Source organism: Vibrio sp. T20 (assembly GCF_007858795.1).
Taxonomy (GTDB): domain Bacteria; phylum Pseudomonadota; class Gammaproteobacteria; order Enterobacterales; family Vibrionaceae; genus Vibrio; species Vibrio satsumensis.
The window spans coordinates 1-115,343 of sequence record NZ_VFEB01000061.1 but is presented as its reverse complement, the minus strand read 5'-3'; the positions used below and the strand labels follow the sequence as shown (position 1 = coordinate 115,343).

Sequence of the window (115,343 nt, the reverse complement as noted above, 5' to 3'; positions counted from 1 at the left end):
CATGATGACCATCGAACACATCATGGATGAGATTGCGCGTTACCTGAAAAAAGATCCTTTGGAAGTACGTAAGGCGAACTACTACGGCGAAGAAGGCCGTAACGTGACCCATTACTACCAAACCGTTGAAGACAACTTTTTACCTGAGATAACCGAACAGCTTGAACGCAGCAGTGACTATCACGCACGTCGTAAAGAAATCGCTGAGTTCAACAAGCAAAGCCCTATCTTGAAGAAAGGCCTAGCGATCACACCTGTGAAATTCGGCATCTCGTTTACTGCGACTTTCTTGAACCAAGCAGGTGCGCTCATCCATATCTACACCGATGGCAGTATTCATTTGAATCACGGTGGTACGGAAATGGGGCAAGGCTTGAACATCAAAGTGGCACAAATCGTTGCACAGGAGTTCCAAGTCGATGTCGAACGTATCCAGATCACCGCTACAAACACAGACAAAGTTCCGAACACATCACCAACCGCAGCCTCATCGGGCGCCGACCTCAACGGTAAGGCCGCGCAAAACGCCGCAATAACCATTAAGCAGCGCCTGATCGACTTCGCTTCTTCGCACTTCAAAGTGTGGCCTGAAGAGGTGGTGTTTAAGAACGGCATGGTGCAGATTCGCGATGAGATCATGACCTTCAACTCGTTTGTTGAACTGGCTTGGTTTAATCAAATTTCGCTTTCGAGCACCGGCTTCTACCGCACGCCGAAGATCTTCTACGATCACGAGAAGGCACGCGGTCGCCCGTTCTACTACTACGCATACGGCGCATCTTGTTCAGAGGTTATCGTTGATACCCTAACGGGCGAAAACAAGATTCTACGTGTTGATATTCTGCATGACGTGGGCGCTTCGTTGAACCCAGCGATTGATATCGGCCAAGTAGAAGGTGGCTTTGTGCAAGGTGTCGGTTGGTTAACGACGGAAGAGTTGGTTTGGAACCAGCAAGGCCGCTTGATGACCAATGGCCCAGCGAGCTACAAGATCCCTGCGATTGCTGATATGCCAATTGATTTCAGAACGCACCTTTTAGAAAACCGTAACAACCCAGAAGACACCGTCTTCAACTCGAAAGCCGTGGGTGAACCGCCTTTCATGTTGGGTATGTCGGTATGGAGTGCATTGAAAGATGCGATTAGCTACGTAGCCGTTGATGGCGCGATTCCTAAGCTGAACACACCAGCAACGCCAGAGCGCATTCTGATGGCGATTCAGGAAGTGTCTGAAACCTCACCGACCTCGGTCGATGCTCAATCAGAAACGGCTTAATAAGGCTGATATAGCTTACCGTTTGCGCAAATAGACATCTAGGGAAGCATAAAAGGGATTTAGGAGGACATATGTTTAAGGATAATTGGATTCACGAACTGGCAAAACTGGAAGAGAACTACGAACCATGTGTCATGGTGACAGTGCTTGAAGACAGAGGCTCAGTGCCACGTGATGCGGGTACCAAGATGCTTGTCACTCGTGACCGAATCATCGCTACGATTGGTGGTGGTCACCTTGAACATGTGGCCACTAAAATGGCTCGCGAGATGCTGATTGCCAGTGAAAAATCACTCAAAGTTGAACGCTTCAACCTAGGTGCTCGTTTAGGCCAGTGTTGTGGCGGAATGGCAACATTAAGCTTTGAACCGATTGGTACTCAGCAGAACCACCTAGTGCTGTTCGGCGCTGGCCATGTGGCTAAGGCGCTGCTGCACATTGTCGCAACCCTGCCCTTCCGCGTGACCTGGATTGATGAACGTGAAGAAGTGTTCCCTGAAACGCTGCCACATGGTGTGAAGAAGCTTGTTTCAGATGATCCGGTTGGCGAAGTGAAACACATGCCACCGAACAGCTATTACCTTGTGATGACGCACAACCACCAGCTTGATTTTGACCTAACTAAGGCCATCATCGACCGTGAAGACAGCCGGTACTTTGGCATGATTGGTTCTCTGACTAAACGCAAGAAATTCGACTTCCGCTTAGAGCAGCGTGGCTACAGCCAAGAACAAATTGAAACCATGGTTTGCCCTATTGGTATTAGTGCTGTGAATGGCAAACATCCGGCCGAAATTGCGGTATCGGTTGCGGGTGAACTGATCGCACATTATCAAGGCCAGGCGCTTGAACAAAAACGCCCAACCAAACAATATCAAAATCAGGATTTGACCGATCAACACAGTCAACCAAGCGACGTAGGCGAACCACCATTGGAAGAGAAGATCGCCTAATAAAAGTCGCAAAGCTTTAGCGGCCATAACGTCGCTGAAGTCATTAAAAGGAAGTAAACATGACAACCCAACGCAAAGCTTATCGCGCCAGTATTTTACACAGCGTCGCCGACCCAAAAGATGTCGGTATCGATGAGTCTTACGACTATTTTGAAGACGGTGTTTTAGTGGTTGAGAACGGCCATGTGGTCGACTTAGGCCATGCCGATGAGGTATTAGCTCGCCAACCTAAAACACTCGAAGTAAAAGAATACAAAGACAAGCTGATCACCTCTGGCTTTATTGATACGCACATCCACTATCCTCAAACAGGGATGATCGCGTCTTATGGCGAACAGCTACTTGATTGGTTAGAGAACTACACCTTCCCAGAAGAAAAACGCTTCAAAAACCCAGTCTATGCACACAAAGTGGCGAAGCTATTCCTAGACGAATTAGCAAGCAATGGCACCACCACGGCACTCGTATTTGGCACTGTACACAAAGAGTCGGTTAACGTGTTCTTTGAAGAAGCTGAGAAACGTAACCTACGCATGATCGCGGGTAAGGTGCTGATGGATCGCAATGCGCCAGACTACCTCACCGATACTCCAGAATCAGGCTATACAGACTCAAAAGAGCTGATCGAAAAGTGGCATAACCGCGGCCGTTTGCTTTACGCGGTGACACCTCGTTTTGCGCCAACCAGCACACCAGAACAACTTGCTACTGTAGGTAAACTGCTAGAAGAATACCCAGACGTGTACATGCACACTCACCTTTCTGAAAACGAGAAAGAGATCGAGTGGGTGAAATCGCTGTTCCCAGAGCGCGACAGCTACTTAGATGTGTATGACCACTATGGCCTACTGCACAAACGCTCGGTATTCGCACACGGTATTCACCTTTCAGATTGCGAATGTAAACGCCTCGCGGATACCGATTCGGCAATCGCTTTCTGCCCGACTTCGAACCTGTTTTTAGGTTCTGGGCTATTCAAGCTACCTAAAATGGAAGAGTACGGTATTCGCGTGGGAATGGGGACAGATGTGGGCGCAGGCACTAGCTTCTCAATCCTGCAAACAATGAGCGAAGCCTACAAAATCATGCAGCTTCAACAAGAGAAACTGCACCCAGCCAAATCACTGTTCTTGGCAACTCTAGGCGGTGCACGTTCACTGCATTTAGAAGACAAGATTGGTAACTTGGAAGTCGGCAAAGAAGCGGATTTCGTGGTGTTGGATCTGCACGCGACACAACTGATGCGCTTTAGAATGGAACAAGCGACCAAGCTCGAAGAAAAACTATTCGTGCTAATGAGTTTAGGTGACGATAGAACCGTCAGCGAAACTTACATCTACGGTGAAAAAGCCTACGACGTGAACTTCAAAGATTACAAAAAACTCGTTAGCTAACGCGCTAACAATGAACACATGCTAGGTAACCTTTGTTGTTAAAGAATCCGTCCAGATTCCCCTAGCTTTAAAAGACCAGTCGTTAACTCCGCTGGTCTTTTTTTGTCCTTAATTCAAAGAAATACAAATTATTTCTCGTGGTGTGCTCAACACCCATGACGAAGACGCTTTATGTTGATAGGTTAAGTGTCAGTAGATTAAATGCTATTAGGTCGAAGTTTGTCCGTTTAAAACAGAACCAACACTCCACTTAGAAAGGAATTCTATGTTCGAACAGGTCGTCAGCATTCTGTTTCCCGTTTTTGCACTCGCCAGTGCTGGCTTTGCTGTAGGTCGTTGGCTCAAGCCCGATTTCAAACCGATCAATCGCATTAATATGGATGTCTGTATTCCAGCTTTGGTGTTTGCATCGCTGACCACTATGCCGCTCGACACCGAACAGTTGCCACTCATCTCCGCCTCTTTGGTCGCGGTATTAGTGCCAGCTTTGTTGATGATTCCGATCTGTAAGCTGTTTAAGCTCAACTTCAAGGCTTGGGCTCCGCCACACATGTTTCGCAACAGTGGCAACCTCGCGATTCCCCTTTTCACGTATACCTTTGGCGAAAGTGCATTAGCCCCAGCAGTACTGCTGTTTGTGGTGTCGGCGTGTGTTCATATCAGTGTGGGCTTGGCGTTACTAAGCGAAGGCAACCCAATCAAACAGATCCTCAAGATGCCGATATTTTTAGCGGCAGCATTGGCGATGACACTGAACTTATCCGGCATTGCGGTGTGGAACCCAATCTACGAAGCCACATCGCTGCTTGGGCAAGCTGCTGTTCCTATCATGCTGTTGTCATTGGGTTCACAAATGGTCAACTTGAGGCTAAGCGGGTTGAAAGTCGGCTTATTGTGTACCGCTCAATCGCTGTTTACTGGCGCCATCGCTTTTACGATCATCTACTTCTTCATTCCGCTACCCACTTTGCACTTACAAATGATGGTGCTGTTCACCATGCTGCCACCCGCAGTAATGAACTACCTGTTTGCAGAAAGGTTCAATGTAGAGCCACCCAAGGTCGCGTCTATGGTGTTATTCGGCAACTTCCTGAGTGTTGTCACCTTGCCTATTTTGCTGACGTTCGCGCTGTCTTTGTCGAGTTAATTTTTTACGCACTTATCCAGTTTAAGCTCTGCCGTCACTTTAGTAAGGCGCAGCGCTATTGCAAAGCAGACTAAGTAAGGGCTCACATACCAGAAGATACTTTCTAACGGTTGCTTCACCTGCGCTTCTCTGGTTTTTATGTATTGGTTTTTCTGCTTCTCATACTGACTCAGCATGCCACTCACCCACACGGCATCACTTTCCACCAGCGAGACACTAGGCGCAGGAACCGTAAAATCCGATGCATTGGGTAACAAGGTAAAATCAACATCTTTGAACGTCATAGCTGTGCTCAAATACCACAAACACGCTTCATGATGCTGAGCCTGGTTATCTAAAGATGGTTGACCTGTGCAGATATCACTTCTCAGCTTATCCAAAGAAAACTGCTGAACCGATTCTAGAATCACCACTGCTCTGGTTTGTTCTGTTTCAACCCAGTCACCCGCCACTTTCGCACGAATCTCAGACACTGCACCCAGCATGCCGATACCCGCCAACAGCGGCCATAAATAATCCATAAGCTTCCATTTGCGTCGGCTCAAGTTGAACCCACACCAAATTGGAATATGTAAGATGAGCGTTAGCCCTAGTGATAGCAAAACGAAATTCAAGGAGCTAGAGAGCATGAGTTCGCTATCGAAGAAGTTCTTCATAATGAGAGACTTGCCTGTATAACAAAGAGAAATTTGATACTAGGTTCGATATTAGAAAACAGTGTAAGGGGAAAGTAAAAACAGCACCAAAAGTTAGAGTTTGGATGAATAATATCCGATTGAAACTTGTCGCTATTTCATAGCCAATACATGCTGGATAAAACTCGACTTATTTTCGTGGCACTCATCTGAGGATATAAGTTCCAACATACACAGTTCAAGTGTTCTCAACGCGTCGAGTTTCCTTTAAAAGCGAGTGTTGTGAGTGACTCTATAGCACCTTCAAGCTCACGTAACTCAACACCAACTAAGATATCTAAGTCACCCTTAGATACGGCAGCTGGACCGAAGACGCTAACATTGTGCGTTAGCGTTTTCATGTAGTTCAATTCCCAATGAATATTGCCATTCAATCAAAGGGAGGGGAGATGGCGATAGATATCCTGGAACGGCGCTGGTTTGCCCAAAAAGTACCCTTGAACAAACTTGCAACCTAGCCCCTTTAAAAGGGTTAATTGACTCTCAGTTTCAACCCCCTCAGCTATGACATCTAGGTCTAATTTTTCTGCCAGACTGATCGCGGTTTGAGTGAGAATAGAACAACCTTTATCGTGCATAATATCTTTAATAAACGAGCGATCTATTTTCAGGTAATCTAGCTCTTGACTAAGTAAGTTTCCAAATGAAGCATAACCAGTACCAAAATCATCAATAGCCAACTTAATACCACTTTGTTTCAATTTATCAAGAACTTGCTTTGCGATTGGGTTATCGTCAAGAGATACCGACTCGGTAATCTCGACAACAATTGCACTCACTGGTAACTGGTAGTGATTCAATACTTCGATAATCGAATTATGCTGAAGCTCTACTGCATTGAGCTCTTTTATTGAGCGATTAATTGAAAATACAGTATCTGTATAACCTTGGTTGTGCAGTGTAACTAAATCGGCGCACGCTTGATCCAGAATACAGCGGCCAAGTGGAATAATCAGGTCGTATTCTTCGGCAATACCTATAAACTCAAAAGGGGAAATATATTCATTTCCATGCTTCCAACGAGCTAATGCCTCGAACTTTTTGACCACCTTACTCTCGGTATGATAAATCGGCTGATAGTAAACTTGAATATGCTTTTCTTTAATTGCGGCTTCCAGTGCCACTTTCAGCTTTAATCTACGAACAGATTGATCTTCCAATTCTGAAGTATAAACAACTGGCTGGCCATCTCGAATTTTTGATTTCTCTAGTGCTAGTTTCGCCTGCATCATCGGGTTGGCTTCAGAGACATTATTTAAGGTGGTAGAAACACCTACATTCCAACCAATGGATATAGTTCTCCCTAAGATTGAGTAACTTACTAGAAGCTCACGACGGATGTCTTTGCATAAACTGAGTACATATTCAATTGGCATTTCATCGATAATAATAGCAAACTCGTCGGAACCATAACGACATGCTGCTATACACTGTTCACCCATGACTTGACCTAACCGCTCTGCAACCGAAGAGAGCAATTGGTCGCCAATCTCATCACCATGTATTTGGTTAATCAATGAGAAACCTTTTATGTCAAATAAAACTACTGAAATTTTCTCGCCACTAAGTAGCCTGTCTTCAATGTCTTGAATAAAAATTTGTCTGTTCTTAAGTCCAGTAACAAACTCATACTTCTGATACTGTTCAATCTTTTTCTCATTATTCTTTCGTCGTGTGATATCCCTAAACACCGCAATATAATGCGATATAGCGCGATTCTCATCCTTCAATGTGGCAATGCTCAAACGCTCAGGAAAAATCGTTCCATGACAAGTTTTATTCCATAGTTCACCTTCCCAACGTCCATTACTCTCGAGGTCCGCCCACATTTTCTTGTAGAAATCAGGCTCCTGTAAACCAGAAGAAAACAAGGATGGGTTTTTGCCCATCAGCTCTTCTCTACAATAGCCTGTAAGTTCTTCAACACGATCATTTAGCTGAACAATTTTATTTTCTGCATCAGTAATTAGTATCGCATCATTACTTTGATTCAACGCTTCACAAGCCATATTAAACTCATGCGTAAGCTCTTGATGCAAAGTAATATTCTGTATGACCCACTCGATACTGGTAAGTACACCTTGCTCATCGAAGTTATTGTGACAAATTAGCTTAAGGTGCTTATTCACTGGCGATTCATCTTTACTCACGATCGCTACTGATGGGTTATCTAGGTTAGATAGTACTGTTGCTATATATTCAGAGGCTCTTTCAGAATCCGCGAAAATATAGGTCGAAAACAGGAACTCGAGTGATGGTAATTGATATGGGTCTACAGCAAGAACTCTCCAAAAATTGGGGCTAAACTCAAAAGTTTGTCTTTGAATATCCCATTGGAAAAAACCCAAATCACTCAATGACTCAACGTGCTCAAATTGCCTTATAAGCCTTTGATTATTCTGGTTAAGTTTGTTTTGGTATAGCTCCTGTCCAAGGATGTATCCCAATTGTTCGATCAGCTGATTATCCAACTCTAGATTCGGCATAGCTCTATCATAAAGCATGACAACCAAACCCACTCTTTCGCCATTACGAGCAGTTAATGGTAAACCTATATATGCTTGAGCACCCAACACTTCTAGTGCAATATCTTTAGGGAATTTCTTTTGGATATCAGAGGAGTAAAAGCAGTAATTACTTAAGCCTTTTAACGCAATGTCACAAGGTGTCTCTAGTAAAGGGTACGAAAAGTTTTCTACTAACCTCCCCTCTTGCAAGTAGCAATTAGTATAGGCAATGGAGTCGTCGCGATTCGTATCAGCAATAAAGCAATGATTAGGTTTGTATTTTTTATATATCAAGTTTAACGAACTATAGAATAATTCAGAGCTCGACTTGGCCTTAAGCAACCCTTGTAATAAGTGCTCCATTACGCATCCAGAAAAGTATTAGTTTAGCGAATGATAATATAATCATTGGTGCCTAGCTATTAGTCCTTAGTCGGGTTGATACATTTGTTGTTGTAGTTCTCACTTTTCGCTGGATTAATAGACATATTTAACAAGAAGCCTGTTCACATACAACATAGCCCCTTATGCAGCCAAAAACAAAAAGCCCCGGTTATAGGAACCGGGGAAACAGGGTGGGATGAGTTTGGCGCGTGCCCGTAAACCAAACTCTCCCCAAGCCTCACCTAAGACTCATGCTCTTAGGTAAAGGATGCTGAGTACTTTTATTACAAAGTATGATTATTGAAGCGTAGCGCCTTGCTCTACCCAAGTGCCGATGAGTGCGCGCTCTTCGTCGGTCATTTGAGTCATGTTACCGAGCGGCATCACCTTGGTTGTTACGGTTTGAGCAACAATCCTTGGTACGTTGGCTTTAATCTCTTCTGGGGTATCAAACACCACACCAGCTGGCGCAGCAGCAAAAGCGGCGTGGCTCGGGGTTGAAGAGTGACAGACAGAACAGCGCTCTTGAATGACTTTGTTGATGGTTTCAAAGCTGACGCCTGCGCCCGCAGATTGCGTTCCATGCGCTGGAGCCTGTTGAGCATCAGCCGTTGCCGAAGCTGTGTTATTTGCAGCAAGTTCTTCTGGAGCCGATTCAGTCGCTCTTACTTGCACTTCTTGAACCACAGGTGCTTGCACAACCGGAGTCATCTGCTTTTTCGCGTAAGGTGAGGTAACAAACGCGAGAGTAATCATACCCAATGCCGCTACAGGTACTGTCCATGCAAACTTTTGGCTACCATGACGCGTGTTGAAGTAGTGACGCACTAAGATACTGAAGATCGCTAGCCCAGCAAGAATCAGCCAGTTGTATTCCGAGCCATAAGTACTTGGGAAGTGGTTACTGATCATGATGAACAGCACTGGCAGTGTCATGTAGTTGTTGTGACGAGAACGCAGTAGACCTTTCGCTGGCAGTGCAGGATCCGGTTCGCGCTTCTCTTCAATCGCTTTCACCAAGTTACGCTGTGCAGGCATGATAACGCGGAATACGTTACCCACCATGATGGTACCAATAATTGCGCCAACGTGGATGTAAGCACCACGGCCACTGAACACTTGAGTTAGGCCATATGTCGCAGCGACGAGCAGCACAAACAGCACGACACCAAGCAGCACTGGAGTTTTACCTAATGGTGAGTCACACAGTAGGTCGTAGATAAACCAACCGGCAACGAATGAACCAATACCAATCGCGATTGCAGTGGTTGAATCAAGACCAGAGCCCGGTGCAATCAGGTAAATCTCAGCGTTAAGGTAGTAAACCACACCCAGTAGACACACACCGGTGATCCACGTGAAGTAAGCTTCCCATTTGAACCAGTGCAGGTGCTCTGGCATCTCTGGTGGTGCCAATTTGTATTTTTCTAGGTGATAAATACCACCACCGTGAATTGCCCATAAGTCGCCAGAAAGGCCCGTTTTTGGGTTTACTCGGTTAAGGTTGTTCTCTAACCAAACAAAGTAAAATGATGCGCCTATCCACGCAACACCAACAATCATGTGAGCCCAGCGTATTGCTAAGTTCAACCACTCTGTAATATGCGGATCCATAATAAACTCCTGTATCACAACGCTTTAGCTAAGCGTTGCTCTTCCTTATTGTCGTCCGTTGGCAGATCGTCCAAATGCAATGCCACTCGATCGTTGTCGAAGTAAACTTCATCACAGTTGTGTCCTTCGCCGCCTCTATCGACAATCAAGAACTGGTCTTGATCGGTGAGGGCGAGAACTGGGTGGTGCCACACCCCTTTGTGATAATTCACTCCTTGACGGCCGTTGCTCAAGAAAGCTCGGCTATTGGCTAATGTTGGATCATCGCCTTTTGGCGCAACAACAATTAAATAGGGTTGACCAAGTAATGGAATGAATGCCTGAGAGCCAAGTGGATGACGCTCTAACATTTTGATGGTCAGTGGGTAGCTCAACGGCGTGGCTTGGAAGATACTGATGATGGCTTCTCCGCCTTGGTCTTGCACATCCGTTGTCGCTAACTTGTGGTAGCGACGTGTTGATCCACTGTTGATCATGAAGAAATCACTATTATCGGACTCGATAACATCGCCGAACTCTGCAAAAGCCTGCTTGGTTAACGGTTCGATTGATAAACGACGTATTCCATTACTCATACTCATTTCCTTACCTATTTCGCTTTCGTACCAAATAGACGCAAACGGCTGATACCACCATCTGGGAATATATTTGCACGTACGTGGGTAATCGCACCAAGGTCGTTAACCTCAGAAATGAATTCATGAATCTCGTGTGCTTGCAGCTTTTGTGCAGGCAAGAGTTCACGCCAGAATAGGCTTTGTGTTTCTACTTGATCGTCTGTACCGCCTTTCACGTAAGCCGCTTGAATCGAACAGCTGTCTGGGTAGTTACCTTTAAAGTGGGCAGTATCCACAACGATACGTTCGATATTACCTGGATGGCCTAGTGCCACGATAACCCAGTCATTACCCGGTGTACGACGACGTGCTGTTTCCCAGCCATCACCCATGTTTTCACCGCGGCCTGGGCCTAAGATGTTGGCTTTGTTACCGTAGTGCTCATCGCTACATGCCAGTGCTCGGCCACCGTGTTCAACCGCTGCTAGGTCGACTTGTTGCTGAGAGTCTATCGCGTCCCAATCAACACTCGGTCGGCCATAAACACGTAAGCGAGCGACACCGCCGTCTGGGTAGATGTTCAAACGTAGGTGAGTAAATACTTGGTCGCTTTCAATCTCTTCAAGATGATGATGATCACCCTGTAATGCCATTGAAGGCAGAATTTCTTGCCACTCTGTTGAGTCTGTCGGTTCACCTTGTGGTGAATAACACGCGTCAATTGATGCCGAAGGTGGGAAGTTACCTGTGAAGAAAGAGGTATCAATATCAACGCCAGCAATAGTGCCAGCTAGACCAAGGCGAACGACACAGTAGTCATAACCTTCGCCACGTTTACGTCTGCTTTCCCAACCGTCCATCCACTTGCCGTTGTCGTCGTATAAGTCGTCTTTCCACTCTGGTGCCGCGTGGCTGAGTAGACGGCTTTTATCTGCGAAAAAATCGTCGGTTGCGAAAATAGCTTCTGCGCCGAGTTTTTCGTCTGCAAGGTTTATATACTGTTCAAATTTATGGGTCATGTCCGTGTAATCCTATGAAATTAATCAAGTAATAATAAAATGAGAACTTAGTGGCTTATGTTTTTACAAATCAAACCTTTAACGCACTAAGACTGGGCTGAGATAGCTGTTAACTCCGTTAACTTACATATCCCAGAGGCGAAACATCGCGATCTTGTTGATCTCTTGAATCGCCGTAGCAAACTCAGTTTCACTATCATTTCCTAATCGCATCTCGAACGACTCAAGAATTTGGTAACGATTGGCTCCCTTCACCGCCATGATAAAAGGGAAATTGAAGCGACTTTTGTAGCTGTTGTTGTAAGAAGTGAATTTTTCAAATTCTTCGGCGCTGCATTGGTCGATGCCCGCCCCCGCTTGTTCTTTGGTCGACGACTCAGTGAGTTCGCCGTTTACTGCTGCTCTTCCCGCTAAATCCGGGTGAGCGTTGATCAAAGCCAACTGTTTGCCTTGATCGGCATTTAACAAGGTCGATGCCATTTTTAGATGAAGATTCTCAATATGATCATCTTCGGCATTCAAACCTTGGTCATACACCGCTTCAGCAACCCATGGGCTGTGTTCGTAAACATCAGCAAAGTGCGCGATAAAGGTATCGCGGCTCATGGTTGTTGGTTGGCAAGATCGAAATTCAGTCACGTTAAGCCTCCTTGCTGTTCGTTCTAATTTTGTTGTCCGTTGTATGGGTGATGTTGGTGCCAGTGGTTCGCGATATCGATTCGACGACATAGCCACACGCTGTCGTGCTGTTTAACGTAATCTAGGAAACGTCTTAACGCAGCAATACGACCAGGGCGACCAATCAGCCGACAGTGCAACCCAACCGACATCATTTTCGGTGCGGTTTCGCCTTCCATATAAAGGGTGTCAAAAGTGTCTTTTAGATACTGGAAGAACTGTTCACCTGAGTTGAAACCTTGCGCGGTAGAAAAACGCATGTCGTTCACATCGAGTGTGTAAGGGATCACCAATTGAGGGTGACCCGTTTCGGTATGCCAATAAGGCAGGTCATCATCATAGGCATCTGAGTCATAAAGAAAGCCGCCTTCTTCTGCAACCAAGCGACGAGTATTTGGGCCCGTTCGGCCTGTGTACCAGCCTTGTGGGCGTTGCCCAGTCACTTGCTGGATGATCTCAATCGCTTTGGTCATGTGATCACGCTCTTCAGACTCATCAATGTATTGATAGTCTATCCAGCGGTAGCCGTGGCTACAGATTTCGTGCCCCGCTTCGACCATGGCTTTGGCAACGTCCGGATGACGTTCAATGGCCATAGCGACCGCAAATACGGTCAGTGGGATTTCATATTCATCGAACAAGCGAAGAACACGCCATACACCTACACGGCTACCATATTCATAGATGGATTCCATGCTGATGTGACGTTCGCCTTTGATCGGTTGTGCTGACGGGATCTCTGAAAGAAAGGCTTCAGACTCGTCGTCTCCATGTAACAAACAACGCTCACCGCCCTCTTCATAGTTCAATACAAAAGAAACCGCGACGCGCGCATTACCTGGCCATTGAGGGTTTGGAGGGTTAGCTCCGTAACCGATCAAATTTCTTGAATAATCCTTATTCATCCAAGTACTCCTAACATAAGTGGTTGGCTTAGCCGCTCTTTAAGTGAGTCACCAAATGATTCAATCAAATGGATTCTCGATAAACAGAGCAACCTTACCCCTGTACATTTATTGTATACAATTATTTATCTCAATGTAAAGATTTTGTTATTCAAGTTAAATTTAGATACTTAAATCATTTAAAAACAAAAACTTAATAAAGCACAAACTCACTAAAAAACGATAATCAAGATCTATAAAGTCAGAAAAAACGACACGAAGGTTAACATTTTTCCAACAATTAGCTTTACTAATTGTGTACAGTTCGTACATAGTTAGTGATAACAAAGTGACCAGTTGCATTCTTTGCAAGGTCGAAACAGACAGATAAACCACGGAACAGAGGAGCGCTAAAAGCGCTATTAAGGGACTATGGGAAGACTAACAACACACGTATTAGACACTACTCACGGCTTACCAGGTGCAGAGATCAAGGTGGAGCTTTATAAGGTCAATGAAGACTCAACAGAAAAGCTGGCGACGGTACTCACCAACTCCGATGGCCGAACCGATGCGCCGATTCTGGCAGGGAATGATTTCCGACCGGGGAAATATCAATTGGTGTTCTACGTTGCGGATTACTACAAAAGCAAAGGTGTAGAATTGGATGGTGTGCCCTTCTTAGATGATGTGGTGATTCGTTTCGGCTTAGATGACCCAGAAGCGCATTATCATGTCCCTCTTCTCGTCTCGCCTTACAGTTTCTCAACCTATCGGGGCAGTTAGTCCCGTGACCTAGAACTTCGAACTAGGCTCAACCGACAAATATTAAACAGATTAGTGCGTGATGTGTGCATCCCAAAAGGTGTGCACTCACTAAACACGCTCATATAAAAATACTAACAACGTTAATAGTTAGAGATTAATAGCTAAAAAACAGATGGTTAGAAACTGATAACTAAAGAAATAGCGGCTAGGAAAAACCTTAAAACTTAATATTGAAATCTCGCTGTATTCAATAAATGGATCACAACATAAAAGGACTTGCTGACATGAGTGAGAGTAAAACAGAACTACTCAACCAAGATGCGAACAACGGAATTTTAGAGAAGTTTTTTAAAATTAAGGCACACGGCAGTAGTGTAAAAAATGAGTTAATCGGTGGTGTCACCACTTTCGCAACCATGGCTTACATCATCTTCGTTAACCCACAAATAATGGCCGCTTCAGGCATGGATTCAGGTGCGGTATTCGTCGCAACCTGTATTGGTGCTGCGATCGGTTGCTTGCTAATGGGGTTATTTGCGAACTGGCCTGTCGGCCTTGCGCCGGGCATGGGCTTGAACGCCTTCTTCTCGTTCACTGTAGTAAGCGAAATGGGCTACAGCTGGGAAGTGGCACTGGGTGCTGTGTTTATCTCAGGTATCTTGTTCGTCGGAATGAGCTTCTACAAAGTCCGCCAATGGATAATTGAAAGTATCCCAGTGAGTCTGCGTTACTCCATGACAGCGGGTGTTGGTTTATTCCTGGGCCTGATTGGTCTGAAAACAGCAGGTATTGTCGTCGAAAACCCAGCAACTTTGGTTTCATTAGGTGACTTCACCAAACCTGAAGCTCTACTTGCAGCTATCGCATTCCTTATCATCGCAGTTCTGAGTGAACGCAAGGTATTTGGTGCAGTGTTAATCGGTATTTTGAGTGTAACTCTGGTCGGCATGATGCTTGGCCTCGTTCACTACAACGGTTTCTTCGCAGCCCCACCAAGTTTAGCGCCTACGTTCCTAAAGATGGATATTATGGGTGCGCTTGATGTTTCGATGATCAGCGTTATCTTGGCTTTCCTTTTTGTAAACATGTTCGATACCGCGGGGACTTTGATGGGCGTGGCTGAGCGTGCAAACCTAACTAACCCTGAAACGGGTAAGATCGAAGGTCTGAGCAAAGCACTGAAAGCCGATAGTATCTCAAGTGTTGCAGGTGCATGTGTGGGTTGTCCGCCGGTTACCAGTTACGTAGAAAGTGCTGCAGGTGTTGCAGCCGGTGCTCGAACAGGCCTATCTGCGATTGTGGTAGGCGCTTTGTTCTTAGCGGCGATTTTCCTATCACCACTTGCTGGAATGATCCCGGCTTACGCCACCTCTGGCGCGTTGATTTACGTAGCATTTGTGATGATGAGCAGCATGCAGCACGTTGATTGGAAAGATTTCACCAACGGTGCACCCGCAGCGATTACCGCTTTGATGATGCCACTGACGTTCTCTATCGCGAATGGTATCGCACTGGGTTTCATTACCTACACAGTACTTAAGCTGGCGACAGGTAAAACAAAAGACGTATCAATTTCGATGTACTTCCTAGCGGCTATCTTCGTTGCCAAGCTGGTATTCATCGGATAATCAACACAGCAACATGATTTATTGCTTGGCTCATTCATGAGCCAAGCTACTGACACACAATCTACCGACAAAATTGCTAAGAAAGCTAATTGTATTAATACGCGGAACGCAGATGCATTCCGTCCCTTTAATGCACCTTTTTTATGACCCTACGCAGTTTGTAGAAGTCATTATTTGACCGCCAATCGCCTGTAAACGGAAACGCAGGCAGAGGAATATCAAATGAAACTTCTGTACACCCTAAATGAAAGACCGCCTCACGGCTTAACCTTCCTACTCGCATTGCAGCACATGCTCGCCTCGATTGGTGGCATTGTCGCTGTTCCCCTTATTGTCGGCGCTTCCATTGGCCTACCCAACACAGAGATCGTCTCACTGATCAATGCAGCTCTATTGGCATCCGGTATTGTGACCGTTGTTCAGTGTCTTGGCTTTGGCCCTGTTGGCATTCGACTGCCCGTGGTTATGGGTTCGAGCTTTGCCTTTTTAGGTGTGGCTATTTCGATCGGAAACGAAGGCGGTGTCGCCGCCATTATGGGCTCGGCGCTTATCGGCTCGTTTGTGGTCATTGGTGCCAGCTTTTACATGGACAAGGTTAGGACGCTGTTCCCAACCGTGGTAAGTGGTGTGGTGGTTACCCTAATCGGCTTAACCATTTTACCGGTTGCCATGAACTGGGTCGGAGACTCTCCTGCCAATACAGAACAATTCGCCACGCTACCTAAACTGTTTCTAGCTCTGGTCTCTTTGGGGATTGTGGTTGGTGTATCGGTTTACTGTAAAGGCGCGGTTGCCGCTTCAGCTATCGTGATTGGTTTAGCTGGTGGTTACATCGTTGCGCTATCGCTCGGCATGGTCGACCTTGAACAAATCAGCTCTGCAGCTTGGGTTGGCGGACCTGAACCCTTCAAGTATGGCTTTACCTTTTCTGCTAGCGCCATCATCAGCATGAGCTTGGTGTACATCGTGGTTATCGCGGAAGCAACGGGTGACTTCATGGCATTGGGCAACAACTGTCAAACCCAAGTCAGCGGTAAAGATCTAAAACGTGGGCTGCTAGGCGATGGCCTTGGTAGTACCTTATCTTCAATTTTAACAGCGATGCCATTGGCGTCATTCAGTCAAAACGTCGGTATTGTTGGTATCACAGGTGTCGCAAGTCGCTATGTCGTAGCAGCAACCGGTGGTTTACTGATTTTAGGCGGTTTATTCCCGAAATTAGCCGCTATTGCCGTCACCATTCCTAAACCTGTTTGGGGTGGTGTGGGTTTCGTGATGTTCGGAATGATTGCCTACGCGGGTATCCGCATGTTGATCAAAGCCGCAGACACCAAACGTAACGCTTTGGTAATCTGTGTTGGTTTGGCGTCTGGTTTAGCTGTTACCTTCGAACCGAGATTGCTTCAACATTTACCTCATGACCTAGCGAACTTTCTTCACTCTGGCATCACGACCGGTACTATCATGACCGTGCTGCTAAACCTTGTGTTACCGAAATCTTCACGAGCAGAAGAGCAAGAGGCGTTGGCCGAAAGCCAAGCGCAAGTTGAGCTAGAAATGAAAGAGCAAGCTGAAGATGCAATGGCGTCAGACGAGCAATTAGAAATTCAACAAGCAACAACAGAAACTGACGTTCAAACGGCATCAGATAACCCAGAGCCAAAAACGAACTAGATGAACCGCTAACGAGCGTAAAACCGATTTCCGTAGAATCTCGGGCGTAACGAGAACACTGAATATTTCATCGCCCTAGATTCAAATTTATCTTTCAACAACAAATACCAAATAAAGACCCTCTTCCCTGAAAAGGCTGAGATGGCTAAGGACTACTATGAATGGAAACCATCTGGATTAAGAATCCTCTCGCAATCTACACTGGCTCACACGCTGATGCAGAAGGCGGCATTGTCATTAAAGGTAATAAAATCATTGAGCTGGTTGGCAAACACAAAGAGCCAACCTTACCCGTAGATTACAGCGTCGATGCCTCTCGTCATGTTGTGACTCCTGGGCTTATCAATGCGCACCACCACTTCTACCAAACCCTAACGCGTGCCTACCCCGGCGCACTCAATAAAGAACTCTTCCATTGGCTACAAAGCCTCTACCCGGTTTGGGCCAACCTCGATTCAGAGATGATGAGCCTTGCTACAGAGCTTGCTCTGGTTGAGCTTATGATGTCGGGTTGTACTACAGCTTCCGATCACCATTACTTATTACCAAACGGGCTTGAGCACGCTATTGATTTACAAGTCGAGGCGGCCGAGAAGCTGGGTGTAAGAGCAATTTTCACTCGCGGTTCTATGAGCCTAGGGGAAGATGAAGGTGGGCTACCTCCAAGACACACCATTCAAACCGAGCAGACCATCATTGATGACAGCCAACGCTTGATTCGCGATTACCACCAGCGTGATGAAGGGGCGATGATTCAAATCGCACTCGCGCCTTGTTCGCCGTTCTCTGTCACCACAGATCTGATGAAAGAAACCGCTAAGATAAGTGAGCGTGAGAACGTAATGATGCACACGCACTTATGTGAAACACTTGATGAAGAGGACTTCTGTATTGAGAAGTTTGGCCTGCGCCCTGTGGATTACCTAGAGGATGTGGGTTGGTTAAACGAACGCACTTGGCTTGCTCATGGCATTCACTTCAATCCAGAAGAGATCAAACGTTTAGGTAAAGCGGGAATCGGTATTAGCCACTGCCCTACCTCCAATATGATGTTGGCTTCCGGAATTTGTAAGAACAACGACCTCGAAGCCGCTGGCGTGAAAGTCGGCCTAGGTGTTGATGGTTCCGCCTCGAATGACGGCTCCAATATGATTGCTGAAGTACGCATGGCGATGTATCTACAACGTCTGCAATATGGCTCTGCCAATGTTTCACACTTCGACGCACTGCGCTGGGCGACATCAGGCTCCGCACGAGCAATGGGCAGAACGGATATCGGTACGCTCGAAGTTGGTAAACAAGCCGACATCGCAATGTTCAAACTCGATGACATTCGTTTCTCTGGTAGCCACGATCCACTGGCTGCATTATTGCTTTGTGGTGCTCAACAAGCAGATAAAGTGATGGTTGCCGGTAAGTGGCGCGTCAACGATGGCGCTGTGATTGGCGTAGACATGGAGCAACTGATGCACCGCCACCATGCGGCAGCCATGAAGTTAGGTAAGCTGGCGATGAATAATTAAAGTTCGTGTATTTTGAGCTTATCTAAACAAGAAAGGCCGACATATTGTCGGCCTTATTCATTCTGTTCGATTACTAAAGTCAGGTTTAAGTCCTAATCCATCAAGCTCTTCGACTTAATCGCCTTCTTAGAAAGCTCTTTCGCAAAGGCTTTGATATCCGTTTCAAACTGATCAACGCTTTGGCGGATGTCATCCAGCTGAACCGTCTGCATCACGCGGTTTTCCATTACGATTTGGCCGTTAACAATGGTCGTGTCGATGTTGCTTGGGTTCGCTTGATAAACCAAGGTCGCGTATGGGTCGTAGCTTGGCATCATGTTCGCTGATTGCGTCTCGACAATCACTATGTCTGCTTTTTTACCGACTTCCAGAGAACCAATTTGGTCTTCCATGTGTAGAGCTTTAGCGCCACCTAAGGTTGCCATCTCAATAACCTGTTCAGGGATCATGATGGTGCGATCAGAGTGCTTCAAGCGTTGCATGTTCGCTGCATAGCTTAGGGTGCGCATGATATCGACTTGGTTTGAGCTCATTGGGCCGTCTGTTCCCAAGCCTACTCGCATGTCAGCACGATACATATCCCATGCAGGAGCAATGCCCGTCGCACCTTTAGCATTGGCCATTGGATTGTATGAGATACCTGCGTCAGCTTGCTTTAGAAGCTTTTGATCGTTCTCTGAAAGGTGGATACCGTGAGCAATCACTACACGCTCGTCCAGCACACCAATTTCACTCATGTATTCGACTGGCGACGTGGCCTTAGTTTCATCTTTGATGCGCTTCTCTTCATTCGGGAATTCAGCAACGTGAATTAATACAGGCACATCGTATTGAGCAGACAGTTTGTTGATTTCTTGAAGCTTGTCTTTGCTCACTGTGTACACTGCATGTGGTGCGTAAGCAGGTATAATCAGCTCGTCGTTTTGGTACTGCTCAATGAAGCCTTTGGCATAATCGATGCCGCCATAAGGTTCTTTCGCATCAACCACTGGAAACTTAATCACGGTTTCGCCGAGCACAGCGCGCAGGCCAACTTCTTTGGTCGCTTTTGCCATTTCATCCATGTGGTAATACATATCGGCATAAGTCGTGACACCACTTTGTGCCAGTTCGATACTGCCTAGCTTGGTCGCGTTATAAATCAGTTCACGGCTTAGCTTTTCGGCTTCAAGCGGGAAAAAGTAAGCGAATAATCGGTTGGAAATACCCTCTTCGCCTAAACCGCGAAACGCAATCATAGGAAGGTGGTTGTGAGCATTGACCATGCCTGGCATAACAATACCGTCTTGAGCATCAATCACCTTTTCAGCTCGGTATTGAGTAATCAAGTCCTCATTGCCCACCGCGATGATCTGGTCGTTTTTCACGACAACAACACCATCTTCAATCACATCCATTTCAGAGTTGATAGTCAGGACTTGTCCATTAGTGATAATCAGATCGGCGTTGTATGTTTGAGTTGCCACTGTCGAACCACAGCCAGCCAGTAAAACGGCGCTGATGGTGCATGCCAAGCTTTTAAGCGTCATTGCTAAACCTATATGTTGTGCGTGTAATATTGTTAAGAGCTTCACTTTTCGTTCTGAGCTATTCGCTTTTAAGAACAGTAAGTGCCGCAAATTTTCGCGACACTATAACCTGTTATTTAAATGAAATGGCATACCTAATCGAGCCAGATTCAAGATAAATATGTAATTGCACAACAAGTCACAAAACCGAGCTTCACGCCTCGTTGATGTTGGCGTACTACGCACTCTCTGCGTGCAAACTGTCCTTAGTTCTCGAAACCGAGCCTTTAGAAAAGAACAACGCATACATAGCAGGAATCACCAACAGTACAACGGGTAATGAGAACAACAAACCATAGCCCAGTGTGAGCGACATCGGGCCCATAAACACATCCGTTCCACCTAACCCGTAAGCTAGAGGTAGCAGGCCTGCAACTGTGGTCAGTGACGTCATTACAATCGGACGCAGACGACTGACCGCCGCTTGAGTCACCGCCGTTATCACCTCTAAACCTTCGATTCTTAGCTCATTGATTCGGTTTATCAACACTAGTGAGTTGTTGACCACAACACCCGTCATCCCAAGTACACCAATCAATCCAAACAAAGACATCGGCTGCATGTGAACCACGAGTGCCATCAATGAAGCCATAATCGCAAACGGGATAACGGCCATAATAAGCAGTGGTTGCAGTAGTGAGTTGAACATCACTGCCAATACAAAGTAGATCGCCACCATCGCCGCAGGGAACACCACCATAAAACCGCTCATGGTTTCATTGGTGCTTTCCGCTTCGCCGCCGACATTAATTGTCACACTTGCTGGGTATTGGCCTGCAAGCTCAGTCACTAACTCACCGGCTAACGCGACAGAGCTGATACTCTCGTCAGACAAACCCGCAGAAACCGTCACCTCACGCTCACCATTGTAGTGTTTGATAAGACGCGGGATTTCTATCTGCTCAACCATAGCCAAGCGGCTCAGTGGCACTTGCTGTCCGTCTGCCGTGTATATCTTTGTGGTTTTCAGTTTCTCTATATCACGGAACTGCTCGTCCAATACCACTCGAATATCGACTTCTTGGTCACCAAGCCAGGTGGATGTCACGCTGTTACCATCAAATCCGACACGCAGCGCATTCGATAGATCAGTCACGGTTAGGTTGTATTTCGCCAACCAGTGATACTGAGGAACAATATTAAGCTGGGGATCTTTCAGAGCTTCACTGTGATTAATGCTGGTTACCCCTTGGTAGTCTTCTAACCAAGCCATCACCAAATCAACCGTTTGGTTGCGCTCGCTCTCCGTTCCGCCAAGCACGCGGACTTCAACCGGGTCACCCGGAGGCGGACCACCAGCATCAATTGAGAACTTAATAAACATCTCATCAGACAACGACGCCAACTCTTCATTCAGTGCAGTAATGATCTGCTCAGCAGAACGGCTGCGCTGATCAAAGTTCGTTAAGTTGATGATGCCTTGTGATACTGGCGACGAGTAAGTCAGTTCATAGCTGACTAGCTCGGTTTGAGGCAGAGATTCAATCGCTTGTTCAATAGCTTGATGAGCCTCTCGTACTTGGGATAACGGAGTTCCAGCCTTTACCTCGGTATACACATCAATGTATTTGCCCGCTTCTGTCGGGAAGATATCCACTTTCAACGAAGAGACTAAATAACCTGAAGCGACGAAACCAACGATGGCCAATGCGATAACCGATTTTTTGTAGTTCAGTGCCACATTCAGCAATGAACGATATTGGTTAGAAATCCATTCAAAACGGTCTTTTTCTTCGACTTTTTTGGTGTTCTCTTTTGCAGAAGATAAGTGAGCAGGTAGCGTTAACGTACATTCGATAAATGAGAACACTAATGCTGCAATAACCGTAATTGGAATCACTGCGACGGCTTTACCCATGGTGCCCGGTATGAACATCATAGGAATAAACACCAATGCAGTTGTCACTAGGCTTGCCATCAATGGCTTAATCACTTTTAAAGTACCCGACACCGCAGCATCGACGCCTGTTTTACCCGCTTCCTTCTCTTGGAAAATACTCTCAGTAATGATCACTGAGTCGTCGACGATAATACCGATCACCAACAACAACGCAGCCAATGTGATGCTATCTAAATTCAGCCCCATGATTGGCAGAACCATCATCACGCCAAACACACAAAATGGAATAGAGACCGATACCCAGAAAGCCACGCGACGCTGCAAGATCATGCTCAAGATCAGTAGAACCAGCACTAAACCTATCGCCCCGTTGGTTGCCACGATAGAGAACTTCTCGCCCATGTCTTTACCAAGATCTAGGCTTGTCTGGAAAATGAATTGGCCACCAATGCGCTCGATCTCTTTGTCCAACAATGCCTTGATGCTATCGATGGTGGCGATCACATCGGCATTGCCGCTATTGGTGATTGAGAAAATGACTGCAGGCTTGCCGCTCATGACTGGAGCTTGCGTTGCTCGAGCAAAGGTATCAATGACTGTCGCGACATCAGAAACTCGCACAACTTGACCAGAATCCAACGCCTTAATCACGATGTTAGACACATCGTCCGTCGACTCCACTTTGGTCATGGTGACGATCTTCTGTTCTTGACTCCACGACTCAACAAAGCCTCCCGATTGCGACAGGTTGTGCTGCTCTATCGCGGTGCTGATATCGTCGAAAGCAACTTGATAACGACGCGCTTTTTCAGGATCGACCTCAACCCAAAACTCTCGCTCATTAAAGCCAGACATAATGATAGAACCAACACCGCCAAGGTTGTTGATTTTCTTTTCTAACTGATAGGCGTAGTGCTGCAAAGACGCCGAATCTGTATTGTTACCCGCTAGGCTGACGCCAAAATGGTACACGTCCAAAGAAGAGGTTTTTGGCTGAGTCACTACTGGCGGCGAATCAATATCTTTCGGCAGATTACCCACTCGATCGACTGCTTGTTGAATGTCTCGCAAGATCACTGCGGCATCTTCACCGGGCAGATATTCAACCTCAATGAAAGACCGCCCTTCTGAAGATTCAGACGAAAAATACGCAATACCATCCACTGAGCGAAGCTCTTTCTCTATTGGGTTAGTAATGTTTAATTCGATGTCTTGAGCCGTTGCACCGGGATAGATGGTTTCAATTTCTGCGGTGTCCATCGCAACATCTGGGTACTCTTGTAAATTGAGCTGCATTAACGACATAGCACCGGTTAACAGCACCATAACCGTGATGATACGAGCCAAGAACTGACGTTTGGCGAAGTATGCTAGAAAGTTCATTGTTACAGCCCTTTTCCTTCATTTGATGCAATTTGATTCGATTTTGTTTGAGCGGTTGTCATGCTTTGCATAGAAAGGTCGGTCGAGGCATAAACCGACATGCCCGGTTTGAACTGATGGCCTTGGTTGGTGATTTCTACGAGTACCGGATAGGTTGAGTTTTGCATCTCGACGCCAATGCGCTGCACGTTCGCTTCCATCTTGATTTCAGGGTTAGTTTCAGACCACACCACCACTTCCTGACCAACGGTAAAATGCTTTAAGTCATACTCACTCGCCATGAATGACAGAGTCACTTTGTCGATGTTGACCACTTCATAAAGCAAATCTCCCTCGCTCACCCAAGCGCCTGATTGCGCAGGTTTATTGGAGATGTACCCCGAGATTAAGGATTCAATCTGAGTGTTTTCAAGATCCACTTGCGATTGTTGGTATTCAATTTTCGCGACGGAAACCGCGGCTTTGGCGCTAAGAAACTCTGCACGCGCGGTGTCTAACTCTCCTAATGAGAGGCTGTTCTTTTTGATGAGTGCTTGATAGCGATTGTAGGTCGCTTTGCGCAATGCGAGATCCGCCTCAGCCAGAGCTAGGTTTGCTTTGGCTTTGTTCACGCTAAACTTAAAATCATCGGCTTTTATCTGAGCCAGTATCTGTTGCTGGTTTACCGCATCACCCACTTCAAGGTTATTCATCTCGACCACACCGGGCACCTCTGCCACGACACTGTGTTTATTTAAACCTTGAACATGTCCGATTAACTCCGTTGCTTGAGTTATTGATATTTGAGTTGTGGAGACTCCCAGAAGAACTGCAAGCGTGATAATTTTAGTGTTCATAATTCAACCCTCACCTATTGATGTGAACTATTGTTGAATTCGCTTTGTCGAATTAAAGTCGAAGTCGGTTCGACAATGAAAAATAATCTGATGGCGTTGTATTTTTGTGCGCAACACTATCAATTAGACATAAATTCGACATAATTTTGGATAGGCTACATTTTTACTGACCGTATATTTGGGGTGGGAGCAGAGCGATGCTTGAACGCAGTCGTATTTTGGTTGTTGAAGACAATATCGAACTACAAGGCATTATTGCCGACTTCTTAGAAGTAAAAGAGGCCGTGGCAGACTTCGCTTCTGATGGCGAGCAAGGTTTCAAACTTGCGATGGAAAACGACTTCGACGCTATCATTCTCGATGTAATGCTGCCCAAGCTTGACGGAATGCAAGTGGCGTCTAAGTTACGCCAAAATGGCGTAACCACTCCAATATTGATGCTAACAGCATTGAATGGCCAAGAAGATCTATTAAGTAGCTTTGATTCAGGTGCCGACGACTTCGTAACCAAACCTTTTCAGTTTCCTGAATTAGAGGCTCGCCTTTGTGCGCTAATCAAACGTAATAAAGGCTTAGTCGCCAAAAAGTCGTTGAGCTTTGGTGAAGTGATCATCGATGAAAAAACACATACCGCATCAAGAAGTGGTCAATCACTCAACCTAACCCCTATCATGTTTCAGATTTTGAGAGAGTTAGTCAAAGCTCAAGGTGGCGTCGTGTCTCGCGATAGTTTGATCTACATGCTGTGGGGGGATGACATTCCAGACAAAGATGTGCTCCGAAGCCATATCTACCTATTACGAAATGTGCTCGATAAACCCTTCGATTTTCCTATGCTCAAGACCATTCCTAAACACGGTTTTCAATTACTTGCGTCTAACAATGAGCCTCAATCCTCATGAAAATTCGCACAAAGCTAGGCAACTCAATTGAGGATGTCAGAATTCGCACTATGCGAACGTTTTCGGTCATCGCACTTGTCTCTTCATGCATTGTCTTTTTCGTTTTCTCGCTACGTTTAGTGTGGCAAGAAGAAGCTCAAATTGAGAGCCACCTAAAATCATTTAAAGGTGTGGCAGAACAATTCTACAAAAGCCTTTCACCTGAAGGCAGCCTCAAGCTGTCGGAAAACGTAACGGCCTACTATGGTGAAACCGATTTTACCGACCAACTGAAAAAGCTTCCGCAAATGGCACTAGAAACGGTCGATCGACAGCGTTTTGAGTTCAAGCTTTCCGAAGAAGATATTATTATTCCCGGGGTTATCGTCTACCACTTTGCTTTTCAAGACCAAGGAGAAACCATCCCGACTTACATTACTATAAGCTCATTTGATATGGACTTATGGGACGACAGTTGGGGCGTATTGATGGCGATTTCTACGCTGTTGATGATCGGTCTGATCATAGTATTGCGGATTACACTTAAGCGAGTATTCGACCAACTGATGGCGCCTATTTCGGAGCTCAGTACTCAGCTCACTAAACTTGAATCTGACAACTTCAAAGTACCCGACCACACGGTTGATGAGTTGCAGATGCTCACCTCGCACCTCAACAGTTACTCGACAATGAAAGGCAGGCTTGCCAAACAAGAGATGATGTTTGCGAAATACGCTAGCCACGAATTGAAAACACCGATCTCAATTGTTATTGGCGCTGCAGAGTTGCAAGCCATGAAACCCGATGATCCTGTATTTCAAGCTAAGCAACGACAACGTATTCTTGGAGCCGCCAATGGCATGAGTACTACTGTTAAAGTGCTACTGAACATTGTTAAGCAAGAGAACTCTTCCGCCGAAAATACACTAACGGCTATCGATGAAGCCGCTATCGATTTATCGAAGTACCACACGATGTTGGCTCCAGATGCTGAGCTACAGTTAAACATTGAGCCAAATACTACGCTTAACATGCCTTTGACAATCGTCAATATGGTGCTTAAGAACTACATTGAAAATGCGATTCGATTTACCACACAAGGTAAGATAGTAGTGAGCATCAACTCCAACACGATTTCGGTTTCAGATACCGGCTCAGGGCTGAATGATGATACAAAAACGGAACACGGTCTTGGGCTCATCATCGTAAAACGCATCGGAGACAGTTACGGCTGGACATCCACACTGATAGATAACGTCCAGTCGGACACGAGCCTACATCCCGCGGGCTGCACTGCGACTTTTGCAAAGAAAATGCATTAATAGCCACCAGATACAAAAAAGGACATCGAAGGATGTCCTTTTACATTTAAGATTGAAGAAACCTACGCCACTTCAAGAATAATTTTCTCAAGCTTATCTAAGCCTTCACTCAGAACTTCAGATTCGATAGTTAATGGTGGAAGCAGACGAATTACATTCGCTTTTACACCACACGAAAGCAAAATAAGACCATTCTCTTGTGCTTTCGCTATTACCTCTTTAGTTAAGTCCTGCAATGGTTTGCCTGATTCTGGATCGGTAAACTCAATTGCCATCATCGCTCCAGTGGTACGTATTTCACCAATAGCTGGAACCGATTCCTGTAACTTGCTCATGCGGGCATTCACTACCTCACCAATGCCCATTGCTTTAGCACACAATTGCTCTTCTTCGATAATCTTTAGGACTTCTAGACCAGCCACACAACCCAACGGAGAGCCAGCGTAAGTACCACCTAAACCACCTGGCAGTGCCGAATCCATAACATCGGATTTTCCCACTACCGCAGAGATAGGGAAACCACCCGCAATACCTTTTGCCATTGTGATCATGTCGGGTTCAATACCCAGATATTCAGTTGCAAACATTTTACCCGTGCGCGCAAAGCCCGTTTGGATTTCATCCGCGATAAGCATAATACCGTGTTTGTCACACAACTCACGCAAGCCTTGAGCAAACTCCGCAGGGGCTTGATAGAAGCCGCCTTCACCTTGCACAGGCTCAAAGATTATCGCCGCCACACGTGATGGCTCAATATCACACGCAAACAAATCATCTAACGCTTGCAGGCTCTGTTCTGTGCTTACGCCATGAAAGGCATTTGGATAAGGTGCATGAAAAATTTCATTTGGAAATGGGCCAAAGCCCGCTTTGTAAGGCGCGACTTTACCCGTTAGCCCCATGGTCATATTAGTGCGGCCATGGAAGCCACCTTTAAAAGCAATCACACCACTGCGGCCAGTATGAGCTCTCGCTACTTTCACAGCATTCTCAACCGCTTCAGCTCCTGTTGTCAGGAAAATTGCTTTTTTATCACTGTCACCGGGGGTGAGTCCTGTGAGCTTTTCTGCCAGTTCAACAAAGGAGGCATACGGCGTAACCATCGCACAAGTGTGTGAAAAGTTATCCAGTTGAGCCTTTACCGCTTCGTTGATACGCTTATTTGCATGCCCTGTATTCGTCACCGCGATACCAGCAGCAAAGTCGATATATTTATTTCCATCCACATCCCACACGTGAGCATTCTCTGCTTTTTCAACATAAAGTGGGTACAGTGCGCCCATACCTTGAGCGATAACTTGGCTTCTTCTTTGATGTAGTTGTTGATTTGTCATTGTCATGTCCTTTGATTAGTTGCCGCCAAAGCAGAGATATTTGATGCTCATATATTCATCGATACCTTGTTTTGCCCCTTCACGCCCGATACCGGACTGCTTAACTCCACCGAAAGGGGCCACCTCGGTAGAGATCATGCCTTCGTTAATTCCTACCATGCCGTATTCCAGCGCTTCTGCTATCTTCCATACACGGTGGATATTTTGGCTATAGAAGTAAGACGCTAAGCCATAGATAGTGTCGTTAGCCATTTCGATAAGCTGTTGGTCATCATCAAATTTGATCACCGGAGCGACCGGGCCAAAGATCTCTTGCGAGACAATATCCATATCATGCGTAACGTTTTTGAGAACGACAGGTTGCATGAATAGACCATCAAGAGTTTTCGGCTCAGTAACTGGTTTCGCGCCCTGGTCGATTGCACCGTCAATGAGAGACTGAATACCTTGTTTTGCTGATTCGCTGATTACCGGACCAACATTTACCCCCTCTTCTAGACCATTGCCTACTTTAAGCTGCTGCACTGCTGCATCGAATTTTTCAACAAACTCATCGTACACCTTGTTATGTACATAAAAACGGTTAGCGCAGACGCAGGTTTGACCGGCATTACGAAACTTAGACGCCATTGCACCAAGCACAGCCGCATCAATATCTGCATCATCAAATACGATAAATGGTGCATTTCCACCAAGCTCCATTGACGTTCGCTTGATGTCGTTTGCACTTTGCTGCATCAGCACTCTTCCAACTTGCGTAGAGCCCGTGAAAGAGAGCTTACGAATCAGAGGGTGTGAGGTAAAAATACCGCCAACTTGACGAGAATTCGCTCCCAAGACCACTTGCAGTACATCACGAGGAATGCCCGCTTGATATGCTAGCTCAGCTACAGCAAAAGCAGATAACGGTGTGGATTCAGACGGTTTCACAATAAAACTACAGCCAGCTGCAAGTGCTGGACCTGCCTTACGAGTTATCATTGCAATAGGAAAATTCCACGGAGTAATCGCACAAGCTACTCCAATAGGTTGTTTAATCGTAACAAGGCGTTTGTCGCTACTTGGCGCAGGGATTGTCTCACCATAGGTACGCTTCGCTTCTTCAGCAAACCACTCGATAAAGCTTGCGCCGTACAACACCTCACCTTGTGCTTCTGCCCATGGTTTGCCTTGCTCTAACGTCATCAGGCGACCTAGATCTTCCTTATTTTCAAGTAACAACTGATACCATTTTTGTAGCAAACCAGAACGGGTTTTGGCTGGCAGCAAAGCCCACTCTTTTTGCGCGACACTTGCACGCTCGACCCCACCTAAAATGTCATGTTCAGATGACACTGGTGCATAACCAAGTATTTCACCCGTCGCGGGGTTACTTACAGCAATACTTTGGTCTTGATTTAGCACCATAAACGACAGCAATGATTGATTTTTAATTTGTTGCATGGGGATTCCTTTTGACAGCTTTACCTTGGCGTCTACTGATAGTTACTCTACCAAGCAGAAGACCAATAGCTCATTGTTTTAATAATGATTTTCCTAAGCAGGGATCTGCTGAGTAATGCAGTGGATGTTACCTCCACCCAGCAAAACCTCACGCGTTGGTATACCAACGACTTGATGTTCAGGCATCGCTTGCTGCAATATTTTTATTGCCTGCTCGTCAGTTCTATCATCGAGCAATGGCAAAAACACATAACCATTCGCGATAAGAAAGTTGGCATAAGAAGCACTTAACCTTTCCCCTGCATCACGTGTCATTCCATCACTTTTATCAATTCCGCTTGCTTCTGCTTCGCTATAGTGCAAAGGCCCTGGCAACGGTAAACGGATGAGTTCAATCTCTCGACCTTTAGCATCAGATTGATCTTTTAACACTTGTTCCGCCTGACGAGATAATGCGAATTGTGGGTCTGATGGATCATCTGTCCAACTCAATACCACTTTCCCCGGGGCAATTACATGCATCAAATTATCAACATGTCCGTCAGTTTCATCATCGAATAGTCCTTTAGGCAGCCAAATGACCTTTTCAATACCTAGATATTCTTTGAGATGTGTTTCTATCTGTTGTTGATTCAACTCAGGGTTGCGTCCCGGACTAAGCAAACACTCTTCTGTTGTATAGAGCGTACCTTCGCCATCAGTATGAATTGAGCCCCCCTCTAAAACGAATGGGGCGTTGTAGTGATCAATCCCGATAATGTCACATACTGAACTAGCCACTAGGTCGTCCTGCTGCCAGTTTTCATAGAGGCCATTATAGTCACCACCCCAAGCGTTAAACTGCCAGTTGATTCCACGACGCTCGCCGTCTTGATTCACCAACACTGTGGGCCCAATATCACGCATCCACGCATCATTGAATGGGATTTCAACAAGCCGAATATCTGAATGAAGCAATGTTCTCGCCTTATCAAATTGCTTCGCACTCACGGCGACACAAACCTTAGTCACTTCTGCTATCGCATTCGCAATGCTAGCGAATGTTTGCTGGGCAGGAAGGGCGTTATCACGCCAATTGTCTCGTCTTTCTGGCCAAGCCAACCAAACTTCTTCAATAGGATGAAACTCAGCTGGAAAGTAGAACCCATCTTGCAGTGGTGTTGTCGATAACTGCATAGTCTTCCCCTTTAAACTGCTAGTTTGCCCACAGAGCCATATAGATCTGGGCGGCGGTCACGGAACAGCCCCCACGAGTGACGCGCTTGAGCCGTTGCGGCTAAATCAATCTCCGCGTAAATGATAGCTTCCTCATCACGTGGCGCTTCTGCCAACTTGCCACCAGTATGATCGGTAATAAAAGAAGAACCGTAGAATGTAGTTTCAATGCCATCATCACATTCTGTGCCTACGCGATTAGACGCAATCACAGGAACCAAGTTTGCGGCGGAATGGCCTTGCATAGTGCGTTGCCAGTGATCACGAGAATCTAAAGTTGGATCTTGTGGTTCGCTGCCAATAGCGGTTGGGTAAAAAATGGCTTCTGCACCGTGTAACGCTAAGCTACGAGCAAGCTCGGGAAACCATTGATCCCAGCAAATACCAGCGCCGAACTTACCAAACTGGGTTTGCCATACTTTGAAACCAGTATCTCCAGGACTAAAATAGTATTTTTCGCTATAACCCGGACCATCCGGGATGTGTGATTTGCGGTAGTTATCTAGCACAGTGCCATCGGCATCAATCATCACTAATGAGTTAAAGAAGGTATTGCCCGCTTTTTCAAAATAACTAACTGGAATCACGACCCCGAGTTCTTTTGCCAATGCACTCATCTCTGTTATCAACAGACAATTGTCTACTTCCTCGGCCAACTCAAAATACTTAGCTTCTTGCTTCTTACAAAAGTAAGGGGCAGCGAACAATTCCTGCGGCAAAACCACATTGGCACCGTTACTCGCAGCTTCACGAATCGCTTGCTTAGCTTTATTTAGGTTATCTTCCAGATCCCAGCTTTTGGTCAGTTGCAGGGCCGCGAATTTTACTACTCTACTCATTGGATGTTCCTTATCGTCCGGTTAGATAGCCAGTTTATCTCTTAGGTTGTAATACGCTGCGCCAACTGCTGTGAATGGTATTTGGAAGTGACGTCCACCAGGGAAGGCGTAGTGCTTGAGTTGTGCGAAGGCATCAAATCGTTCGGCATGCCCTGTTAAGGCTTCTGCCAATAACTTGCCAGCCAAGTGAGTACAGGTAACACCATGACCACTGTAGCCTTGCAAATAATAAATATTGTCGTCGAATGCGCCGAACTGCGGCATACGTGAATAGGTAAGTAAGAAGTTACCAGTCCATGTGTAATCAATCTTGATACCTTTAAGCTGAGGGAAAATACCTTCTAGCTTAGGACGAATCAGAGACTCAACGTCTTGAGGGTCACGAGCGCCATAAACCACCCCCCCCCCAAACAACAAGCGTTTGTCGGCACTCAATCGGAAATAGTCCAGTAAGTAATTACAATCTTCAACGCAGTAGTCACTTGGTAAAACCTGTTTTAGTTGCTCATCGGTAAGCGGCTCTGTCGCCACGACTTGAGTTCCACATGGGATGGCTTTGTTACTGATATTCGGAGCCAACCCACCTAAGTAGGCGTTGCCTGCTAACACCAAGTATTTACTCTTCACGCTACCGCTCGCTGTTCTTGCAACAGGATTCGCGCCTTTTTCAATGGACGTTACCGCTGACTGTTCAAAAATTTGACCACCAAGAGAAACAAATGCTGCGGCTTCCCCCAATGCGAGTTTAAGCGGATGAATGTGCCCACCTCGCATATCAAGCAAGCCACCGGTGTAAGCTTGAGTACCAACCGCCTCTTCTACTTGGCTAGCATCCAACATGGTGAGCTGGTCATTGCCATATCGCTCCCAGTTTTTCTTATGATGCTCTAAACCTTTTAACTGCTTTTTGTTTAGCGCCGTAAATAGGCCACCGCGTTTGTGGTCACACTCAATATCGTATTTTTCAATTAGGCCACGAATGACATCCCCGCCTTCGAAAATCATGTCACACAGGGCTTTAGCTTGGGGTTGGTCATAACGGCTTTCAATCACATCAACATCTCGGCTGTAGCTATTGACGATCTGTCCACCATTACGACCAGTTGCTCCAAAACCGACTTTGGCACTCTCTAGTACCACTACCTTAAAACCTTTCTCTGCCAAATGAAGAGCTGAGGATAAACCTGAAAACCCAGCCCCAACCACACACACATCACACTCAATGTTGTCTTGCAGTTGTGGGAACTCTGGCATGTTCGGGATAGAGTGGGCGTAAAACGAATCCGTATGCTTATTCATAGTGATATTCCTTTATTAATCATAGCCGGCTATGGGTGAAGGCGAATCCAAGTGGTTTTGGTTTCTGTGAATTTTTCGATGGCGTGCAGTGACTTATCACGGCCGTTACCACTCATTTTGAACCCACCAAAAGGGACGGTCATATCACCTTCGTTGTAGTTGTTCACCCAAACAGAACCTGCTTGAAGCTGTTTAGCTACACGGTGTACGCGGTTAATGTTGTCGCTCCAAAGCGCCGCACCTAAACCGTATTTTGAGTCATTGGCGATTGCGACGGCTTCAGCTTCATCTTTAAATGAGATAACACAAAGTACAGGACCAAAGATCTCTTCCTGGGCGACACGCATTTTATTGTCAACGTTATCAAGAATGGTCGGCTCAACAAATGCACCTTTGCCTTCAACATCACCACCGCAACGAAGAACTGCACCTTCCGCTTGGCCAAGCTCTATATATTCAAGCACTTTTGATTTGTGACCTTGATCGATGAGCGCTCCCATCGAAGATGAGGTGTCCATTGGGTCTTTCGGCATAAAGGATTGAGCCGCAGAAATGACTTTATCAACAAAGCGATCTTTGATGCTTTCGTGCACCAATAAACGAGTTGCAGCGACACAGACTTCGCCTTGGTTATAGAAGCAACCACCAGCGGTTTCTGCGGCTGCACGATCGAGGTCTTCGCAGTCTTCAAATACGATATTGGCATTCTTACCACCAGCCTCAGCAAACACACGCTTAAGATTGGTTTCACCAGAACGAACCATTAATTGACCAGCAATACGAGTGGAACCCGTAAATGCAATACAGTCGACGTCATGGTGTTTCGCTAAAGCATCACCGGCTTCATGGCCAAAACCAGTAACGACTTGAAAAACGCCACGTGGTAAGCCTGCTTGATTGGCGAGTTGACCAATATAAATAGCAGTGAGAGAAGATTTTTCAGAGGGTTTAAGAATAACGCTATTACCTGCTGCTAATGCAGGGCCAAGTTTCCAGCAAGCTAACCATAATGGAAAGTTCCATGGAACTACCGCTGCAACAACACCGATAGCTTGATGAGAAACAAAGGCGTGTACATCTTGTTCCGTTGGCGCGACTTCCCCATACACTTTATCGATGGCTTCTGCATACCAACGCAGTGCACTTGCAGCACCAGGGATATCGGTTGACACGCTGTGGCTGATTGGCTTACCCGTATCTAGGGTTTCCAGCAACGCAAGTTCTTCACGATGTTGGTCAATCAGCGTTGCAAATTGGCTGAGTACCGCTTTGCGATATGACGGAGCACTGTTGCTCCATTCACCAGAAAGGAAAGCTTGACGAGCACATGTTACCGCAAGCTCAACATCTTCTTCTTGGCAACGAGCTATCTGGGTCAGTGTCTCGTCGGTAGCCGGGTTAACAACATCTAGAGTTTTTCCACTGATAGCTGCGCTATATTCGCCATTAATAAAGGCACGATTTTCAATGTTTAGATTGTTTTTCAGTTCAATCCATTGTTCTTGGGTTTTCATACGCTCTCCTTGTTATCACAACAAGGCAAGGCCCACTTAGAATGTGGTTGGCGTATGCGCGCTTATCATTCGACAAGCCTTGTCTGTGTGATTTGTAAACTTGTGCGGCTGCGTCGTATCAATAATGTACGATTCACCTTGTTTAAGGACAAAAGATTGCTCTTTGTATTCCAGAGTGATTTCACCCTCTAAAATAGTGCCGATCTCTTCGCCTTCATGTTTAATTTCCGCCGCACCCGTTGTGCCGTGGGGGGCGTACTCTTCAATCAAAAATCCAATTACCTGTTCTTTGCTGCCGTTGGTTACCAATTTCATTGAAACCGACTCACTGCCCATTTCAACCAACTCTTCAGGTGCAACGACAACCTTCACTTCATCGCTTTTGGGTTGTTCAAGTGTGAAAAACTCCGAAAGAGATAAAGAAAAAACATTCACTATTTTTTGCAACGAACTTACTGAAGGGCTTACCTTCGCATTCTCAATCGAAGAGATCGCGCTATGTGTAATACCTGCTCGTTCAGCTAATTCTCGTTGTGACAATCCATGTTCTTTTCTTAATCGAACAATATTTTTACCAATCTCTTGGTTGTCCATGTAGGTGGCTCCTAACTTATAGAGAGGCCGCCATCATAAATTCTTTAAACAAAATTTGAGAGAAATGATTCGTTTTTGCTTTCCATTCTGGGTGCCACTGCACGCCAACAAAGAATTTTTGCCCTGGAAGACTAAACGCTTCCACTAAACCATCCGGTGCTTTAGCTTCCACAGTCAGTTGGGGAGCTAATTGGTCAACCCCTTGGTTATGAAGAGTATTAACCTCAAAAAAGATAGTGTTTTCCCAATGATTTTCAGTCAGCCATTTCTCAAACAAACTTTGTTTTTGCACCAACACCGCGTGTGATGGAGCGTACTTTTCCTCAAAGTCTTCGACCTCACTCTCTCTATGGTCGTTGAAACCTGAATCATGAACTGCTGGGTTCAGTGAGCCTCCCAGAGCAACATTCATCTCTTGAAATCCACGGCAAACACCAAAACACGGAATGTCTTTGTCTATCGCTTGACGAATCAAAGTAAAGGAAAGCTCATCTCGAGCTTCATCTTTCTTAGACTCTTCATGAGTGCCGTTGTAATGATGTGGTGCCACATTTGAGTGACTCCCCGGAAATAAAAAACCGTCGCAGATGTTAAGAAGACTCTCAACGTCTTCACTTGCCATATCCGGAGCCAATATCAGTGGCAACCCACCAAAGTCTTTCACAGCCGTGAGGTAAAAATTATTCACTGCCTGTATTTGATAGCCACCCAATTCTTTAGCGCAACTAACAATTCCAATAATGGGTTTGCTTGTTCTAGACATGTTACTTCCGTGTTCGATTTATTTAACACTTACACTACAAATCATGTACAAAATTATCAACACCGATGTTCGATATTATGACCAAAGCGTGACCAAACCCACTTTTTTGGTCAAAAAAACGACTAATTTTGGACATTATATTGAGCAAAACACAATCAACTGTTACAAAATAGTTAACAAAAACATCTTTCAATAAAATTGTAAATTTCAAAACAATCAACGCAAGCTTATGTATTAAAAGGAAATAACCTTTAAAACTAGACTTTAGTCTAATTAGTACAATTGACTTGTTTCTTTTTTGTTACTTTTAATTTACCAAATAGAGGCTAGTTGGAGAACACAATGGAATCGTATCTACAGGAAGTTAAAAATTTTCGACAAAAATGGCCCAACATCGAGTTTGTTGATCTGATTTTTACCGACATCAATGCCACACCAAGAGGCAAGCGCATCCCAGTAAGTGCACTACACAAGCTGCATAAAGGAGTAGCTCTTCCCCTCTCGACAATTACTTTAGATACCAAAGGTAACGTGGTTGAAACAGCAGGGTTAGGTGAAGAATTGGGAGAACCAGACAACATGTGTTTCCCAATTGCGGATACATTGATGCCTACCGCTAAAGAGCAAGTGGGCCAAATAATGTTGAGTATGATGGATGAGTCAGCCCACACCCCAAACCCGCTCTTTATTCGTAATATCGTCAGTGAAATTCTCGAAAAGTTACACGCTAAAGATCAACATCCATGTGTTGCCTTGGAGCTAGAGTTTTACTTAATAGACAGGAAGCGGGGTGAGATGGGAGCACTCCAAACAGCCATCAACCCAAACAAAAAATCACGAGAAAAAGATACCGAAGTCTATGACTTAGATGGTTTGGATGATTACGCAGACTTTTTGACCGATCTTAATAAAGTCGCTCAAGAACAAGGGTTAAATACTTCGGGTGCACTATCTGAATCCGCCCCAGGACAATTCGAAATTAACTTCAACCACTCTAAAGATGTACTACGAGTGTGTGATGAAATCATCATCGTCAAACGCCTAATTCGTCAAATTGCTAATCAACATGATTTCGATGCTACCTTCATGGCTAAGCCATTTAGTGAGCAAGCTGGTAACGGTATGCACATCCACCTTAGCTTGGTGGATTCCAACGACAATAACCACTTCAGCCAACAAGATGGTGAACCCAGTAATCTCTTTTATCAAACCATGGCCGCGATGCTTGCTCAAACATCCGATTCCATGGCCTTGATTTGCCCTAACGTTAACTCTTACCGCCGCTTTGTTCCAGGAGCTTACGTGCCAACGAAAGCAGACTGGGGCGAGAACCATCGTGGTGTCGCACTTCGTGTTCCTATCAGCGACAGCAACAATCGCCGAATTGAACACCGCATTGCGGGAGCTGACGTTAACCCTTACATTCTCGCTGCAGTAGTACTATCCGCAGTATTAGCGAGTGAAAACTATACCAAAGACCAATGTCCTAACTCCCTCAGTGATGATGCAATAGACTTACCTCTGCGTATGTCTGAAGCTCTCGATCAGCTAGAACGCAGTGAGCTGACCCCGTACATCTCTAAAGAGTTTGTCGATCTATATTTAGCTTGTAAACGAAGTGAACTGGCGGAGTTTGAACGCGCCATCACTCCATTAGAAATCGACTGGATGTTGCACTCAGCATAAACAAAGGAACTACACGTATGACTACGCAAACTAAGGCGTTGGACGCGCCGCTGAAGATCAACAGTCAACACATCATGGTATCTCTATTGGTTGTCGCGACTTTCATTTTCTTCACATCAATTGGATTGAACCACCAAGAAGGAGAGGCCTATGGATGGATGAGCCTTCTCCCTACCGCACTTGTTTTGGTATTCGCCCTAACTACACACCGCACCGTAGAGGCGCTTTTTAGTGGTACCATCGCTGGTGTACTACTACTCAATCCTGCGCAAGCCGTTGAGCAAATTGTCGGCATATCGATGGATGTAATGATGAACGAAACCATTGCATGGATCGTTCTAGTTTGCGGACTGATGGGGGGATTAATCGCAATTCTCGAAAAAGGCGGCAGTATTTTAAGCTTTTCAGATATGTTGGTCACAAAGGTTAAGAGCCGTAAACAATCTATGCTGATGACCTTTTTCCTCGGCATCATGATCTTTATTGATGACTATCTGAACGCGATCGCTATCTCATCATCGATGAAGAAGATTACTGACGGATACAACATCTCCCGTGAAAAACTATCTTATCTAGTCGATTCCACCGCTGCGCCGATTTGTATTCTGGTGCCAATATCAACATGGGCTATTTTCTTTAGCTCACTGCTTGAAGCGAATGGAGTGGCTGAAGCTGGTGAGGGTATCAAAGCATATATTGAAGCGATTCCATACATGGCTTATGGCTGGGTTACGCTGATAATCGTCCTTCTCGTTGCGTTAGAAAAGATGCCGGATTTAGGCGCAATGAAGCAGGCTGAGGAACGAGCGAAGAAAGGTCAAGTACGTCCTGACGGTGCAACAGACATCGACTTTGGCGCAGATATTACAGCGCACACCAACCCAACGATGGGATTAATCAACTTCCTATTGCCTATGGTGGTGTTAGTTGGTGCAAGCTGGTACTTCGGTATTGATCTATTAGCAGGCGTATTTGTCGCAATTATCTTTACTATCTGCTTCTATGGTGTTCAACGTCTAATCTCAATGAATGATATGTTTGAAGCTGTCTACGACGGAATCAAAGTCATGCTGCTGCCATTGGCAACGGTGATTGGTGGATTCATGCTGAAGTCTGTGAATGATTCTCTAGGAGTGACACAATATGTCATCGAGACAGTAAGCCCTTATCTATCAGCATCTTACTTCCCAGCAATTATCTTTATGATCACCGGTGCATTGGTGTTTGCTACCGCATCTTCTTGGGGAACTTTTGCAGTTGCTATGCCAATCGTATTGCCTCTAGGCGAACAACTTGGCGTACCTCTACATTTAACTATTGCGGCTCTGCTTTCGGCATCAGCAGCGGGCAGTCACTCATGTTTCTTTAGTGACTCAACGGTATTGTCAGCTCAAGGTTCCGGATGTACCTCAATGCAACACGCAACCACTCAATTCCCCTACGCATTGATAGGTATTGTCGCAACAGCTCTCTTCTTCTTGTTAGTTGGCTAAGCCTCATACAGCTAAAATACAAGCGTAAACAAAAATGCCTTATTCTACGATAAGGCATTTTTTTTATTGGAATCAACTAACAACGACCAAAAAGTCTAAAGCTATTACTGCTACTAATTAGCTTTTCAATCACTTTAATCCGCAATCAGGTGCGTAGTTCAATCATCGTCACAAGGCTCCCAGTCTCGATCGAATGGAGAGGTCTCGTTATCTCTTCGGTCCCATCTGTCGCAAGGGTCCTCTGGGTCTTCCGGCTCATCATCTTCACACGGTTCACGATCTCGGTCATTGGCCCCAACGCTATCGTCATCCCAACACGGCCTTTCCCAAGGTGGCTTAGGATCTGGTCCTGGGTCTGGTTCGGGATCCGGGTCTACAGGGTCTAAAGGGTCTACAGGGTCTACAGGGTCTACAGGGTCTACAGGGTCTACAGGGTCTACAGGGTCTACAGGCATCGAGCCACCACCATCACCGATTTCAACACCTCTAGTGCCAACGACGTAAGTTAAGAAACCATGAGAGCTAAAACTTTGATTTGAAGCTCCTGCCATCGCGCTTGCAGAAGACAGAACTGGGGCGTTGTAATAATAGTACTGGCACGCAGCATTTTGCGCATCAAACACAGCAACCAACGAATCTGAATCTATACTATCAACGCTTGCTCGAATGCCTGTCGTTATTACATTCCAAATCGATTCACACTCTAATGCTGACGACGCTAAAGGGTATTCTGATCTCTGTTGAGTCTCTTCATCCCAAAAACTCAACATCTCACCGTTTACCTCAAGTTCGTTCGGTTCTCCCGCCACTTTATGTTCTGAGTAAACGATATCTAGACCAGAAAGCAGCGTTCCTTTTAAACCAAACAAGACTGAGTCTTTTGCATCACTAGAAAAATTAAGAAAACGAGGGGCAGCGGTTACGGCGAGTACACCTAAAAGAACAATCACAGACACCAGTTCGATCAGTGTAAAACCCTTAGAGCTTTTCATCTTGCCTACTTAGAAACTATTAAAACAGATAATAAGGAACAAGATACTATAAAAACAAACTTGTGGTACAGCGTACTTATAATTTTAATGGGACATCATATGTAACAAAGTATGAATGAGGGATTCACTCCAAGCCCATGTTAACTAAGACTTTCCTTTCACACCGCAACCTTTAATAACTAGCTGGGTGATAAACTCAGCGGCTTCTTCATAATCTTTGTCATCGAGCTGCTCTTTCTGCATCACGCTGCAAATCTGCCAACCAAAATCGGCGTAGGTTTGGGTAGCCGCCCAGATGGTAAACATCAGGTGGTGCGCAGGAACGTCATCCATTAAACCTTGTGCTGACCACGTTGAGAACTTATCAAGAATCATCTGCGATTGCTTATACAGCTCATCGCCAATCTCTTTCGGCAGCACTTTCGCGCCCGACATCACTTCATTGGCAAATACTTTAGAAGCATGTGGATGGTCGCGAGAAATAATCAGCTTGGTTTGAATATATTGAGACAAAGCTTCAACAGGATCGCTGAGCTCTTCAATCGGACGAGATGCTTCTAGCAAGGGCTGAGTGACGGTTTCAAGCACAGCGTTGTAGAGCTTATCTTTAGAGCTGAAATAATAGAATACGTTAGGTTTGGGAATGTCGGCCGCTTTTGCGATATCAGCCATTTTTGTTGCGGCATAACCATGAGTGGCGAATTGTTCACACGCGACCTCAATGATTAAATCTTGATTCTTTTGTCTGATCCTAGACATATTGCATCCTTTACAGCTCATTACTTAAGCCATAGTAATCAACGTGCTTCATTAGTCCAGAAGATAATGCCATAACTCAACCCCAGCGCTTATCTCATCTGACGAAACACTGACAGCGTCGAGAAAATCAAAATGGCCGCCTTGATGTCAGTACACCGGCGACCATTTGAACACTCTGAGCTCAACTCACAACAAACGAGTTTTCAGACTAAAAAATCAATATAGCCCTGAAATCATTCACGTTGGTTAGCGTCGGCCCCGTGCTCAGTAACACACCGACTTGCTTAAAGAAGTCGTAGCTGTTGTTGGCATCTAGGTAGTCATCGGCTTTAAGCGACAGGCTCGAACCTTGTTGCCATGTTTGAGGCGTGATCCATGCGCCCGCATTGTCTTCAACACCATCAATGCCATCAGTGTCAGCTGCTAAAGCAAATATGTTTTCCTGTCCTTTTAGCTCGTTATACAAGCTTAAAAGGAATTCACAATTTCGCCCGCCACGACCATTTCCTTTAACGGTTACCGTGGTTTCACCACCAGAAAGTATCACGCAAGGCGTCTCAAATGGGTGCTTATTGTTAGCAATTTGCTTAGCCAGAGCAGCATGAACCTTCGCCACTTCTCGCGCTTCCCCTTCAATACAGTCACTCAACACGTAAGCGGGGATCCCCAAACCTTCAGCTTCTGCAGCGGCAGATTCTAATGCTGACATTGGAGTAGCGATAATATGGTGCTCTGCATTCTTCCAACACACATCATCCGGCTTAACGGTTTCTGACTCAGGGTTATTGAGCCATTCAAATGCCGAGCGTGGTGTTTCAATTTGGTAGCGTTCTAAGATTGCCATTGCATCAAAGCGAGTGGTGGTATCAGGTACGGTTGGGCCAGAGGCAATCACACTAATATCATCTCCCGGCACATCAGATATTGCCAAAGACACAACTCTTGCTGGGTAGGCCGCTTTGGCAAGTCGACCACCTTTGATTGAAGATAAATGCTTACGAACGCAATTCATCTCATCAATGGCTGCACCCGACTTAAGCAGCGCTTTATTTATTTGTTGCTTCTCTGCCAAACTGATATCACCACCCGGTAAACTCAATAACGCAGAGCCTCCACCCGACAACAAGCAGATCACAGTATCATCAGCGCTAAGATCATTGACGAGTTGCAACATACGTTGACTCACTTCTAAACCCATCGCGTCTGGAACTGGGTGCGCCGCTTCAATCACCTCAATGTGTTCGCAAGGAGCCGTGTGCTCATAGCGAGTCACGACCAAACCTTCAAGGTCACGCAGTGCAAGATCTTGTTGCTTCTTTGTTTGCCATACGACTTCAAGCTCCGCCGCCATTGACGCTGCAGCTTTTCCCGCTCCGATCACGACAGTGCGCCCAGCTTGATTAGCAGAGCGATAAAAAATGTCTTGAGGTAGAAAAGGTTCGATGTGATTTTTTGGTAGTGCCTCATTTACAGCACTTGAGAAAAGGGTTTGCAGAAACTGCTTAGCATCAATGTCCATCAGCCACTCCTTAGTTGACGGAGAAAAAAAGAACCCCGATACAAGGCGAAAGGGTGCCTGCTAAGATTAAGTTGGAAAGGAACAACTTCAACCTCTGCCTCGTATCAGGAACGCGTATAAAAGGAGACGAAACTACGCGATTTATAAACAAACTGTTTGAAACTGGTGGGCTCGCACATCGCAGCTCTGTCGAGGCGCAAAGTAGATTCACAATTCGACATTACATGTAATGGCAGCCCAGATTCATTGGCCTTAGCCCTACTGAAGCGACAAAGCTTTACAACAAAGCCACTACAGCGACAAAAGCCAATGAATTGAGACGGATTAATCGTTACGGATATTAGCGAATAGAGTGGTCAGAACGCTTCTCTATCGCTTGGATAAGCGCAGAATGGTCCCAGCCTTCACCGCCCATTTCGGCACACTCGCCAAATAACTCTTGAGCGTTAGCCGTATTCGGTAGTGCGACACCTAACTCTTGTGCGCCCGTTAGCGCAAGGTTCAGATCTTTCTGGTGAAGCGAGATTCTAAAACCTGGGTCAAATGTGCCTTCAACCATACGCTCGCCATGAACTTCCAGGATCTTAGAGTTAGCAAAGCCACCCAATAGTGCCTGACGTACACGAGCTGGATCAGCACCGGCTTTTGAGGCAAATACCAAGGCTTCGGAAACCGCTTCAATATTTAGAGCAACAATTATCTGGTTAGCAACCTTACACGTTTGGCCAGCCCCGTTATCACCCACTAGCGTAATATTCTTACCCATGATTTCGAATAGCGGACGAGCTTTGTCAAAGGCGTCTTGCTCGCCACCAACCATAATGGTCAGTGCGGCATTGATAGCACCGACTTCACCACCCGATACCGGAGCATCTAGGTAAGAAGCGCCACCTTCATTGATACGAGCGGCAATGGCCTTAGTCGCGATAGGCGAGATTGAACTCATATCGATAACCAGTTTTCCAGTCGCACCGCCCGCTGCTAGGCCTTGCTCTACTCCGTTGCTACCAAACAGTACGTCTTCAACTTGAGGTGTGTTTGGCACCATTAGGATAATGACATCGGCTTGTTCTGCGGCTTCAGCGGGTGAGTGACAAACTGTTGCGCCCGCTGCGACCAGATCAGCAGGAGCTGCATTGAAGTGGTCTGATAAAAAGATATCGTGGCCCGCTTTTTGTAGGTTACTCGCCATAGGTTTACCCATGATGCCAGTTCCGATAAATGCAATTTTAGACATGTTGTTCTCCTTAACGTTTGAGGGTTACCAGACGCAATTAACGGTACTGGTGCAGCCAACCAAGGCCTTCTGTCGTTGTCGTTTTAGGTTTATATTCGCAGCCCACCCAGCCTTGATAACCAAGCTCATCAAGATAGTTGAGCACGAATGGGTAGTTGATTTCGCCAGTACCCGGTTCGTGTCGGCCTGGGTTATCAGCCAGTTGCACGTGTGCGATTTGACCAATGTTCTGCTGCATGGTCGGCGTGAGATCGCCTTCCATAATTTGCATGTGATAAATATCGTATTGGATAGAAAGGTTATCGCTCCCTACCTCTTTGATGATCGCTTTGGCTTGCTCAGTGGTGTTCAAGAAGAAGCCCGGAATATCGCGGGTATTGATCGCTTCTATCACTAAGCTGATGCCTTCTGCTGCTAGTGCGTTCGCCGCGTAATGCAGGTTAATCACAAACGCTGATTGCGCGTCTTGTTGGGTCACACCTTCCGGAACAATCCCGGCCAAGCAATTCACTTGAGCACAGCCGAGCGCTTTTGCATAAGCGATGGCTTTAGGTACACCCGCTTGAAACTCTTCAACTCGTGCAGGGTCGACCGCTATACCACGGTCACCGGCGTCCCAATCCCCTGCTGGTAGATTAAATAGCACTTGTTCTAAATTATTAGCGACAAGCTTTTCTTTAATTTTATCTGCATCAAAGGCATACGGGAAAAGGTACTCCACGCCCTGAAAACCCGCTTCTGCTGCGGCTTCAAAGCGATCCATAAAATCAACTTCCGTGAATAACATTGACAAGTTTGCTGCAAATTTTGCCATGACTCTGTCCTTACTCTTTATTTGATGAAGCTCTGGTTATTAGGCAAAGAAACCGTTATTTATTGAAACTATGACTGCTTAGTGAAGCTACGGTTGCTTAATGAAGCTCCGATCTCTTGGAGCTTCTCCGTTGAGCCAAGCTTTGGCTCAACGGGTACACGTACAACAAAGCTACTTGTATGCAAGCGCTGTCGGGGCATCGCCGCGGCTTTCGGCAAGCGGTTCGAATTCATTGATGGCATTGATCTCGACACCCATTGCTATGTTGGTTACTCGCTCAAGAATTAGCTCAACAACAACCGGGACTTTATGCTTATTCATCAGCTCTTTTGCTTGCTCAAACGCAGCGGCAATTTGCTCAGGCTCACGAACTCGAATCGCTTTACAACCTAAGCCTTCCACAACCGCGACATGATCAACTCCGTAGCCTTCAAGCTCAGGCGCATTCTGGTTATCAAACGCCAGTTGTACACAATAATCGATATCAAATTGACGCTGTGCTTGACGAATCAAACCTAGGTACGAATTGTTCACCAACACATGAATGTATGGCAGGTTGAATTGAGCACCTACCGCCAGTTCTTCGATCATGAATTGGAAATCATAATCACCAGAGATAGCGACAATATCGCGGTCCGGATCGGCTGCTCGTACACCTAATGCCGCAGGTGTTGTCCAACCTAGAGGGCCAGCCTGACCACAGTTGATCCAGTTACGTGGCTTATAAACATGCAGAAACTGAGCAGCAGCAATTTGCGACAAACCAATAGTGCTCACATAGCAAGTGTCACGACCAAATGCCTTGTTCATCTCTTCATAAACACGCATTGGTTTCATTGGTGCTTCATCGAAATTGGTTTTACGCAGCATGGTCGACTTGCGTTCCTGACACTCACTTGCCCAAGCATTTCGGTTTGGCAGCTTGCCTGCATCACGCCACTCTTGAGCAACTTCAACCATTAGCTCAAGTGCTGCTTTCGCATCAGAAACAATACCTAAGTCAGGACAGAACACTCGACCGATTTGGGTCGGTTCAATATCAACGTGCACAAACTTGCGTCCTTCGGTGTAAACATCGACAGAGCCGGTATGACGGTTTGCCCAGCGGTTACCTACACCAAATACAAAATCAGAGTTGAGCATGGTTTCGTTACCGTAACGGTGAGAGGTTTGTAGCCCCACCATGCCGGCCATCAATTCATGATCATCTGGGATAGAACCCCAGCCCATCAAGGTTGGGATAACCGGTACACCCGTGATTTCTGCAAACTGCTGCAGCAACTCAGATGCGCCAGCATTAATTACACCACCACCAGATACAATCAGCGGCTTGTCAGATTGAGACATCATGGTTAGTGCTTTCTCAACCTGCGCACGTGTTGCTTGTGGCTTATATGGTTCTAGCGGTTCATAGGTATCGATATCAAACTCAATTTCAGCTAGCTGAACATCGATAGGCAGGTCAATCAGGATTGGACCTGGACGACCCGAACGCATTAAATGAAACGCTTTTTGGAATGCGCGTGGCACTTGTGCAGGTTCCAGTACCGTGGTTGCCCACTTTGTTACTGGCTTAGCGATAGATTCAATGTCGACCGCTTGAAAATCTTCTTTATGAAGACGAGCACGTGGCGCTTGGCCTGTGATACATAGAATTGGAATCGAATCTGCAGATGCAGAATACAGACCCGTGATCATATCCGTGCCCGCAGGACCAGAGGTACCAATACACACACCAATATTACCTTGATTGGTACGCGTGTACCCTTCAGCCATATGGGATGCACCCTCTACGTGACGAGCTAAGACGTGGTCGATTCCTCCGAGCTTTTTCATAGCCGCATACATAGGGTTTATTGCTGCGCCGGGAACACCAAATGCGATGTCTACGCCTTCACGTTTAAGCACTTCTACCGCTGCTTCAATCGCTTTCATAATTGCCATTCGAACCTCCAGTTCAGATTGTATACAATTAAACTAACTTTTGTACACTATGAATCATCCTCAGCATTTATCAACCCTAGATTGAAACATTTTTGTTACATCAACCTATCCTCTTGAACAGCAAACAAGCCTGAAAAGCTTACAATTCATTGCTTTACATGAAATATCTTTACGTAAAAATAAATTACAAAAAGATCAAATGATAAATAAATGTTAAATACCCTTTGCTTGTTTACAATTTATGCAATATAAATATCCTTAAAAAGAGCATTTTGTATACAAAATAGCATCGTATTGTTTAAAGGAGACAACAATGATGAATGACGTAAAAGAGAGAGAAGAAGTACAGTGTATGCAGGTACTCGGGAATATGGACAACTCCGAGTACAAAGAGATCTTGTCTAAAGATGCATTAAAATTCTTAGAAGCTCTCGTGAATAAGTTTGGAGATCGCCGTCATGCCCTGCTAAGTGACCGCGACACAAAACAGGCTCAATACGACGAGGGGGAGTTACCCAATTTCAGAAAAGACACTATCTCTATTCGCCAGAATAAAGAATGGAAAGTGGCAACACCACCACCAGAGCTACTGGATCGCCGCGTGGAGATCACCGGCCCAATCGAGCGCAAGATGGTGATTAACGCTCTGAACTCAGGAGCCAAAGTCTTCATGTGCTGCTTTGAGGATGCGTCTTCCCCAACTTGGGCCAATATGGTCGAGGGACAAATCAACCTTAGAGACGCCAACCTCGGTACCATTAGCTACTTCGATGAAAAGAAGCAAAAGAATTACCAGTTAAATAACGATCCAGCGCTACTAATTGCTCGTCCACGTGGCATTCATTTACCAGAGCAGTCCATCCAATTTAACAATCAGCCTATCGGTGGTTGCTTGATGGACTTCGCTTTGTACTTTTTCCATAACTATCAATCACGCGCACAACAAGGTTTAGGAGTTTATTACTACATTCCAAAACTTGAAAACATGGAAGAAGCACAATGGTGGGACGATATTTTTAGCTTCACCGAAAACTATTTCCACGTACCAAAAGGCACCATTCGCGCGACCGTTTTGATTGAAACGCTTCCTGCTGTATTCCAGATGGAAGAGATTTTGTATGCCATGCGTGATCATATCGTAGCGATGAACTGCGGCCGCTGGGACTACATCTTCAGCTACATCAAAACGCTGAAGAACCATAAAGACCGCATCCTGCCTGACCGTCATGGGATCGGGATGGATCAAGAGTTCCTTAACGCGTATAGCCAACTGTTGGTTCGCACTTGTCACGCACGCGGTGCACTGGCAATGGGTGGTATGTCAGCCTTCATTCCAGCAAAAGATCCTCAAGAGATGGCGCGTGTCACCGCCAAGGTTATCGAAGACAAGCAAAGAGAATCTCAAAATGGTCACGATGGCACGTGGGTAGCGCATCCAGCATTGGTTGATTTAGCAATGTCGATCTTTGATAAACACCTTGATGGCAAAGTAAACCAAATGGATTTCCAAAGCCCTGAGCATGTGATCAACGCAGATACGCTATTGAAACCTTGTGAAGGAAGCCGTGACGAAGCGGGCGTGCGCAAAAACATACGCATCGCGCTTTATTACATTGAGGCTTGGATCCAAGGCTACGGTTGTGTGCCTATCTACGGTTTGATGGAAGATGCCGCAACCGCTGAGATCTCAAGAGCCAACATCTGGCAATGGATCCACCACGGAGTCACACTTGATGACGGCCAAACTTTTACCAAACAACTGTTCCACTCTTGGCTTTACCAAGAGCTAGACACGATAAAACATGAAGTCGGAGACTCGCGTTATGCAGCTGGTCGATTTGAAGAGACAGCCGATCTTTTCTATCAACTTTCTACAGCCGATGAGTTCGCTGCCTTCCTAACTTTACCCAGCTATGGGCTACTACAAGAGTCCAGTTAGGACTCTTGTACCAAGTTGAATCCGTCAATGGTATTCATGAACATGAGTAGCAATTGGCTGACTGAGCTTGGTACATATGCCCCTTGAAAAACTAGGAGATAACATGGGAAGTTTGACTCTACAACAAGCGTTAACCATCATAGATGGAACCTTAAAAGCAGGAAACAAGATCCACACCGAGCCTTTGACGGTCGCCGTCTTAGACAGTGGTGGCAAGTTGATTTCTTTGCAACGTCAAGACGGCTCTAGCATGATGCGACCAGACATCGCTATCGCTAAAGCGTGGGGAGCACTCGCACTGGGTTGTTCCTCTAGAAAACTCGCCCAAGATGCTGACACCAGACCAGCATTTATCTCCGCCGTAAACGTACTCGCACACGGTAATATGGTGCCAGTACCAGGGGGCTTACTAATTCGAGACAAGGATAAAACGGTACTCGGTGCTATTGGGGTAAGCGGTGACATTTCAGATATAGACGAAAGCTGCGCCATCAATGGTATTGGGTGCGCGGAACTGTTCAGTGATGAAATGCTGCAAGCTTAATTCACCAATTCTTTGTACTTGAAACTCTTAGAAAGGAACAAAAAACCGAAGCGATTAAGCTTCGGTTTTTTAATAAATCTAAAGAAAGATCAGCAAAACTATTCGTAAGCACTCAGCCACGTTTTCAGGAGTTGGTTAGTGTTCTTCTTCTGACTCGCAGACATGGATTTAACCAGTTTTTTCTGCATTTCGACATGCTCAGTCATCATTTGGTCAATCAGAATGAGACCATCTTTGGTTAGCTGGACACTCACACTACGTCGGTCTTCTTTGCTGTGCTCACGGCTGATCAACCCTTTAGCTTCTAGCTTATCAAGGCGATTGGTCATCGCGCCAGATGTCAGCATCATCGAACCTATCAGCTCCGAGGGAGTGAGTCGGTAAGGCTTTCCAGAACGTCGCAAAGTGGCTAGCACATCAAACTCACCGAGTTTCATGTCGTATTTTTTATGAAGCTCGGCAACCTGAGTCTCCATATACTTGGCAATACGCATAATCCGGCCCATCATTGCCATAGGCTCAGTTTCTAGCTCAGGCTTTTCCTTTGCCCATTGCTCTACTACGCGGTCGATAGCATCCATTTGCAATCTCACTCCGTTGTTAGTCTGATTACTTTAAACTAGTTTAACATAAAGATACTTTACAACCACTAGTTCTCAGTATACAGTTCACACAACAATTATCTTAACGTAAAGATATTTTATATGAACATATTATTAGCAATGATCCCCGCGTTCTTCTGGGGAACAACCTATGCAGTGACGCAATTTACGCTACAGGAGTGGCCACCATTATTATTGGGTGCTTTGCGTGCGTTACCTGCTGGTTTGTTATTGCTAGCAGTAAAACCTACACTGCCTAAAAAAGGCGAGTGGCAAATCATTTTCACATTGGGCCTTATCAATATTGCGACCTTCTTTGGCTTGATCTTCGTAATGGCGTTAACGCTGCCTTCGGCCATCTCTGGTGTAGGCATGATCTCCGTGCCTGTATTTGCGATGATCTTTCACTGGGTAGTGAAAAAGCAACGCCCGCATCTAATTCAAGCCCTGTCTGGTATTGGCTTGATCACCTTAGCGTGGATACTTTTCAACCCAAGCCAAATCGCTCTGAACCCAATCGGTTTAGGCGCAATGTTCGCCGCGATCATGTGTATCGTCATCGGTAGCAGCATTACCAAATCACTAGGTAATCGCATGCATTGGTGGAAGGTATTAACGTGGCAACTGATTTTGGGTGGTACGATTTTATCCGTAGCTTCTGGCGTTCATGCATTCATCGACCCGCAGCCTTATGTTAACGCAGTGACTCATTTCGATACTCGTAATGCTATGGGGCTAGTGTGGGTGATTGGCCTAAACACAGCACTAGGTTACGGCATGTATGTATGGTTACTGCAACGTATGTCAGTGGTTGATTTCACCTTCGGTGGTATTGCAAACCCAGTAGCTGGCATCGTGACTGGTATGGTTTTGATGGGTGAATCATTCACTGCAGTCCAATACTCGTTAATGACTGGCATGATCGTGATGTCGCTGCTCCCACAACTTATTTTGGCAATTAGACAGTCCAAGCAAATTAAACCTGTTACTCAATAGCAAGCGCATATAGAAAATACCTATTCCAGAGCCCAACAAACCCGCCAAGTGCGGGTTTTGTTTTATTAGCATCACATCTATATACGTTTTCTATTTGTTCTCAAGCGGTTACCAACTTATGATTAAAGAACTCATAATCATTCGGTGCTCCTTATGGCAAAAGATCTATTCTCGAACTTAGATTTAAATTTACTTCGCACTTTTATCATTCTTCATCAAGAAAGAAACATGCGTAAAGCCTCCGAGCGCCTATTCGTATCTCAGCCTGCGATAAGTAAAGCTCTACAACGATTGCGCGATCATTTCGACGATGAACTATTTGTCAAAACGCATCACGGCTTACGAGCAACTGAACACGCGAATATGTTGGCTGAGAGTATTTCTCCGATACTCGATGAGCTTTCTTCTGCATTAAACAGTAGTAATGAGTTCAACCCTGAAGAGCTAGACGGTGTTGTTAAAGTCGCCTTATCCCCATATTTGCTTTCATCCTTTTCAAATAAACTTTTCAAGGCAATAAGAGCAGAAGCACCTCAAGTACAAGTTCAACTATTAAATTGGTCAGGAACAACAATGACTGACATCATCAACGATGAAGTACACATTGGACTTAACTATGAGATAAATCACGCCCCAAAAGAGCTACTACAACAACCTATAGCAAAGGACACATTCAAAGGATATGTGAGAAAAGATCACCCTTATAAAAACAATTTTTTAGAAGTAAAAGATGGGATCAATTTTGAAATAGCCTCTGTCATTGCTGTTGATTGGAATTCACACCAATCACTTGCGGAAAAGATTTTGAAGCTAAAAGGCCATACTGCCAATATAGGCTTTCGCTCCGAGCTACCATCAGCCGTCATTGATGTAGTTAGAAACTCAGATATGATTTTTCCGGCGTCAAAGTTTTTAGAGATCGAACAAAAGACCTCGCTCAGAGCGATTAAGTTGTTATTTGACAGTGCAGACGTTCAGCCAACCGTTTGTGCGTATTACCACCATAAAAACCGAAACAGCCCAGTCACATTATGGCTCAAGAAAAAACTCGAGCTATTGCTCAATGATAACTAGCGGTTATCACCACCTTTCCCCTCTTTCATTAATAACTCATCGTTAAGGCCTCTATTCTTTTAAGGGATTAGAGGCTTTTTTACACAATCCATATACTTCTCTCATCGGCTAGGAACGCCACATAACACTGCAAGAAGCAACCTTAGTTCCTATACAATATTTGAGAGTAAACCATGAAACTAAAATTACTAAGCACACTTATCGCAGCCTCATTCCTAGCTGGTTGCTCTTCTTCTGGTTCAAGTGATAACGGCGGTGGTATTGATCCACAAGATGGTATTGCTGATGTTACATACTTCCAAGGCGAAAACCTACAAGCAGCAATCGTTAGTGGTGACGAAGATAATTACCAAGCTAGCTTATTACAAGGAAGCAATGGTAATACGGTCATTCGCTTAAACGGTACAACTTATGTAACCAATGGTGATGAAGTAAAAAATGCTCAAGGTGAAACTATTGGCCACATACAAAAAGAAGGTTCAGAGCTTATCTTCCATGGCAACAATGGTGGAGAAGCAGTACTTAAAGTTGAAAATGGCCGTTTAATTATTTCTGAAACGGTAAAACCAGACCCACAACTACCACCTAAAGATGATGATTCATGGGATGGAGATCATGGCTGGGATGTCACGAAACCTGCACCAGAATTACCACCTAAATGGGATGGTGATGAAGGACACACAAACCCATTTATACCAGTGACAATTAATGGCGTTGATTATGTTATTGATACAACAACTAACTTAGTCACAATTGATGGTGTTGTTGTTGGTGGAGCTGAATATGATGGAAAAGGCCGAATCGTATTTACTGATTTCTCTACTGGCGAAACTATGCAAATTGGAAAAGACAGCAACGGTAATATTACCATCATCAGAGGTGATGTAGATAATGGATGGGGTTGGGTAAACCCAGATAACGACTTACCTGAATTTGATGGCGGTTGGGATAATCCAAATAAACCTTACACTGTCGAGTTTAGTAAAGAACACCAACAAGCTTACGTGTACAACGAAGATGGTAAAACGGTATTAATTATTGAGCCAGGTGACACTCATGGATCATTTGAAGTTCGACTAGGTGCCATGAACTCTGACGACGTTTATGTTATTTATCAAGACAATCGTGGTGAATGGGTAATTGATTGGGAAAAATCAACCATTGATGGTGAATGGGGAGTATCTCCTGATTCTGAAAAACAACTACCACCAAGCTTAAATGACCAACTGATTACTAGCCTTGAATCCGGACAAAATACTGACGGCTCAACATGGATTAGTATTAATGATAAGGCGGTAAGCATTATTATTAATGACGGGAAAATTGTTGATGTAAATATCTCTGATAAAGCAAAGAAAGTAGTTGCTGAACGTATTGAGCTTCGCTCAGATTTAAATGCAGAGCAAATTCGTCAAAAGGCACAATCTCTATCTCAAGAACAACGTCAGCAAATTAAGCAAGCTGTCAAAGACCGCGCTAGCCGCAGCTAATAAAAAATAATAAATGCAAAAGCAAGGGAGCCGCTTATTAGCGGCTCCTTTTTATTTGAGAGTTGAGAACACGATGAAACGATTATTAATCCCTTTATTGATGCCCCTTGCGGCATATGCAAATGACCATCAATTACAAACTTTGAATTATCATGAACCAAGCTTGAGCTTTCAAACCGCGAAGGCTGGTGATAATTGGATAGGGACAGTATCCGGAGTTATTCAAGCAACTGAAGAAATCAACATCAGTGCAGAAATTGACTCGGAAGGTTACCTAGAAATAGGGACTGGTTACGGCTTGATGCTAGGTAACTTTTACACTGAAGCTTTCGTGAGTTATGGCCGAGCTGACCTTATCGATATCTACGACATCGGCTTATTTGGGGGCACTGCCATCACCAACAATATTATGGTTTTTGCCAACACTTCGCATGAATGGCGCGATGTTTCTTTATCCCTAATAGATATGACAGACAGAGAATGGAAAAACACTATCGGGACAAGTTACTCTCCCACAGAGTTTATGAACTTCTCTTATTCATTCAGCCATGATCGCCAATTAACGGGTTCACAAGGTTATTACAACAGCCAAGACGTCACTTTTACCCTGAAACCCAAATGGGTGGAACCTTATGTGAAATATACATTCGGTCAAAAACGCGTTAGCCCAGGAGACGTATTTCGTTCTGATGGCAGCGTTGAGCTAGGCTTCAACCTACGTTTTTAGTTTACCGTTTCGTGTGGTAGCTCTCACCCCTTTATAGTTTATTTGAATAAAGGGGCTTTTTACTTCATGCAGTAGCCTTTCCAATCAGTTGCGAATACCGTAATCGACTTAAGTCAATTTCGCAGCTTCTTCCTCAATTTTAACTTTCTATCGTTCAACAAAACCTCACAAAGAATAATGACTTTAACCCAGCCTACTTTCATGAAAAATTTTTACCTTTAATGACTGTTTAATAGGTTTTATTTCTACAAATTATTGCAATTAAAGACAAAAAGACAAAACTTTTCTCCGATGACCTGCTTATACTGTGCCACGTCATTAAGGCGCTACAAGCCTATGATTTAAAATAATTATTAATGAGTAGTCACCATGAATTCGAAGTCGCTAACTATCTTGCTTTTTGTCTCTGTTTGCTTAATTTGGGGAACCACTTGGTTCGCTATGGAAGTGGCATTGCACTCTATCCCACCCATTTTTGCTACCGGACTGCGCTTTCTCCTAGCAGCACCGTTGCTCGCAGTATTAGCGAAAGTCTTTAAACAACCTTTGCTATTTCCGAAGGGCAAGCGTCAATGGCTGCTTATTGTGGCACTGATGTATTTTGCTATTCCGTTCACTTTGATGATCTATGGTGAGCAATACATCTCTTCTGGTTTGGCGTCGATCATCTTCGCGAACATGCCCGTCGCTGTGATGCTGATGTCGGGTTTGTTCCTTGGGCTGCGCTTAGCAAGGCATCAAATATTCGGCCTAGTTACTGCGGTTGTGAGCCTGTGTTTAATTCTAGGTAACGAAATGCAGATGGGGGGTGATGACTACTTTATTGGTACGGTTTGCCTGGGGCTTGCGGTTGCGATTCACGCGGTGATGTACGTGTTGGTTCAAAAGCACTGTAAAGGCATCGAAGTACTAACTTACAACGCGGTACCAAGTTTTATTGCTGCGATTTTCTTGTTTGCAGTGTCGGCAGCTGGTGAAAACGTGAATGTTGAATCTTTCACTTGGGATTCAATTTCAGCTGTAGTTTATCTAGGTTTTGTAGCGAGTGTAGGTGGCATTGTGGCTTACTTTAAACTAGGACAGGTTTCGACACCGTTCCAAGCATCAATTTGTTTCCTTATTTTCCCAGTGGTTGCGCTGCTGATCTCTTGTTACATCAATGGTGAAGTTCTATCTGAACAGTCTCTGCTTATGATGCTCCCTCTACTTTGTGGCATCTTACTGACCAAGGCACCAAAAGGAATCTTCAAATTACGCACAGGATTAAAAACCGTAAGAAGCTAATCCTACTGAAACCTATTTGATCGATTAGATCTCTCGACCTAACACATATAAAAAGCTCCAATATCGCTATTGGAGCTTTTTGTTTACCTCATCATATTGAAACCAACTTAGCGCCAACTAAACAACCGAACTTCATTGCCCTCTTCAGGCTTCTTAGGAATATTTAAAGACAGCGCCAAAGAAACCGCCGCCATCACTGCACCAATGTAAAAAACCGTTGCAGGGGACGATAACCAAATAACACCAAATACGACTGGGATAACGACCGCGGCAATATGGTTGATGGTGAAAGAAACACCAGCGGTCGATGCCATGTCAGCAGGATCTGCAATTTTCTGGAAGTAGGTTTTAATTGCTAGAGCTAAAGCAAAAAACAGGTGATCGACAACATACAATGCTGCCGCCCATTCCGCCGTTTGTACTAAGGCATACCCGACGAACACACCGATCAAACCGACATACTCGAAGATCAACGCCTTGCGCTCGCCAACCACACCAATAAATCGGCCAATGCGTTTTGCGAACAAGAAATTAAATAGGTAGTTGATTAAGAACAATAGTGTTATTTCAGCAGCCGAGTAACCGAACTTCTCTACCATCAAGAAGCCTGCAAACACGGTAAATATCTGCCTTCTTGCTCCGCTCATAAATGTAAGAGCGTAGTAGAGCCAGTAACGCTTTCTCAGCACCAATTTCTTATTCTGTTGAGTCTTGGTCTGAAACTCTGGGAAACCAAAGGTCATCACCAAAACCAAAATAAAACCAATGCCGCCAGTGATGCCATACACCCAAGCAAAATCGAGTTTAAGTTGCTCTAGCATCATCCAAATCGATCCGTAAGTGATTAAGGATGCCAGTGCGCCGACTGAGATCATTTTACCCAGCATCTCGGGCGCTTCTTCTTTACTCAACCATTGCAGTGACAGAGACTGCTTCAGCGTTTCAAAATAGTGAAAGCCCGTCGACATCAAAACCGTCGTCAGCAACAAGCCTGTGAGTGAAGGGAATAAACCGGTTATCGCCGTGCCCACGGTCAGCATCGCCAGCGATATCAACATAAAGCGTTGCTCACGAATAAATGCCAACACAAATACCACGGTAAACGCTAAGAAGCCTGGGATTTCACGAACACTTTGCAGCAAGCCAATATCGGCACCGTCAAAGTTCGCTTTCTCAATCACGAAGTTATTCAGCAGAGCCATCCAGCTCGAAAACGCAATAGGGACAACAATCGAAATCAATAATAAGAAGTTTTGCGGCGTTTTCCAGCTCGCGGTTGATGCACTCATGACAACAAAATCCTAAATAGTAATCCAGTATCATACTCCGGTTTTATGGCAATTAACAAACGATTAACTTTTGTGCTTTTGATGTTTATAAGAGCTACAAATAGAAGCTGAACAAAGCTATAAGCTGGGTAAATAGTCTGTAATATGGAAAGGAAGGGAATCGAATAAGAAGGGAGAAAGTCTCCCTTCTTTGATGCAAAAAACCGTTAAAGACCTTTATAGAAAGTTAGCCATTCACCTCGTTCTAAGCCACTGACGTGCACACCAGAGATGCCACTTGAAGTTGTCGCATTGGTCGGAGAAAACGAGAGGTTTACGTTTTTAAATTTATCGGAGATGTTACTTTCCGTACCCGTTTGAGAAAGAATGTAGCCCAAGTTCGTTGAACTCCAACTTGAATTGCCGCTGTCTTCCCACTTTTTGAGGAGTTCTTTGGTCACCAACTGGCTGCCAACCTTGAGAGCCGGGCCGCTGATATTTCGGAACTGATAATAGTCCGCACCCGAAGAAGTTAACACAATCACCTTATCTTCTAACACATACAAAGACTTGATAGCATTGTTACTCAGAGACTCTGTTACAAGTAAGGTTCTCGTCATGTTATCAACGATATAAAGAGAACTTGCTGTGGTAATCGCACTGGTTTTTCCGTCTCGCGATGTCGCGATCTTGCTAATAGCAGAATCAACGGTCAGCTCCCCAAGTACAGTTTGTTGTATCGAGTTAGACACCCACTCAACCTTATTGCTATCCAACCCAAACAATATCTGCTGATTCACGACAATATTGGCTGTTTTAAGGTTTAACTTATCAATCGTCATTTTAGTGGATAGGTTAGAGGTGTCGATAACTTCTGCCGCTAAATTACTGTTTGAAAAGTAATTCTTATAAACAATTAATGCTTCACTTTCGTCGTAAGATGACATGACTTGCGGTGAGGAAGCTTTCAATGCGTGACTCCAGCTTTTCATATCAAGCTTATTAGCGCTTAGCAATTTGAGTTCTTGCTGTGAGTATATCGAGCTTCCGGTATTTTTAATCGCCAGTAACGAGCCACTTTGTAACAGAGGGACCACTGCTGCGAAGTTATCATTGATGCACGACTCACTCGATTTAGGCGGCACGGCTGGATTAGGTTTTGGAATGGGTGGAAGCGTACCTCCACTGCGACTGCTGTATGTATCAATCGCAAAAGCCTTCACGCCAACATTGTTGTTATTCGAACCATTGAGGCTCGTAAGGAAAACACCATTAGCGCCTTGGCTATTACAAATATCACTCGATGTGGGTGAGACGTAAGCGGTCGGTTTGTAAACCTTATAGGCCTGAACACCATTTAACGCAGGAACTAACTGAATGATTTCACTCGAGTCGACCGGTATTTCTCCGCCTCCAGTACCACCTCCGTGATCGCCATCGTGGTCATCATCATCGTCATCATGGTCGTCGTGATCGTCATCGTCGTCGTGTGAACGGATACTAACCAGACCAGAAACCGCTTGAGATGCAGGGTCACCATTGATTGTCACCGGCTTATTGCGTGAAGAGCTATCAATTTGCATAACCACATCATTAGCCGTTAAAAACACAATCTGACTGTTCGCTGGATTCAGAGCTATCGACTTCGCACCAGACAATTGCGGTACCGATTGTGAACCGCGAACAACCAAAGAGTCTTCAATTTGTAGATGCCGAGAAACCGTACCAGCAACGTCAATATTAGATAGGTCTAAAGTCTTATGTTCTATCATCAAATCAAGAGCATGAGCAATATTCGTATAAGAAGACTGCTTCCCGTCACTTTGCGCCTTTTTCAGCGATTTTAACAACAGATTTGATAGATCTTTAGTTCCATGAGTTGAGTCCAGCACACTAAAATTGATGCCAACATGATCGCCTAACTTACTTTGAAGTGATGCTTTTGCTTGTTCTACATCGTTACTTACCGTTGGGTTAAACATCATCTCGCTATGAATCAAAGTAGTGAAAGGCGTCACCACTTTCATACCAGGAGAAGCAGTCAAAATTGCACCATCATATTGCCTTTGCTGTGCGTACCCAGAAACATCAGCAATCTGTTTCTCTTGATCACTGCATACGCCATTCAGATCTGCATCAGCGCATACTAATGAATCTAGAAACGCATAGCCTGAAGCCGTAGACCCAACTGGGTTTTCGCTATCAGAACTACCTCCACATCCAGAGACCATTAAGACACTAGAGATTGCTAGTGACAATTTGCATATTAAGAATTTATTGTGCATTTTTTCGACCGATTCACCTAGTTTATGATTTGATTGATAGTATTTTATTTTGCTATTAAATCACTTAACGAAATAAAAGATCAAATGATATTGATAATTACTATCATTTAAATTAATATCCTCCGCCTTTCCCATGGGTAATTTATAAATTATTTGGAGTTCAGGTGGTAAGGAATCCATACAAATTAATGAGTGTTTCACTCGTTTCCACAATGCTGATTGCTTGTGGCGGAGCAGAGTCAGATCCGAAGCTCGAACAGTCACAAACTAAGCCAAGTTCTCAGAATATTTCGGGCATTGCTTTAGATGGTTATTTACGCAACGCGAAGGTTTGTTTAGACAGAAACAGCAATGCTATGTGCGACTCTGCTGATGGAGAAATTGCCACTACGGACGCCGAAGGACGATTTCAGTTAGACGTCGACAATGATGTCGCCCAATACCCAATATTGGTTGAAGCGGTTGCCGGTATAACCATCGATATGGATTCACCGAATCAGCCTATTGAATCGGGATTTACGTTAGAAGTACCGAGTAACACTTCGAACGTGATCAGCCCCATGACATCTCTTATTGCGAGTGTAGCGAAAACCAGTGGCATCAGTTTTGATGAAGCAACTCAGCTTGTGGCCAGCGACTTAGGCATCGATAAACAACTGGCTGTTGGTGATTATTCCGCATCAAACTCAGCGATAAGCCGTGAAGTACACATGTTTGCACGCGGTGTTACTCGCGTACTTCAAGAAGCACAAATGGCCTCTGTTGATGCAGGTGTCGACCAAGTGAATGCTCGAAAAGGCTCTATGTACAAATTGGCCGAACTTGATTTGGCAGAATTTAAAGCCAAGACCGATTTGCTGTCTCATGGTGCATCAGGAACCGATAGCGCATTGAAGCAACTTGGTAAGGAGTACCGAGATCAACTCAAAGTTTCCCAAGAAGACATCGATGGCAATGAAATCATCACTAGACCGCCGGCTCCTAAACATGGTCAGGTCAATGATGCCTCAGACACCTTCGACTGGCAGTTTGTACGTGGCTTCAACCACAACACAGATTACGAATATTCGCTAGATGCCGGTAGCACCTGGTCGACTGTCATTCGCAAACCGATTGTGGTTGGAAAACAGGCATTCGATAAAGGCGCTATTCAGGTTCGAGTCGCAGCCTCTAGTGCACGTAATACTCCAGCAGGTAAACCGCTTCTTTCACACAAAGCATTTACGCTAACGACAGTTCCAGCAGCACCCGCTTGGGTCACCGTGGACAACGCGAGCAATGAATTTGATTGGGCGCTGGTCGATTCTTTTAATGAATTATCTCTTTACGAGTACTCTTTAGATAACGGTGCTAACTGGGTAAAAGCAACTGAAAAACCTCAACGCATTCAAGACTTAGACATTCCAGTTGGGCATCTAAAAGTACGTGTCGCGAAGGATGACTCCATAGGTCACCCGACCGGCTTAAGTGCTATTTCAGACAAACCGATGACAGTAACCCCAGCGCAACCAGTAAAACCTGTGCTGGACTTTGCAAACGACAGCACCAATCAGATCAACTGGCTTTGGGTCTCTGGATATGATGCGCCATCTTTCTACGAGATTAATCTAGGTAACGGTTGGAATACTGTCACTGAACTTCCATATGTGGTTGGCAACGTTTCACTTCCGACTAACAGCATCTCTATCCGTGTAAAATCCAATGTGCAAGATGCTCGCCCCGCAGGCATTCCACTAGTGATCAGTACGGCTTTCACTCGCTCAGAAAACCAGCCTGTTGCGCCAACCCTGCCGATTATTGATGATGCTGAAAACACGTTTGCGTGGACAGAAGTTACAGAGTTTGCTGGCAGTGACTTCTACGAATACTCACTAGACAGAGGTCTTACATTTAGCCCTGTAACTAGCAATCCACAAGCAGTCCCAGATGAGACGTTTGCTAAGGGACAAGTCTGTGTGAGAGTGAAAGCAGGAACAGATCCTCAACATGATCCTGGTGAAACGCTGTGCTCAGATAAGCCATACTCGATGACACCTGATAAGCCACCGGCACCAACATCTCCAATCACTCACGATGGGCTAGACACATTTGATTGGACATTCGTAACAGGCTTCTCAGAAGCTGCGAATTACGAGATCAATGTACTCAACACAGGTTGGGCAACGGTTACTCAGAAACCTTATCAGTTAAACGATCAAGCTTACGCTATTGACTCAATTCAAGTGCGAGTCAAACGAGATCCAATTACCGGTCGTCCTAGTGGAGCAGAGCTGACAAATGATACTGCGTTTACCGTTCGTCCATCTGCACCCAATGCTCCAACTGGACTAGTGGTGAACGATACGGACAACACGCTAGATTGGACATACTTTGGCGAATTCACACAACCAGAGCATTTCGAAGTCACACTCGACTCCGGCTCAACTTGGACAAAAGTAACCGCTAAGCCTGTAGTCATTGGCAATGTAGACAAGAACATCGCTGAAGTGCAATTACGAGTAAGGCAGAACCCAACTAATGGTATGCCTCATGGCGTTGCAACTCCAACTGCACAAGCGTTTACCAAAGTGTTTGAAATCCCGGCGCCAACCTCGCCTGAAATTGTAAATACTTTCACAGGCAGTAATCCAGTCAATACCAACGGATTTCAATGGGATTACTTAACCGCCAACGTTGAGGGTCAATCGGTTCGTTTTGACCAAGCCGAATACTATGAGTTCACCAATGACAAAGGCCTCACTTGGCATCCTGTTGTATCAAAACCTCAATTTATTGGCCCAGAAGGGTACGACAAAACCAATGTCGGTGTTCGATTAAAAAGAAATGCGAAACAAGGTGTCTCAAACTCAATCAGCGACACCCTTTGGGCTACAACAGCTGGTAGCCGCTTCACGGCATTAAAATTTGTACCGATGAAAACCCGTTCGCAAGCCGCTGATTTTAGTTACGGTGGCTCATGGAATACCTACTCCCTAAATTGCATTGCTGAATACGATGATAAAGGACAAGGGGAACCGACGTTTTGGGCGGAACGATTCTCTTCAGAAATCGATACTGTATTCGATAAGATCACAAAGGTAGATGATTGTGGTATCACAGGTTGGACGCTTCCAAACACCAATGAAGTGATCACGCTATCACAGCGAGATCCTGCAACACTGCCATCAAATCTAAGAAGTGGTGGTTACTTGGTATCGAATCAGTCAATGAATATATTAGCGGATAAAAATGGCGTCGCTGTCACTATCAACAAAGGCCAGGAATCTGTTGAGCAATATTATTCAAAATACGCATACGCTAAATGGCAATTGCCATCGGGTGCAGAGTTACTTACTGGTGTAGACAGCGCGACGACTGAAATAACCGCATTTTTGAGTACACAAGATACAAAAATTAACGCTACGGAGCTTTATCTAGAAACCTGGCTAACCGCCAACCAATCTAAGAGCAAAGGTTACGCTGTATTAGAAACGGAAGCTCAAGCTAAAGTACTAGAACTACAGGCTTTAGCCCAACCATGGGCAGATGATCTTAAGAATACGAAGCTAAAACTAAAAGCTCTTGAATTTCAGGCATCTGTTGCTCAAAGCCGAACTGATACTGAGAGCCTTGAATTCATTAGCAAGGTAAAAGCGTATAAGGAGCAAGTCGCTAAATTAGAGCAAAACACCATTGCACTGAGCGCATTAGTCTCTGGTTCTGAATTTGCTCAAAAATTGGCGTTCATGCAGCAAAAATCCGTAACTCTATCCAGCTCAACCAACGCACTAAGTTCAGCGTCACTGGCTAAGGATATTCACCAAGCAAGTTTAGACCTGTACAGCGCGATTTCAGTTCTAGAACAACAATATGAAATGGTTAACTCGTTCGTAAGCGAGCTAAATACATCAACACAAACGCTAGCCTCGGAGTTTGCCACCTTAACAACATTGTTCCAGAAGTTTGTCAGTGAGATGAACACGACCGCCAAAATCCACAACCTAGTACAATCAAAAGTGCTAGCAAAAGATGGACTGAAACTGGCAAAAGACAATGGCTTTAGCGTTTCTCAAGCAGACGCGATGGTAAGCAGCCGCTTCGCTAAATTGGACGAATTAGGCAACTACCTACCAAAAAGCACTACCTACCAACAAGGCTGGCGTTGTGTTGAAGACACTAACATCACAGGCAAACGCCGAGTTTGGACACTGCTCAAAGACGGCCGCCCAAATGGTGCTGACGATCTCGCTTATGACGCTTCGGCCTCTGGTGTAGCAAGTGTTTTAGGCAGTAACGGCCTGCTAGAGAGCACTAATAATGCGAACTTATGTGGCTTCAATGATTGGAAAGTACCAGCGCTGTCTCAGCTACTTTCACTACAAACTAAAGCAATCTCTAGCTCAAACTCGACCATAACAATCGATACAGATGCATTCCCTCATCATCGAGGGCTTGATCCGGAGTATGACAAATCTAGCTATTACGGTGGCGTGATTTTTTACTACTGGTCGAATCAAGCAAAGGACATCAAACAATACATCACAAACTACAGCTCTGAACGCAGCTACCAAGATGTCCGTCGTTCGGCAGTCGGTGGTACTGAAGATGCCGTAATCTTAGGGCGTCTGGTTAGAGAAAAAGCGACAACATACCAGTACCTAGATATGCAAGGGAACATCGTAGCCGATCGCCAAAATGCCATTTGCGCACAAGACACAGACAGTAACCTCGTGTGGCAACTGTTTACCAACGGAGACACTAGCCGTTTCAACAAATACGTAGATGTAACACCGTTAATTTCAACACGAAATACACAAACAGTATGTGGCAAGACGAACTGGCGCTACCCATCGAAAGCAGAGCTATACGGGTTGCTGCCGATCAATGCGGATGTCTTCAAGTTTAACGAGGTGACTGGTGGCGTTTATTCCAACCATAGTTCCTATATCACCAGCGATCCCGCTCCTTATGGTCGTGTCCTCGGATTGAATATGACAACCATGGATGAGAGCCAAGTCGGCACTCAAAGTTACGACGGCCGCTACCTATACCGACTTGTTGCCAAATAGGCACTAAAAATCTCTTATTAATTACTACAACAGCCTCTGCTGAGGCTGTTTTCATCTAGGAAACAAGAAATGTTGAACAAGAAAAAGCAACGCGGTGCAGCCGCAATCGAATACGCCATTCTCGCAGCAGCAATGGCAGTCGTACTACTCAATTTTGTTGGCGGTGAGAATGGCGATCTAACCAAAGAGATTACTGGCGCTTACCAGACTGTCGTCGATAAGCTCAAAGACGCTCAAAAATCAGAATAAGTCCGTTTACCGTAAATTAAAGGAATAGTTATGACTTCCAAGCGACTCATGTTGCTGTCGTTATTTTGCTCGGTGCTCGGATTATCCGTTTTACTGTTGAGTCAAACCAATAACGAGTCTGCGAGCACCTCCGTATCGGCTGCTGAGAAAGCGATCAAAGTGCTGGTTCCGACTCGCACTATCGAGATAGGCCAAACCTACACTCCAAACTCGTTCCGGTGGAAAGAAGTTCCACAACAAGAGTTGGAGAACTACATCGACCACGTGACACCGGAAGATATTTCTGCCGACCACACGATGTCAGGGCTAGCACGCACCAAACTCGTCAAAGACTCAATATTGTCGAAAGCGGACATTACCGAGCCGGAAGGTGGCTACTCGCTCTCATTGAAGTTGCAACCGGGCTATCGCGCGATTTCGGTTCCTGTCGATCAAGTCACGTCTAATTCAGGCTTCATTGAACCGGGCGACAGAGTGGATATTCTCCTACTCGGTTCTCAGGATGGTGAGCTACTTCGTTATGGCAATTCATCTCAAGGATTGTACGTTACAACGATAGTGCATGATGCAAGAGTCTTGGCATTCAATAACAAGCAAACCGCAGAATCTTATCAAAAGGCTCGGGAATCTAATGGTTTCGAAAATGGTATCCCTGACGACAGCAGTGTCTCTTTAGAAGTGACACCCGAGCAAGCAAACCAAGTGGTACTTGCAAAACAACTAGGAAAGTTAACGCTTGTATTACGCGGGCAAAACGAGGCTCAAGATCAACCTCAACACGCAAATGCCGTGACGCTGAAAGTCATTTCTCCAGACACAACTCAGGTATTGCCTGACGTGGGTTTGGTGGAATTTAGAGCCGAAAATAAAACCGTCAATAATAAAACTGGAGCTGATAACAATGGCTAACATCTGTCGTTGGTGGGGTGTTCTCCTGCTATCAAGCCTATGTGTCTCTTTTGCATCTGCAGCATCAACATTTGATGTCACGATCAATGAGGCAAGAATGATTCGCTTACCAGAAAAAGCGAAATCTATTTTCATCTCTAGCACCCATATCGCTGATTACCAAACCTTAACCAACACTAAGGTAATGGTATTTGGTAAGCGAGCTGGCAGCGCTACGATCACCGTTTTGAATGAGCAAGAGCGCGTGATTTATACCAATAAAATTCGCGTCACGCACAACAGCCGCGAGTTCAATGAACTGGTTAAAAACAAATTCCCTGAAGCGTCAGTCAACGCGGAATCTCTGGGCGGAAAATTATGGCTTAAAGGACGCGTTTCTTCTCCGATGATGGCACACAATATCGTGTCGCTAGCAAAAGGCTACCTATCCCCGGTTGTCGATTCTACCGGACAACCAGAAAGCTCAAGTTCGAAAGGAAACAATAGCAACAGCAGTAGTTCAACCAATCAAAATCAGCAGACTCAACCCAATGATGATGAGCTGATCAATCAATTGGTTGTCACCATGCCAAATCAGGTCAACATTCGTGTAAAAATCGCTGAAGTCTCAAGAAATGTATCCAATAAGTTGGGCATCAAATGGGGTTCAATCGCTGGCGGTGTGGGGCAATTTTCGTTTTCAAAGCTGCCTAATGTCAGTAGTTGGGGCAAGCCGAGCATTACTGCTCTGATTGATGCGCTAGCAACCAACGGCATGATGTCTGTGCTTGCTGAACCTAACTTGACCGCAATGTCAGGCGAAGATGCGGAGTTTTTGGTTGGTGGGCAAGTACCGCTACCACTGATCACGGCTGACACCACTCAAATCGAATACAAAGATTTCGGTGTAAAACTGAACTTCACCCCAACCGTGCTCAGTCAAAACCGTATCAGCTTAAAAGTAAATCCCGAGGTCAGTAACATCTCAATCGAGAGCCAACAAGTGATAAACGGAACTAACTTCCCTTCTTTTACCACTCGTAGCGCCGCCACCACCATTGAATTGGCAAGTGGGCAGAGCTTTGCTTTAGGTGGGCTATTGAAATCGGAAGACATCGAACAACTACAAAAAGTACCGCTCATCGGTGAGATACCAGTACTCGGTAGCCTGTTCCGCTCGACTGAATTCACTCGTAGAGAAACAGAACTGATCATCATTGTAACGGCTTACCTAGTTCAACCGACTCGTTCGGACTCAATGCCACTACCAACCGATGGCTTAATCCCATTGAGCGATGTTGAACGTTTACTGGCATGGCCAAGAGAGCAACAAAAAACATCAAATAATAAAGCGACTTATACCGACAACCAGAAGCCTCGCTTACTGGGTGACAACGGGTTCTACTACTGAGGACATCATGAACAAATTATCCTTATTACTGCCCGCTCTCATTGCGCTTGCGGGTTGCGCGCCAACGCCTACAACCCAACAACCTTCTGTGGATGTGGTGTCCGTAACAAACAAACTGACTTTAACACTGTCGGGCAAAACGTTATCGGCTCAAGAGAAAGATGACATCTCTGATTTTATTGCTCGTCGAGGTACGCTATCCAACTTAATGGTCAAGATTGAAAATACGACTCAGAAAGGAGAAAGCCAAAGTGAAAAAGTTAGGCTTCATCTGATCGAGTCAGGCCTCTACCCTTCTCAAATTTCAGTATCTAATCCATCGGTACAAGGTAAAGGTGATCTCACGATTTTTGTTGAGTCTTATCGTGCCAAAGTAACGGCATGTGACGCGGGTAAAACACCAAGAACCACACTCAACGCTTATCGTACTCAGCGCAATTTTGGCTGTGCGAATGCCAATGCACTGGCGCAAATGGTCGCAAATCCAAAAGACCTGATAGTTGGTCAGCCCATCGACAGTGCACAAGGACAAAAAGCGGTGTCTAGCATCGATAACTACTTTGCGCCACCAGCACAAAACCAACAGACAAACTCTGGCTCTTCGAATACAACGCTAGGAGGTTCGCAATGAATCAAGTACACAACTTAACGGTACTGATCGCGGCATCGGAGCAGCTCGATACATTAGCGCTCACATACACACTGAATGATTTCGGTATAAACAACATCACAACCTCTTCGAATCAAGAAGATGACGTGGTGAGAGAGGTACTTAAGAATGACGTTAAAACCATCTTCCTCGATGTATTGAATAGCGAATTGCCAGAGTCGAAACAGGTTGTGCAACGTTTAATACAACGTACTGGGTGCCAAGTTATCGCGATTGGTCATTCAACCGAAATTTTTGCTTACCGTGGAATGCTCGCATCCGGTGCCAGTGACTATTTAGTCAACCCTGTGACACCACAAGATCTTGAACACGTCTCCTTTGCTGCTTTGCAGCTCAACAACGAAAAACGAAATGAAAAAATCGTTTCCATTGTCAGTGCAAAAGGCGGCTCAGGAAGCAGCACCATTATCGCGACGTTATCGCAGCAGCTTGCCGAACTCGATAAACGAGTAACTTGTATGGACCTCGATTTTTCGATGGGTGATTTAGATTTGCTACTCAATGTAGAAGGCAACACGGCGTTGGTAGAGCTTTTACAATACCCAGAAAGATTAGAACCTCTCGTGTTTGAGCGCAGCGGGATCAGTGTGTCACCCGAACACACACTCTTTACCGGTTATCTACCTTTAGACACCACACCATTTTGGCCACAAAAGAGTGCATTCGATCAGTTTACAAAGTTCTGCCTGCAAAGCTCAGACTACTTATTGATCGACATCCCGACCTATTCCTTGCGCGACCAGGTCGGCTTTGAAGCGCTTAAAAGTGCCGATATTCGAATCATTGTGGTTGAGCCTACACTCAGCTCTATTCGCAATGCAGGCCAAATAATCAAACGACTTCAAAACCAAGCCGCTTCAGAAACTATTGTGGTGTTGAACCATTGTAAGTCCGATTCCGCGTCCCTTATTTCAGTCAATGATGTGAAGAAATCACTCGGTACATCCGTAGACGTCGTGATTCCATTTTTGCCTAACCATTTCTTGAGCAAGTCATCGCTTGGTCAGCCTGCCCATAAAGGCAATAGGAAAGTGAAGCTCGCGTTTAACTCTCTACTTGAACTAGTCACTGGTGAGCCGCAACAAGGCAGCCGCCGTTTTTGGAAGCGAGGCGCATAATGTTTGGTCAGAACACACAAACCATAGATCCGATTGAAGCGAATAGAGCTCGATCGCATGAAGTCCTCACATCAACACCCTCAGTTCGTGAGCATTATCATGTGATTCATGAAGAGGTCATCAAGGCGATCGACCCATCGGTTGTAGTGAGCTTAAGTGCACCCGATCTTGAAACTAGAATTGCCGAAATGGTGTCAGATATCGTGATCTCTAAACAGCTACCGCTTGGTCACAAAGATGTCGCTCATTCGGTGGAACAATTGCTCAATGAGTTTCTAGGATTAGGTCCACTGCAACCCTTAATTGAAGACCAAGGCATTACCGACATCATGGTCAATGGGTACCGTGAAGTCTACGTAGAACGCTCAGGAAAATTGCAAAAAACGGCAGTTCAATTTCGCAATGAAGAACAACTTCTCAACCTAGCGCGACGCATCGTCAGCAAGGTTGGACGAAGAATCGATGAATCGAATCCATTAGTCGATGCTCGGTTGGATGATGGTAGCCGTGTCAATGTAATGATCCCACCGCTAGCGCTTGATGGAACCTACATTTCAATCCGAAAATTCAACGAGAATAAGCTAACGCTCAGCCAATTAGCGCAGTTTGGTGCAATGTCGAAATCGATGGTCAAACTTATCGATATTATTGTTCGCTCCCGCCTTAATGTGCTTGTTGCGGGAGGCACTGGTGCAGGTAAAACCACACTGCTCAATGCGATGTCTTTTAGCATTTCACCTCAAGAACGCATCATTACCATTGAAGACACCGCAGAACTGCGTCTACAACAGCCTCATGTTGTACGCGCAGAAACCCGCCCAGCCAATGCTGAAGGCTTAACGCCGATTACCCAGCGAGAATTAGTGCGAAATGCGTTACGTATGCGACCAGATCGCATCATTTTAGGCGAAGTTCGTGGCGATGAAGCCTTTGAAATGATGCAGGCAATGAATACCGGCCATGATGGTTCACTGTGTACATTGCACGCAAACTCGGCGACTGACGCACTAGTTCGCATGGAAAATATGTTGATGATGAGCCAAGCAACACTGCCTCTGTTCTCATTGCGCCGCCAAATCGCAGACACCATCGATGTGGTTATACAAGTCGAAAGAATGCGTGATGGCAAAAGACGCATTGTTTCGATCACCGAGGTGCAAGGGTTAGAAGGAGAACAATACATCACTCAAGACTTGTTCAAATTCAAGCCGTTATCAGAGGATCAACAAGGCAACCTGATTGGCGAATACAAGAGTGCTAAGTGCGTACCAAGCTTCAATGAAAAAGCCAAATACCACCAACTCGATGCTCAACTAAGAGTAGCGATGGAGCTTGAAGCCTAATGATCTTAGTTCTCACTGTTTTCGTTGTATTTATCGCGATCGGGTTAATCAGGTTGAGCTCAAAGCAAGCCATCGTCAATAAACGGCTGTTATTGGTAAGCGGCAGTCAACGCTCGCTTACAGCTGACGTTTCAATCAAAAAAACCAACCACCAGCGCAGCAACAAACTGCATGCTTTCTTTTTACGAATGAATGCATTGCTGCCAGTTTGGGATAAGTACTTCATTGCTTTATCAGCTATAGGTTTCCCAGCATCAGGCCACATGTTATTTCCCCAACTGGCAATACATCATCAACTTTTCGCCGCTGTTGGACTTTGGTTTGTATGCACATGTGCCTTGGTGATGTACCGCCGAAAAATGCAGGTAGAAGAGTTCGAACAAAGCATCATCAATGTACTTGGCTTAATTTCTAGAGCTGTGGCTGCGGGGCTCTCAGTCCCACAAGCGATTGAACAAGTGTCAGAAACCCAACCAGGGTTGTTAGGACGTGAGTTCTCCTATATTCGCGATAACTTAACGCTCGGTTTAAGCCTTCGACAAAGCCTCGATGATGCATGCGTTCGCCTTCCTTACAGCAGTTTCCGCTACTTCTCGGTCGCGTTAATCCTGAATCAATCGAATGGTGGCCAACTGCGCGACATTCTTCAAAGTTTGAGCAGAACCATGCATGACAACCGAGCCATGAGAAAAAAGGTCAAGAGCTTAACCTCGGAGCCTCGTATGACAGCCTTCTTTCTCTCAATCTTACCCTTGGGGTTATTGGGTGGTATCTATTTAATGGAACCCACCATGATAGTCCAATTGTTCAACACAGAATCGGGACAGCGTGTACTGACCTACGCCGTCATCAGTATCAGCTCAGGCACACTCATTTTGAACGCTCTGACTCGTAACAAAAGGTTCTCATCATGATGTATGTTGCCTTGCTTCTGTTGGGATGTGCATTACTACTCACAGTTGTCGCACACTTGTCTTCCTTCAAACGAGATGTTGTCGCTGAACGACTGACTCGCGTATCGAGCTACTCCTCTAAGTACACCACCGCTTCAAGTAAATGGCGCTTCCAAGGTGCAAAACCACGACGCCAGAAGTTAATCCTCATTGGCTGGTTGAGTCCTAATGCAGAGATCTATTTTCTTGGCTTAAGACTACTGACGATGGTGACGGGATCTATTGCTTGGTATGTCACTCGAATCCAAGTGCTTAACATGAACTCTGTGGCCGAATGTATCGCAATCGCCATTGTGGTTGGCATCCTGTTCGACCGCATTCTAGATTGGCGCGTGAACCAAGTCCGAATGCAAATTAGCCGCGTTATTCCTGATGCAGTCGATCTGATGGTGGTGTGTGTCGCATCAGGCCTAACACTCGAAGCGGTATTTCGCTGTGTCGGTGAAGAGATGCGTGCGATCTCTCCAGCATTGTCACGAGAATGGCTACTCACTGCGACTGAAATATCGGTTCTTGATTCACCACAAACGGCACTTTCAAACCTAGACAAACGAGTCCAGCTTCCTGACATCAACAATATTGTGACCACCATGAATCAAGCGCTTCAATACGGTACGCCTCTCGCTGAAGCGTTAAAGCTGATTGCCTCTGATAGCCGCCAATATCACTTCTTAGAGCTTGAAGAGTGGGTAGGAAAAATACCAGCCAAGATGTCATTCCCTTTAGTGGTCTTCATCATGCTACCTGTCGTGGGCATTATTGTCGTGCCAATCATGTTATCCCTTAAACAAACTCTGGGGGGCTTATGAACAAGATCATTCTCTTGGGTTTAGCACTGATTTTGGTTGGCTGTCAGTCAACGAATAACGTTGAAAAAGAGACCTCTGAAGATATGAAAGTCGCCGAGGTTGCACTGATGAATGGCAAACCAGAAAGTGCCATGGATCTGTACCGAAAGATGCTGATATCGAAGCCTGATGACCCACAGTTACTATTGCTAATGGGGTCCGCTGCGAATCAAGCGAGTCGTTATGATGAGGCGCTTCATTATCTAAAACGTGGTATCGAGCTTAATCAATCGAGCGCAATTTACAGAGAACTTGGCCGCGCGTGGTTGGCGCTTGGTGAGCTTGAACAAGCCACATCAGCACTCGAAGAATCTGTCAGATTAGTTACAACTGATGATGTCGCCCACAACAGTCTAGGCGTAAGTTACTCGCTCAATAAGCAGTATTCAAAAGCGCGTGAATCTTACTCTCATGCCCTTAGTTTGATGCCATCCAGTAATGAGTATCGCAACAACTTAGCCATGGCTTGGATACTCGATGGCAAACCAGAGCAAGGGATCCGAATTCTGCACCCGATCTTTGTCCGAGGTGAAGCGAGCGTAAAACTGCAACTCAATCTAGCACTGGCTTATGCGCTTTCTGGAGACAGTGATTCAGCGAAAAGTATCGCTCGTGCACATCTATCTCAACCTGAGTTCGCCAACAATAGTCTGTATTACCAAGAGCTTGCTGCTAAAACTGAGCAAGGAGAACTGTGATGCTCTCTCGTCAAAAAGGGGCGCAGACCGTCGAGTTTGCAATGTTGGTGGTACCGTTCCTGATACTCATCATCGGTTTCTTTGAGATCTGCCGCCTGCTGTTGGTCAACATCATCTTTGATGTAGCCGTTAATGCGGGTGTTCGAGAGGCCAAGACACGGCCGATTAGTCCTATTTCAGACCAAGCTTTTGCCGAGACCATCGCAAAGTTCCCACTGATAGATAAGAGCAAGCTCGTCTTGGATCCATCGCCGCTATACGCCGAAAACTTCTCAGACTTAGTTAATGAGAAACCGGTATCCAAAAGCAGAGCAGTGTTAGGCGAGTACAAGGTGTCTTACTCATTTTCATTTGCCTTATTACCTAATCTATCAACTCAGTTTTCTGAGTCTATCAGCAACATGACAACCTTGAAAAGAAAGGTACTGGTTAGTTATGACAACAAATAAAACACCTCGAAAAAAACAAGCGGGTTCAGCAGCGATTGAATTCCCCTTCGTTGTACTCGCACTCATGATCATTTTGTGGGGGCTTGTTGCCGTTTATCGCTTATTCAGCCTGCAGACTCAACTCGACAACGTGACATACAACTTAGTCAACGCCGTTTCACTAACGCAACTGAAACCAGAGCAAGGCCCAAACGGATGGCCTAATACGTTAAAGGATCAGCTTCTCGATCTCGCCGAACGTTATCTTCCGCAAAACATTAAGCGCAGCAATATTGGGCTGGTACTTGAAAGCCGTGTATTTGATACCACCGCTTCGAACTGGGAATACAAGCCCATCATCCATGCCGGGATCACCTGTCAAAAGTACACACCCATCGATCAACTAGAGACACTTATCGTTGAGGGAAGCGGCGACCCTGCGTTAGTTGGAAGACCATCCACCTTGGTTCAACTCACTTTATGTGTGAATACACCGTTTGACTACAAGCGACTCGATCTTCCGAAAAGACTCTCAAGTTCATCAGCCGTGATAGGAAAGCATTATGGTTAAACCAATATTCGGCAGTAATGCGCTTAAAAAACAGCAAGGCTCCATGACCATTTCATTCTTGGCGTTACTGTTTCCCGCGCTTTTTATCGCCGTTGGTACCCTAATGATCTCAGCACAAGTGATGGTTTCAAACCGAGCTGCGCAAGCCGCCGATTCGGCCGCATTAGCGTGTGCTTTTGCTGACACAGCCACACTCCCAATGATGCGGGCTTACCAAGAGTACTATAAGCCAACCCTAAAAGGGGTGAGTGGCTTAACACCAGAAAACCAAGGCTCAAGCTGCCGTATTAGCCTAGGTTATTCATTGTCACCGATACTGCCCAACTTTAAATATGAGAGCTATGCAAACAAGGTAACGGCAACGGGTGGAGGTTATAAAGGTGTGGTTGAAAGCAAGCAATCTTCGATTCCAACGGAGCTGGTTTTAGTACTTGATGTGTCTGGATCGATGGGTTCAAACATCCAGTCATTGAAATCCATTTTATCCAATGCTTTAAATACGATTCAATCGCAGAGTAAGAACGCCAACGATTTAGATTCAGTGAGAATTTCAATCGTTCCTTTCGACTCTGGAGTCGCAGCGCAGCGCCCACCTTGGTTAGCTAAAGAAGCAGCCGGTATCTACTGTATCGATGGGCTGAGCTATCGCAATGGTAATTTCTCTGCGTCACTGACGGTCGACAACCTCGCCACGCTGCACTCAGAACGCCCTGTGAAGTTTGCTAAGCCCAACGACTGGTTACTTGACTGTAACCAAAACTCGCCAATGCTGCCGTTGACCAATGTATTTTCTCGCGTCCAAAACTCGATAAACAGCCTAACGGCGAACGGCGGTACTCGCTCTTATCACGGTTTGGTATGGGGAGTGAGACAGCTTATCCCACGCTGGCAACAAGCATGGGGATTGAACGCCAGCACAGTACCCGAAACCAGAAGAAAATTGGTGCTTTTTACCGACGGAGATGACAGTGGAGACGCGTTCACCCAACTGGTTAACGCCGGGTTCTGTACTACCGCAATCAATCAATATGGCATCGAAATGAATTTCATCGGCTATGGCGTCAACCCTTCTCGAATCGCTCAATTCGAGAACTGTGCCGGGGATCCACAACGCGTGTTTAGTGCCACCAGCACGGCTCAACTCAACGAGTACTTTTCCGATATTTTAGCGGTTGAATACTCGGCAACCATCAAACTCACTCGCTAATCCAAACAAAGCGTTTGATTCGAAACACCTGAATTTAAGCATTGAATTAAAAACAAACAAGTTAAAAACAATATGGAGAAAAACATGTTTACACGAGCCCTAGCGCTATTGGCGCTGTGCCTTTCTTTACCTGCATTGGCTTATCAAGAAGGGGATTCGTTGTCGCCAGACGTCATCGAAAAACTTCAACTCAACAAGGATGAACTGACCATTGTCGACTTCTTTGCAGAGTGGTGCGTCTCTTGCCGCGAAGAGCTACCAGAAGTTAATCAACTCTACACCGAACTCAAAGGCACAGGCGTCACGTTTAAAGGCGTTGATGTGGATGAAGATGTTGAAGTTGGCTTGGCGTTTCAAAAGCAGCTCGGACTGGAATTCCCTGTTGTTAACGACCCTGAACAAGCATTGATTGCCGAGTTCAAGCCGATCGGCATGCCAGCGCTTTATTACATCTATCAAGGCAAGGTTATCAAGATTCGTTTTGGTGCCATTAACCACATTAGTGACGTAATTACTGACGACCTCACCCAAATGGGAGTGCAACTGTAATGCTAATCAAAGCCACCCTTGTTGGGCTACTCACCATTCCAATGATGGCTAATGCCACGCTCGAACTCGACCTAAGTGGTCTGGGAAAAAAGCCTGCGGAGCAACAAGCCAGTGATAGTAGCGCAAAAAACACAGGTCCTATCATTGAAGAAGAGATCATCTCCAGCACCGTTTATTCAAGTGGCGGTGATTATTCAAATCCAGAAGCGAAACGTGCAACCAGACGAAACATTGAGATGGTTAAACCCAAGGCAAAGCAACTGGTTATCGAACAGAAAGCACCTGAAGTGAGCAACAAACCTTCGGCTTTGGCTTTCGTTGATGAGTTTCTTGGTATTGAACCTGTAAAGCCTTGGGAAAAAGGCACATTGGCTCAAAAAGAGATGAAACCCGGTGGCACGGTGCCTGAATTCGACGTCTTTTCTGAAAAGGTCTTCGCTTACAAACAAGGTTCCGTCGGCGGCAGTGGTGTTGGTGGCGGTGGCTGTGGTTGTAACTAACCGATCCATCAACGAAAAAATCAGTATTTAAAAAACAAAATAAGAAAAAAATGAAAAAATTACCAATTACGCTGCTGAGTGCAGCGGCAGTGGCTAACGTGGCATTAGCTGAAGATCATATCTCTGTTCATTACCTTAGCTATGAGGAATACGATGACAGAGTATCAGCCAATGACACCATGGTTTCGATTGAGAAAAGTATCGGCTTAGATTGGACACTCAACGCAGAGATAAGCTACGACAGTGTTTCAGGCGCCTCTCCAGCGTGGGGGCCTACAACACCTCCCGCTTCGAATGCGGATCAGGTAAACCGCGCCCTGAAAACTCAACAAGCACAGAATAAAACCGACGAGGTTATTCGTGCAGGCTACGATCCTCACCGCAGCGGCTATGAAATCCAAAAAGTAGGCCTTGAAGACACTAGAAAATCCATCAGCTTAAGCGCGACCTATCGCGATACCTTACGTAACGAATGGACCTTAGGTGGCAACGCCTCTCAAGAAGAAGATTATGAAAGCCTCGGCATTAACGCCAAAGGTTTAGTCTATGCCGATAGCACTAAAAACCGCTCTTACAGTCTAGGTGGCTCTGCCCTTTTCGATCAGACTCAAGCGTTCGGCAAATACTCGTTGGCTTCATCAAACAGCCAGAGCTGGGAAGACATTTTCACGGGCAGTTTAGAAGCCGGATTATCACAAACCTTCACGCCGAATCTATACAGCATTTTTACCGCTTACACGGGTTACCGCAGTGGCTATTTGAGCAATCACTATTTAACGGTTCTACGTGAAGTCGATATCAACGACGACGGAAAGATCGATGATGATGAAGTGTTCTTGGGACAAGATTCTCGACCGGATACGCGACTCTCTGGCGGTATTAATATCCAAGCTTTTTACTCATTGTCCGATAGCCTAAAAATCCGACCAAGATACAAATGGTTTATGGATGATTGGGGCGTAATGTCTCACCAGTTAGGCGGCAAATTATCTTGGCGAGTGAGTGAATGGTTAACGTTGGCACCGGGCTATTTCTGGTACACGCAAGATGCGGCCGATTTCTATCGCGACCCAAGTAGTGCCGATCCTTCTTTTGCTTCATCAGGCTACGCAACTTCAGACCTTCGCTTAGGTAACTTCACGGCCAATGCCTATGAACTAGGGGCGAGTATCAAGGTACATAAGAAATTACGCTTAAATGCGCTTGCTGCATATTACGAACAGAGCAACGGTTTTGAAGCGCAATGGTGGGCGGTTGGAGCAACCTATGAGTTCTAACCTGCCCTTTGTACATCGCTTTCATGCCATGACCGTACCCTGTGAAGTGCAAATTTTGTCGATGGATTTGGCTAACTTTCCAGAGGCAAGTGCAACAGCAATCGCGACCAAGATAGAGCAAAACACACGCCGATTGGAAGACAAATATAACTTCTACTGCGACGACTCGTGGCTAACACAGCGCATTAATCAGCGAGCATCATGTGATGTCGAACTCGATTCTGAATCTGCCGAGGTTTTCCAACACCTCGACCGATTAAGTCAACTGACGTTCGATACCTTTGATACTACGGTCGGAAGCATCAAACATCTTTTAAAACAAAAGCCGAAGATGTTGCACAGTCATGCTTTCCAAGCCTTGTCTTCTGCTTTGGGTAAGCAAGCATGGGAGCTGAAAGGGACAATAGATCTAAAAGGCACTGTCGATTTACAAGGGACCCTCGATCTACAAAAGACAAGGCTACACGTCCCTGATTCACGCACTCGCTTCGACTTTGGCGGCGTCATCAAAGAGTACGCCGTTGACCAAGCCGTAGCGATCGGAAAACAACTCGGCGCGACGTCGATGTTAGTGAATTTTGGCGGTGACATCTATGCGCTAGGAACCAAACCGGATGGCTCGGCATTTAACATTGCTGTCTTAGATCCAAGAGACAACAAGACCCCATTTTTCGCAGTTCCGTTAACGAACGCAGCGCTCACGACCTCAGCTCACAGTGAACGCCAGGTGCAATTTGGTGACAAGACCACCTCTCATATTCTGTCAAAGCAAGATGTCGAGCAGAAGATCCTTTCTGTTACCGCTATCTCGTCGTCCACATTAGAAGCAGGCGTGCTCAGTACTTCACTGACATTGAATCCCAACATATCAGTACCTGAAGATAGCGCTGTTATCTACATCGACGATCAATTACACATTCACCAAAACACGGAGTTCCTTCATCCATGAAGTGCTACCTACTTACGTTAATTCTATTGTTTAGCGGATTGTTACATGCTCAAGAAAACGAGTTTCTTCCCGTTGAAGAGGCCTTCCCCGTCACATGGGAAGCCACAGACCAAGGCGCGGTAATTAGCTTTGATACGCACAAGGGTTACTACCTGTATCAATCTCGATTTTCGTTCAAAGGTGAGTCGTCATTATCTACGTTAGAACCGAGTTATTCGCTGCCAGGTGAACAGAAAGAGGATCCTAACTTTGGTAACGTCATCGTATTTCACGAACCGCTTACCGTTACCGTGCCTTACACCGGAAGTGGCAAACTCATCGTGCGTTACCAAGGCTGTGCAGACAAAGGGCTTTGTTATCTGCCGCAAAAGTTAGTGCTCGATTTGCCGATGCTCGAAACCGTAGCTGAAGCCCAAGTTGAGGAGACATCAAACTCTCTATATCAAACCTTAGGTGAGATCAGTGAGGATACGAATGGCTTATCTTCGTTCCTATCCCAAGCCGGTAAGTTACAAGCGCTTCTTGTGTTCTTCTTGCTTGGCCTAGGCTTGTCTCTGACGCCATGTGTACTGCCGATGATTCCAATCTTAGCCAGTATCATCGGTGGCGAAAAAGCGATGACAGGCAAAAAAGGTGCGGCACTCTCCAGTTCCTATGTTCTGGGTATGGCGACCAGCTATGCCATGACGGGGATCTTAGTCACCACCTTGGCAAAAGGCGTCAACCTGCAAGCCGCGATGCAACAGCCTTGGTTGTTAAGTAGCTTTGCAGCGGTTTTTGTTCTGCTCGCATTGGCGATGTTCGGATTCTATGAACTCCAACTGCCTGCCGCCCTCCAGCAAAAGCTCAACAGCGGCTCAGACAAGCTTGGAGGCGGTAAGATCGCCAGTGTCTTTGCCATGGGCGCAATATCAGCCTTGGTGGTGTCACCTTGTGTCAGTGCTCCATTGGCTGGTGCGTTGCTGTACGTCTCAACCACTCAAGATTGGATGTTTGGTGGGGCGACTCTGTTCGTTATGGCGCTTGGTATGGGCATACCGCTTATCGCTATCGGCGCAAGTGGCGGGCGTCTGTTATTAAGAAGTGGCGCTTGGATGGTTTCAGTTAAACAAGTGTTTGGCGTGCTGCTATTGGCTGTTGCTATCGTGCTATTAAGCCGCTTTGTCGCTCCATCGGTCATTATGATCTTATGGGCGCTGCTCGCCATCGGTTCTGGTGTACATTTCGGTGCTTTAGAAGCCGCACAACCGGGTTGGGCGCGTACTCGTAAGTTCTCTGCTTTGCTACCATTGAGCTATGGTTTAATTTTATTTGTCGGATTTTTCTTAGGTAATACAGACCCTCTGAACCCACTTGAAAACAGGGACTCAGTCCAATCCATTGCGATCACTCCCTTTGAAAAAACAGACTCTATTGTTCAGCTAGAACAACAGTTGCAAACCGCAGCGAGCAGTGACCAAAAGGTGCTAGTCGACCTTTACGCAGATTGGTGTGTGTCTTGTAAAGTGATTGAAACCAACGTGTTCAACGACCAACAAGTGAGCCAAAAACTTAAAGAGTGGAAGACAATAAAACTTGATGTGACAGAAAGCTCTCCAGAGCAAATGGCATGGCTCAATGATAAGAATGTATTTGGCCCTCCAGCGATTTTCTTTTACTCACCCGCCAGCGGTGAAATAGAGCCTGCGCGTGTAATGGGAGATATTGATAAAGAGGGTTTCAATAAAAAACTCAAACTTGCCAATAAGCTCGCTTACACACGAACAACAGAAGCTGATAGCCAAACGAACTAAGGCCTACGCTAGATAAAATCAAAATCGCCCAATCATAAATTGGGCGATTTTTTCTTTTGTGGTTTACAGATATAAGGCAATTTATTCTGGGCTTTCTAGCTGCTCAATCACCGTTTGAGTCAATTGCTCAGTATACGGATTGATCTTCCAGTGTTCTGGACTCCAACCTTTGACAAAACGTTGAAAATCAGCCCACGCCACATAGAACATTGGTCGCCAAGCGGCTTCGACTTCATCAAACGAAAGCTGTGGCTGATAGTACGTCAATGCCTCTTCCAAGTATCGGAAGTATGTCTCTAACATATGTGACTCAAGTTCAGCGCAATCTTGCGGCCTGACAGCACTGCTCATAAACAGAGCCACGTCTTTCATAGCACATCCGTGACCGACGTACTGGAAATCGACTGCAGCGACTTTTTCACTCTCAGGATCAAAGCAAAAGTTGGCGAGCTTGGCATCACCATGCACTAAGGTTGGATATGGACACTCTCGGAGTATGCGGTCGATGTGCTGTGCTTGGTGCTTTAATTGTAAATCGGACAATGCGTTCAGCTCATCAGGGCGTGTGTCTAAATGCCAGTATGTACCGACTTGCCACAATGAGGCTGATTGTTCTTGATCTACATTGATGTGCTTTGCGTGAAAGTTAGCGAGCCATTTAAGGCAAGCATCGCGTTGTTTCTGCTCTTCTAGAGTGTAAGCAGACGCCAGTTCAGACTGAGTATCTTTGGTTGCCAGATCGTCAGAAACAGCAAGCACATCAAACTGAGAAGTTAACGGAAAGCCGATCTCCGCTAAGTCTTGCATCACAATCAGCCACTCGTTCTCTTGCAACTCACATTGTAGCCCAACAGGTACGGGGCAACGCTCATCCCATTCTTGAGTGAACGATTGATACCATTCCGTCTCAACTTGATAAGAGTGCACCTTGCGTTGGTGAGAGAGTTTGGTGTTCCAACCCTTTGGGTGTTCGGCTTTATCTGGCAATGCGACATGTTTAACAATCACACTCTTGAGTTCAGCACTGTTTTCTTGAGAAAAGACCAAGCGAACTAACTCGCCATACCCGCCCCACAGGCGTTGAATCACTTGGACATCAAGCCCTTGGTGACAACCCAACGAGGTCGCTATTTTTTGATAAAGCTCTTGTTGATAAAGCTCTGGCTGATTTTGACTTGAACTCGCTTCAGGTTGAGCTCGATTATTCGACGATATTGATTGAGACATATTACTCGTTGTTATGCTTTGTCGGATAGAAGATGTGACCACTGTGGCTGCCTATTCATATAGTGAACAACATAGCTACAAACCGGCACAATTTTGAAGCCCGCTTGTTCAATTTCGGGCAAAACCGACTCCATCATCACCTTACCAAAGCCCTTGCCTTGCAGCTCATCAGGAATGCGTGTCGAGGTGATATGTAGTACATCTCCGTCCTTTTTATACTTAACGACTGCGAACTGGTCGGGTTCTAGCTCAACCGTGATCTGGTTCACTTCTTGATCCCATTTTACTGCCTGCATTCTCAACTCCTGCAAATAATTGATACGACAAACAATAAAAGTTTGAAGTATGAGTTCCTTGTAATAGACTAACGCAAGTGCATATAAATAAAACTAAGTACTTACAAACACAGTAAATAATTTAGTGCAATCGGCTTAATATAAAATCAGCAATGATAAAGGCACTCTATAAATCTATGTGAGTACGTCCACTAAATCTAGCACGTAATAACCCCTTGTTAGCAAGCTACCAATATAACTAACAGACGCATGTTGGCGCATGGAGAACCTATAATGAACGCACCCCTGAAGAAGCCTTTGGAGCATAATCAGGCACTTCAAGACCCTCGTAATCGCACCGTTTCCACCATCAATAGCACTGATGCGCTAGCGATGATTGAGCACGGCAGTGAACTGACATTAAATGTCTCAACTCCCGTTGGCACTAAGTTTCTCGCCACCACCAAATTTATCGGTACGCACAGTGATAATTGTATTGTGGTTGAGGTTCCTGATGTATCCAATGAAGATCTGAACTTTTTCTTTCAAGAAGGTTTTTGGATGACCGCTCGGGCTTATTCTCTACGAGGTGAAGGTGCGCTTATCCACTTTAGAAGCCAAATTCACCACAAGATTGGTGAACCCTTCCCTATTCTTGTGCTGTCTACACCAAGCACGATGCAAGTGACTCAGCTGCGTAAAGAGACACGCTATGAAGTGAATTTAGCTTCAAGAATCATCTTCAACGACCAACGAGCAAACTGCGAGATAAGAGACTTATCGAAAAGTGGCTGTCGCTTTGTGACCTCACCGACCTCTCGTGCGATTCAGATTGCCGATCGAGTGTCTATTGAGATAACTCCTGAGAATTACAACGGTCCGCTGATTCCGCCATTGCGAGGCATTATCTGTAATCTGCAAAAATCGACGCACTACGCTCGATACGGTGTTGAATTTGATGATATTGGCCGAGCTAACGCCAAACACTTATTGGCAAAGTTGAAGTTCGATGGCACCAAGCTCTGCTTACGAAACGGTTAACGCCTTTTAAGACGCGACTTTCTCCGAATACCGTAAGCTGACCAAAAACAAATGGCTCCTAGCGAGCCAAACCTCAACAAATAAAAAAGCCATCGACTCTAAAATCGATGGCTTTTGTGTTCTAGCTATTTGTTTAACTGTTTATCTAAGCATTAAACTAATTAGCTATACGGTTATTTACGCAGTGCGTTCAGTTTAGCTTGCGCGATACCAAAGATAGTATCGATTGGGTAGCTCCCCTCATCACTAGCCTCACCAGCAGCTTTACCTGTGAACAGTTCAATCGCTTCTGTTACATGGTCGATGGCCCAGATGTTGAACTCTCCCTTTTCAACCGCTTTGACGATGTCGCTGCGCAGCATCAGGTTATGAACATTCGAACGCGGGATGATCACACCTTGCTCACTTGAACGACCTTTAATTTCACACACATCAAAGAAGCCTTCGATCTTCTCGTTCACGCCACCAATTGGTTGAGACTCACCAAACTGGTTCATCGAGCCAGTAATTGCGATATCTTGACGGTTTGGCTGCTTAGAAAACGCCGACACCACCGCACAGAACTCGGCCATACTCGCACTGTCACCATCGACGCCACCATACGATTGCTCGAAGGTGATGTTAGTGGTAAGCGGTACTTTCGCTGTCTTACCAAACACAGAAGAAAGATAAGCCGACAAGATCATCACACCTTTCGAGTGAATACTGCCACCTAGGTCGACGTTTCTTTCGATATCAATTACTTCGCCGTCACCGTAAGCCGTGGTAGCCGTGATTCGGTTCGGCGCGCCAAACATATGGTCAGTTGTACTTAACACAGACAGAGCATTGACCTGTCCAACCGCTTCGCCATCCACATGGATTAGCGTTGTACCATTAGTGAAGGTTTCCATCACGCTGTCTTGCAGTCGTCCGACACGCATCTGTTGGTTCGATAGCGCTTGGTCGACGTGTGTTGCACGAATCAGGTTCGATTTTGATCCTCTAGCCACGTAGTTTGACTCACGAAGCAGGTTAGCAATGTGTGCTGAGTGCAGGGAAAGCTTGCCTTGGTCACCCGCCTGACGAGAGCTGTGCTCAATGATGCGAGCAATCGCTTTACGGTCACAATGCAGCATATTGTTGTCATGCACGATGCTCGAAATGAAACGCGCGTAATGCATTTCAGAGTCGGGAGTACGCTTCATCTCATCTTCAAAATCGGCTGTCACACGGAACAGTTCACCAAACTCCGCATCGTAGTGTTGCAGAAGCTGGTAAGTTCGGTAATCACCAAACAGAATGATCTTAACGTCCAATGGAATAGGCTCAGGATCAAGCGATACCGCCCCCGTTAAGGTCACCTCTTTCTCTAGTGAAGTGAAACTCAATTGACGTGAACGCAGCGCTCGCTTCAAGCCTTCCCAAACGTACGGCTGCTCAAGTACCTTGACCGCATCCATCAACAGTACGCCGCCGTTTGCTCTGTGCAAGCTACCTGCGCGAATCAATGAAAAGTCAGTAAATACGGTGCCTTTAAAGGTCGCGGTTTCCACATGGCCAAACAGAGAGTGGTAATTCGGATTCTCCTCTACCACGATCGGCATCGCTTCCTCTTTCTGGCTCACAATCACATTGACCTTGTAGCGACGCGGCATTTTCTTATCCAAAGAGGCCGTTGCAACTTCGGCTTGCTCTGTGCTCTCTTCTAGAAAAATATCGGTGTTATCAACAATATCCTTACGTAATGCCGTGAGATACTTCTTGATCTCTGGATATTGACTGTAATCCTGCTTCAACTGCTTGATAAAGTGAGTAATCACATCTCGCGCCGTATCATCATTTAGCTTTTGAATTTTCTCTGTGTACGTCTCTTCAAGCTCAGTCAATTCACGAGAAATGGTTCGCAGTCCGACTTCCAATCCATCAATGGTTTTATCAAATTGATCTTGCTCTTCCGGCGAAAGTAGATCGAAGCTCTCTTCGGTATGGAGCTCATCACCATTCATTGCCACGAACTGGTAATCACCCTGAGTGGTGATCGTCAGGTTGATACCTTTATCTTTCGCTTCTTGGCTAATGCTTTCTAACGCGGCTTGTTGCTTAGCTGCTAATTGGTTTTTAAGCCTGTCAGCACGGCTAAAGTACATCTCGTTATCAAACGCTAGAGGCATACCTTTTAGCAACTTACGCATCAATTTTTCAATATCTTGCTTTAAGCTGCTGCCTACGCCACGAGGCAATTTCAGTACCTTAGGTGTACGAATATCTTCGAAGTTCGCGATATAACACCAATCAAAAAGCTCCTGCACTTCTTGAGGGTGACGGTTTAGATAGCGCAAGATCATGGTGCGTTTACCCAGACCATTTCGCCCTATCGCATAAATGTTATAACCCTTTTCCTTAATTGACATCGCGAACTCAACGGCTTTTTGTGCCCGTTCCTGTCCGACGATTTCGTCAATTGGAGCCAGTTCTTTGGTCGACTTACATGGTAGCTTGTCTAATTCCGCTACCTGATACAGTTGTTCTGTATTGAGCCTTTGCATCGCCATCGCCGCCTCCTTAGTCCTTCATTACTTGGGTGTAGATAAAATCAGTGTAGATGTAATTTCCTACAAATTTAGTGACTTACGCTACACAGCTGTTCAACCGAACAAATAACACACAATTTAAGCCATATTTAGGAATAGCCCGTCATTTAATTCACCAACTTAACATGTGAATGATTTTAATTTGCAATTGATAATAAATATCATTAACATTTTAAGATATTATAAATTGAGGATGTGGATATGGAAATTGAACGATGTTGGATGCACTACCTAAAAGCTGAACAGTTAATGGAACAAGGTCACTGGCCCGAAGCACAGCGCCTCTATGGTGATGTTCTAACCTCTCTTCCTCATCACATCCAAGATGCCGCATACCAAAGCGATATCAAACCCTGCCAATTTGCATGCCTGCTTGCCGGGTTGAGAGACGCCAGTGTCGCTCAATCCGAGATACTCAACCGCTTAGGTCAGCATCAACAAGCCTTCGATACCTTGAATCAATCTTACGCGCTGATGCAATTTATCTCTCTTGAGAACACTGATCTGATTCAACGTACCTTTGGGTTACTGGAAAAGCAGAGCGAAGATTTACTCAATCACCTGATCGCTTTTTGCAGCGCTCAGCGCAGTTCGCACTGGATGCTCGAATTAGAACAAATACAACGTGCTCATCACCATTTTGGGCAACTTAAAACAACGTCAGAAGTTCAATCTTCACCTAATGTCTTAAATTGATAAGGATATATCATGTCGGACCGGGCCATACTTAAAGTCAATAACCTCTCCGTTAGCTTCACCACCAATGATGGAATCATTGATGCGGTCAAAAAGGTTAACTTTACCCTTAACTCAAGCGAAACCTTGGCCATTGTTGGTGAATCAGGTTCAGGTAAATCAGTCTCTTCCAACGCGCTTATGCGTTTGCTTCCTGATAACGCGATTATCGATCAACAATCAGAAATCGAGTTTGAGGGACAATCGATTCTAGGAAAGACTGAGCGAGAAATGCAGTCAATTCGTGGCGATAGAATCGGCATGATCTTTCAGGAACCAATGACCTCTTTGAATCCATACCTGCGTGTCGGTACTCAAGTGGCGGAAGCCATTATGTGTCACCGTAAGGTATCGAAATCAAAAGCAAAACAGCGTGTGTTAGAGCTGTTCAACCTTGTGCATTTACCTATGCCAGATCAGGCTTACACCAAGTACCCCCATGAATTTTCAGGTGGTCAGTTACAGCGCATCATGATCGCAATGGCACTGATCAATGAACCGGATATTCTGATTGCCGATGAACCCACCACAGCACTCGATGTAACGGTTCAAGCAGAAGTGCTTTCTCTTATCAAAGAGATACAAGGCAAGATGGGGATGGCTATTTTGTTCATCACCCATGATCTCGGTGTAGTGAAGCACTTTGCTGACCGTGTGCTGGTGATGTGTAAGGGTGAATTGGTCGAGGAAGGGCTTACTCAAGAGCTATTCGATAGCCCTAAACACGATTACACACGTATGCTAATTAACTCAATTCCGAAAGGCGCGAAAGTTCCTGTTGAGGCATCCGCACCTGAACTGCTTTGTGCAGAAGATATTCGCGTGAAGTTCTTGATCAAATCTCACTTTATCCAAAGTAAGAACCAGTACTTCGAAGCGGTTAAAGGCATTTCGTTGAAACTGAAACAAGGTGAGACTTTAGGTATTGTGGGAGAGTCTGGTTCAGGAAAATCAACCCTTGGACGCGCATTGATCGGCTTGCTGCCAAGCAGCGGACGTATTGTTTACAAGGGCCAAGACGTGAGTTTATTAACCGATAAAGAACGTCACAAGCTTAAGAAAGATGTGCAGATGGTGTTCCAAGACCCTTATGGTTCTTTATCACCACGTATGACGGTTGGGGAGATCATCACGGAAGGCTTAACGGTGCATCAACCTCACTTGTCAAAACAAGAACGTTTAGAAAGAGCGCGTAAAGCACTGATTGAGGTTCGCTTAGAGCCAAACTCAATTAACCGTTACCCGCACGAATTCTCTGGCGGACAAAGACAGCGTATCGCGATTGCTCGTGCGTTGATCCTTGAGCCATCTTTCATCCTGTTGGATGAACCGACGTCAGCACTCGACCGCTCAGTACAACTGACCGTGATTGACCTACTGAAAGATATTCAAGCGAAGCACAATATTGGCTTCCTGTTCATTAGTCATGACCTCTCAGTAGTGAAAGCACTTTCAGATCGTGTATTGGTGATGCAGAAGGGTGAAGTGATGGAAGAAGGCTCTGCTGAAGAGATTTTTAATGCGCCGAAAAACGACTACACCAAGAAACTCATCGCTGCGTCATTCGATTTAGAAAATAATTCGGAAAAAAATGCAGCTTAAAGGGAACTAATCAAGATTAACAGCGTCTTACAGATACATTCTGAAAAAGCATCTAATGGATTGCACTCTAGAATGGATATAGCAAAACTGGTTTGGCCGCCAAAAGAGAAATGTCGCATGGATGCGACATTTTTCGTTTCTGGCGTATATGAAAAATCAACTCAGCGATTATGAAGGTTTGCTAAAATTGACGGACTTTAAACAGGGTTAGCTGGTAGTCGGTCACAGTCGCAGAGCGGCTTCGTTCAACTCGTAGTTGGACAATTCCGTGTCAGTAAGTTTGCTAAATTAGCATTCCATGAATAACTACAGGTATGGGAACGTCGCTTAGCTTGGTGTCCAGTATTGATAGTGCGGGTTACAGTATTCTAAGTCACCAATTTAGCCCATCAACAGTCAGTTTCATTCCCGAAATAAAGAGAAAAAAATAGCACAATCGATACACCCATATTTGATTTACACGGTGTAATAACCACACTCCGAGCTTAACGCCAACAGGAGCGAGAGGCATCAGAATCAAGGCTGTCATCACATTCATCGTGTCGAACTCACCTAATGCAGCATAAGGAACAAGCTTGGCTAAGTTGACTAAGCCAAACAATACGGCCATGGTCGCTACCAAAACAACTTTATCTAGCTTCAATGGCAACATGTAAATACTGGCTGGTCCACCGCCCGCGTGAATCGCAGTGCTAGAAAAACCACTCAACGTACTCCAAAACCATGCACTTATTTTTCCACCAGCTTTTTTCTCATCTACACCCAAGAGTAAATACTGACCGCAAAACAGCAGGGAAAGAAGACCAATGAGTAACTTCAATCCAGCCTCAGGTGTGATACTCAGAAACAACCCTGCCAAGATAACGCCAAGAACTGCCCCCGGAAGCATATTCTTAATGACTGAATAATCAGCATTACGATAATGATGTTTTACCGCAAACACATCCATGACACACAATATTGGTAGTAAGATAGCAGCAGCTTGAGTAGGTGCGATGGTCATAGCCATAAGAGGTACCGCGATAATACCTAATGCACCACCTAAGCCCCCCTTTCCAATTCCATAAATCAAAACAGCAGGGATTGCAGTAACATAAAACCAAGGTTCAGTCACAATAAGCATAAGCGGTACCATTTGTTTACAAAGGTTTTTTTAGCAACACCATTTCTTACCATCAACCAAACCCTTTTTGATTCAAAAAGAGTCGACTGCGTTTAATATCGACTAAAGTGCCATCAGAATGTCTAGGATCACGCTCTTGCTCAATGGTAATCCAGTCTGAATAACCGATTTGATTTAAAGCCAACTGTACTTCAGCATAATTGATAACACCCTCACCGATCGGACACATTACACCTTGCGCACAAGCCTCCCAAAAACCAACCTTTGCTTTAATAACACCAGAAAAAATTGCATGGTTGATATCTTTAAAATGAACATATTCTAAGCGAGATGAGTATGCGATTAAACTGCCCGCAGGATCCATTCCAGCGTAATACAGATGACCCGTATCCAAACAGAGCCCTACCTCTTCACTCGTCAAATCTGCCAACATTCGATCAATCTCATCGCGGTATTCTATATAGCCTCCCGCATGGGGATGAACGACAGGACGAATTCCATAGTGTTTCGCGATGACAGCAATATCACGAATCGTATGCATCATTGTGTCCCAAAGCTGGTTATCTAATCTTGGAGCTTCATCACTCAATCCAGCGCATGCACTTCGCGCATCATTAACACAATCGATCACAACCAATTTTTTGCTGCCAATACGCTGAAGCATCGAACATAAATCATGTGTTCGGCTCAATATATCTTCTTTATGTTCTAAGGAGGAAAGTGGCTCAAAAAGTGTCCCTGCACAAATCACCAAACCATTCTCTTTGGTCGCCGTGTTAACAAACTCTCCTTCTAGAGGCATGTAGCCAAACGGGCCTAGCTCTATACCTTGATATCCAGCAGCTTTGCTTTCCAAGATTACGGTATTCCATGATGGATTGTGGACGTTAGTGGCAGATTCCACGCCCCAACAACAAGGTGCGCATGCAATTAAGCTATTCATGACTATTCTCCATTCAATTCGACGTTAATACGCAGTAATAACGCTCAAGTAATATACGCCAATTACTTGCAGCTTCATCTTGCATTTATGCAAACCGCGTTTCTGCCAATGGCTATAACACCTCTTTCTCAGTGCCTTTAGAATGAATCTACCAACAAAAAATAACCGCACGCTGCGTTTTGTGTATTTACGAACTCTCAGCACTTCATTGAACTGTTAACTCAGCTTGACCTTGATACAGGATATTACGATGGAACCTATCTACATTGTTGCAGCGAAACGTACACCAATTGGCAGCTTCAACGGCGCACTATCTTCAGTTTCTGCACCCACACTAGGCGCAGCTGCAATTAAAGGTGCAATCAGTCAATGTCATATCGACCCGACTCTTATTGATGAAGTCATAGTCGGTAATGTGCTCAGTGCTGGTATTGGCATGGGACCGGGGCGCCAAGCCGCAATTCAGGCTGGGATTCCAGAAACGGTCCCGGCATACACACTCAATATGATCTGTGGAAGTGGAATGAAAACGGTCATGGATGCGGCAAGTCATATCAGAGCGGGAGATGCTGAGATCGTAGTTGCCTGTGGAATGGAGAGCATGTCTCAAGCCCCATTTGTACAAACGCATAAAGTTAGAAGTGGCGTTCGCATGGGAAATATTTCGTTAGAAGACAGCATCATTACCGATGGTTTAACCGATGCGTTTAATCAATACCACATGGGAATCACCGCAGAAAACATTGCAGAATCACTGTCTATCTCGCGTGAAGAACAAGATGCGTTTGCACTCAAAAGTCAGTTAAGCGCGGCAAGTGCACTGGAGACCCACGGCTTTAGAAGTGAAATAGAACCAATAGAAGTATCGTTACGTCGCAAGCAATATACCGTCGAACTTGATGAGTACCCAAAAGCCGATAGCACATCAGAGAGCCTTGCCCGTTTACGTCCAGCTTTTAAAAAAGATGGCACTGTTACCGCTGGAAATGCCTCGGGTATTAACGATGGTGCAGCCGCGATCATCTTGGCATCAAAATCAGCTGTGGAACGGTATCAACTAAAACCAATGGCTGAAATCATTAGTTACGCTCAAGCAGGTTTGTCTCCGGAAATTATGGGGCTAGGGCCTGTTCCAGCTATCGCGAATGCACTAGAAAAATCTGACATCTCACTGCAAGACATCGAGTATTTTGAGCTTAATGAAGCCTTTGCAGCTCAAGCTATCGGCGTAACAAAGCAGCTAGCTGAACAACACAATGTTGAGCAAAGTTGGATCTTAGATCGCACAAACCATAATGGTGGCGCTATTGCTTTAGGTCATCCACTTGGAGCATCAGGTATCCGTATCCTTGTTAGCTTGGCGTATCAACTAGAGCGAAAACAACAAGACTATGGCTTGGCATCTTTATGTATCGGTGGAGGCATGGGTACTGCCGTGATCATCAAACGTTGCTCGTAGCCAAGTACTAAACGACAAAGTAGAAAACGACCAAGTAAAGAACGGCTAGCATGACTGCGGAAAAATCATCATCAGCGGTCATACCAAAAATTAAGTTAGACAAGGCGATAAGCCAACTCTGTATAGGGGCGAACTATGAGAAAGAAAATCACAGCCAACGAGATTGCGGAAAAATTGCATGACGGGATGACCATCATGATTGGCGGTTTTATGGCAAATGGTGCCCCTGAGGGCCTTATCGACCTGCTGCTCGAACACAACATCAAAGACATCACACTAATTTCGACCGATACGGGGACTCAAATCACAGGTTCCGGTCGACTGATTGCAGCAAAACTCGTAAAAAAACTCTACGCCTCGCACATTGGTACCAACCCAGAAACGGGAAACCAGATGAATAATCAAGAGCTAGATGTTGAACTGGTTCCACAAGGCACATTAGCCGAGCGTATTCGTGCAGGAGGGGCTGGACTTGGTGGCATTCTTACCCCAACAGGCCTTGGCACTTTGGTGGCAGAGGGTAAACAAGTGATTACCATTGATGAGAAAGACTATTTGTTAGAAAAACCTCTCCGCGCTGACCTTGCTTTTATACGCGGTTCAGTTGTCGATACCAAAGGGAATGTGTTTTACAAAAAAACCACTCAAAACTTCAATCCATTAATGGCGACCGCTGCCGACCTCGTTATTGTTGAAGCTGAAACAATTGTTCCACTTGGAGACATCGAACCAGAGTCGGTTCATACCCCTAGTCTATTTGTAGATTACGTCTATCAAAAGGAATCGAAATAATGACGGATATTATCTGTAAACCTCAACCTACTTATGGCAATACGCCTTTTGCGAGCAAGATTACCGATAAGGCTGTAATACGTCGAAATATTGCTTGGCGCGTTGCTCAAGAACTGCATGACGGCGACGTCGTGAATTTGGGGATCGGCATGCCCTCTTTAGTTGCAAATGAAATTGACTCAGAAGTCGAGCTCATACTGCAATCTGAAAATGGATTACTCGGTATTGATGCGATTGCTGACGACAGTAATACGGACGCCGATTTAGTCAATGCCGGCGGACAACCGATTACCGCAACCAAAGGCGCAAGCTATTTTAACAGCGCCGATTCCTTCACCATTATTCGCGGTGGTCATGTCGACGTAACGGTTCTCGGAGCACTGCAAGTCGATGAGCAAGGTAATCTTGCTAACTGGATTATCCCTGGGAAAATGGTTCCAGGTATGGGAGGCGCTATGGATCTAGTCGTAGGCGCGAAAAAAGTCATCGTCTCAATGGAGCATACAGCGAAAGGTAAACACAAGCTTCTTAAAACCTGCTCTCTGCCATTAACCGCACTGAATCAAGTCGACATGGTCATCACAGAGATGGGTGTGATATCCATTCATGACTCTCAAATGATATTAACGGAGATAGCCCCTGGCTACACGCCAGAAGAAGTGCAACTAGCAACAGAAGCAACCTTGATAATCCCGACACCTCTCAACATTATGCCACTTCCAAAGCATTAGGTTTTCTAAATAGTAAATCGTGTTACTGCGTTTTTATTTGTTATGACTGCTCCACGTCATATTCGCCCATGCTGTAACAGCATGGGCTTTTTTATTGTGTTCACGGCTGCACCAAGGTTGCCGATTAAAAAGCACCGATCCTTTCGATTAATTAAACGCATCATCTAATGCTGTAACCGAGTATCTTCCTCTTTTAGTACAAAAAAGCAGTAACCCAAATGGCTACTGCTTGTTGTAAAACTACCTAAAACAATAGCTCCGATTACATCGTCGGAAAGTTAAAGCTACTAGTATGCTCTTCCAATCGCACGCTGGCAGGCCAGCGACTCGTGACAGTTTTCATTCTTGTATAAAAACGAACCCCGTCATTACCGTGCATATTTAAAGGCCCAAATATCGAACGCTTCCACCCACCAAAACTGTGAAATGCCATTGGTACAGGAAGAGGAACATTGATACCTACCATCCCAGCTAATACCTCTTCTTGAAACTGACGCGCAGCCTCTCCATCTCGAGTGAAAATAGCCGTACCATTGCCATACTCGTGTCGATTAATGAGGCCTAAACCCGTTGCGTAATTAGGCACTCGCACAATCACCAACACTGGACCAAAGATTTCCTCTTTGTAAATTGTCATCTCAGGAGAAACATGGTCAAACAAAGTCGGCCCTACAAAATACCCATCTTTGTGGCCTTCAACTTCAAGCGAGCGTCCATCAACCAGAAGTGCAGCACCTTGCAACTCTCCCTCTGAGATATAGTCACAGATTTTTTGTTGATGAGCCGCAGAAATAACAGGGCCCATATCGTTTTCCTGTCCTTCCACAATCCCAGGCCCGACTCGCATGGACTGTATCTGCGTTTGTAATTTATCGGTTAAACGGTCGGCCGTTTGATCCCCGACAACCACTACCACAGATAATGCCATACAGCGTTCACCCGCCGCGCCATATGCGGCTCCCATGATGGCTTGAGAGGTCATATCTAGGTCAGCATCTGGCATCACTAAGCAGTGGTTTTTTGCACCACCCAACGCTTGGCAACGCTTACCATGAGCAGAAGCCGTGGTATAGATGTACTCGGCAATCGGTGTAGAACCAACAAAGCTTACCGCTTGTACACGTTCATCGGTAAGCAATACATCCACAGCTTGTTTATCACCATTCACCACATTGAAGACGCCATTTGGTAGTCCTGCATCTTTAAGTAACAACGCCAGCTCGAGGGCCAGCGACGGATCTTTTTCAGACGGTTTCAAAACAAATGTATTACCCGTAGCCAGTGCTACAGGGAACATCCACATAGGAACCATTGCAGGGAAATTAAATGGTGTGATGCCAACGCAAACGCCCAATGGCTGCATTAATGAATGACTATCTATGCCAGTGCCAACATTAGATGAGTGCTCACCTTTTTGTAGGTGTGGGATACCACAAGCAAACTCAACCACTTCGAGCCCTCGAGCTAACTCCCCAATGGCATCTGAATAGATCTTCCCATGCTCACTAGAGATCAGGCGCGCTAAACGGTCAAGATTAGCCTCAACTAAGGCTTTAAATGCAAACAACACACGGGCACGTTTCAATGGTGATGTTTTAGCCCAACCTAGATGAGCCTGTTGAGCGGACTCAATAGCTTGTGCCGTTTGTTCTTCATTACTTAATACAACTTGCTTTGTTTGCTGACCTGTTGCTGGGTCAAAGATCGGAGCAACACGTTCCGTTTGATATTCGCTTATTTCACCATTAATAAAATTAAATACGGTTTTCATAACAGGGTCCTTTAGTTGGAAATCAATGAAGGTGCGCCTTGTGATTTAAGACGAGACTGTGAAGATGACTGACAAGATGTAGATAAATTACGCTGTTGCCATGCTCTTACCAAGCTCGAATAGTTCGACTTGATTTGAGCAATGAGCTCCTGATCATTTATGTCATTCGCTAGCCACAAACTGGATGGCAATCCAAATATTGTTCGCCCAACCGCAAAGCCTTTTACCAGCGAACAGTTTGCTGCAGCATTAAATCCAGCTTGCACCTCATCTAATGGTGCATCCAGCCCAAGAATCAATATGCCTCGACAATGTGGGTCGTTGTCTTGTACCAACAACTCCACTTGTTTCCAGGATAATTCAGAAAGCGGCGGTAATTTCCACCAGTCAGGTTTAACACCAATAGAATAGAACTGATTCATCAACGTAAGGTACTGCCTATCCCCCAACGTCATTTCCTTAGGTAAAATAACCTCTAGCAGCAATTCGTGTCCCGATTGGCAACACGCATCGTAGACTTCTTTAACTATATTTTCTTGTGATAGACGTAAAGCAATGTCGTCGTCCGGGTGGCAAAAAACCAAACACTTTACGACATGCTCAAGTGGCCAGGTTCTCAACTGACTGCCGATGTCTCCATGCTCTAATTGCAAAGGCCTGGACCCAGGTTCTTCTACCGGTCTACCAATCCAAGTACCTGTACCGGTTGCAGAATTAAGGACTGGTTGACCAAAAGTACCATCACAAAGCAAGCCAAACTGTCCAGACAGATTCTCTTCTTGGCTCACATCTAGTGACGCCTTATAGATCAACTGCTTCAGTATCGAAATACGGTCAAGATCTGCGCCAACATCTTTCGCCATCTGTTCAAACTGGCTACGGTGATCGAATGCCAAAACACATAATTCATCCCACTGAGTTTGACGTGTAGTAACTCGGTGCAAATGGTTTAGTTGACTGTCTTGATCCGGTCGCAGAACATCTTGGGCACGAGCTAAATAGTTATCTAACTCTTCTTTAGTAGGCATAGCAGGCGCGCAGCCATGACGTGAAACCACTAACGCACCACACGCGTTGGCATAAGCGCAAGCTTTCTCCCAGCTTTCATCATTGAGATAACCTCGTAACAGGCCAGACATAAAGGCATCCCCCGCACCAAGTACATTAAGAACATCCACTTTAACGCCTTCTACAGTGATACCCTCATCCAGTGAATCTGGTACATCGCTAGAAAAAACAGAACTACCCAACGCGCCTCTTTTGCACACGAATTCAGCCTGGCTAACAGTTCGAACCGACCTCAAAGCCGCAACTGTATTTGTGGAGCCACCAGCAATATGGAATTCCTCTTCAGTACCAACAATAAGGTCAAAAAGCGGTAACGCTTTCTGAAGTTGATGCGTAACCTCAGCTGAATCGATATAGCGAGTTTCGCCATCACCAAGACTAGTTAGCCCCCAAAGAACAGGCCGGTAGTCGATATCCAACGCAGTTTTAACTCCGTGCTTGCGAGCATATTTTAAGGCGAGTAATACCGCCCCTCGGGTCTTCGGATTTGAAAGATGAGTACCTGTAACCGCTAAGCAGCGTGCTGAAGCTATGTAAGATTCTGAAATATCATCCACACTGAGCGCCATATCGGCACAATTATCACGATAGAAAATTAATGGAAACGTCTCTTCATCTTTTATGCCTAACAATACTAAAGCTGTTAAGCGTTCGCGGTCGGTGATGAGATGGCGAGTATCAACCCCTACAGATTGCAACTCCTCGCGAACAAACCGCCCCATATGCTCATCACCAACACGAGCAAGCATTGACGACTTTAATCCAAGCCTTGCTGTTCCATAAGCAACATTGCCCGACGACCCTCCTAAATATTTCGAAAATGACCCCATAGATTCTAATCGCGAACCAATTTGTTGCCCGTAAAGGTCAACCGCCACTCTCCCCAAACAAATCAAATCCAGTGTTTTATCTTCTAACTGCATAATCCCATTCCTCGTAGACAAATTGGTTCGCTTATATTCAGCTTCAACGCTTACAAAGAGGAAACGCTGTCACCTCTGCAAACTAAGACTCAGCCATAGAAATAAATCTCACCTGTAGACTGCACTCCCCCTTTATATGGAATAAAAATTCCAAAATCAAAGAAAAACGAAACATACAGTTCATTAAAGTGATCGAGTTTACATTTAATCGCAAAAGTAGACTTTAACCTCAGAAATAAAGGAAAAATTAGAAAATATTTTTCACTCAATTTTTCATTCAAACAATTTCAATCACTATATTTTTTAACAATTAAAATCAATGACTTAGCCATAACAAAAATAAAAGGAACAAACACAAACCAATAAAAATCAACAACTTAAGAAAAAGCAGCCTCACTACAAAAGTTAACAACCACAAGATCCATGTAACAATTATAACAATTGCGCATTATATCTAATGGCTAAAAAAAAATTCTGAATATATAGTTACCCACGATAAAAATGAAAAATATTTTTCATTAAAGAAGTAAGCTTAAAACGCCTATTTAAAGGAATGAAAGTTGCCAAGTTTCTAAGACAAATAGAAGTGTTCTTAGGGATTCAATCACAAAATATCTTGTGATTGGCAGAAGCAGTGATAACAACAAGGAGACATAACATGTCATCGATAACCAGCACATTTTCAAAATTCATACGCCGTTTTGCTCATAAAACCACTCTCTTCCAAAGCTCAACAGTAAGACGAGTAAAAACAGGATTCATTGCAATAGGCTTACTTAGTCTTGTTGCCTGTGGTGGTGAAGATACAAAAAGTGATGTCGTCACAATAGGTGTCGCAATTCCCAACTTTGACGATACATTTCTTGTAAATATGAAGGATTCCATGACGACATACGCTGAAAAACAAGACAACGTTGAACTCATTTTTGTGGACGCCAAAGAAGACACAGTCAAACAGCTTGGCCAAGTTCAAAACTTCATTATCCAACAAGTCGACGGCATCATTTTAGTTCCTGTTAATACTGACGCGACCCAACCTATGACGGACAAGATTCTAGACGCCGGAATTGAGCTCGTTTACCTCAACCGTCGCCCTTCTTATTTACCTGAAGGTGTTGCGTACGTTGGCTCTGAAGAGCTGCAATTTGGTAAAGAACAAGCTAAGTACGTCGCAGATAAAAGTGAAGGTGGAAACATTGGAATTCTGATGGGCATGATGACAATTGAAGCTGCAATTCTTCGTACAGAAGGCGTCGAAGATTACTTCCAAGATAAGCCTGATTTCAACATCACTCGTAAACAAACCGCTCTATGGCAACGATCACAAGCAATGGTAGTAATGGAAAACTGGATCAATTCGGGAGATAAACTCGATGTAATTATTGCCAATAACGATGATATGGCTCTAGGTGCAATTCAAGCTCTGCGTGCTGCTGGAAAACTCGATGACACGATTGTGGTCGGCGTTGATGCAACTCCTGATGGCTTAATGGCAATTGAAAATGGCGCTCTTGACGCCACTGTATTCCAAGATGGTGGCGGCCAAGCTCGGGGCGCAATTGATGCCGCAATCAGTGGTATCAAAAATCAACCACGCGAGAAAATTACTTGGATTCCTGCAGAGCTTGTCACCAAAGACAACCTAGAAGAATTCAAAGCTAAGCAAGGCTAACGCCCTCTTCACTCATATGATCTATGTGCCAACCCACTAACAAGGTTCGATGCATAGATCATTTCAATCGGAGCAGTAAATATGAGTCAAGCCTTACTAGAAATGCGTGGAATATCAAAGTCATTTCCCGGAGTGAAAGCCCTTGATAATGTGCAACTCACATTAAAAGAAGGTCGTGTCATGGCCTTAATGGGCGAAAACGGCGCAGGTAAGTCCACCCTAATGAAAGTTCTTTTTGGTATTTACCAAAGAGATAGCGGCACGATCCATTATCAAGGTCAGCCAGTTAACTTCAGTGGTGCTAAAGATGCCCTTGAAGCTGGAATATCGATGATCCACCAAGAGTTGTCCCCAATACTTCACCGAAGTATTGCAGAAAACATTTGGCTAGGTAGAGAGCCGACCAAAGGACCATTCAACCTTATCGATCACGGAAAAATGTACAGCGACACTACCAAGCTGTTAGAAAAATTGGACCTGCAACTCGACCCTCGAACGCCTATGAGTGAGCTCACGGTAGCCACAATGCAGATGATCGAGATTTCAAAGGCCATTTCGTATCACTCGAAAGTGATCATCATGGATGAACCAACTTCAGCCCTTACAGGTAAAGAAGTTGACCACCTATTTGAGATCATAGAACTACTTAAATCTCAGGGAGTGGCGGTCGTATATATCAGCCATAAAATGGACGAAATATTCCGTATCTGTGATGACATTACAATCTTTCGAGATGGAAATTTTATTGGCGAGAGAGAAGCTTCATCGACTAATAATGACGAACTCGTTCACATGATGGTAGGACGCAATTTAGGCGATGTTTATCCACCGATCACCGCCAAACCGGGAAAAGTCAGATTAGACGTCCGAAATCTAACTGTTGAGGGGCAATTCAGTGACATCAGCTTCAAGCTGCATGAAGGTGAAATTCTTGGCATCGCTGGCCTTGTTGGCTCTGGGCGCACCGAATTAATTGAAACTCTGTTTGGCGTAAGACAAAAAGATGTCGGTGAGATTTGGATCAACGGCGATCAAGTAGAAATCAAAACGCCAACCGATGCTATCAATCACAAAATGGCCTTCCTAACAGAAGACCGACGTCACTCCGGGCTTTACTTGATGCTGGATATTTTCGCTAACACCTCCATCGCCCACCTTGATGCTTATCGCAATAAAGTCGTTAACCTACTTGATGTAAGAAAAATGCAAAAAGACTGCTCAACGCAATGTTCGACTCTCAAAGTAAAAACGCCTGGCATGTCTGAAGCCATTGATAATTTAAGTGGTGGCAACCAACAAAAAGTATTGCTCGCGCGTTGGATGCTTACTAAACCAGACATTCTCTTTCTCGACGAACCAACTAGAGGCATTGATGTTGGCGCCAAATCTGAAATCTATAAATTGATGCGCCTGCTCACCGGCATGGGTAAAAGCTTGGTCATGATCTCATCTGAGTTACCAGAGGTGATTGGAATGAGCGACCGCATTCTCGTCATGCACGATGGGCAATTTAAAGGTGAACTCGACGGTCACGAAGCCTCACAACAACAAGTCATGTCATTGGCGTTCAACTAAAAACAATAAGCTAGTCCAACATATCAAGGAAAGTAGTTATGATAGCTAAACTTCTTCAAGCCACTTCAGAACAGCCCGAAACTGGCAAAAAAACACGTTTTTTATCCAAGTACGCGATCTACGTCGTCTTTGTCGGCATGTGTATTGTCATGAGCATTTTGTCTCCGGTGTTTCTCACCGTTGCCAATTTACTTAATGTCATGACTCAAATGGCCAGTATCGGCCTACTCGCCTTAGGTGTAACAATCATCATCATCACTCGCGGTATTGACCTTTCATCCGGCTCAGTACTTGCGGTTGCAGCTGTAGTCTCAGCCAGCACGGCTCAAACCCTCGATTGGGGGATGAGAATGTACCCCAATCTGCCTGAGTTACCTGTTATTGTCCCTATTTTGGTTGCACTAGGTGTGGGAGCTCTCTGTGGTCTGATTAACGGTGCGTTAATCGCCTATACAGGTATCCCCCCGTTCATTGCAACATTAGGGATGATGATCATAGCTCGCGGGGCTGCATTGCTCTATTCAGACGGTCGCCCTATCAGTAGCTTAATCGATTCATACCAATGGATCGGACAAGGAAACATAGCGGGGATCCCCGTGCCCGTGGTGATATTCCTCGTTATGGCATTGTTCACCTATGTGCTACTCAACTACACCAGATTTGGTAAATATGCTTATGCAATAGGAGGCAACGAAACTGCAGCTTACGTATCAGGCATCAACGTAACCAAATACAAAATTCTTGTCTACGTCTACGCTGGTCTTCTGGCTGGTATTGCTGCTCTTATCTTGACGGCTCGAATCAATTCGGGTCAACCCGGCCTAGGTAACATGTATGAGCTTGATGCTATCGCTGCTGCCACTGTCGGCGGGGTATCACATGCCGGCGGAATAGGAACAATCCAAGGAACTATCGTAGGCACCATGATTATGGGCGTGCTACAAAACGGGCTCGACCTACTCAATGTATCAGCCTATTGGCAACAAGTAGTAAAAGGCTTAGTGATTGTCGTAGCCGTTATTTTTGATATGAAGCGCCAAAAGAAAAGCAAATAAATATGTAAATGAGTAGCCGCTATGCACTTTACGCTGACTTTAACATCGTGATTAAGAATACTGATGTGATACGCAAGAAGCGCTAAGCAATGGTATTAACCATTAATAAATCGCTCATACAAAAAGTTGAATGTAGGGTCCTCAAATGAGGTTTTCCATGCCACGTAAGCTCATCACTCTCGTGGCATTTTTTTGTTTAGAGAATGATTGTTTCACCTCTTTCTTAACCGTCATGCCAAATGAAATAAATATTTCATTTAAGCTAACTCGACTTCACATCATCTATCTACTCTGATATATAGAAAACATTCAGGTCATCTTCGCCGTTAAACTTAGGGTGTTGTTTATGCATGCAGCTACGAATCTCAACGAACTAGAGAACCAAATTCGCCTACAGCACAGTACGTTGAGCAAACGACTACAGCAAGTCGCGCAGTACGTACTCGAAAATTCAAACAGCATTGCCTTCGACACCGTGGCCGTCATTGCCAAGGCTGCCGATGTTCCACCGTCGACACTAATACGCTTTGCAAATGCTTTTGGATTTAGTGGTTTTAACGAGTTGAAACAAATATTCCGTCAAAACCTTGTAGAAGAAACTACCAGCTACACTCAACGTACGCGTCTAGTTAAGGCGCTTAACGATGAAAACCTTCGAGAAGAACCTGAAGACATCTTGTACGAATTTGCTCAAGCCAACTCACAAGCAATGCTGCAGTTAGCGAAGCTGACCTCTCCAGAGAAGCTAAAGCAAGCAGTCGATGTTCTGGACAGTGCCGATAACATTTATCTGATCGGCCTTAGACGCTCTTTTAGTGTGGCGTCATACCTCACGTATGCACTACGTCACATCGAATGTAGAGCATTCCTTATCGATGGCTTAGGGGGGATGTTTGAAGAGCAAGTCAGTATGGTTGGACCGAACGACGTAGTTGTCTCAATTAGCTTTAATCCATATGCAGAAGAAACGATCAAGCTGTGTGAAATAGCGTCCAAAGCAGGCGCCAAGCAAATAGTGATTACCGACAACCAGGTCAGCCCACTGTCGGTATTCAGCGACGTGTTCTTTACCGTTAAAGAGGCCAGCGTCGATGCATTTCGTTCACAATCGGCTTCACTATGTCTTGCACAATCTTTGGCAGTCTCACTCGCATTTAAAAAAGGCAGAACCCTCGATTAATTCTAAGTTCTGCCTTGCTAAGCCAGTGAAAACCAGGCGAATGAATAAAGCGACTAGCCCACAGGCTAGAGTTTGACTGTTGCACCTGTGTGCATGGACTCTAGAGCAGCCTCAGCAAGCACGAGAGCAAACTCTCCATCTTTACCACTGCAAAGTGGCGCTGCTTCCCCCGCTAGAATCTCAACGAAATGATCCCATTCATTGATGTATGCTTGTTCGTAACGCTCTAAGAAAAAGTGTTGCGGTTTCGCACTAACACAACCACTATCCCCCCAGTGCTGAACCAGATCCTCTTTCATGTTGCCCGCTTGCAGTAAGCCTTTCTCGCCATGTAACTCAAGGCGCTGATCATAGCCATAACCAGAACGACGACTGTTTGAAATAGTGGCAATCGCACCCGATGGAAAGTTCATAACAATAACAGCAGTATCAATATCTCCAGCTTCACCAATAGCTTTATCAACCATACAACTACCGTGTGCCGTAATTGAGATTGGATCCTCTCCAAGAATAAAGCGCGCCATATCAAGATCATGGATGCTCATATCGCGAAACATACCACCAGAAGCTTTAGCGTAATGTGCCGGTGGTGGCGAAGGATCACGAGACGTGATCAGCAACGATTCTGCTTTACCGATCACACCTGCACCTAACTGAGTTTTTAGCTTTCGAAACTGAGGATCAAAGCGGCGATTAAAACCAACCAACATTGGCACCGGATATTGTTCAATTACGCCCAAACAATCACGAACACGGCTCAATTCTAAGTCGATCGGTTTTTCACATAAGATCGTCTTACCATTCTTTGCCGCTAGCTCAATAAAATCAGCGTGAGTGTCGGTTGCAGAACCGATACATACTCCATGAATATTGGGGTCAGCCATAGCCTCTTCAATGGTTTGAATCTTTGCGTTGTACTGCCTAGCAAGTTGATTCGCTCCCTCCACATATGGATCGACAATAGAATATAAGGTTGTTCTCGGATGATTATTAATATTAACCGCGTGAACATTGCCAATGCGTCCTGCACCAAATAAAGCGATGTTAAACATACTTTCCCTCATGACGTAGAGTTACTGCCTAAACGAATAAACAGCGATAGCTAAATACAGTCACGTATTCGTGACCCTCTGATTTCCAATTTACATTCCATTTATTGTTACCTGAACTAGTCACTCCCGAACACGTGAATTACGAATCAAAGCAACAAAACGAAAAAAAATTATCATTAAATTTACACGACTACAAACCGCAAATCTACGCATTAAAGACCAAAAAGTAGCCAAGCTTAAATTAACCCAGTTAACATCACAGATGGAACACGTAATAATAGAAAATATTTATCACAAGAGAAACAATAGTGTTGACGCGATCATCTACGCCAACAACACAAGCTTTTTGGCAACTGACAAAGGATTACTTTATGCGCTATGCACTACACGGGATGTGTTCACTACACAATAATATCGTCAGCGATATACGTTTGGCCAAAGAAACAGGCTATGACGGGTTAGAAATTCATACGGAAAAATTGTGGCGATACATCAATGCTGGTTTAACAAGCCAAGCCCTAAAAACAAGGTTGAATGACGCCAACATTACGCCTTCTGCGATCGATATTATCGGTAGTGTAGAGAGTACGACCAAAGAAGCCCAAAACCAGTTGTTTAAAGACACAGAGGTTCTGTGTCAGTTTGCCAAAGACATTGGTGCACCAACCATTCAACTAAACGCTTTCGAGGCGCTGACGGGCCTATCAGTTGAAGATAACATTCGCATTACTGCTCAAAACATCCGCAATATAACCGATATCGGAAAAGAGCATGGAATCCGCTTCCAATATGAAGGTGCTGCATGGACTCCCATTGCTACCTTAGAGCAATATTATCAATTACACGATGCCGTCAATCGAGATAATTTTGGCTTTGTGCTCGACACTTGGCACTTCTGGGCATGTCGCGGAGCAACACCAGAAGACATGGCAAAGATCGATAAATCGCTCATCTACAATGTTCACCTTTCTGATGGACACCGTCCTGAAGTTGGTGCGCCTTGGGTCGATGAAAAAGAACTTAGAGACTGCTTGCTAGGCCAAGGAGACATTCCATTACAAGAGTGGACGTCAGCTATTCAAAGTACGGGATATGATGGGTTCTATTCAGGAGAGTTTCTCAATGATCAACTTTGGGAAAGTGATCATTACGATACCGCCACCAGCATGCTTTCAGGAATGAAGCGTTTGTTTTCATAACGATATTTATTCCAGTAACTCTAAGCACCAAAAAAGCTACCAAAATGGTAGCTTTTTCTATGCTCGGCGGCCACTTTATTAAAAATGTACTTGTTGAGTTGTGTTATTTGTCATTTCAGCACTCTCACATACGGAGAGCAGCTTCACTGTGTTTAGGCTTTTTCAAGCATTAAAAAAGCCGATAATTATCGGCTTTTTAGTGTTATCTAGAACATTCTGGATGTATACGCTACTTAATCTCACGACACATCAAACTCACGGCTAATGTTTGAGCTAGATACATCGAAGAACTCAATGAGCGAAAGCCCATCACCTCCCCTTCTTCCACTTCAAAACACACGTCCATCTTACTGCCATGCGCCATCATCTGGTTATCTGCGATCGCGATGATAGGAACACCTCGGTCATGAGCACACTCTATAACATTACTGGTTTCCATCGCATAAGGGGCAAAAGTCACAGTAAGCAATACGTCTTTATCGTTCATATTGCGGATCATAGGGGTCAGCATCCCTCCATGGTCATCAAGCAAGACAACATTGTTATCTGACTTCATGAGAGCATACCAAAGGTAAAAAGCAACCGGATAAGCTCGGCGCATCCCTTGTATATATATCGTTTCGGCTTGATCCATCAAGCTCACTGCTCTTTCAAGCTTCTGTGGTGAAACTGATACTTGTAATTTTTCTATCGCTTCAATGTTAGCGACACCGTAATCATTAAAAATAGCGGTTGGTGATTCTGGTTGATATGTTTCTTGGTCTCTTGCTTTGCGCACTCGGTCTTTATAATCCCGAGGTCTATTTAGATACTGATCTCTAAACAGAGCCTGCATTTGGCTAAATCCACTAAAGCCCATCGCATTTGAAAATCGACTTAATGTCGACAATGGTACATTAGCTTGTTCCGCAATGGTTGCCATAGTCTCAACGGCAACTAGCATAGGCTGGGCTAACACATAGTCCGCGACTTGCTGTAAGCGTTGACTCAAGTTGTCATAGCGTTTGACGATTAACTCTTTCAGAGAGTCTAAATCACTAGGCACATGTACAATCTCGTTAGTTTCAACTTCCATACCTAACTTCTTTCCCGTTAAATATTGGTTTATAAATCAATAATACCCCAAGCTTTAACACTTGGGGTATTAATTCTAAGATAAAAGTTCGAAGTTTCGAATAGCTTCATCTTTTACGTACGGCATTGCTTTTTGCATGAAGTAAATTCTATCAAACTTCTCTGGTTCATCATTCATATAGCCACGTAGGTTGTTACCTAAGGCCTGACGTAAGCAGGTGCCAATATTGAACTTAGAGACACGACTTTGCTTGAGTCTCGCCATATCCTCGTCTCGAATGCCACTGGCTCCATGTATCACCAATGGTATCGTCACTTCGGCGGCAATACGGTCAAGTAAGCCAAAATCAATAGTGCATGTTGGTTCGGTTAGACGGTGGACATTCCCGACAGAGATCGCGACACAATCAGCACCACTTTCGCGAGCAAATCTTGCTGCATCAGCTGGGCTAGTATCAATCGTTTTTATATGGTCACGACCTTCATCGTACGGCACAGAGCCAATCTCACCTTCGACTGAAGCACCCAATGCATGAGCGACATCAGCGACTTTGCGAGTTCGAGCTATGTTCTCTTCTAGACTAAGCTGAGAACCATCGAACATTACCGAACTAAAGCCCGCTTTTAGTGCTCGATATACAATGTCTTCTTCATAGGTGTGATCGAGGTGTAGACAAACTGGCACTGTGCTTTTAGTCGCTAGACCTAAAAACATCGCCGCTGCCGTTTCGACCCCATAAAAATCAACGACATCTTTGTTACACGCTAAGATGACCGCTTTGTTCACTTCTTCCGCAGCCTCTACAACGGCGCGAGCATCTTCAAAGCCAAAGACATTAAAACAGGGAACTGAATAATTTGACGCTGCAGCATCAGGTAATAAATCGTTTAAATTAACCAACATAACGTTTCCCTCTTTTACTTAAACTTGGCGATCATATCCTTGATGCCAGGAATGGTTTCAACCTGATACTCATGATGAGGGTCAAAGTGCTGAATCAAAGATTTAGACGTTTTCCCTACAATGATAGTGAAGTAATACATTTCATAGCCCGGCGCAGCAACACTCGGGTGGTAACCTTTATCAATCGCAATTACGGAGCCAGTGCGAACGTGATAAACAGGGCCAAAATCATCTTCATGCTCGTATAAAAACTGGGCGCCAAAACCAAAATCAGGATTGAAACGGAATTGATACACCTCTTCGTACAATGTCTCTTTGCTGCCATCTTCTTTGATACGGTCTTCATCATGTTTATGCGGAGGAAAACCAGACCAGCCACCAGCGCCAACCGTAAATAGCTCACTAACAAGTAAACGGCCACGTTTGTCTGCGTTACTTTGCCCAAGCACATGTTTGATCTTACGATGTGTTTTTGTATCATCTGAGCCGTATTGAACCATTTCAACTTCATCAGCACGAACGCAGAACGGTTCTAATGATGCATCAAATTTACCACCTGCAATCATCACATCTGCACTTTCACTTACACAATCAATGGTCGCTGAATAGCCAAGCGGTACATAAACAGATTCAGGCTCACCGTCCCAAACCGTACGGCGCTTACCAATATTGTCAAACACTTGCGGTTCACCACTGCCGTTACTGACGGTAATGCAGCATGTGCCACCCGCAAGCACGACGACAGACTCATAACCTTCAACGGTATGAATGTGTTGCTCACTTTGGCTCAAGCGTACTTGGTTAAAATAACAAAGTGGGGTGACGTCATCATTCACATCGACAATCGGCTGATTTTGGTTGTTGAACGGGGGTATATGCTTACCCATACTTCTTTCTCCTCTGTCGTTGAGTCGTCTTCGCCACTCAACATAATTTTTATTGTTTCATTCATTGCGGACAAAAATGCCGGGGCGAGATGGTCGCAATCCATAGTGTCTTATTACTATAAAAATACCGCCCCGGCTGGCTTACACCCTCTGAATCAATGAAGGTTCAAGCCCAAAGCGTTATGCTCTACTCTCTACAAAGTCGAGCAACTGTTCTTTTGTTGGCATAGCTTCCGTACAACTAGTACCGCTCACGTTAATGGCGGCTGCTGCGGTTCCATGACGAACACCATCCTCTAATTCACCGCCGTTAACCAAGGTCCAAATCAGTCCACCTGCAAATGAATCACCAGAGCCAAACGGTTTGTTTGCTTTCACTCTAAAAATGCCTTGCTCAAATTTATAGCCATCTTTGCAATACACTTTAGAGCCCAGCTCACCGGCTTTGATCACAACTACTTGCGTGCTTTCACGTAGAAAACGCTGCGCGGTTTGGTCATCATCTTTGTTACCTGGAGCAAGGACGGTTTCCATCATGTCGAACTCTTCACGATTACCAATCACGATGTCAGACAGACCTGCAGCAATGCCGTAATAAATCGACGCATCCACATCAGTGCGCCATGAATAAGGACGATAATCCACATCAAGAATAACCACAGTGCCACTTCTACGAGCATGCTCCATCGCGACAAGTGTTGCTTCTCTGCTTGGGCTTTCTGATAGCGCGGTGCCCGTTACAACCAGTGTTTTTGAGCTGGCAATATAGTCCGCACTCACTTGTTCAGGCTTGATAGTGAGATCAGATGCATTGTTACGATAGATCAGAACCGTACAGTCACTAGGCTTCATTTCAGTAAACGCAACTGAGGTACGAGAACCTGAGTCATCAGTCATCATGCCGTCAAGGTTGATGCCCTGCTCTTCCATGTAGCCTTTGACATAACCGCCAAACGCATCATTAGCAACGCAACCAATAAACCCTGTTTTACCACCCAAGCGGCTAATTGCGACCGCAATATTTGCAGCAGAGCCACCTACAAATTTGTTGAAACCGCTAATGTCGGCCATGTCGGTATTAAATTCACGCGCGTAAAGGTCAACCCCAGCGCGGCCTAACACGATGGCGTCGAGTTTGCGATCCTGAGGGAGTGCAATCTTAGTCATAATGTTTCCCCTATTAGTTGTATTCTACCCAAGCTGCATTTTGGTCCGCAGACTCTACGCACTTCTCACATAGACGAACACCTTCAATGCCCGCATCAATACCAGGGAACCAAATATCAGACAGTGCTTGCTGGTCATCACGCTCCGCCGCGTCAAACGCAAGTGCAAAACGGTGATACAAGTTCGCCCAAGATTCGAAGTAACCTTCAGCATGGCCACCGCCAACTCGATTTACAGCGACGCCAGGCGCATCTTGGTGCAAGTACCCCATACCACGCTCTAGAATACGAGATGGTTCACCTTGTACTTCTAAACGAAGCTGGTTTGGCTGCTCATCCCACCATTCAATGGAGGCTTTTGAGCCGACGATTCTGATTTTTTGTTGGTGCATAGAGCCCGCATTAACCGCCGATGCCCAAAGAGTGCCGACAGCTCCGCCTTTAAATTCCATCATGACATGCGCGTTATCTTCTAACGGCGTGCGCGACTTAATGAAGCTTTGACGCATGCAAGACAAACGATCGACTTCTAAGCCTGTCATTACTTCACACAAGTAAAATGCGTGTGTGCCAATATCACCTAACACATAAGTTGGGCCCGAAACTTCTGGGCTAACACGCCATTTCAGACCTGGATCGTTGAGCTCATATTCTTCATTATGAAAACCATGAGCAAACTGCATATTGATGACGCGAATATCACCCAAATCACCACGCTGTACCATTTCGCGAGCTTGCTGAACCATAGGGAAACCGCTGTAGCCGTACATCACACCGATGACACGGTTATTTTGAGTCGCGATGACTTTTAGCTCTTCTGCTTCTTCTGACGTAAAAGTGATTGGCTTTTCACATACCACATGAAGATTGGCTTCCAGTGCGGCTTTACAAATTTCGTAGTGTGTTGAATTTGGCGTTGCGATAGATACCGCTTGAATGCCATCTTCACGCTGCGCTTCCGCTGCAAACATTTCTTTGTAGTTGGCGTAACAACGATCGCCAGCTAAGCCTAGGTTGGTACCAAAGTCACGGCAGCGATCGGCGTCAAGATCAAATGCTCCAGCCACCAATTTAAACAAACCATCACGCTGCGCAGCATTACGATGGGAATAACCAATCTGACTACCACGTCCTCCACCAATCATTGCCCAGCGTAGAGGTTGTTCAAAGCGACGTTCTTCATTAAACATAATTTTGCTCCGTTACCTGATACATCCGCTAATACAGATGTATCGTGGTTAAGTTATTGTAATTTTGTAATATTTTTTAGACACCGCGGCGCTGACTTGCGCGACCTTCTTCCCAGTCGGCAACTTTTTTGGCAGTCTCTTCATTGCGAGTCACTTCAGGAAGCCCAACTTCCCACCAGCAGTCACACTTAGACCAAGCGGCTGGAGAAACCGGGTCAATATCAACCACAATGACGTATGTGCGGTCCGCTTCTTTTGCTCTTGCAAACGCCGCGTCAAATTCAGTAATTGAGGTTAACTTCTCGCTGATCGCACCTTGCGCTTCGGCGTGCTTGGAAAAATCAACGCGAGCCAACTCACCGTCAGGTCGACGACAATCTTCTAGCAAGTTATTAAATGACTCGTTGCCCGTGTTGTTTTGCAATTTATTGATGACAGCAAAACCACCGTTGTCACAGACAACAACAATCATTTTGTGTCCAGTTAGGACAGACGAGTAAATGTCTGAGTTTTGAATTAGGTATGAACCATCACCAACAAGAACCACGACATCATTATCAGGGTTGGCAATTTTAGCGCCCCAACCACCCGCAATTTCATAACCCATGCAGGAATAACCGAAGTCGATATCAAATTTACCAATTTGGTAATTTTGCCAGTTCATCGAGAGCTCAGCCGGTAAACCACCAGCAGCAGTCAGAACGGTATCACCCTCTTCCATACTGTGATTCAGCTTGCCAATCACTTCAGCATAGGAGGACGTACCCGCCAGTAATTCACCGTCTTGTGGGTGAGTGCGACGGTGAACCAACGCTTTCCACTCATCCGCTTCCGCTTTGGCTTTAGCAGACCACTCGTCACTTGAACGCCAGTCCGCAAGCAAGCTTGAAAGCTTGTTCATACTGGTTTGTGCATCACCCAACACTGGGTGTGAACGGTGTTTAATCGCATCAAACTTAGCCACATTGATGCTAATAAGTTGCATGTCTGGGTTTTTAAATACGCTCCAAGAACCTGTAGTGAAATCTTGTAAACGCGTACCAATAGCAACCACTACGTCGGCTTCATTTGCCATATGGTTGGCAGAATTTGAGCCTGTCACACCAATAGGTCCTGCGTTCAACGGGTTGTCTTGCAGCATAGTGGCGCGACCAGCAATAGTTTCTACCACCGGAATATTGTGCTTAGCGGCAAATGCAGCAAGTTCATCAGTGGCCAGTGAGTAATGCACCCCACCACCAGAAATAATCAATGGTTTTTTCGCTTGAGTTAAAATAGCTTTCGCTTCTTCGAGCACAATCATTTCTGGTTCAGGGCGACGAATTCGGTGACATTTTTCAGCAAAAAAGACTTCTGGGAAATCATAAGCCATGCCTTGGACATCTTGAGGCAAGCCAAGGAAAACCGGACCACAGGTTGCTGGGTCAAGCATAGTATCGAGCGCTTGAGGTAGCGTATGCATCAGCTGTGAAGGAGACAACACACGATCCCAATAACGAGTAAGAGGTTTGAAAGCATCGTTAGAGGTAACCGATGGATCTTCAAAGTTTTCTGGTTGCTGAAGCACTGGATCTGGTAAGCGGCTAACGTAAGCATCACCAGAAATAAGTAATAAAGGCAGACGGTTAGTATGGGCAATACCCGCTGCTGTGACCATGTTCGTTGCACCAGGCCCAATTGAGCTGGTTGCGATACCAATACGTTGGCGCTTATTGGCTTTTGCATAAGCAATGGCAGCCGTCGCCATAGATTGCTCGTTTTGACCACGCCATGTCGGGATTTGTTCTTCGATATTCTTAAGCTGCTGACCAAAACATGTCACATTGCCGTGACCAAAAATGGCAAAGGCAGCACCAAACAGTTGCTCTTCTTTTCCATCGACTACAATTTTCTGTGCTGCAAGATATTTAGCTAGGGCTTCAGCAACAGTTAGGCGTACAGTTTTCATCTTCTTCCTCGATATTTCTTACACGTCATTAGCACAAGGTTATGCCAACGACGTATTCCATATATGTCGATTTTTTGGCTTATTGTTGGAACTCCCCTTCAATAAGCCATTTTCATTACAAGCCGTATTTATTCGCGTAGCCTGTGATGTTCTCGTACGCGGTTTTTGCAAACGTTAGTGGGTGTGCTTTGGCAGGATCTTGCTCAGCTTCAACTAATAACCAGCCTTCGTAGTTACGAGCTTTAAGTGCTGCGAATACGTCGTCATAATTCACATCGCCCGTACCAGGAACGGTAAATACGCCATCTAATACTGCATTTAGGAAAGACTTGTCTGCGTCACGCGCCGCATTCATTACTTCAATACGAAGATCTTTAAAGTGCATGTGACCAATACGGTGACCCCAACGCTCAATAATATTGACTGGATTACCACCACCGTACGTGATGTGACCAGTATCCAGAGTGAGATACACAGAACCTCCAGTCAGCTCCATCAAACGGTTGATGTCTTCTTCTGTCTCAACAATCGTGCCTACATGGTGATGGAAAGACAGTTTGATATCGTGCTTGTTAAATAGGTAGTCAGCGACCGTTGTCAATTTTTCAGCGTACGTTTTCCACTCGTCATCCGTTAAAATAACGCGAGATGACAAAGGCTTATTGATATCTCCGTGAACGGTGTTACTCACTTCGCCATAAACCATCGCTTTGCAGCCTGCCGCTTTAAGCAAAAGAATGTGACCTTGCATCTCTGCAATTTCTTCTTCTGCTGTCAACGTCATCAAATTGCCACTGAACCAACCAGACGCAAGCACAAGATTGTGGTTTTTAAGTAGTGGGATAAGAACTTCTGGCTCTCTTGGATATTTTGTACCTAGCTCTGTACCAGTAAAGCCAGATTCCGACATTTCACTCAAACATGTCTCCAACGGGATTTCGCCACCAAGCTCTGGCATATCATCGTTTGTCCAAGTTAAAGGGCTAATTCCGTATTGAACTTTGCTCATGTTCGTACTCCAAAAATGTTTTATAAGATAAATGTAATGCAGCTCGTTTTTGCCAATTCATCGCGAAAGCGATTGTTATTGATTTTTAACCGCACCAGTTTGCTTCACTGAGAGCAACTATAATTCAAAAAAAATAAAATGAAAAATATTTTTCATTAAATTTAAATTAAAAACACATCTAACACTTTATGAAAAAAACCAGGGCCCACGGGGGATAGAGAACAACTGAGGCACAGATCACACTTAAAAATTAACAATTAAAAACAATGACTTACACTAAATTTTACAGTTGATAATTATTTTCCATAAGTTGATCGAGTTAACAGAATAGAGTAATTGAACGTGTATTTACTAGCCGTAGTTGAATTGAAACACTATGATTCTCAACACCGCCAAAATGAAAAATATTTATCACTAATATTTATTATTATTACTAAATTCATTGGCGAGTTATTAATTCGATACTCTAACCCTACATTCACCGAGTATCGAATAATCGCCCAGCACTAGCTTATTTGATGGTTAAGAGAGTGTATGGACAATACAAAGGAGTATGTAATGTCACCTAATAATGGGACACAGTCTCACAAACATAATATCGCTTACATAGTTAGAATTTGTTGTATCGCTGCACTTGGGGGAATCTTGCTCGGTTATGATACCGCGGTAATATCAGGGGCAATTGGGCCAATAAGAGAGCATTTTGGTTTAACGCCCGCTCAAACTGGCTGGGCAGTATCCAGTGTAGTATTGGGAAGTATTATCGGTGCTGTATCTGCAGGAACTGTTGCCCTAAAATATGGTCGTCGAAGTGCACTCTTCTTATCTGCTGTGTTGTTTATCATATCCGCCATCGGTTCCGCTATCGCACCTACATTTACCATCTATGTGTTACTCAGAATCGTCGGTGGTGTGGCAGTTGGTATCGCTTGTGTAGTTTCCCCAATGTACATGTCAGAGGTTGCCCCAAAAGATTTTCGCGGTCGAGCGGTCAGTATGTTCCAGCAATCCGCTGTTATAGGTCAAACTGGGGTGTTCTACGTTAACTATCTAATTGCAAAAGGGATGTCTGAAGCTTGGTTGGTTGATGTGGGGTGGCGTTGGATGCTAGCTTCTGAGGTATTACCAGCGACACTATTTGGCTGTCTTCTAATTATGATTCCAGAATCTCCGCGCTGGTTAGTATTAAAAGGTAAGTTGGACAAAGCTAAAGATACTCTTTCTCGTATCTCAAACCCAGAGCACGCTGATCGTGTCATCTTAGATATCCAGAAATCTCTCGTTCCTGCAAACGCCTCGAAAAACAGTAAAATTAGCTTACGCTCACCACTACTCTTTTCAATTTTAGTCATTGGTACTTTTGTCGCAGCCGCGCAACAGCTGACTGGTATCAACGTCATCATGTACTACACACCAGAGATTCTAAAACCTATCGCAGGTGGTACTGAGAACGCTTTATTCCAAACTACATTTGTCGGTATTGTTTTCATTCTTGGTAATGCATTAGGTATGTACTTAATCGACAAAGTTGGTCGCCTGCCGCTCATGAAATACGGAACTCTGGGCTGTGCACTTGGCATGACTATTGTTGGATATGTGCTCTATACCGGAACGGAAGGTTATGCAGCATTGTTTGCGCTGTGTTTGTATGTTGTCGCTTACGCTACATCTTGGGGTTGTGCATGTTGGACGATGATCTCAGAAATCTTCCCTAACAGCATTCGTTCAAGAGCAATGGCTATCGCCGTGGGTGCACAATGGTTTACTGGATTTATTGTGACTCAAAGCTTCCCTATGCTTAACGAAAATCCATATCTAAAAGAAAACTTCAACGGCGCTTTCGCTTTTTGGGTGTTCGCCGCGTTGTCCCTCATCTGTATGGTTGTCGTTGTTAAGTATGTCCCTGAGACCAAAGGGGTTGCCCTCGAAGACATGGAAAAAGTCATGGCTAAAAAACTCGGGAAACAAGCTCCAAACAAAAAAACCGAAGCTGCTGCATAATTCAACTTGAAGACAGGTACTTATCTAAAGGTAGCCTGTCTTTTTATTTATCAATTTCAGGAGCCTTTGATGTTAGATAAAATGGCATTTTTTATTTACGTTGTACGCACAGGGTCAATTTCTGCTGCAGCGCGTAAGCTCAACATTTCAGTATCAGCCGGTAGCCGCTGGCTTCAGGAGCTTGAGCTCAAATTTGGAATGCCATTATATCGACGCAATAATCGCTTGTTAAAACCCACACCTGCTGGCCAAACTTTATTTGATCAGTTTTCGGTACTCGTCGATCAATCCGAAACTGTCATGCGCACGATGCAAGATTACCAAAAACACGATAAAGGCCATATTGATGTAATCTGCACACCGGTATTTGCTAACCACTTCCTAATGGAAAAAATAAGCCAATACTTAACCACAAACCCAAACGTGACTTTTAATCTCAATATTACTCCTTGGGCGCTTGATCATGCCGCGGACAGCGATATTACTATCAGTGCAAATGCAGCTTATCAAGGATACCGAGAGCGAGACCTACACTTAGTACGCCGTGAGATTATGCAAAGCCCATTTGTAGTCGTCGCCTCACCTGACTACCTAACAAGACAGACAACGCCAGCCGCTCCAAGTGAGTTAACCAACCACCATTGTCTATTTGCCACCACCCTAACCGGGAGCAATGACTGGGTGTTTCACCAGAATAATGAATACCAAATCATAAAGGTGCCTAAGTCCCTCGAGGTCAACGATAGTGACTTGTTGTTACAGGCGACATTAAATGGCGCAGGCATTGCCTACTTACCATTATTTTTGGTCGAAGATTACATTAACCGGGGTGAAATAGTCCCGATTTTAGAAAACTTTGATACTAGCATTTGGAGCTTAAATGTTTATTATCAACCGCCTGCTAAAGCCTCTGCCGTTGCCATTCATTTTAAAAACCACCTTTTAGCCTAAAGAGGCACGTATTCGTGTATAAATTTTTAAGGTTAAGTCCCTTAAATAAATCACTCTCTTTAATCCAATTAAATACCTCACTTGCATATATGCAAAGAGGCTTTGATTTTATGTCTATATCTTAATTACTAACTACTTAATACAATATTTCTTAATCTATGAAATATAAAAGCACGGATAAAATAATGGGTACGTGTTGCCACTATATTTCCGAGTTTAACACAACCTTTAACTAAGACCGGAGGCTAAAAATGCCTGTAACTAATATAACTGAACTAGATGCTCTAGTAGCTCGCGTGAAAGCTGCACAAGAAGAGTTCTCAACTTTCTCTCAAGAAAAAGTTGATGCTATCTTCCGCGCAGCATCTTTAGCAGCTAACCATGCTCGTATCCCTCTAGCGCAACAAGCGGTAGAAGAGTCTGGAATGGGCATCGTTGAAGATAAGGTAATCAAAAACCACTTTGCATCTGAATTTATCTACAACAAATACAAAGATGAAAAAACGTGTGGCATATTAGAAGAAGATGACAGCCTAGGCACAATGACTATCGCTGAGCCTATCGGTATCATCTGTGGTATCGTTCCAACAACGAACCCAACTTCTACAGCAATCTTCAAATCTCTAATTTCTCTTAAGACACGTAACGGCATCATCTTCTCGCCACACCCACGTGCTAAAAACTCTACAAACGACGCAGCTAAGCTTGTTTTAGATGCAGCAGTAGCAGCGGGTGCTCCAAAAGACATCATCGGTTGGATTGACCAACCTTCAGTTGAGCTTTCTAACGCGCTTATGAAGCACGATGGTATCGCTCTTATCCTTGCGACTGGCGGTCCAGGCATGGTTAAAGCAGCGTACTCTTCTGGTAAGCCTGCTATCGGTGTTGGTGCTGGTAACGTGCCAATCGTTATTGACGAAACAGCGGACATTAAGCGTGCAGTAGCATCTATCCTAATGTCTAAGACATTCGATAACGGCGTAGTGTGTGCTTCAGAGCAAGCAGCAATCGTTGTTGATGAAGTATACGACGAAGTGAAAGAGCGTTTTGCTTCTCACAAAGCATATGTATTGAGCAAAGCAGAAGCAGATAAAGTACGTAAAGTTCTTCTTATCGACGGCGCACTGAACGCGAAAATCGTTGGTCAACCTGCTCCAGCAATCGCTGAAATGGCAGGCGTAAAAGTTCCAGCTGATACGAAAGTACTTGTTGGTGAAGGTCTTGGTAAAGTAAGCATCGATGATGAATTTGCTCACGAAAAACTATCTCCAACGCTAGGCCTATTCCGCGCTGACGATTTCGAAGATGCTGTTGCTCAAGCAGTTACTATGGTTGAAATCGGCGGTATCGGTCACACTTCTGGTCTATACACAAACCAAGATACTAATACTGACCGTATTCGTTACTTTGGTGACAAGCTAAAAACAGCACGTATTCTTGTAAACATCCCATCTACCCACGGCGGTATCGGTGACCTTTACAACTTTAACGTTGCACCGTCTCTAACTCTTGGTTGTGGTTCATGGGGTGGT

Annotated in this window: 93 protein-coding genes and 1 pseudogene (1 of these 94 running past the window's edge); 51 read left to right on the top strand and 43 right to left on the bottom strand. The window is 45.0% G+C overall.

Annotation, left to right across the window (positions count from 1 at the left end; genetic code table 11):
- The 4 genes from xdhB to FTW16_RS04940 form a co-directional block, all read left to right on the top strand.
- Positions 1–1,276, top strand: partial view of a xanthine dehydrogenase molybdopterin binding subunit gene (gene xdhB / locus FTW16_RS04955; protein WP_146490281.1) — the 3' portion only. 1,115 nt of this gene lie to the left of the window's left edge; only the last 1,276 of its 2,391 coding nucleotides appear in the window; its start codon lies beyond the left edge, outside the window; the stop codon is at positions 1,274–1,276.
- A gap of 71 nt (positions 1,277–1,347) precedes the next feature.
- A complete protein-coding gene (gene xdhC, locus FTW16_RS04950) occupies positions 1,348–2,229 on the top strand; it encodes a xanthine dehydrogenase accessory protein XdhC (RefSeq protein WP_146490280.1) in 882 nt (293 codons plus the stop codon).
- Positions 2,230–2,288: 59 nt separating this feature from the next.
- Positions 2,289–3,623, top strand: coding sequence for a guanine deaminase (gene guaD, locus FTW16_RS04945; protein WP_146490279.1), 1,335 nt, complete (start codon positions 2,289–2,291; stop codon positions 3,621–3,623).
- Positions 3,624–3,888: 265 nt separating this feature from the next.
- Complete coding sequence (locus FTW16_RS04940) at positions 3,889–4,770, top strand: AEC family transporter (RefSeq protein WP_146490278.1); 882 nt, start codon at positions 3,889–3,891, stop codon at positions 4,768–4,770.
- Here FTW16_RS04940 and FTW16_RS04935 read toward each other — a convergent pair.
- From FTW16_RS04935 to puuE, 8 genes and pseudogenes are all read right to left on the bottom strand, one after another.
- The gene (locus tag FTW16_RS04935; RefSeq protein ID WP_146490277.1) at positions 4,767–5,291 is read right to left on the bottom strand and encodes a hypothetical protein; all 525 of its coding nucleotides are present in this window, start codon (positions 5,289–5,291) and stop codon (positions 4,767–4,769) included. The genes FTW16_RS04940 and FTW16_RS04935 overlap by 4 nt on opposite strands.
- A 318-nt stretch (positions 5,292–5,609) precedes the next feature.
- Positions 5,610–5,770: pseudogene (locus FTW16_RS04930) on the bottom strand (GrpB family protein); the annotation flags it as partial.
- A gap of 69 nt (positions 5,771–5,839) precedes the next feature.
- The gene (locus FTW16_RS04925) at positions 5,840–8,335 is read right to left on the bottom strand and encodes a putative bifunctional diguanylate cyclase/phosphodiesterase (protein WP_146490276.1); all 2,496 of its coding nucleotides are present in this window, start codon (positions 8,333–8,335) and stop codon (positions 5,840–5,842) included.
- A 318-nt stretch (positions 8,336–8,653) separates the two neighbouring features.
- Entirely contained in the window at positions 8,654–9,970 is a 1,317-nt protein-coding gene (locus tag FTW16_RS04920) for a urate hydroxylase PuuD (RefSeq protein ID WP_146490275.1), read from the bottom strand.
- A 14-nt stretch (positions 9,971–9,984) separates the two neighbouring features.
- Entirely contained in the window at positions 9,985–10,545 is a 561-nt protein-coding gene (locus FTW16_RS04915; RefSeq protein WP_146490274.1) for an ureidoglycolate lyase, read from the bottom strand.
- Between the two features lie 14 nt (positions 10,546–10,559).
- Positions 10,560–11,546: an allantoicase gene (alc, locus tag FTW16_RS04910; RefSeq protein ID WP_146490273.1), complete on the bottom strand. Its 987-nt coding sequence runs from the start codon at positions 11,544–11,546 to the stop codon at positions 10,560–10,562.
- 123 nt (positions 11,547–11,669) lie between these two features.
- Positions 11,670–12,185, bottom strand: a complete 516-nt coding sequence (gene uraD, locus FTW16_RS04905; protein WP_146490272.1) for a 2-oxo-4-hydroxy-4-carboxy-5-ureidoimidazoline decarboxylase — start codon at positions 12,183–12,185, stop codon at positions 11,670–11,672.
- Between the two features lie 23 nt (positions 12,186–12,208).
- Positions 12,209–13,129, bottom strand: coding sequence for an allantoinase PuuE (gene puuE / locus FTW16_RS04900; RefSeq protein WP_108082567.1), 921 nt, complete (start codon positions 13,127–13,129; stop codon positions 12,209–12,211).
- A gap of 411 nt (positions 13,130–13,540) precedes the next feature.
- Between puuE and uraH the strand changes: the two genes are divergently transcribed.
- From uraH to FTW16_RS04880, 4 genes are all read left to right on the top strand, one after another.
- Entirely contained in the window at positions 13,541–13,894 is a 354-nt protein-coding gene (gene uraH / locus FTW16_RS04895; RefSeq protein ID WP_055319165.1) for a hydroxyisourate hydrolase, read from the top strand.
- A gap of 266 nt (positions 13,895–14,160) precedes the next feature.
- Entirely contained in the window at positions 14,161–15,504 is a 1,344-nt protein-coding gene (locus tag FTW16_RS04890; RefSeq protein WP_146490271.1) for an NCS2 family permease, read from the top strand.
- A 222-nt stretch (positions 15,505–15,726) separates the two neighbouring features.
- Positions 15,727–17,178: a nucleobase:cation symporter-2 family protein gene (locus tag FTW16_RS04885; protein ID WP_146490270.1), complete on the top strand. Its 1,452-nt coding sequence runs from the start codon at positions 15,727–15,729 to the stop codon at positions 17,176–17,178.
- A gap of 161 nt (positions 17,179–17,339) precedes the next feature.
- The gene (locus FTW16_RS04880; protein WP_146490269.1) at positions 17,340–18,701 is read left to right on the top strand and encodes an 8-oxoguanine deaminase; all 1,362 of its coding nucleotides are present in this window, start codon (positions 17,340–17,342) and stop codon (positions 18,699–18,701) included.
- A 92-nt stretch (positions 18,702–18,793) separates the two neighbouring features.
- Here the strand turns inward: FTW16_RS04880 and FTW16_RS04875 are convergent, their stop codons facing one another.
- The 3 genes from FTW16_RS04875 to FTW16_RS04865 form a co-directional block, all read right to left on the bottom strand.
- A complete protein-coding gene (locus FTW16_RS04875; protein ID WP_146490268.1) occupies positions 18,794–20,230 on the bottom strand; it encodes an amidohydrolase in 1,437 nt (478 codons plus the stop codon).
- A 217-nt stretch (positions 20,231–20,447) separates the two neighbouring features.
- Positions 20,448–23,492, bottom strand: coding sequence for an efflux RND transporter permease subunit (locus tag FTW16_RS04870; RefSeq protein WP_146490267.1), 3,045 nt, complete (start codon positions 23,490–23,492; stop codon positions 20,448–20,450).
- Positions 23,493–23,494: 2 nt separating this feature from the next.
- Positions 23,495–24,328 carry an efflux RND transporter periplasmic adaptor subunit gene (locus FTW16_RS04865; RefSeq protein WP_146490266.1) on the bottom strand — a complete coding sequence of 278 codons (834 nt, stop codon included), beginning with the start codon at positions 24,326–24,328 and terminating at the stop codon, positions 23,495–23,497.
- 197 nt (positions 24,329–24,525) lie between these two features.
- Here FTW16_RS04865 and FTW16_RS04860 point away from each other — a divergent pair, with 197 nt between their 5' ends.
- Both FTW16_RS04860 and FTW16_RS04855 read left to right on the top strand, forming a co-directional pair.
- Positions 24,526–25,230, top strand: a complete 705-nt coding sequence (locus FTW16_RS04860) for a response regulator transcription factor (RefSeq protein ID WP_146490265.1) — start codon at positions 24,526–24,528, stop codon at positions 25,228–25,230.
- 50 nt (positions 25,231–25,280) lie between these two features.
- Positions 25,281–26,531, top strand: coding sequence for a sensor histidine kinase (locus FTW16_RS04855; RefSeq protein WP_146490369.1), 1,251 nt, complete (start codon positions 25,281–25,283; stop codon positions 26,529–26,531).
- Positions 26,532–26,593: 62 nt separating this feature from the next.
- On the opposite strand, the gene gabT is transcribed toward FTW16_RS04855, so the two are convergent.
- The 8 genes from gabT to FTW16_RS04815 form a co-directional block, all read right to left on the bottom strand.
- On the bottom strand, positions 26,594–27,865 hold the full coding sequence (gene gabT, locus FTW16_RS04850) for a 4-aminobutyrate--2-oxoglutarate transaminase (RefSeq protein ID WP_146490264.1): 1,272 nt from the start codon (positions 27,863–27,865) through the stop codon (positions 26,594–26,596).
- A gap of 15 nt (positions 27,866–27,880) precedes the next feature.
- Positions 27,881–29,308, bottom strand: coding sequence for an NAD-dependent succinate-semialdehyde dehydrogenase (locus tag FTW16_RS04845; RefSeq protein ID WP_186728026.1), 1,428 nt, complete (start codon positions 29,306–29,308; stop codon positions 27,881–27,883).
- Between the two features lie 93 nt (positions 29,309–29,401).
- Entirely contained in the window at positions 29,402–30,484 is a 1,083-nt protein-coding gene (aguA, locus tag FTW16_RS04840; protein ID WP_146490262.1) for an agmatine deiminase, read from the bottom strand.
- Between the two features lie 11 nt (positions 30,485–30,495).
- Entirely contained in the window at positions 30,496–31,362 is an 867-nt protein-coding gene (gene aguB / locus FTW16_RS04835) for an N-carbamoylputrescine amidase (RefSeq protein ID WP_017067340.1), read from the bottom strand.
- Between the two features lie 21 nt (positions 31,363–31,383).
- Positions 31,384–32,661 (bottom strand): NAD(P)/FAD-dependent oxidoreductase, encoded by a 1,278-nt coding sequence (locus tag FTW16_RS04830; RefSeq protein ID WP_123296986.1) that lies wholly within the window; start codon positions 32,659–32,661, stop codon positions 31,384–31,386.
- A 29-nt stretch (positions 32,662–32,690) separates the two neighbouring features.
- Positions 32,691–34,175 (bottom strand): aldehyde dehydrogenase, encoded by a 1,485-nt coding sequence (locus tag FTW16_RS04825; protein WP_146490261.1) that lies wholly within the window; start codon positions 34,173–34,175, stop codon positions 32,691–32,693.
- Between the two features lie 36 nt (positions 34,176–34,211).
- Positions 34,212–34,769 carry an HTH-type transcriptional regulator PuuR gene (gene puuR / locus FTW16_RS04820; protein WP_017065011.1) on the bottom strand — a complete coding sequence of 186 codons (558 nt, stop codon included), beginning with the start codon at positions 34,767–34,769 and terminating at the stop codon, positions 34,212–34,214.
- A 16-nt stretch (positions 34,770–34,785) separates the two neighbouring features.
- On the bottom strand, positions 34,786–35,532 hold the full coding sequence (locus FTW16_RS04815; protein ID WP_146490260.1) for a gamma-glutamyl-gamma-aminobutyrate hydrolase family protein: 747 nt from the start codon (positions 35,530–35,532) through the stop codon (positions 34,786–34,788).
- 342 nt (positions 35,533–35,874) lie between these two features.
- Here FTW16_RS04815 and FTW16_RS04805 point away from each other — a divergent pair, with 342 nt between their 5' ends.
- Together FTW16_RS04805 and FTW16_RS04800 are read left to right on the top strand one after the other, a co-directional pair.
- Complete coding sequence (locus FTW16_RS04805; RefSeq protein ID WP_146490259.1) at positions 35,875–37,218, top strand: glutamine synthetase family protein; 1,344 nt, start codon at positions 35,875–35,877, stop codon at positions 37,216–37,218.
- A 17-nt stretch (positions 37,219–37,235) separates the two neighbouring features.
- A complete protein-coding gene (locus FTW16_RS04800; RefSeq protein ID WP_017067343.1) occupies positions 37,236–38,711 on the top strand; it encodes a Na+/H+ antiporter NhaC family protein in 1,476 nt (491 codons plus the stop codon).
- A gap of 158 nt (positions 38,712–38,869) precedes the next feature.
- Here the strand turns inward: FTW16_RS04800 and FTW16_RS24870 are convergent, their stop codons facing one another.
- From FTW16_RS24870 to gcl, 6 genes are all read right to left on the bottom strand, one after another.
- The gene (locus tag FTW16_RS24870) at positions 38,870–39,703 is read right to left on the bottom strand and encodes a type II secretion system protein (protein WP_222433356.1); all 834 of its coding nucleotides are present in this window, start codon (positions 39,701–39,703) and stop codon (positions 38,870–38,872) included.
- A 144-nt stretch (positions 39,704–39,847) separates the two neighbouring features.
- Positions 39,848–40,462 carry a TetR/AcrR family transcriptional regulator gene (locus FTW16_RS04790; protein ID WP_146490258.1) on the bottom strand — a complete coding sequence of 205 codons (615 nt, stop codon included), beginning with the start codon at positions 40,460–40,462 and terminating at the stop codon, positions 39,848–39,850.
- Between the two features lie 208 nt (positions 40,463–40,670).
- Positions 40,671–41,981: a glycerate kinase gene (locus FTW16_RS04785; RefSeq protein WP_146490257.1), complete on the bottom strand. Its 1,311-nt coding sequence runs from the start codon at positions 41,979–41,981 to the stop codon at positions 40,671–40,673.
- Between the two features lie 340 nt (positions 41,982–42,321).
- On the bottom strand, positions 42,322–43,218 hold the full coding sequence (locus FTW16_RS04780; protein ID WP_146490256.1) for a 2-hydroxy-3-oxopropionate reductase: 897 nt from the start codon (positions 43,216–43,218) through the stop codon (positions 42,322–42,324).
- A 37-nt stretch (positions 43,219–43,255) separates the two neighbouring features.
- Positions 43,256–44,032 carry a hydroxypyruvate isomerase gene (hyi, locus tag FTW16_RS04775; RefSeq protein WP_146490255.1) on the bottom strand — a complete coding sequence of 259 codons (777 nt, stop codon included), beginning with the start codon at positions 44,030–44,032 and terminating at the stop codon, positions 43,256–43,258.
- Positions 44,033–44,203: 171 nt separating this feature from the next.
- Positions 44,204–45,976, bottom strand: a complete 1,773-nt coding sequence (gene gcl / locus FTW16_RS04770; RefSeq protein WP_146490254.1) for a glyoxylate carboligase — start codon at positions 45,974–45,976, stop codon at positions 44,204–44,206.
- A gap of 313 nt (positions 45,977–46,289) precedes the next feature.
- On the opposite strand from gcl, the gene aceB reads away from it, so the two are divergent.
- Together aceB and FTW16_RS04760 are read left to right on the top strand one after the other, a co-directional pair.
- A complete protein-coding gene (aceB, locus tag FTW16_RS04765) occupies positions 46,290–47,915 on the top strand; it encodes a malate synthase A (RefSeq protein WP_146490253.1) in 1,626 nt (541 codons plus the stop codon).
- A gap of 103 nt (positions 47,916–48,018) precedes the next feature.
- Complete coding sequence (locus tag FTW16_RS04760) at positions 48,019–48,459, top strand: GlcG/HbpS family heme-binding protein (protein ID WP_060980973.1); 441 nt, start codon at positions 48,019–48,021, stop codon at positions 48,457–48,459.
- Between the two features lie 98 nt (positions 48,460–48,557).
- Here FTW16_RS04760 and FTW16_RS04755 read toward each other — a convergent pair whose 3' ends face one another.
- Positions 48,558–49,040, bottom strand: coding sequence for a MarR family winged helix-turn-helix transcriptional regulator (locus tag FTW16_RS04755; RefSeq protein ID WP_146490252.1), 483 nt, complete (start codon positions 49,038–49,040; stop codon positions 48,558–48,560).
- Positions 49,041–49,163: 123 nt separating this feature from the next.
- Here FTW16_RS04755 and FTW16_RS04750 point away from each other — a divergent pair, with 123 nt between their 5' ends.
- From FTW16_RS04750 to FTW16_RS04730, 5 genes are all read left to right on the top strand, one after another.
- A complete protein-coding gene (locus tag FTW16_RS04750) occupies positions 49,164–50,057 on the top strand; it encodes a DMT family transporter (RefSeq protein WP_146490251.1) in 894 nt (297 codons plus the stop codon).
- Between the two features lie 153 nt (positions 50,058–50,210).
- Positions 50,211–51,131 carry a LysR family transcriptional regulator gene (locus tag FTW16_RS04745; protein WP_146490250.1) on the top strand — a complete coding sequence of 307 codons (921 nt, stop codon included), beginning with the start codon at positions 50,211–50,213 and terminating at the stop codon, positions 51,129–51,131.
- 173 nt (positions 51,132–51,304) lie between these two features.
- Positions 51,305–52,621, top strand: coding sequence for a hypothetical protein (locus tag FTW16_RS04740; protein WP_146490249.1), 1,317 nt, complete (start codon positions 51,305–51,307; stop codon positions 52,619–52,621).
- Positions 52,622–52,694: 73 nt separating this feature from the next.
- Positions 52,695–53,348 carry a hypothetical protein gene (locus FTW16_RS04735; protein WP_146490248.1) on the top strand — a complete coding sequence of 218 codons (654 nt, stop codon included), beginning with the start codon at positions 52,695–52,697 and terminating at the stop codon, positions 53,346–53,348.
- Between the two features lie 369 nt (positions 53,349–53,717).
- On the top strand, positions 53,718–54,632 hold the full coding sequence (locus FTW16_RS04730) for a DMT family transporter (protein ID WP_146490247.1): 915 nt from the start codon (positions 53,718–53,720) through the stop codon (positions 54,630–54,632).
- 107 nt (positions 54,633–54,739) lie between these two features.
- On the opposite strand, the gene FTW16_RS04725 is transcribed toward FTW16_RS04730, so the two are convergent.
- Both FTW16_RS04725 and FTW16_RS04720 read right to left on the bottom strand, forming a co-directional pair.
- Positions 54,740–55,921 (bottom strand): MFS transporter, encoded by a 1,182-nt coding sequence (locus tag FTW16_RS04725; RefSeq protein ID WP_146490246.1) that lies wholly within the window; start codon positions 55,919–55,921, stop codon positions 54,740–54,742.
- A gap of 206 nt (positions 55,922–56,127) precedes the next feature.
- Positions 56,128–58,131: a hypothetical protein gene (locus FTW16_RS04720; protein WP_146490245.1), complete on the bottom strand. Its 2,004-nt coding sequence runs from the start codon at positions 58,129–58,131 to the stop codon at positions 56,128–56,130.
- 242 nt (positions 58,132–58,373) lie between these two features.
- Here FTW16_RS04720 and FTW16_RS04715 point away from each other — a divergent pair, with 242 nt between their 5' ends.
- The 18 genes from FTW16_RS04715 to dsbD all read left to right on the top strand — a co-directional run bounded on the left by FTW16_RS04715 (position 58,374) and on the right by dsbD (position 78,685).
- Positions 58,374–63,233, top strand: a complete 4,860-nt coding sequence (locus FTW16_RS04715; RefSeq protein WP_146490244.1) for a DUF1566 domain-containing protein — start codon at positions 58,374–58,376, stop codon at positions 63,231–63,233.
- A gap of 69 nt (positions 63,234–63,302) precedes the next feature.
- Entirely contained in the window at positions 63,303–63,482 is a 180-nt protein-coding gene (locus tag FTW16_RS04710) for a Flp family type IVb pilin (protein ID WP_146490243.1), read from the top strand.
- A 30-nt stretch (positions 63,483–63,512) separates the two neighbouring features.
- On the top strand, positions 63,513–64,391 hold the full coding sequence (cpaB, locus tag FTW16_RS04705) for a Flp pilus assembly protein CpaB (RefSeq protein ID WP_146490242.1): 879 nt from the start codon (positions 63,513–63,515) through the stop codon (positions 64,389–64,391).
- Positions 64,384–65,781, top strand: coding sequence for a type II and III secretion system protein family protein (locus FTW16_RS04700; RefSeq protein WP_146490241.1), 1,398 nt, complete (start codon positions 64,384–64,386; stop codon positions 65,779–65,781). Before cpaB ends, FTW16_RS04700 begins: the two co-directional genes overlap by 8 nt.
- A 7-nt stretch (positions 65,782–65,788) precedes the next feature.
- Positions 65,789–66,412: a CpaD family pilus assembly lipoprotein gene (locus FTW16_RS04695; RefSeq protein ID WP_146490240.1), complete on the top strand. Its 624-nt coding sequence runs from the start codon at positions 65,789–65,791 to the stop codon at positions 66,410–66,412.
- Complete coding sequence (locus FTW16_RS04690) at positions 66,409–67,569, top strand: AAA family ATPase (RefSeq protein ID WP_146490239.1); 1,161 nt, start codon at positions 66,409–66,411, stop codon at positions 67,567–67,569. The genes FTW16_RS04695 and FTW16_RS04690 overlap by 4 nt, the downstream gene beginning before the upstream one ends.
- Positions 67,569–68,912, top strand: coding sequence for a CpaF family protein (locus FTW16_RS04685; protein ID WP_146490238.1), 1,344 nt, complete (start codon positions 67,569–67,571; stop codon positions 68,910–68,912). The genes FTW16_RS04690 and FTW16_RS04685 overlap by 1 nt, the downstream gene beginning before the upstream one ends.
- Positions 68,912–69,826 carry a type II secretion system F family protein gene (locus FTW16_RS04680; RefSeq protein WP_146490237.1) on the top strand — a complete coding sequence of 305 codons (915 nt, stop codon included), beginning with the start codon at positions 68,912–68,914 and terminating at the stop codon, positions 69,824–69,826. The genes FTW16_RS04685 and FTW16_RS04680 overlap by 1 nt, the downstream gene beginning before the upstream one ends.
- Positions 69,823–70,674 (top strand): type II secretion system F family protein, encoded by an 852-nt coding sequence (locus FTW16_RS04675; protein WP_017076994.1) that lies wholly within the window; start codon positions 69,823–69,825, stop codon positions 70,672–70,674. Before FTW16_RS04680 ends, FTW16_RS04675 begins: the two co-directional genes overlap by 4 nt.
- Entirely contained in the window at positions 70,671–71,411 is a 741-nt protein-coding gene (locus FTW16_RS04670) for a tetratricopeptide repeat protein (protein WP_146490236.1), read from the top strand. The genes FTW16_RS04675 and FTW16_RS04670 overlap by 4 nt, the downstream gene beginning before the upstream one ends.
- The gene (locus FTW16_RS04665) at positions 71,411–71,860 is read left to right on the top strand and encodes a TadE/TadG family type IV pilus assembly protein (protein WP_146490235.1); all 450 of its coding nucleotides are present in this window, start codon (positions 71,411–71,413) and stop codon (positions 71,858–71,860) included. Before FTW16_RS04670 ends, FTW16_RS04665 begins: the two co-directional genes overlap by 1 nt.
- Positions 71,847–72,410, top strand: a complete 564-nt coding sequence (gene tadF, locus FTW16_RS04660; RefSeq protein ID WP_146490234.1) for a tight adherence pilus pseudopilin TadF — start codon at positions 71,847–71,849, stop codon at positions 72,408–72,410. The genes FTW16_RS04665 and tadF overlap by 14 nt, the downstream gene beginning before the upstream one ends.
- Positions 72,403–73,617: a VWA domain-containing protein gene (locus FTW16_RS04655; protein WP_146490233.1), complete on the top strand. Its 1,215-nt coding sequence runs from the start codon at positions 72,403–72,405 to the stop codon at positions 73,615–73,617. Before tadF ends, FTW16_RS04655 begins: the two co-directional genes overlap by 8 nt.
- 84 nt (positions 73,618–73,701) lie before the next feature.
- Positions 73,702–74,166, top strand: coding sequence for a TlpA family protein disulfide reductase (locus FTW16_RS04650; RefSeq protein ID WP_017075288.1), 465 nt, complete (start codon positions 73,702–73,704; stop codon positions 74,164–74,166).
- Complete coding sequence (locus FTW16_RS04645) at positions 74,166–74,666, top strand: DUF4266 domain-containing protein (protein WP_146490232.1); 501 nt, start codon at positions 74,166–74,168, stop codon at positions 74,664–74,666. The genes FTW16_RS04650 and FTW16_RS04645 overlap by 1 nt, the downstream gene beginning before the upstream one ends.
- 50 nt (positions 74,667–74,716) lie before the next feature.
- Positions 74,717–75,943: a DUF3570 domain-containing protein gene (locus tag FTW16_RS04640; RefSeq protein WP_004732807.1), complete on the top strand. Its 1,227-nt coding sequence runs from the start codon at positions 74,717–74,719 to the stop codon at positions 75,941–75,943.
- Positions 75,933–76,892, top strand: coding sequence for an FAD:protein FMN transferase (locus tag FTW16_RS04635; RefSeq protein ID WP_146490231.1), 960 nt, complete (start codon positions 75,933–75,935; stop codon positions 76,890–76,892). The genes FTW16_RS04640 and FTW16_RS04635 overlap by 11 nt, the downstream gene beginning before the upstream one ends.
- Positions 76,889–78,685, top strand: a complete 1,797-nt coding sequence (gene dsbD, locus FTW16_RS04630; RefSeq protein ID WP_146490230.1) for a protein-disulfide reductase DsbD — start codon at positions 76,889–76,891, stop codon at positions 78,683–78,685. The genes FTW16_RS04635 and dsbD overlap by 4 nt, the downstream gene beginning before the upstream one ends.
- 81 nt (positions 78,686–78,766) lie before the next feature.
- On the opposite strand, the gene FTW16_RS04625 is transcribed toward dsbD, so the two are convergent.
- Together FTW16_RS04625 and FTW16_RS04620 are read right to left on the bottom strand one after the other, a co-directional pair.
- Positions 78,767–79,912 (bottom strand): phosphotransferase, encoded by a 1,146-nt coding sequence (locus FTW16_RS04625; RefSeq protein ID WP_146490229.1) that lies wholly within the window; start codon positions 79,910–79,912, stop codon positions 78,767–78,769.
- Positions 79,913–79,923: 11 nt separating this feature from the next.
- Positions 79,924–80,208, bottom strand: a complete 285-nt coding sequence (locus FTW16_RS04620) for a GNAT family N-acetyltransferase (protein ID WP_146490228.1) — start codon at positions 80,206–80,208, stop codon at positions 79,924–79,926.
- Between the two features lie 273 nt (positions 80,209–80,481).
- Between FTW16_RS04620 and FTW16_RS04615 the strand changes: the two genes are divergently transcribed.
- Positions 80,482–81,228: a flagellar brake protein gene (locus FTW16_RS04615; protein WP_146490227.1), complete on the top strand. Its 747-nt coding sequence runs from the start codon at positions 80,482–80,484 to the stop codon at positions 81,226–81,228.
- Positions 81,229–81,401: 173 nt separating this feature from the next.
- Here the strand turns inward: FTW16_RS04615 and FTW16_RS04610 are convergent, their stop codons facing one another.
- Entirely contained in the window at positions 81,402–83,762 is a 2,361-nt protein-coding gene (locus FTW16_RS04610; RefSeq protein ID WP_146490226.1) for a Lon protease family protein, read from the bottom strand.
- A 240-nt stretch (positions 83,763–84,002) separates the two neighbouring features.
- Between FTW16_RS04610 and FTW16_RS04605 the strand changes: the two genes are divergently transcribed.
- Together FTW16_RS04605 and FTW16_RS04600 are read left to right on the top strand one after the other, a co-directional pair.
- Positions 84,003–84,497: a hypothetical protein gene (locus FTW16_RS04605; RefSeq protein ID WP_146490225.1), complete on the top strand. Its 495-nt coding sequence runs from the start codon at positions 84,003–84,005 to the stop codon at positions 84,495–84,497.
- 12 nt (positions 84,498–84,509) lie between these two features.
- A complete protein-coding gene (locus FTW16_RS04600) occupies positions 84,510–86,138 on the top strand; it encodes an ABC transporter ATP-binding protein (protein WP_146490224.1) in 1,629 nt (542 codons plus the stop codon).
- Positions 86,139–86,511: 373 nt separating this feature from the next.
- On the opposite strand, the gene FTW16_RS04595 is transcribed toward FTW16_RS04600, so the two are convergent.
- Both FTW16_RS04595 and FTW16_RS04590 read right to left on the bottom strand, forming a co-directional pair.
- Positions 86,512–87,261 (bottom strand): sulfite exporter TauE/SafE family protein, encoded by a 750-nt coding sequence (locus FTW16_RS04595; protein ID WP_146490223.1) that lies wholly within the window; start codon positions 87,259–87,261, stop codon positions 86,512–86,514.
- Between the two features lie 52 nt (positions 87,262–87,313).
- Positions 87,314–88,204 (bottom strand): TIM barrel protein, encoded by an 891-nt coding sequence (locus tag FTW16_RS04590; RefSeq protein ID WP_146490222.1) that lies wholly within the window; start codon positions 88,202–88,204, stop codon positions 87,314–87,316.
- A gap of 250 nt (positions 88,205–88,454) precedes the next feature.
- On the opposite strand from FTW16_RS04590, the gene FTW16_RS04585 reads away from it, so the two are divergent.
- From FTW16_RS04585 to FTW16_RS04575, 3 genes are all read left to right on the top strand, one after another.
- Positions 88,455–89,663 carry an acetyl-CoA C-acetyltransferase gene (locus FTW16_RS04585; RefSeq protein ID WP_146490221.1) on the top strand — a complete coding sequence of 403 codons (1,209 nt, stop codon included), beginning with the start codon at positions 88,455–88,457 and terminating at the stop codon, positions 89,661–89,663.
- Positions 89,664–89,798: 135 nt separating this feature from the next.
- Positions 89,799–90,455 carry a CoA transferase subunit A gene (locus FTW16_RS04580; RefSeq protein ID WP_146490220.1) on the top strand — a complete coding sequence of 219 codons (657 nt, stop codon included), beginning with the start codon at positions 89,799–89,801 and terminating at the stop codon, positions 90,453–90,455.
- Positions 90,455–91,186 carry a 3-oxoacid CoA-transferase subunit B gene (locus FTW16_RS04575; protein WP_186728025.1) on the top strand — a complete coding sequence of 244 codons (732 nt, stop codon included), beginning with the start codon at positions 90,455–90,457 and terminating at the stop codon, positions 91,184–91,186. The genes FTW16_RS04580 and FTW16_RS04575 overlap by 1 nt, the downstream gene beginning before the upstream one ends.
- A gap of 262 nt (positions 91,187–91,448) precedes the next feature.
- Here FTW16_RS04575 and FTW16_RS04570 read toward each other — a convergent pair whose 3' ends face one another.
- A complete protein-coding gene (locus FTW16_RS04570; RefSeq protein ID WP_146490219.1) occupies positions 91,449–92,957 on the bottom strand; it encodes a CoA-acylating methylmalonate-semialdehyde dehydrogenase in 1,509 nt (502 codons plus the stop codon).
- An 11-nt stretch (positions 92,958–92,968) separates the two neighbouring features.
- The gene (gene iolC, locus FTW16_RS04565) at positions 92,969–94,948 is read right to left on the bottom strand and encodes a bifunctional 5-dehydro-2-deoxygluconokinase/5-dehydro-2-deoxyphosphogluconate aldolase (protein WP_146490367.1); all 1,980 of its coding nucleotides are present in this window, start codon (positions 94,946–94,948) and stop codon (positions 92,969–92,971) included.
- Positions 94,949–95,606: 658 nt separating this feature from the next.
- Here iolC (FTW16_RS04565) and FTW16_RS04560 point away from each other — a divergent pair.
- From FTW16_RS04560 to FTW16_RS04545, 4 genes are all read left to right on the top strand, one after another.
- Positions 95,607–96,620 carry a sugar ABC transporter substrate-binding protein gene (locus tag FTW16_RS04560; RefSeq protein WP_146490218.1) on the top strand — a complete coding sequence of 338 codons (1,014 nt, stop codon included), beginning with the start codon at positions 95,607–95,609 and terminating at the stop codon, positions 96,618–96,620.
- Between the two features lie 81 nt (positions 96,621–96,701).
- Complete coding sequence (locus tag FTW16_RS04555; RefSeq protein WP_086967519.1) at positions 96,702–98,195, top strand: sugar ABC transporter ATP-binding protein; 1,494 nt, start codon at positions 96,702–96,704, stop codon at positions 98,193–98,195.
- Between the two features lie 38 nt (positions 98,196–98,233).
- On the top strand, positions 98,234–99,250 hold the full coding sequence (locus FTW16_RS04550) for an ABC transporter permease (protein ID WP_061038539.1): 1,017 nt from the start codon (positions 98,234–98,236) through the stop codon (positions 99,248–99,250).
- Positions 99,251–99,596: 346 nt separating this feature from the next.
- Positions 99,597–100,430, top strand: coding sequence for a MurR/RpiR family transcriptional regulator (locus FTW16_RS04545; protein ID WP_146490217.1), 834 nt, complete (start codon positions 99,597–99,599; stop codon positions 100,428–100,430).
- Between the two features lie 65 nt (positions 100,431–100,495).
- Here FTW16_RS04545 and iolG read toward each other — a convergent pair whose 3' ends face one another.
- Positions 100,496–101,482, bottom strand: a complete 987-nt coding sequence (iolG, locus tag FTW16_RS04540) for an inositol 2-dehydrogenase (RefSeq protein WP_146490216.1) — start codon at positions 101,480–101,482, stop codon at positions 100,496–100,498.
- A gap of 371 nt (positions 101,483–101,853) precedes the next feature.
- On the opposite strand from iolG, the gene FTW16_RS04535 reads away from it, so the two are divergent.
- Positions 101,854–102,681: a sugar phosphate isomerase/epimerase family protein gene (locus FTW16_RS04535; RefSeq protein WP_146490215.1), complete on the top strand. Its 828-nt coding sequence runs from the start codon at positions 101,854–101,856 to the stop codon at positions 102,679–102,681.
- Positions 102,682–102,910: 229 nt separating this feature from the next.
- Here FTW16_RS04535 and FTW16_RS04530 read toward each other — a convergent pair whose 3' ends face one another.
- The 7 genes from FTW16_RS04530 to iolE all read right to left on the bottom strand — a co-directional run bounded on the left by FTW16_RS04530 (position 102,911) and on the right by iolE (position 110,859).
- On the bottom strand, positions 102,911–103,756 hold the full coding sequence (locus tag FTW16_RS04530) for a MurR/RpiR family transcriptional regulator (RefSeq protein ID WP_146490214.1): 846 nt from the start codon (positions 103,754–103,756) through the stop codon (positions 102,911–102,913).
- A 75-nt stretch (positions 103,757–103,831) separates the two neighbouring features.
- Positions 103,832–104,659: a class II fructose-bisphosphate aldolase gene (locus FTW16_RS04525; RefSeq protein ID WP_017111575.1), complete on the bottom strand. Its 828-nt coding sequence runs from the start codon at positions 104,657–104,659 to the stop codon at positions 103,832–103,834.
- Positions 104,660–104,673: 14 nt separating this feature from the next.
- Positions 104,674–105,546, bottom strand: coding sequence for a 5-deoxy-glucuronate isomerase (locus FTW16_RS04520; RefSeq protein WP_146490213.1), 873 nt, complete (start codon positions 105,544–105,546; stop codon positions 104,674–104,676).
- Positions 105,547–105,726: 180 nt separating this feature from the next.
- Positions 105,727–106,713 (bottom strand): 5-dehydro-2-deoxygluconokinase, encoded by a 987-nt coding sequence (gene iolC / locus FTW16_RS04515; RefSeq protein WP_086712494.1) that lies wholly within the window; start codon positions 106,711–106,713, stop codon positions 105,727–105,729.
- A 13-nt stretch (positions 106,714–106,726) separates the two neighbouring features.
- Positions 106,727–107,902, bottom strand: a complete 1,176-nt coding sequence (locus FTW16_RS04510) for a Gfo/Idh/MocA family protein (RefSeq protein WP_086712493.1) — start codon at positions 107,900–107,902, stop codon at positions 106,727–106,729.
- Between the two features lie 76 nt (positions 107,903–107,978).
- Positions 107,979–109,850: a 3D-(3,5/4)-trihydroxycyclohexane-1,2-dione acylhydrolase (decyclizing) gene (gene iolD / locus FTW16_RS04505; RefSeq protein WP_146490212.1), complete on the bottom strand. Its 1,872-nt coding sequence runs from the start codon at positions 109,848–109,850 to the stop codon at positions 107,979–107,981.
- A gap of 115 nt (positions 109,851–109,965) precedes the next feature.
- Complete coding sequence (iolE, locus tag FTW16_RS04500) at positions 109,966–110,859, bottom strand: myo-inosose-2 dehydratase (RefSeq protein WP_086712491.1); 894 nt, start codon at positions 110,857–110,859, stop codon at positions 109,966–109,968.
- A 558-nt stretch (positions 110,860–111,417) separates the two neighbouring features.
- Between iolE and FTW16_RS04495 the strand changes: the two genes are divergently transcribed.
- From FTW16_RS04495 to FTW16_RS04485, 3 genes are all read left to right on the top strand, one after another.
- Complete coding sequence (locus FTW16_RS04495; RefSeq protein ID WP_146490211.1) at positions 111,418–112,860, top strand: sugar porter family MFS transporter; 1,443 nt, start codon at positions 111,418–111,420, stop codon at positions 112,858–112,860.
- 69 nt (positions 112,861–112,929) lie between these two features.
- Positions 112,930–113,811, top strand: coding sequence for a LysR family transcriptional regulator (locus FTW16_RS04490; protein ID WP_146490210.1), 882 nt, complete (start codon positions 112,930–112,932; stop codon positions 113,809–113,811).
- A gap of 251 nt (positions 113,812–114,062) precedes the next feature.
- A partial coding sequence (locus FTW16_RS04485) for an aldehyde dehydrogenase family protein (protein ID WP_146490209.1) occupies positions 114,063–115,343 on the top strand: 1,281 nt, incomplete at its 3' end.

Bases quoted from the DNA above. Each gene is read 5' to 3' on its own strand.
- xdhC (WP_146490280.1), top strand. From the start codon at position 1,348: ATGTTTAAGGATAATTGGATTCACGAACTGGCAAAACTGGAAGAGAAC.
- guaD (WP_146490279.1), top strand. From the start codon at position 2,289: ATGACAACCCAACGCAAAGCTTATCGCGCCAGTATTTTACACAGCGTC.
- FTW16_RS04940 (WP_146490278.1), top strand. From the start codon at position 3,889: ATGTTCGAACAGGTCGTCAGCATTCTGTTTCCCGTTTTTGCACTCGCC.
- FTW16_RS04935 (WP_146490277.1), bottom strand. From the start codon at position 5,291: ATGGATTATTTATGGCCGCTGTTGGCGGGTATCGGCATGCTGGGTGCA.
- FTW16_RS04925 (WP_146490276.1), bottom strand. From the start codon at position 8,335: ATGGAGCACTTATTACAAGGGTTGCTTAAGGCCAAGTCGAGCTCTGAA.
- FTW16_RS04920 (WP_146490275.1), bottom strand. From the start codon at position 9,970: ATGGATCCGCATATTACAGAGTGGTTGAACTTAGCAATACGCTGGGCT.
- FTW16_RS04915 (WP_146490274.1), bottom strand. From the start codon at position 10,545: ATGAGTAATGGAATACGTCGTTTATCAATCGAACCGTTAACCAAGCAG.
- alc (WP_146490273.1), bottom strand. From the start codon at position 11,546: ATGACCCATAAATTTGAACAGTATATAAACCTTGCAGACGAAAAACTC.
- puuE (WP_108082567.1), bottom strand. From the start codon at position 13,129: ATGAATAAGGATTATTCAAGAAATTTGATCGGTTACGGAGCTAACCCT.
- uraH (WP_055319165.1), top strand. From the start codon at position 13,541: ATGGGAAGACTAACAACACACGTATTAGACACTACTCACGGCTTACCA.
- FTW16_RS04890 (WP_146490271.1), top strand. From the start codon at position 14,161: ATGAGTGAGAGTAAAACAGAACTACTCAACCAAGATGCGAACAACGGA.
- FTW16_RS04885 (WP_146490270.1), top strand. From the start codon at position 15,727: ATGAAACTTCTGTACACCCTAAATGAAAGACCGCCTCACGGCTTAACC.
- FTW16_RS04880 (WP_146490269.1), top strand. From the start codon at position 17,340: ATGGAAACCATCTGGATTAAGAATCCTCTCGCAATCTACACTGGCTCA.
- FTW16_RS04875 (WP_146490268.1), bottom strand. From the start codon at position 20,230: ATGACGCTTAAAAGCTTGGCATGCACCATCAGCGCCGTTTTACTGGCT.
- FTW16_RS04870 (WP_146490267.1), bottom strand. From the start codon at position 23,492: ATGAACTTTCTAGCATACTTCGCCAAACGTCAGTTCTTGGCTCGTATC.
- FTW16_RS04865 (WP_146490266.1), bottom strand. From the start codon at position 24,328: ATGAACACTAAAATTATCACGCTTGCAGTTCTTCTGGGAGTCTCCACA.
- FTW16_RS04860 (WP_146490265.1), top strand. From the start codon at position 24,526: ATGCTTGAACGCAGTCGTATTTTGGTTGTTGAAGACAATATCGAACTA.
- FTW16_RS04855 (WP_146490369.1), top strand. From the start codon at position 25,281: ATGCGAACGTTTTCGGTCATCGCACTTGTCTCTTCATGCATTGTCTTT.
- gabT (WP_146490264.1), bottom strand. From the start codon at position 27,865: ATGACAAATCAACAACTACATCAAAGAAGAAGCCAAGTTATCGCTCAA.
- FTW16_RS04845 (WP_186728026.1), bottom strand. From the start codon at position 29,308: ATGCAACAAATTAAAAATCAATCATTGCTGTCGTTTATGGTGCTAAAT.
- aguA (WP_146490262.1), bottom strand. From the start codon at position 30,484: ATGCAGTTATCGACAACACCACTGCAAGATGGGTTCTACTTTCCAGCT.
- aguB (WP_017067340.1), bottom strand. From the start codon at position 31,362: ATGAGTAGAGTAGTAAAATTCGCGGCCCTGCAACTGACCAAAAGCTGG.
- FTW16_RS04830 (WP_123296986.1), bottom strand. From the start codon at position 32,661: ATGAATAAGCATACGGATTCGTTTTACGCCCACTCTATCCCGAACATG.
- FTW16_RS04825 (WP_146490261.1), bottom strand. From the start codon at position 34,175: ATGAAAACCCAAGAACAATGGATTGAACTGAAAAACAATCTAAACATT.
- puuR (WP_017065011.1), bottom strand. From the start codon at position 34,769: ATGGACAACCAAGAGATTGGTAAAAATATTGTTCGATTAAGAAAAGAA.
- FTW16_RS04815 (WP_146490260.1), bottom strand. From the start codon at position 35,532: ATGTCTAGAACAAGCAAACCCATTATTGGAATTGTTAGTTGCGCTAAA.
- FTW16_RS04805 (WP_146490259.1), top strand. From the start codon at position 35,875: ATGGAATCGTATCTACAGGAAGTTAAAAATTTTCGACAAAAATGGCCC.
- FTW16_RS04800 (WP_017067343.1), top strand. From the start codon at position 37,236: ATGACTACGCAAACTAAGGCGTTGGACGCGCCGCTGAAGATCAACAGT.
- FTW16_RS24870 (WP_222433356.1), bottom strand. From the start codon at position 39,703: ATGAAAAGCTCTAAGGGTTTTACACTGATCGAACTGGTGTCTGTGATT.
- FTW16_RS04790 (WP_146490258.1), bottom strand. From the start codon at position 40,462: ATGTCTAGGATCAGACAAAAGAATCAAGATTTAATCATTGAGGTCGCG.
- FTW16_RS04785 (WP_146490257.1), bottom strand. From the start codon at position 41,981: ATGGACATTGATGCTAAGCAGTTTCTGCAAACCCTTTTCTCAAGTGCT.
- FTW16_RS04780 (WP_146490256.1), bottom strand. From the start codon at position 43,218: ATGTCTAAAATTGCATTTATCGGAACTGGCATCATGGGTAAACCTATG.
- hyi (WP_146490255.1), bottom strand. From the start codon at position 44,032: ATGGCAAAATTTGCAGCAAACTTGTCAATGTTATTCACGGAAGTTGAT.
- gcl (WP_146490254.1), bottom strand. From the start codon at position 45,976: ATGGCAATTATGAAAGCGATTGAAGCAGCGGTAGAAGTGCTTAAACGT.
- aceB (WP_146490253.1), top strand. From the start codon at position 46,290: ATGATGAATGACGTAAAAGAGAGAGAAGAAGTACAGTGTATGCAGGTA.
- FTW16_RS04760 (WP_060980973.1), top strand. From the start codon at position 48,019: ATGGGAAGTTTGACTCTACAACAAGCGTTAACCATCATAGATGGAACC.
- FTW16_RS04755 (WP_146490252.1), bottom strand. From the start codon at position 49,040: ATGGATGCTATCGACCGCGTAGTAGAGCAATGGGCAAAGGAAAAGCCT.
- FTW16_RS04750 (WP_146490251.1), top strand. From the start codon at position 49,164: ATGAACATATTATTAGCAATGATCCCCGCGTTCTTCTGGGGAACAACC.
- FTW16_RS04745 (WP_146490250.1), top strand. From the start codon at position 50,211: ATGGCAAAAGATCTATTCTCGAACTTAGATTTAAATTTACTTCGCACT.
- FTW16_RS04740 (WP_146490249.1), top strand. From the start codon at position 51,305: ATGAAACTAAAATTACTAAGCACACTTATCGCAGCCTCATTCCTAGCT.
- FTW16_RS04735 (WP_146490248.1), top strand. From the start codon at position 52,695: ATGAAACGATTATTAATCCCTTTATTGATGCCCCTTGCGGCATATGCA.
- FTW16_RS04730 (WP_146490247.1), top strand. From the start codon at position 53,718: ATGAATTCGAAGTCGCTAACTATCTTGCTTTTTGTCTCTGTTTGCTTA.
- FTW16_RS04725 (WP_146490246.1), bottom strand. From the start codon at position 55,921: ATGAGTGCATCAACCGCGAGCTGGAAAACGCCGCAAAACTTCTTATTA.
- FTW16_RS04720 (WP_146490245.1), bottom strand. From the start codon at position 58,131: ATGGTCTCTGGATGTGGAGGTAGTTCTGATAGCGAAAACCCAGTTGGG.
- FTW16_RS04715 (WP_146490244.1), top strand. From the start codon at position 58,374: ATGAGTGTTTCACTCGTTTCCACAATGCTGATTGCTTGTGGCGGAGCA.
- FTW16_RS04710 (WP_146490243.1), top strand. From the start codon at position 63,303: ATGTTGAACAAGAAAAAGCAACGCGGTGCAGCCGCAATCGAATACGCC.
- cpaB (WP_146490242.1), top strand. From the start codon at position 63,513: ATGACTTCCAAGCGACTCATGTTGCTGTCGTTATTTTGCTCGGTGCTC.
- FTW16_RS04700 (WP_146490241.1), top strand. From the start codon at position 64,384: ATGGCTAACATCTGTCGTTGGTGGGGTGTTCTCCTGCTATCAAGCCTA.
- FTW16_RS04695 (WP_146490240.1), top strand. From the start codon at position 65,789: ATGAACAAATTATCCTTATTACTGCCCGCTCTCATTGCGCTTGCGGGT.
- FTW16_RS04690 (WP_146490239.1), top strand. From the start codon at position 66,409: ATGAATCAAGTACACAACTTAACGGTACTGATCGCGGCATCGGAGCAG.
- FTW16_RS04685 (WP_146490238.1), top strand. From the start codon at position 67,569: ATGTTTGGTCAGAACACACAAACCATAGATCCGATTGAAGCGAATAGA.
- FTW16_RS04680 (WP_146490237.1), top strand. From the start codon at position 68,912: ATGATCTTAGTTCTCACTGTTTTCGTTGTATTTATCGCGATCGGGTTA.
- FTW16_RS04675 (WP_017076994.1), top strand. From the start codon at position 69,823: ATGATGTATGTTGCCTTGCTTCTGTTGGGATGTGCATTACTACTCACA.
- FTW16_RS04670 (WP_146490236.1), top strand. From the start codon at position 70,671: ATGAACAAGATCATTCTCTTGGGTTTAGCACTGATTTTGGTTGGCTGT.
- FTW16_RS04665 (WP_146490235.1), top strand. From the start codon at position 71,411: ATGCTCTCTCGTCAAAAAGGGGCGCAGACCGTCGAGTTTGCAATGTTG.
- tadF (WP_146490234.1), top strand. From the start codon at position 71,847: ATGACAACAAATAAAACACCTCGAAAAAAACAAGCGGGTTCAGCAGCG.
- FTW16_RS04655 (WP_146490233.1), top strand. From the start codon at position 72,403: ATGGTTAAACCAATATTCGGCAGTAATGCGCTTAAAAAACAGCAAGGC.
- FTW16_RS04650 (WP_017075288.1), top strand. From the start codon at position 73,702: ATGTTTACACGAGCCCTAGCGCTATTGGCGCTGTGCCTTTCTTTACCT.
- FTW16_RS04645 (WP_146490232.1), top strand. From the start codon at position 74,166: ATGCTAATCAAAGCCACCCTTGTTGGGCTACTCACCATTCCAATGATG.
- FTW16_RS04640 (WP_004732807.1), top strand. From the start codon at position 74,717: ATGAAAAAATTACCAATTACGCTGCTGAGTGCAGCGGCAGTGGCTAAC.
- FTW16_RS04635 (WP_146490231.1), top strand. From the start codon at position 75,933: ATGAGTTCTAACCTGCCCTTTGTACATCGCTTTCATGCCATGACCGTA.
- dsbD (WP_146490230.1), top strand. From the start codon at position 76,889: ATGAAGTGCTACCTACTTACGTTAATTCTATTGTTTAGCGGATTGTTA.
- FTW16_RS04625 (WP_146490229.1), bottom strand. From the start codon at position 79,912: ATGTCTCAATCAATATCGTCGAATAATCGAGCTCAACCTGAAGCGAGT.
- FTW16_RS04620 (WP_146490228.1), bottom strand. From the start codon at position 80,208: ATGCAGGCAGTAAAATGGGATCAAGAAGTGAACCAGATCACGGTTGAG.
- FTW16_RS04615 (WP_146490227.1), top strand. From the start codon at position 80,482: ATGAACGCACCCCTGAAGAAGCCTTTGGAGCATAATCAGGCACTTCAA.
- FTW16_RS04610 (WP_146490226.1), bottom strand. From the start codon at position 83,762: ATGGCGATGCAAAGGCTCAATACAGAACAACTGTATCAGGTAGCGGAA.
- FTW16_RS04605 (WP_146490225.1), top strand. From the start codon at position 84,003: ATGGAAATTGAACGATGTTGGATGCACTACCTAAAAGCTGAACAGTTA.
- FTW16_RS04600 (WP_146490224.1), top strand. From the start codon at position 84,510: ATGTCGGACCGGGCCATACTTAAAGTCAATAACCTCTCCGTTAGCTTC.
- FTW16_RS04595 (WP_146490223.1), bottom strand. From the start codon at position 87,261: ATGCTTATTGTGACTGAACCTTGGTTTTATGTTACTGCAATCCCTGCT.
- FTW16_RS04590 (WP_146490222.1), bottom strand. From the start codon at position 88,204: ATGAATAGCTTAATTGCATGCGCACCTTGTTGTTGGGGCGTGGAATCT.
- FTW16_RS04585 (WP_146490221.1), top strand. From the start codon at position 88,455: ATGGAACCTATCTACATTGTTGCAGCGAAACGTACACCAATTGGCAGC.
- FTW16_RS04580 (WP_146490220.1), top strand. From the start codon at position 89,799: ATGAGAAAGAAAATCACAGCCAACGAGATTGCGGAAAAATTGCATGAC.
- FTW16_RS04575 (WP_186728025.1), top strand. From the start codon at position 90,455: ATGACGGATATTATCTGTAAACCTCAACCTACTTATGGCAATACGCCT.
- FTW16_RS04570 (WP_146490219.1), bottom strand. From the start codon at position 92,957: ATGAAAACCGTATTTAATTTTATTAATGGTGAAATAAGCGAATATCAA.
- iolC (WP_146490367.1), bottom strand. From the start codon at position 94,948: ATGCAGTTAGAAGATAAAACACTGGATTTGATTTGTTTGGGGAGAGTG.
- FTW16_RS04560 (WP_146490218.1), top strand. From the start codon at position 95,607: ATGTCATCGATAACCAGCACATTTTCAAAATTCATACGCCGTTTTGCT.
- FTW16_RS04555 (WP_086967519.1), top strand. From the start codon at position 96,702: ATGAGTCAAGCCTTACTAGAAATGCGTGGAATATCAAAGTCATTTCCC.
- FTW16_RS04550 (WP_061038539.1), top strand. From the start codon at position 98,234: ATGATAGCTAAACTTCTTCAAGCCACTTCAGAACAGCCCGAAACTGGC.
- FTW16_RS04545 (WP_146490217.1), top strand. From the start codon at position 99,597: ATGCATGCAGCTACGAATCTCAACGAACTAGAGAACCAAATTCGCCTA.
- iolG (WP_146490216.1), bottom strand. From the start codon at position 101,482: ATGTTTAACATCGCTTTATTTGGTGCAGGACGCATTGGCAATGTTCAC.
- FTW16_RS04535 (WP_146490215.1), top strand. From the start codon at position 101,854: ATGCGCTATGCACTACACGGGATGTGTTCACTACACAATAATATCGTC.
- FTW16_RS04530 (WP_146490214.1), bottom strand. From the start codon at position 103,756: ATGGAAGTTGAAACTAACGAGATTGTACATGTGCCTAGTGATTTAGAC.
- FTW16_RS04525 (WP_017111575.1), bottom strand. From the start codon at position 104,659: ATGTTGGTTAATTTAAACGATTTATTACCTGATGCTGCAGCGTCAAAT.
- FTW16_RS04520 (WP_146490213.1), bottom strand. From the start codon at position 105,546: ATGGGTAAGCATATACCCCCGTTCAACAACCAAAATCAGCCGATTGTC.
- iolC (WP_086712494.1), bottom strand. From the start codon at position 106,713: ATGACTAAGATTGCACTCCCTCAGGATCGCAAACTCGACGCCATCGTG.
- FTW16_RS04510 (WP_086712493.1), bottom strand. From the start codon at position 107,902: ATGTTTAATGAAGAACGTCGCTTTGAACAACCTCTACGCTGGGCAATG.
- iolD (WP_146490212.1), bottom strand. From the start codon at position 109,850: ATGAAAACTGTACGCCTAACTGTTGCTGAAGCCCTAGCTAAATATCTT.
- iolE (WP_086712491.1), bottom strand. From the start codon at position 110,859: ATGAGCAAAGTTCAATACGGAATTAGCCCTTTAACTTGGACAAACGAT.
- FTW16_RS04495 (WP_146490211.1), top strand. From the start codon at position 111,418: ATGTCACCTAATAATGGGACACAGTCTCACAAACATAATATCGCTTAC.
- FTW16_RS04490 (WP_146490210.1), top strand. From the start codon at position 112,930: ATGTTAGATAAAATGGCATTTTTTATTTACGTTGTACGCACAGGGTCA.